The organism is Cellulosimicrobium sp. Marseille-Q8652, from assembly GCF_965112045.1.
The window spans coordinates 1490731-1606073 of record NZ_CBCOPS010000002.1 but is presented as its reverse complement, the minus strand read 5'-3'; the positions used below and the strand labels follow the sequence as shown (position 1 = coordinate 1606073).

Annotated in this window: 100 protein-coding genes, 3 rRNA genes and 1 riboswitch (2 of these 104 only partly in view); of the genes, 72 read left to right on the top strand and 31 right to left on the bottom strand. The window is 73.9% G+C overall.

All coding sequences use genetic code 11. The features are described from left to right. On the top strand, positions 1 to 201 hold the 3' end of the coding sequence (gene pheT, locus ACWPWV_RS17165) for a phenylalanine--tRNA ligase subunit beta (RefSeq protein WP_454044121.1). 2394 nt of this gene lie to the left of the window's left edge; the window shows 201 of its 2595 coding nt (coding positions 2395-2595); its start codon lies off the left edge, out of view; its stop codon occupies positions 199 to 201. Then, positions 198 to 1094 (top strand): SDR family oxidoreductase, encoded by an 897-nt coding sequence (locus tag ACWPWV_RS17160; RefSeq protein WP_454044120.1) that lies wholly within the window; start codon positions 198 to 200, stop codon positions 1092 to 1094. The genes pheT and ACWPWV_RS17160 overlap by 4 nt, the downstream gene beginning before the upstream one ends. 29 nt (positions 1095 to 1123) lie before the next feature. Here the strand turns inward: ACWPWV_RS17160 and ACWPWV_RS17155 are convergent, their stop codons facing one another. Genes ACWPWV_RS17155 through ACWPWV_RS17140 form a run of 4 tightly spaced genes read right to left on the bottom strand, consistent with a single transcriptional unit; the run spans position 1124 to position 3379 of the window. Then, on the bottom strand, positions 1124 to 1756 hold the full coding sequence (locus tag ACWPWV_RS17155) for a response regulator (protein WP_454044119.1): 633 nt from the start codon (positions 1754 to 1756) through the stop codon (positions 1124 to 1126). Then, the gene (locus tag ACWPWV_RS17150; RefSeq protein WP_454044118.1) at positions 1735 to 2949 is read right to left on the bottom strand and encodes a sensor histidine kinase; all 1215 of its coding nucleotides are present in this window, start codon (positions 2947 to 2949) and stop codon (positions 1735 to 1737) included. The genes ACWPWV_RS17155 and ACWPWV_RS17150 overlap by 22 nt, the downstream gene beginning before the upstream one ends. 2 nt (positions 2950 to 2951) lie before the next feature. Then, entirely contained in the window at positions 2952 to 3158 is a 207-nt protein-coding gene (locus ACWPWV_RS17145) for a hypothetical protein (RefSeq protein ID WP_454044117.1), read from the bottom strand. Then, on the bottom strand, positions 3146 to 3379 hold the full coding sequence (locus tag ACWPWV_RS17140) for a hypothetical protein (RefSeq protein ID WP_454044116.1): 234 nt from the start codon (positions 3377 to 3379) through the stop codon (positions 3146 to 3148). The genes ACWPWV_RS17145 and ACWPWV_RS17140 overlap by 13 nt, the downstream gene beginning before the upstream one ends. A 231-nt stretch (positions 3380 to 3610) precedes the next feature. Between ACWPWV_RS17140 and ACWPWV_RS17135 the strand changes: the two genes are divergently transcribed. Both ACWPWV_RS17135 and thiD read left to right on the top strand, forming a co-directional pair. After that, on the top strand, positions 3611 to 4279 hold the full coding sequence (locus ACWPWV_RS17135; RefSeq protein WP_454044115.1) for a YceI family protein: 669 nt from the start codon (positions 3611 to 3613) through the stop codon (positions 4277 to 4279). Positions 4280 to 4324: 45 nt separating this feature from the next. Next, a riboswitch (TPP riboswitch) is annotated at positions 4325 to 4422 on the top strand. Then, the gene (thiD, locus tag ACWPWV_RS17130; RefSeq protein ID WP_454044114.1) at positions 4415 to 5374 is read left to right on the top strand and encodes a bifunctional hydroxymethylpyrimidine kinase/phosphomethylpyrimidine kinase; all 960 of its coding nucleotides are present in this window, start codon (positions 4415 to 4417) and stop codon (positions 5372 to 5374) included. It overlaps the preceding riboswitch by 8 nt. Here thiD and ACWPWV_RS17125 read toward each other — a convergent pair. Both ACWPWV_RS17125 and ACWPWV_RS17120 read right to left on the bottom strand, forming a co-directional pair. Next, positions 5338 to 5619, bottom strand: coding sequence for a hypothetical protein (locus ACWPWV_RS17125; RefSeq protein WP_454044113.1), 282 nt, complete (start codon positions 5617 to 5619; stop codon positions 5338 to 5340). The two genes, thiD and ACWPWV_RS17125, sit on opposite strands and share 37 nt — an antisense overlap. After that, positions 5616 to 6635, bottom strand: coding sequence for a quinone oxidoreductase family protein (locus ACWPWV_RS17120; RefSeq protein WP_454044112.1), 1020 nt, complete (start codon positions 6633 to 6635; stop codon positions 5616 to 5618). The genes ACWPWV_RS17125 and ACWPWV_RS17120 overlap by 4 nt, the downstream gene beginning before the upstream one ends. 99 nt (positions 6636 to 6734) lie before the next feature. Here ACWPWV_RS17120 and argC point away from each other — a divergent pair, with 99 nt between their 5' ends. The 26 genes from argC to ACWPWV_RS16990 all read left to right on the top strand — a co-directional run bounded on the left by argC (position 6735) and on the right by ACWPWV_RS16990 (position 38546). After that, entirely contained in the window at positions 6735 to 7829 is a 1095-nt protein-coding gene (gene argC, locus ACWPWV_RS17115; RefSeq protein ID WP_454044111.1) for an N-acetyl-gamma-glutamyl-phosphate reductase, read from the top strand. Next, positions 7826 to 9037, top strand: coding sequence for a bifunctional glutamate N-acetyltransferase/amino-acid acetyltransferase ArgJ (argJ, locus tag ACWPWV_RS17110; protein ID WP_454044110.1), 1212 nt, complete (start codon positions 7826 to 7828; stop codon positions 9035 to 9037). The genes argC and argJ overlap by 4 nt, the downstream gene beginning before the upstream one ends. Then, positions 9034 to 10065, top strand: a complete 1032-nt coding sequence (gene argB, locus ACWPWV_RS17105) for an acetylglutamate kinase (protein WP_454044109.1) — start codon at positions 9034 to 9036, stop codon at positions 10063 to 10065. The genes argJ and argB overlap by 4 nt, the downstream gene beginning before the upstream one ends. A 71-nt stretch (positions 10066 to 10136) precedes the next feature. Continuing rightward, positions 10137 to 11366, top strand: a complete 1230-nt coding sequence (locus tag ACWPWV_RS17100) for an acetylornithine transaminase (RefSeq protein WP_454044578.1) — start codon at positions 10137 to 10139, stop codon at positions 11364 to 11366. A 2-nt stretch (positions 11367 to 11368) separates the two neighbouring features. Next, positions 11369 to 12313 (top strand): ornithine carbamoyltransferase, encoded by a 945-nt coding sequence (argF, locus tag ACWPWV_RS17095; protein ID WP_454044108.1) that lies wholly within the window; start codon positions 11369 to 11371, stop codon positions 12311 to 12313. A gap of 20 nt (positions 12314 to 12333) precedes the next feature. Further along, positions 12334 to 12870, top strand: coding sequence for an arginine repressor (locus ACWPWV_RS17090; RefSeq protein ID WP_454044577.1), 537 nt, complete (start codon positions 12334 to 12336; stop codon positions 12868 to 12870). Between the two features lie 73 nt (positions 12871 to 12943). Further along, positions 12944 to 14179, top strand: coding sequence for an argininosuccinate synthase (locus tag ACWPWV_RS17085; RefSeq protein ID WP_454044107.1), 1236 nt, complete (start codon positions 12944 to 12946; stop codon positions 14177 to 14179). Next, entirely contained in the window at positions 14176 to 15645 is a 1470-nt protein-coding gene (argH, locus tag ACWPWV_RS17080; protein WP_454044106.1) for an argininosuccinate lyase, read from the top strand. Before ACWPWV_RS17085 ends, argH begins: the two co-directional genes overlap by 4 nt. 52 nt (positions 15646 to 15697) lie before the next feature. Further along, a complete protein-coding gene (locus tag ACWPWV_RS17075; protein WP_454044105.1) occupies positions 15698 to 16330 on the top strand; it encodes an AAA family ATPase in 633 nt (210 codons plus the stop codon). Positions 16331 to 16381: 51 nt separating this feature from the next. After that, positions 16382 to 17062, top strand: coding sequence for a DNA-3-methyladenine glycosylase (locus tag ACWPWV_RS17070; RefSeq protein ID WP_454044104.1), 681 nt, complete (start codon positions 16382 to 16384; stop codon positions 17060 to 17062). Positions 17063 to 17208: 146 nt separating this feature from the next. Next, positions 17209 to 18471 (top strand): tyrosine--tRNA ligase, encoded by a 1263-nt coding sequence (gene tyrS, locus ACWPWV_RS17065; RefSeq protein ID WP_454044103.1) that lies wholly within the window; start codon positions 17209 to 17211, stop codon positions 18469 to 18471. Between the two features lie 649 nt (positions 18472 to 19120). Then, a 16S ribosomal RNA gene (locus tag ACWPWV_RS17060) occupies positions 19121 to 20644 on the top strand. Positions 20645 to 21155: 511 nt separating this feature from the next. Next, positions 21156 to 24263 (top strand): 23S ribosomal RNA (locus ACWPWV_RS17055). Positions 24264 to 24366: 103 nt separating this feature from the next. Further along, positions 24367 to 24483: ribosomal RNA gene (rrf, locus tag ACWPWV_RS17050) — 5S ribosomal RNA — on the top strand. The 16S, 23S and 5S rRNA genes sit together here, the layout of an rRNA operon. Positions 24484 to 25324: 841 nt before the next feature. Then, positions 25325 to 26149, top strand: coding sequence for a hypothetical protein (locus tag ACWPWV_RS17045; protein ID WP_454044102.1), 825 nt, complete (start codon positions 25325 to 25327; stop codon positions 26147 to 26149). Next, positions 26146 to 27168 carry an HAD-IIA family hydrolase gene (locus ACWPWV_RS17040; RefSeq protein ID WP_454044101.1) on the top strand — a complete coding sequence of 341 codons (1023 nt, stop codon included), beginning with the start codon at positions 26146 to 26148 and terminating at the stop codon, positions 27166 to 27168. The genes ACWPWV_RS17045 and ACWPWV_RS17040 overlap by 4 nt, the downstream gene beginning before the upstream one ends. 137 nt (positions 27169 to 27305) lie before the next feature. After that, the gene (locus ACWPWV_RS17035) at positions 27306 to 27521 is read left to right on the top strand and encodes a hypothetical protein (RefSeq protein WP_454044100.1); all 216 of its coding nucleotides are present in this window, start codon (positions 27306 to 27308) and stop codon (positions 27519 to 27521) included. Positions 27522 to 27538: 17 nt separating this feature from the next. After that, the gene (locus ACWPWV_RS17030) at positions 27539 to 28468 is read left to right on the top strand and encodes a TlyA family RNA methyltransferase (RefSeq protein WP_454044099.1); all 930 of its coding nucleotides are present in this window, start codon (positions 27539 to 27541) and stop codon (positions 28466 to 28468) included. Continuing rightward, positions 28465 to 29451 carry an NAD kinase gene (locus ACWPWV_RS17025; protein WP_454044098.1) on the top strand — a complete coding sequence of 329 codons (987 nt, stop codon included), beginning with the start codon at positions 28465 to 28467 and terminating at the stop codon, positions 29449 to 29451. Before ACWPWV_RS17030 ends, ACWPWV_RS17025 begins: the two co-directional genes overlap by 4 nt. Before the next feature lie 2 nt (positions 29452 to 29453). After that, the gene (gene recN / locus ACWPWV_RS17020) at positions 29454 to 31217 is read left to right on the top strand and encodes a DNA repair protein RecN (protein WP_454044097.1); all 1764 of its coding nucleotides are present in this window, start codon (positions 29454 to 29456) and stop codon (positions 31215 to 31217) included. Positions 31218 to 31223: 6 nt separating this feature from the next. After that, positions 31224 to 32408, top strand: coding sequence for a putative cytokinetic ring protein SteA (gene steA, locus ACWPWV_RS17015; RefSeq protein WP_454044096.1), 1185 nt, complete (start codon positions 31224 to 31226; stop codon positions 32406 to 32408). 141 nt (positions 32409 to 32549) lie between these two features. Further along, complete coding sequence (locus ACWPWV_RS17010; RefSeq protein WP_454044095.1) at positions 32550 to 33602, top strand: copper transporter; 1053 nt, start codon at positions 32550 to 32552, stop codon at positions 33600 to 33602. A 1-nt stretch (position 33603) separates the two neighbouring features. Next, on the top strand, positions 33604 to 34443 hold the full coding sequence (locus ACWPWV_RS17005) for a hypothetical protein (protein WP_454044094.1): 840 nt from the start codon (positions 33604 to 33606) through the stop codon (positions 34441 to 34443). Continuing rightward, complete coding sequence (gene murJ / locus ACWPWV_RS17000) at positions 34440 to 36119, top strand: murein biosynthesis integral membrane protein MurJ (RefSeq protein WP_454044093.1); 1680 nt, start codon at positions 34440 to 34442, stop codon at positions 36117 to 36119. Before ACWPWV_RS17005 ends, murJ begins: the two co-directional genes overlap by 4 nt. Before the next feature lie 69 nt (positions 36120 to 36188). Next, complete coding sequence (locus ACWPWV_RS16995) at positions 36189 to 37874, top strand: CTP synthase (protein WP_454044092.1); 1686 nt, start codon at positions 36189 to 36191, stop codon at positions 37872 to 37874. Positions 37875 to 37934: 60 nt separating this feature from the next. Further along, the gene (locus ACWPWV_RS16990; RefSeq protein ID WP_454044576.1) at positions 37935 to 38546 is read left to right on the top strand and encodes an NUDIX domain-containing protein; all 612 of its coding nucleotides are present in this window, start codon (positions 37935 to 37937) and stop codon (positions 38544 to 38546) included. 21 nt (positions 38547 to 38567) lie between these two features. Here ACWPWV_RS16990 and ACWPWV_RS16985 read toward each other — a convergent pair whose 3' ends face one another. From ACWPWV_RS16985 to ACWPWV_RS16975, 3 genes are all read right to left on the bottom strand, one after another. Beyond that, positions 38568 to 39539, bottom strand: a complete 972-nt coding sequence (locus ACWPWV_RS16985) for a COX15/CtaA family protein (RefSeq protein ID WP_454044091.1) — start codon at positions 39537 to 39539, stop codon at positions 38568 to 38570. An 80-nt stretch (positions 39540 to 39619) separates the two neighbouring features. Continuing rightward, positions 39620 to 40447, bottom strand: a complete 828-nt coding sequence (locus ACWPWV_RS16980; RefSeq protein WP_454044090.1) for an ABC transporter permease — start codon at positions 40445 to 40447, stop codon at positions 39620 to 39622. Then, positions 40444 to 41409 carry an ATP-binding cassette domain-containing protein gene (locus tag ACWPWV_RS16975; RefSeq protein WP_454044089.1) on the bottom strand — a complete coding sequence of 322 codons (966 nt, stop codon included), beginning with the start codon at positions 41407 to 41409 and terminating at the stop codon, positions 40444 to 40446. The genes ACWPWV_RS16980 and ACWPWV_RS16975 overlap by 4 nt, the downstream gene beginning before the upstream one ends. Before the next feature lie 141 nt (positions 41410 to 41550). Between ACWPWV_RS16975 and ACWPWV_RS16970 the strand changes: the two genes are divergently transcribed. The 11 genes from ACWPWV_RS16970 to ACWPWV_RS16920 all read left to right on the top strand — a co-directional run bounded on the left by ACWPWV_RS16970 (position 41551) and on the right by ACWPWV_RS16920 (position 51472). Further along, positions 41551 to 42393 (top strand): helix-turn-helix transcriptional regulator, encoded by an 843-nt coding sequence (locus ACWPWV_RS16970; protein ID WP_454044088.1) that lies wholly within the window; start codon positions 41551 to 41553, stop codon positions 42391 to 42393. Positions 42394 to 42525: 132 nt separating this feature from the next. Then, complete coding sequence (gene sufB / locus ACWPWV_RS16965) at positions 42526 to 43986, top strand: Fe-S cluster assembly protein SufB (RefSeq protein ID WP_454044087.1); 1461 nt, start codon at positions 42526 to 42528, stop codon at positions 43984 to 43986. 1 nt (position 43987) lies between these two features. Then, the gene (sufD, locus tag ACWPWV_RS16960; RefSeq protein ID WP_454044086.1) at positions 43988 to 45247 is read left to right on the top strand and encodes a Fe-S cluster assembly protein SufD; all 1260 of its coding nucleotides are present in this window, start codon (positions 43988 to 43990) and stop codon (positions 45245 to 45247) included. Beyond that, the gene (locus tag ACWPWV_RS16955; RefSeq protein WP_454044085.1) at positions 45244 to 45588 is read left to right on the top strand and encodes a non-heme iron oxygenase ferredoxin subunit; all 345 of its coding nucleotides are present in this window, start codon (positions 45244 to 45246) and stop codon (positions 45586 to 45588) included. Before sufD ends, ACWPWV_RS16955 begins: the two co-directional genes overlap by 4 nt. Before the next feature lie 59 nt (positions 45589 to 45647). Further along, positions 45648 to 46430: a Fe-S cluster assembly ATPase SufC gene (sufC, locus tag ACWPWV_RS16950; RefSeq protein WP_454044084.1), complete on the top strand. Its 783-nt coding sequence runs from the start codon at positions 45648 to 45650 to the stop codon at positions 46428 to 46430. Positions 46431 to 46479: 49 nt separating this feature from the next. Beyond that, on the top strand, positions 46480 to 47799 hold the full coding sequence (locus ACWPWV_RS16945) for a SufS family cysteine desulfurase (protein ID WP_454044083.1): 1320 nt from the start codon (positions 46480 to 46482) through the stop codon (positions 47797 to 47799). A 10-nt stretch (positions 47800 to 47809) separates the two neighbouring features. Then, a complete protein-coding gene (sufU, locus tag ACWPWV_RS16940; RefSeq protein WP_454044082.1) occupies positions 47810 to 48358 on the top strand; it encodes a Fe-S cluster assembly sulfur transfer protein SufU in 549 nt (182 codons plus the stop codon). After that, positions 48355 to 48708 (top strand): metal-sulfur cluster assembly factor, encoded by a 354-nt coding sequence (locus ACWPWV_RS16935; protein ID WP_251150816.1) that lies wholly within the window; start codon positions 48355 to 48357, stop codon positions 48706 to 48708. The genes sufU and ACWPWV_RS16935 overlap by 4 nt, the downstream gene beginning before the upstream one ends. Positions 48709 to 48929: 221 nt before the next feature. Then, on the top strand, positions 48930 to 50279 hold the full coding sequence (locus ACWPWV_RS16930) for a helix-turn-helix domain-containing protein (RefSeq protein WP_454044081.1): 1350 nt from the start codon (positions 48930 to 48932) through the stop codon (positions 50277 to 50279). A gap of 142 nt (positions 50280 to 50421) precedes the next feature. Continuing rightward, positions 50422 to 51141: a lysoplasmalogenase gene (locus ACWPWV_RS16925; protein ID WP_454044080.1), complete on the top strand. Its 720-nt coding sequence runs from the start codon at positions 50422 to 50424 to the stop codon at positions 51139 to 51141. 7 nt (positions 51142 to 51148) lie between these two features. Beyond that, positions 51149 to 51472 (top strand): hypothetical protein, encoded by a 324-nt coding sequence (locus ACWPWV_RS16920; protein WP_454044079.1) that lies wholly within the window; start codon positions 51149 to 51151, stop codon positions 51470 to 51472. Between the two features lie 4 nt (positions 51473 to 51476). Here ACWPWV_RS16920 and ACWPWV_RS16915 read toward each other — a convergent pair whose 3' ends face one another. After that, positions 51477 to 52880, bottom strand: coding sequence for a PP2C family protein-serine/threonine phosphatase (locus ACWPWV_RS16915; RefSeq protein ID WP_454044078.1), 1404 nt, complete (start codon positions 52878 to 52880; stop codon positions 51477 to 51479). A gap of 97 nt (positions 52881 to 52977) precedes the next feature. Continuing rightward, entirely contained in the window at positions 52978 to 55428 is a 2451-nt protein-coding gene (locus tag ACWPWV_RS16910) for a DNA gyrase/topoisomerase IV subunit A (protein WP_454044077.1), read from the bottom strand. 195 nt (positions 55429 to 55623) lie between these two features. Here ACWPWV_RS16910 and ACWPWV_RS16905 point away from each other — a divergent pair, with 195 nt between their 5' ends. The 4 genes from ACWPWV_RS16905 to ACWPWV_RS16890 all read left to right on the top strand — a co-directional run bounded on the left by ACWPWV_RS16905 (position 55624) and on the right by ACWPWV_RS16890 (position 61031). Next, a complete protein-coding gene (locus ACWPWV_RS16905; RefSeq protein ID WP_454044076.1) occupies positions 55624 to 58485 on the top strand; it encodes a bifunctional acetate--CoA ligase family protein/GNAT family N-acetyltransferase in 2862 nt (953 codons plus the stop codon). Positions 58486 to 58565: 80 nt separating this feature from the next. Continuing rightward, on the top strand, positions 58566 to 59180 hold the full coding sequence (locus tag ACWPWV_RS16900; protein WP_454044075.1) for a DUF5998 family protein: 615 nt from the start codon (positions 58566 to 58568) through the stop codon (positions 59178 to 59180). Further along, complete coding sequence (locus ACWPWV_RS16895; protein ID WP_454044074.1) at positions 59177 to 60385, top strand: alkaline phosphatase family protein; 1209 nt, start codon at positions 59177 to 59179, stop codon at positions 60383 to 60385. Before ACWPWV_RS16900 ends, ACWPWV_RS16895 begins: the two co-directional genes overlap by 4 nt. 4 nt (positions 60386 to 60389) lie before the next feature. After that, positions 60390 to 61031 (top strand): thymidine kinase, encoded by a 642-nt coding sequence (locus ACWPWV_RS16890; protein WP_454044073.1) that lies wholly within the window; start codon positions 60390 to 60392, stop codon positions 61029 to 61031. A gap of 3 nt (positions 61032 to 61034) precedes the next feature. On the opposite strand, the gene sepH is transcribed toward ACWPWV_RS16890, so the two are convergent. Next, on the bottom strand, positions 61035 to 62270 hold the full coding sequence (gene sepH / locus ACWPWV_RS16885; RefSeq protein ID WP_454044072.1) for a septation protein SepH: 1236 nt from the start codon (positions 62268 to 62270) through the stop codon (positions 61035 to 61037). Positions 62271 to 62481: 211 nt separating this feature from the next. Between sepH and ACWPWV_RS16880 the strand changes: the two genes are divergently transcribed. The 3 genes from ACWPWV_RS16880 (at position 62482) to ACWPWV_RS16870 (ending at position 64568) form a co-directional block, all read left to right on the top strand. Further along, on the top strand, positions 62482 to 63135 hold the full coding sequence (locus ACWPWV_RS16880) for a trimeric intracellular cation channel family protein (protein ID WP_454044071.1): 654 nt from the start codon (positions 62482 to 62484) through the stop codon (positions 63133 to 63135). Between the two features lie 3 nt (positions 63136 to 63138). Further along, positions 63139 to 63990, top strand: a complete 852-nt coding sequence (locus ACWPWV_RS16875) for an inositol monophosphatase family protein (protein WP_454044070.1) — start codon at positions 63139 to 63141, stop codon at positions 63988 to 63990. 278 nt (positions 63991 to 64268) lie between these two features. Then, positions 64269 to 64568 carry a DUF4193 domain-containing protein gene (locus ACWPWV_RS16870; protein ID WP_229245043.1) on the top strand — a complete coding sequence of 100 codons (300 nt, stop codon included), beginning with the start codon at positions 64269 to 64271 and terminating at the stop codon, positions 64566 to 64568. 98 nt (positions 64569 to 64666) lie between these two features. Here the strand turns inward: ACWPWV_RS16870 and ACWPWV_RS16865 are convergent, their stop codons facing one another. After that, positions 64667 to 65176 carry a DUF3093 domain-containing protein gene (locus ACWPWV_RS16865; RefSeq protein ID WP_454044069.1) on the bottom strand — a complete coding sequence of 170 codons (510 nt, stop codon included), beginning with the start codon at positions 65174 to 65176 and terminating at the stop codon, positions 64667 to 64669. A gap of 81 nt (positions 65177 to 65257) precedes the next feature. Here ACWPWV_RS16865 and dut point away from each other — a divergent pair, with 81 nt between their 5' ends. The 4 genes from dut (at position 65258) to ACWPWV_RS16845 (ending at position 67932) form a co-directional block, all read left to right on the top strand. Continuing rightward, a complete protein-coding gene (dut, locus tag ACWPWV_RS16860; protein ID WP_454044068.1) occupies positions 65258 to 65734 on the top strand; it encodes a dUTP diphosphatase in 477 nt (158 codons plus the stop codon). Between the two features lie 145 nt (positions 65735 to 65879). Next, a complete protein-coding gene (locus tag ACWPWV_RS16855; protein ID WP_454044067.1) occupies positions 65880 to 66626 on the top strand; it encodes a DUF3710 domain-containing protein in 747 nt (248 codons plus the stop codon). 1 nt (position 66627) lies between these two features. Next, positions 66628 to 67002, top strand: a complete 375-nt coding sequence (locus tag ACWPWV_RS16850) for an OB-fold nucleic acid binding domain-containing protein (protein ID WP_454044066.1) — start codon at positions 66628 to 66630, stop codon at positions 67000 to 67002. Between the two features lie 84 nt (positions 67003 to 67086). Then, positions 67087 to 67932, top strand: coding sequence for a DUF3159 domain-containing protein (locus ACWPWV_RS16845; protein WP_454044065.1), 846 nt, complete (start codon positions 67087 to 67089; stop codon positions 67930 to 67932). On the opposite strand, the gene ACWPWV_RS16840 is transcribed toward ACWPWV_RS16845, so the two are convergent. Next, complete coding sequence (locus tag ACWPWV_RS16840; protein ID WP_454044064.1) at positions 67886 to 68710, bottom strand: potassium channel family protein; 825 nt, start codon at positions 68708 to 68710, stop codon at positions 67886 to 67888. The genes ACWPWV_RS16845 and ACWPWV_RS16840 overlap by 47 nt on opposite strands. Beyond that, positions 68710 to 69363 carry a potassium channel family protein gene (locus ACWPWV_RS16835; RefSeq protein ID WP_454044575.1) on the bottom strand — a complete coding sequence of 218 codons (654 nt, stop codon included), beginning with the start codon at positions 69361 to 69363 and terminating at the stop codon, positions 68710 to 68712. The genes ACWPWV_RS16840 and ACWPWV_RS16835 overlap by 1 nt, the downstream gene beginning before the upstream one ends. Positions 69364 to 69459: 96 nt before the next feature. On the opposite strand from ACWPWV_RS16835, the gene ACWPWV_RS16830 reads away from it, so the two are divergent. From ACWPWV_RS16830 to ACWPWV_RS16805, 6 genes are all read left to right on the top strand, one after another. Next, positions 69460 to 71463, top strand: coding sequence for an APC family permease (locus ACWPWV_RS16830; RefSeq protein ID WP_454044063.1), 2004 nt, complete (start codon positions 69460 to 69462; stop codon positions 71461 to 71463). 68 nt (positions 71464 to 71531) lie between these two features. Further along, a complete protein-coding gene (locus ACWPWV_RS16825; RefSeq protein ID WP_454044062.1) occupies positions 71532 to 72860 on the top strand; it encodes a class I SAM-dependent RNA methyltransferase in 1329 nt (442 codons plus the stop codon). A gap of 67 nt (positions 72861 to 72927) precedes the next feature. Continuing rightward, complete coding sequence (locus tag ACWPWV_RS16820) at positions 72928 to 73122, top strand: hypothetical protein (protein WP_454044061.1); 195 nt, start codon at positions 72928 to 72930, stop codon at positions 73120 to 73122. Between the two features lie 219 nt (positions 73123 to 73341). Then, a complete protein-coding gene (locus tag ACWPWV_RS16815; protein WP_454044060.1) occupies positions 73342 to 76161 on the top strand; it encodes an aconitate hydratase in 2820 nt (939 codons plus the stop codon). Between the two features lie 160 nt (positions 76162 to 76321). Further along, positions 76322 to 77203: an arginase family protein gene (locus ACWPWV_RS16810; RefSeq protein WP_454044059.1), complete on the top strand. Its 882-nt coding sequence runs from the start codon at positions 76322 to 76324 to the stop codon at positions 77201 to 77203. A gap of 67 nt (positions 77204 to 77270) precedes the next feature. Beyond that, on the top strand, positions 77271 to 77735 hold the full coding sequence (locus ACWPWV_RS16805; RefSeq protein WP_454044058.1) for a DUF1801 domain-containing protein: 465 nt from the start codon (positions 77271 to 77273) through the stop codon (positions 77733 to 77735). A 75-nt stretch (positions 77736 to 77810) separates the two neighbouring features. On the opposite strand, the gene ACWPWV_RS16800 is transcribed toward ACWPWV_RS16805, so the two are convergent. The 3 genes from ACWPWV_RS16800 to guaB1 are packed head-to-tail and all read right to left on the bottom strand — an operon-like array spanning position 77811 to position 80969. After that, positions 77811 to 78743, bottom strand: a complete 933-nt coding sequence (locus tag ACWPWV_RS16800) for an aminoglycoside phosphotransferase family protein (RefSeq protein WP_454044574.1) — start codon at positions 78741 to 78743, stop codon at positions 77811 to 77813. Positions 78744 to 78798: 55 nt separating this feature from the next. Then, positions 78799 to 79521 (bottom strand): NUDIX hydrolase, encoded by a 723-nt coding sequence (locus tag ACWPWV_RS16795; protein ID WP_454044057.1) that lies wholly within the window; start codon positions 79519 to 79521, stop codon positions 78799 to 78801. Further along, positions 79518 to 80969, bottom strand: coding sequence for a GMP reductase (gene guaB1 / locus ACWPWV_RS16790; RefSeq protein ID WP_454044056.1), 1452 nt, complete (start codon positions 80967 to 80969; stop codon positions 79518 to 79520). Before guaB1 ends, ACWPWV_RS16795 begins: the two co-directional genes overlap by 4 nt. A 206-nt stretch (positions 80970 to 81175) precedes the next feature. On the opposite strand from guaB1, the gene dxs reads away from it, so the two are divergent. Continuing rightward, positions 81176 to 83080 (top strand): 1-deoxy-D-xylulose-5-phosphate synthase, encoded by a 1905-nt coding sequence (gene dxs, locus ACWPWV_RS16785; RefSeq protein WP_454044055.1) that lies wholly within the window; start codon positions 81176 to 81178, stop codon positions 83078 to 83080. A gap of 169 nt (positions 83081 to 83249) precedes the next feature. After that, a complete protein-coding gene (locus ACWPWV_RS16780) occupies positions 83250 to 83939 on the top strand; it encodes an HAD family hydrolase (RefSeq protein ID WP_454044054.1) in 690 nt (229 codons plus the stop codon). Positions 83940 to 83946: 7 nt separating this feature from the next. Here ACWPWV_RS16780 and ACWPWV_RS16775 read toward each other — a convergent pair whose 3' ends face one another. Continuing rightward, positions 83947 to 85026 (bottom strand): carboxylate-amine ligase, encoded by a 1080-nt coding sequence (locus tag ACWPWV_RS16775; RefSeq protein WP_454044053.1) that lies wholly within the window; start codon positions 85024 to 85026, stop codon positions 83947 to 83949. Positions 85027 to 85372: 346 nt separating this feature from the next. Here ACWPWV_RS16775 and pflB point away from each other — a divergent pair, with 346 nt between their 5' ends. The 6 genes from pflB to ACWPWV_RS16745 are packed head-to-tail and all read left to right on the top strand — an operon-like array spanning position 85373 to position 92245. Continuing rightward, on the top strand, positions 85373 to 87664 hold the full coding sequence (pflB, locus tag ACWPWV_RS16770) for a formate C-acetyltransferase (RefSeq protein ID WP_454044052.1): 2292 nt from the start codon (positions 85373 to 85375) through the stop codon (positions 87662 to 87664). A 27-nt stretch (positions 87665 to 87691) separates the two neighbouring features. Next, positions 87692 to 88678: a pyruvate formate-lyase-activating protein gene (gene pflA, locus ACWPWV_RS16765; RefSeq protein ID WP_454044051.1), complete on the top strand. Its 987-nt coding sequence runs from the start codon at positions 87692 to 87694 to the stop codon at positions 88676 to 88678. A gap of 60 nt (positions 88679 to 88738) precedes the next feature. Then, positions 88739 to 88903 carry a hypothetical protein gene (locus ACWPWV_RS16760; protein WP_454044050.1) on the top strand — a complete coding sequence of 55 codons (165 nt, stop codon included), beginning with the start codon at positions 88739 to 88741 and terminating at the stop codon, positions 88901 to 88903. A 26-nt stretch (positions 88904 to 88929) separates the two neighbouring features. After that, positions 88930 to 91125, top strand: coding sequence for a DEAD/DEAH box helicase (locus ACWPWV_RS16755; RefSeq protein WP_454044049.1), 2196 nt, complete (start codon positions 88930 to 88932; stop codon positions 91123 to 91125). A gap of 31 nt (positions 91126 to 91156) precedes the next feature. Continuing rightward, positions 91157 to 91450: a hypothetical protein gene (locus tag ACWPWV_RS16750; protein WP_454044048.1), complete on the top strand. Its 294-nt coding sequence runs from the start codon at positions 91157 to 91159 to the stop codon at positions 91448 to 91450. 39 nt (positions 91451 to 91489) lie between these two features. Beyond that, positions 91490 to 92245 (top strand): PIG-L deacetylase family protein, encoded by a 756-nt coding sequence (locus ACWPWV_RS16745; protein WP_454044047.1) that lies wholly within the window; start codon positions 91490 to 91492, stop codon positions 92243 to 92245. Between the two features lie 66 nt (positions 92246 to 92311). Here the strand turns inward: ACWPWV_RS16745 and ACWPWV_RS16740 are convergent, their stop codons facing one another. From ACWPWV_RS16740 to ACWPWV_RS16720, 5 genes are all read right to left on the bottom strand, one after another. Beyond that, positions 92312 to 94483 carry a 3-hydroxyacyl-CoA dehydrogenase NAD-binding domain-containing protein gene (locus ACWPWV_RS16740; RefSeq protein WP_454044573.1) on the bottom strand — a complete coding sequence of 724 codons (2172 nt, stop codon included), beginning with the start codon at positions 94481 to 94483 and terminating at the stop codon, positions 92312 to 92314. Positions 94484 to 94545: 62 nt separating this feature from the next. Continuing rightward, complete coding sequence (locus tag ACWPWV_RS16735) at positions 94546 to 95874, bottom strand: thiolase family protein (protein ID WP_454044046.1); 1329 nt, start codon at positions 95872 to 95874, stop codon at positions 94546 to 94548. A gap of 200 nt (positions 95875 to 96074) precedes the next feature. Next, complete coding sequence (locus ACWPWV_RS16730; RefSeq protein WP_454044045.1) at positions 96075 to 97118, bottom strand: lipid II:glycine glycyltransferase FemX; 1044 nt, start codon at positions 97116 to 97118, stop codon at positions 96075 to 96077. A gap of 22 nt (positions 97119 to 97140) precedes the next feature. Beyond that, positions 97141 to 98424, bottom strand: coding sequence for an HRDC domain-containing protein (locus ACWPWV_RS16725; protein ID WP_454044044.1), 1284 nt, complete (start codon positions 98422 to 98424; stop codon positions 97141 to 97143). Then, positions 98421 to 99014 (bottom strand): DUF3000 domain-containing protein, encoded by a 594-nt coding sequence (locus ACWPWV_RS16720; RefSeq protein ID WP_454044043.1) that lies wholly within the window; start codon positions 99012 to 99014, stop codon positions 98421 to 98423. Before ACWPWV_RS16720 ends, ACWPWV_RS16725 begins: the two co-directional genes overlap by 4 nt. A 274-nt stretch (positions 99015 to 99288) precedes the next feature. Between ACWPWV_RS16720 and gndA the strand changes: the two genes are divergently transcribed. From gndA to ACWPWV_RS16705, 3 genes are read left to right on the top strand one after another with little or no spacing between them, the layout of a single operon-like run. Continuing rightward, on the top strand, positions 99289 to 100734 hold the full coding sequence (gndA, locus tag ACWPWV_RS16715; RefSeq protein WP_454044042.1) for an NADP-dependent phosphogluconate dehydrogenase: 1446 nt from the start codon (positions 99289 to 99291) through the stop codon (positions 100732 to 100734). Beyond that, positions 100731 to 102002 (top strand): carboxylate--amine ligase, encoded by a 1272-nt coding sequence (locus tag ACWPWV_RS16710; RefSeq protein ID WP_454044041.1) that lies wholly within the window; start codon positions 100731 to 100733, stop codon positions 102000 to 102002. Before gndA ends, ACWPWV_RS16710 begins: the two co-directional genes overlap by 4 nt. After that, the gene (locus ACWPWV_RS16705) at positions 101995 to 102765 is read left to right on the top strand and encodes an aspartate/glutamate racemase family protein (protein WP_454044040.1); all 771 of its coding nucleotides are present in this window, start codon (positions 101995 to 101997) and stop codon (positions 102763 to 102765) included. The genes ACWPWV_RS16710 and ACWPWV_RS16705 overlap by 8 nt, the downstream gene beginning before the upstream one ends. Positions 102766 to 102795: 30 nt before the next feature. On the opposite strand, the gene ACWPWV_RS16700 is transcribed toward ACWPWV_RS16705, so the two are convergent. Then, positions 102796 to 103281, bottom strand: coding sequence for a hypothetical protein (locus tag ACWPWV_RS16700; protein ID WP_454044039.1), 486 nt, complete (start codon positions 103279 to 103281; stop codon positions 102796 to 102798). Positions 103282 to 103286: 5 nt separating this feature from the next. Next, positions 103287 to 104192, bottom strand: a complete 906-nt coding sequence (locus ACWPWV_RS16695) for a dihydrofolate reductase family protein (RefSeq protein WP_454044038.1) — start codon at positions 104190 to 104192, stop codon at positions 103287 to 103289. A 121-nt stretch (positions 104193 to 104313) separates the two neighbouring features. On the opposite strand from ACWPWV_RS16695, the gene zapE reads away from it, so the two are divergent. Further along, positions 104314 to 105330 carry a cell division protein ZapE gene (gene zapE, locus ACWPWV_RS16690; RefSeq protein ID WP_454044572.1) on the top strand — a complete coding sequence of 339 codons (1017 nt, stop codon included), beginning with the start codon at positions 104314 to 104316 and terminating at the stop codon, positions 105328 to 105330. A 49-nt stretch (positions 105331 to 105379) separates the two neighbouring features. Here the strand turns inward: zapE and ACWPWV_RS16685 are convergent, their stop codons facing one another. From ACWPWV_RS16685 to glgX, 3 genes are read right to left on the bottom strand one after another with little or no spacing between them, the layout of a single operon-like run. Continuing rightward, on the bottom strand, positions 105380 to 106369 hold the full coding sequence (locus ACWPWV_RS16685) for a PPK2 family polyphosphate kinase (RefSeq protein WP_454044037.1): 990 nt from the start codon (positions 106367 to 106369) through the stop codon (positions 105380 to 105382). A 14-nt stretch (positions 106370 to 106383) separates the two neighbouring features. Continuing rightward, positions 106384 to 110928, bottom strand: a complete 4545-nt coding sequence (treY, locus tag ACWPWV_RS16680; RefSeq protein ID WP_454044036.1) for a malto-oligosyltrehalose synthase — start codon at positions 110926 to 110928, stop codon at positions 106384 to 106386. Between the two features lie 20 nt (positions 110929 to 110948). After that, a complete protein-coding gene (gene glgX / locus ACWPWV_RS16675) occupies positions 110949 to 113231 on the bottom strand; it encodes a glycogen debranching protein GlgX (protein WP_454044035.1) in 2283 nt (760 codons plus the stop codon). 198 nt (positions 113232 to 113429) lie between these two features. Between glgX and ACWPWV_RS16670 the strand changes: the two genes are divergently transcribed. Continuing rightward, on the top strand, positions 113430 to 113642 hold the full coding sequence (locus ACWPWV_RS16670) for a hypothetical protein (protein ID WP_454044034.1): 213 nt from the start codon (positions 113430 to 113432) through the stop codon (positions 113640 to 113642). Positions 113643 to 113711: 69 nt separating this feature from the next. On the opposite strand, the gene ACWPWV_RS16665 is transcribed toward ACWPWV_RS16670, so the two are convergent. Together ACWPWV_RS16665 and ACWPWV_RS16660 are read right to left on the bottom strand one after the other, a co-directional pair. Then, positions 113712 to 114047: a hypothetical protein gene (locus tag ACWPWV_RS16665; protein WP_454044033.1), complete on the bottom strand. Its 336-nt coding sequence runs from the start codon at positions 114045 to 114047 to the stop codon at positions 113712 to 113714. 9 nt (positions 114048 to 114056) lie between these two features. Continuing rightward, a complete protein-coding gene (locus ACWPWV_RS16660) occupies positions 114057 to 114425 on the bottom strand; it encodes a DUF2277 domain-containing protein (protein WP_454044032.1) in 369 nt (122 codons plus the stop codon). 61 nt (positions 114426 to 114486) lie between these two features. Between ACWPWV_RS16660 and hrpB the strand changes: the two genes are divergently transcribed. Continuing rightward, positions 114487 to 115343, top strand: the 5' end (the start) of a protein-coding gene (hrpB, locus tag ACWPWV_RS16655) for an ATP-dependent helicase HrpB (RefSeq protein WP_454044031.1). The gene runs 1690 nt beyond the window's last position; only the first 857 of its 2547 coding nucleotides appear in the window; the start codon lies at positions 114487 to 114489; its stop codon lies beyond the right edge, outside the window.

The window sequence follows — 115343 nt, the reverse complement described above, 5'->3', positions numbered from 1 at the left end:
GGTGCGGGCGAGCTCCTCGAGGACCTGACGCTGTTCGACGTCTTCACGGGCGAGCAGGTGGGCGCGGGCCGCAAGTCGCTCGCGTTCTCGCTGCGGCTGCGCGCCGCGGACCGGACGCTCACGGCCGACGACGTCGCGCGCGTGCGGGCGGGAGCGGTCGAGGCGGCGCGCGAGCGGGTCGGGGCGGAGCTGCGCGCATGAGCGCCGGGAGCGAGGAGACCGCGGGCGCGCAGGACGGGCCGGGCACGGTCGCGCCGGCCCGGACCGCCCTCGTCACCGGCGCGTCGCGGGGCATCGGACGGGCGATCGCCGTCGGTCTCGCCGCCGCGGGGCTCGACGTCGCGCTGCTCGCGCGCGACGCCGCGCGGCTCCGGGACGTGGCGGACGAGATCGCGGCGGCGGGCGCGGGTCGTGCGGTCGTCGTGACGGCCGACGTCACCGACGCCGACGCGGTGGCCGCCGCCGTCGCCGCGGCCCGCTCGGAGCTCGGCGGCATCGACCTGCTCGTCAACAACGCGGGCCGGGTCGACGCCGAGGTGCCGCTGTGGGAGGCGGACCCCGACGAGTGGTGGGCGATCCTCGAGACCAACGTGCGCGGGCCGTTCCTGCTCGCGCGCGCCGTGATCCCCGGCATGCTCGCCCGGGGTGGCGGCCGCGTGGTCGACCTCAACAGCGGTGCGGGCTCGCACGACATGGTCGGTGCGAGCGCGTACAACGCGAGCAAGACCGCGCTGCTGCGCCTCGGCGCGAACCTGCACCGCTCGGGGCACGACCGCGGCCTGCGCACGTTCGAGGTGTCGCCCGGCGTCGTGCAGACCGACATGACGGGCTCGATGGCCATGCACCGCGGGCGCACGGAGTGGACCCCCGTCGAGCGCACCGTCGAGATGGTCGTCGCCGTCGCGCGGGGCGAGCTCGATCCGTTCTCGGGCGCCTTCCTCCGGGTCACGCACGACTCGCCCGCATCGTTGCGGGCCGCGCTCGACGACGCCGCCCGCGCCGGGCGCACGCTGCCCGGCCCCGACGGCCGCCGGCTGCGCGTCACGCGCTGGGGCGACGACGACCCGATGCCCGGCGACCTGCCGAGCCGCTGACGGGGGGTGCCGGCAGGGGGCCCGTCCCGTCAGCGCGCGTCGAGCCAGCCGTGCTCCTCGGCGACGCGCCGCGCCTCGTCGCGGCCGGAGACCCCGAGCTTGGTGACGATCGCGGCGAGGTAGTTGCGCACCGTGCCCTCGGACAGGTGGAGGGAGCGGGCGACCGAGCGGGTCGACGCGCCGTCCCCGGCGCGACGCAGCACGTCGAGCTCGCGCGGGCTGAGCGGGCACGGGGGTGCGGTCAGCGCCTCGGCCGCGAGCGCGGGGTCGACGTACCGGTCGCCGCGGTGCACCCGCCGGACCACGTCCGCGAGCACGGCACCGGGCGCGCCCTTGGGGACGAACCCCATCGCGCCGGCCTCCAGCACCGGTCGCAGCAGCGAGGCGCGGGCGCGCCCGGTCAGGACGACGACCGCCGCCGTGGGCAGGGTGCGCGCGAGCTCGGCCGTCACCCCCAGGCCGTCGAGCCCCGGCATGTGCTGGTCGACGACCACGACGTCGGGCCGGTGCTCCAGCGCGAGCCTCACGCCGGTGCGGCCGTCGACCGCCTGGCCGACCACCTCGAGGTCCGGCTCGAGGTCGAGCAGCGCCGCGACGGCGGCCAGCACGAGCTCCTCGTCGTCGACGAGCACGACGCGGATCACGCCGCCACCGGCATCCACGCGACGACGGTGAAGACGTCCGCGTCGCGCGCGGCGGACAGACCGCCGCCGCGCGCCGCGAGCCGGTCCGCGAGGCCGGCGAGGCCGCTGCCCGCCGGGGACGCGACGGACGCGACGGGCGTCCGTGCGCGCCCCGCGCCGTCGTTCGAGACCACGAGCCGGACGAGCCCGTCGGCCTCCTCGAGCGCGAGCGAGCACCACGTCGCGCGCGAGTGGCGCAGGACGTTGGTCGCGGCCTCCTTGACGACGAGGGACAACGTCGCGGCGGCCGCCGGCGGGGCGTCCCACGGCTGCGGGACGTCGGGTGCGCACCGCAGGCCCGAGGAGCGCAGGACCTGCGCGACGGAGGCGATCTCGGCGGCGAGGTCGGTCTCGCGACGTCCGGCCGCCGCCCGCCGGACGTCGTCGAGCGCCTCGAGGGCGAGCCGGTGCGCCGCGGCGCTCTCCCGGGCCGCGCGCGGGGGGTCGACGAGCGCGACGCGGGCCGCGAGCTCGGAACGGAGCGCGAGGACGGACAGGGTGTGGCCGAGGACGTCGTGCACGTCCTGGGCGAACCGGAGCCTCTCCTCGGCGAGCGCGAGCTGCTCGCGCACCTCGCGCTCCGCCTCCTGACGCGCCAGGAGACGCCACAGGCCGACGGGCAGAGCCGTGAGGAGCGCGACGCTCGCGCCCATGGTCGTGAGCACGACGAGCGAGCCGGCGAGCGACGAGCCGCCCGCGAGCGCGACGCCGACCGTGGACGCCAGGGCGAGGGCGCCGGTGCCGAGGGCCCACCAGCGTCCGGCGACGAGCGGCGCGGTGCCGGCGACGGAGCCGGCCACCCACGCCCAGGGTGCCCACCCCGGGTGGGCGAGCGGCGCGAGGACGACGAGCGCGGCGACGGCGACCGCGCCGTGCGCCCGGGCCCGCACCGCGCGGTCGCGGGGGCTCGTCACGGGCGGCACCGCCCAGAGCACCGCCGCGGACTGCGTGACGACGAGCGCCACCAGGACGACGGGGGCCACCCAGCGCACGAGCGGGGACGGGGCGTCGATTGCGACGGCCCAGGGCGGGACGACGCAGCACGCGAGCGTCCCGACGACCCAGGCCCATGTCGCGCCGCGTGCGAGGCGGGCGTCGACCGGCGGACCCGGTCGCGGCCGGGACGGCCGGTCGCCCGGGCGCCCCGCTCGTGCCGTGGTGAGCGCCGTCACGCTCACAGTAGTACCAGGAGCGCCGCGCCGAGCGCGAGGTCGAGCGCCTCGCCCGGCTCGGCCAGCGGTGGCGCGACGTCCGGCTCGTGCGCCCAGCACGCGACGTCCTGCACCACGGGGGCGGTGACACCGGTCCACGCGACGAGGGCGGCGACGACGCCGGTCGCGGTCCACCGGGCGTGCTCGCCGAGGAAGGTCAGCGCGGACACCGCGGCGGCTCCCCGAGCAGCGAGGTCTGGGCGCCCGGGCGGCCGTGCGCGGTGGCGGCGACCACGAGGCCGACCGCGAGCGGCCAGCCGGACGAGAGCGCGCTCGCCCACGTCGGACGGACGGTGCGCGGCGCCGTGCCGCGCCGGCGGTCGGCCCGGGGGTGCGGACCGGCGCTCGACGAGGGGTCGGGGGACGGGACGGCCGTGTCGTGGTGCGTCATGTCTCCACGGTCGTCCGGGCGCTGCGCAGGGACGAGGTGCACCGCGCACGTCCTCGGCGTGCGCCGCGCACGGGTCGTCCGTGCGGAGCCGGCCTCGCGCGGTGTCCGGAAGGTCACGCGCCGAATGGTTGAAAGTTCACCTAACAATCGGCGATGCTCTCCCGGACACCTGACCAAGTCCGAGCGCTCGTCGCGGTCGCGGCTCGAGCACGGCACCCCGGAGGGCGACGGATGACCACGACACGACCGGTCCGGCAGTGGAACGGCATGACCGTCCCGGACGCGGGGACCTACGTGCTCGACGAGGCGCACAAGCGGGTGGGGTTCGCCGGGCAGCACATGATGGTCTCGCCGGTCCGGGGCGAGTTCACCCGGGCGAGCGCGACCGTCCTCGTGGGCGAGGACCCGCTGGCCTCGGCCGTGGCGGCGACGATCGAGTCCGCGAGCCTCACGACGCACCACGCGGACCGTGACGTGCACCTGCACAGCGCCGACTTCCTCGACGTCGAGACGTACCCCACGCTCGAGTTCCGCAGCACGGGGGTCCGGTGGCAGGGGATCCAGGACGACGCGATCCTCGCGTGGGCGAGGCTGCGCAACCGCTCGCCGGAGCGCGCGACCGTCGCCGCGGACCGTGTCGCACCCGCCGAGGCGGGCCACTTCGTGGTGAGCGGCCTCCTGACGATCCGCGACGTCACCCGCCCGATCGACCTGACGATGCGGTACGGCGGTGCGCGACGCGACCCCTACGGCCGCGACATCTTCGGCTTCCACGCCACCGGCGAGTTCGACCGCGAGGACTACGGCCTGGTCTGGAACGTGCTGCTCGAGACCGGCGGCCTCCTCGTCGGCAAGAAGGTGTCCCTCGAGATCGCGGGCGAGGCGATCCACCAGGAGTGACGACGGGCGGCGCGCCGGGACGGCGCACCGCGCCGCTAGCATGAGCGGACCGACACGGGGTGCCTTGGGCGACCAGGGCTGAGATCACACCCGTCGAACCTGATCTAGCTCGTACTAGCGAAGGGATGTCCGGCGATGACGCTCGCCCTCTCGACCTCTCCAGCATCGCGGCCCTCGCGTCCGCGGGTCCTGACCGTCGCCGGGACCGACCCGACCGGGGGTGCGGGCATCCAGGCCGACCTCAAGGCGTTCTGCGCGCACGGCGCGTACGGGATGGCCGTGACCACCGCGCTCGTCGCGCAGAACACGCACGGCGTGCGCTCCGTGCACGTCCCGGGCCCGGAGTTCCTGCGCGAGCAGCTCGACGCGGTGTCCGACGACGTCGAGATCGACGCGCTGAAGATCGGGATGGTGGCCGACGCCGCGAACGCGCACGCGATCGGTCGGTGGCTCGACGACCTCGCGGCCGCCCGGCGGGCCCGTGGCGAGCCGTCGCCGCACGTCGTGCTCGACCCGGTCATGGTCGCCACGTCCGGGCACCGCCTGCTCGACGCCGGCGCCGAGCAGGCCGTGCGCGACCTCGCGCGACGCGCGGACGTCGTGACGCCGAACCTGCCCGAGCTGGCCGTCCTCGCGGGCGCACCGGTCGCGACCGCGTGGGACCTCGCCCTGGACCAGGCGCGCGCGTTCGTCGCGGCGAGCGGGACCGCAGTCCTCCTCAAGGGCGGCCACCTCGCCGGGTCGACGTCGCCGGACGCGCTCGTCGAGCCCGACCCGGCGAGCGGCGGTGCCGGCCGCGTCACGACGTTCGACGCCGAGCGCGTCGACACGCCGCACACGCACGGCACCGGGTGCTCGCTCTCGGCGGCGCTCGCGGCGCTGCGCCCCCAGCGCTCGGGCTGGCCCGAGGCGGCGCGCGAGGCCAAGGACTGGCTCACGGGAGCGCTGCGCGCCGGTGCGGCGCTGCAGGTGGGGACGGGTCGGGGGCCCGTCGACCACCTGCACGCGCTCGGGCCGGGTCCCGGAGCGCGCGCGGAGCCCGCCGGGGACGACGGGGTTCAGGCCCGCGCGACCTCGCCGGTCCCGGTCGGGTAGACGCACTCCGTGCCCGGCGGCCACCACCGCCACCGCGACTCGACCTGGCTCGCCGCCACGCCGTCGGGCCGCTCGGCGACGCACCGGTCGTCGCCCTGCCGGACGCCGATCGTCAGGTAGTAGACGACGAGCACCCCCGTGAACAGCACGGCCAGCACCGTCACGGCGCGGCGCAGCGCAGGGGAGGGACCGCCGTCGGACCCGTCCTCCTCGCCCGGTCGGGCCGGCACCCAGTCCCAGCTCATGCCGCGCCCCCGGTCGTGCCCGACGCCGCGGCGTCGGGCACGAGCAGCACCTTGCCCGTCGTGGCACGCCCCTCGAGCGCACGGTGCGCCTCTGCGGCGTGGGCGAGCGGGAAGGTCGCGCCGACGCGCACGCGCAGCGTCCCGCCCGCGACCGCACCGAGCACCTCCGTCGCGCGCTCGACGAGCTCGGTCCGCGTCGCCGTGTGGTCGGCGAGCTTGGGGCGCGTGAGGAAGACCGACCCGGCGGCGTTGAGGCGCTGCGGGTCGAACGCCGGCACCTGGCCCGAGGACCCGCCGAAGAGGACCAGCGTCCCGCGGCGGCGCAGCGACGCGAGCGACGCGTCGAACGTGTCCCTGCCGACGGAGTCGAACACGGCGGCGACGCCCTCGCCGCCCGTCAGGCCGCGCACGATCTCCGGCAGGTCGTGCGTCAGGTCGCCGAGCGCCGTGTACTCGACCACGTGGTCGGCGCCCGCGCCGCGCGCGAGCTCGGCCTTCGCGGGCGTCGAGACCGTCGAGACCACGTGCCCGCCGCGCGCGACGACCATCTGGGTGAGCAGCAGGCCGACCCCGCCGGCTCCCGCGTGCACGAGCACGCGGTCGCCCGGGCGGACGGCGTACGACGACGTGCACAGGTAGTGCGCCGTCAGGCCCTGGAGCGCGACGGCGGTGGCGTCCTCGAGCGAGACGGCGTCGGGCACGTGCAGCGCCTCGCGCGCCGCGACGACGACGAGGTCCGCGTACGAGCCCGGCGCCTCCGTCCACACGACACGGTCGCCCACGGCGAAGTCCTCGACGCCGTCCCCGACCTCGACCACGTGGCCGGCACCCTCGCTGCCCACGACGTGCGGGTACTGCACCGGGTACACGCCCGCGCGCTTGTAGGTGTCGATGAAGTTGACGCCCGCGACCGCCGTGCGGACGAGGAGCTGTCCCGGCCCGGGGGTCGGGTCGGGCAGCTCGCGGTGCTCCAGGACGTCGGGGCCGCCCGCCTCGCGGGCCACGATCGCATGCATGGGAGCAGCCTAGGCGGGCGCGCGGGCCGACCCCTCCGCGACGCAGCATCCCGACGCGCACGACCGTGACGACGACCGGATGTATAACTATGTATAGTGATGCATATGACGATCACAGTGGCGGTCGCGGGAGCGTCCGGGTACGCGGGGGGCGAGATGCTGCGCCTGCTCGCCGGGCACCCCGACGTCGAGATCGGTGCCGTGACGGCGCACAGCAACGCGGGCACGGCGCTCGGGGAGCACCAGCCCCACCTGCGCTCGCTCGCCGACAGAGTGCTCCTGCCGACGACGGTCGAGCACCTCGTCGGCCACGACGTGGTCGTCCTCGCCCTGCCGCACGGTGCGTCGGGGGAGATCGCGGCGCAGCTGCCCGACGACGTCCTCGTGCTGGACCTCGGTGCGGACCACCGGCTGGAGTCCGCGACGGACTGGGAGCAGTTCTACGGCTCGGAGCACGCGGGCACGTGGCCCTACGGGCTCCCGGAGCTCCTGCTCACGCAGGACCCGGGCGCCCGCGCGACGGAGACGCGCCAGCGCGAGCGGCTCGCCGGTGCGCGCCGGATCGCCGTGCCGGGCTGCAACGTCACGGCGGTCACGCTCGGCCTGCAGCCCGGGGTCGCCGCGGGCGTCGTCGACCCGGGCGACGTCGTCGCCGTGCTGGCGGTCGGGTACTCGGGTGCCGGGAAGTCGCTCAAGCCGCACCTGCTCGCGTCTGAGGGGCTCGGGTCCGCCCAGCCGTACGCCGTGGGCGGGAGCCACCGGCACGTCCCGGAGATCGTGCAGAACCTGCGCGCTGCGGGGGCGTCGGCCGTGCGGATCTCGTTCACGCCGACGCTCGTGCCCATGGCGCGAGGGATCCTCGCGACGGTCTCGGCACCGCTGGCGGACGCCGTCGCCGGTCTCGGGCCCGCCGAGCTCGACGCGCGGGTGCGCCAGGCGTGGGACGACGCGTACGTGGGGGAGCCCTTCGTGCAGGTGCTGCCCGAGGGGCGGTGGCCGAGCACGGCGATGACGCTCGGGGCCAACACCGCGCTCGTCCAGGTCGCCGTCGACCACGCCGCGGGCCGCGTGGTCACCGTCACGGCGATCGACAACCTCGTCAAGGGCACCGCGGGCGCCGCGGTGCAGTCCATGAACATCGCTCTCGGCCTGCCGCAGACGGCGGGCCTCACCACCGAGGGAGTCGCCCCGTGACCGTCACGTCGCCCCTGGGCTTCCGGGCCGCCGGCGTCGCCGCCGGACTCAAGTCGACCGGCGCGAAGGACGTCGCGCTCGTCGTCAACGACGGCCCGCTCGACGTCGCGGCCGCCGTCCTCACGAGCAACCGCGTGTTCGCGGCGCCGGTCGCGTGGACCCGCCAGGCGGTGAGCGACGGGCGGGCGACCGCCGTCGTGCTGAACTCGGGCGGCGCCAACGCGTGCACCGGGCCGGAGGGCTTCGCCGACACGCACCGCACGGCCGAGCACGTCGCCGACGTCCTGGCCACGTCCGCGGGCGACGTCCTCGTGTGCTCGACGGGCCTCATCGGCGTCCGGCTGCCGATGCCGGAGCTGCTCGCCGGCGTCGACGCGGCGGCCGTCGCGCTCGACGACCCGTCCTCGGCGACCGCGGGCGGCGGTGACGCGGCGCTCGCGATCATGACGACCGACACCGTGCCCAAGACCGTCGAGGTCGTGCGTGAGGGCGCCGTGCCGGGCTCGCTCGACGGCGGCGCGACCTGGTCGGTCGGCGGCATGGCCAAGGGGGCGGGGATGCTCGCGCCCGGCCTCGCGACGATGCTGTCGGTCCTCACGACGGACGCCGTCGTCGACGCCGAGACCGCCGACGCGGCCCTGCGCGCCGCGACCCGCACGACGTTCGACCGGGTCGACTCCGACGGGTGCATGTCGACCAACGACACCGTGATCCTCCTCGCCTCGGGCGCGTCCGGGGTCGAGGTGACGTCCGCGGAACTCACCGACGCGCTCACCGAGGCCTGCGGCTCGCTCGCGCGCCAGCTCGTCGCGGACGCCGAGGGCGCGAGCCACGAGGTCGCGGTCACGGTCGTGAACGCCTCCGACGAGGACGCGGCCGTCGCGGTCGCCCGGGCGGTCACGCGGTCGAACCTGGTGAAGACCGCGATCTTCGGCAACGACCCGAACTGGGGACGCATCGTCTCCGCCGTGGGCACGGTGCCCGAGGAGGTCGCCCCGTTCGACGCGCTCGCGCTCGACGTGTCGGTGAACGGCGTCCAGGTCTGCCGCGCGGGAGGCGTGGGCGAGCCCCGCGAGCTCGTCGACCTCGCCGTCGACCGCGAGGTGCGCGTGGAGATCGACCTGCACGCCGGCCCCGCGTCCGCGACCGTCTGGACCAACGACCTCACGCACGACTACGTCCACGAGAACAGCGCGTACTCCTCATGAGCGGCTCCACCACGCCCGGGCACGGGCCCGGCCCGTCGTCCGACGCCCTGTCGTCCGGTGCACCGTCGCCCGACGGGACGACCACCGGCGGTTTCGACCTCGCGACCGCCGACGGCCAGGAGCTGCTCGACGCCCTGCGCCCCGACCAGAAGGCCGAGGTGCTCGTCGAGGCCCTGCCCTGGCTCCAGGAGTACGCGGGCGCGCTCGTCGTCGTGAAGTACGGCGGCAACGCGATGGTCGACGACCGGCTCAAGGCCGCGTTCGCGCAGGACATGGTGTTCCTGCGCCGCGTCGGGCTGCACCCCGTCGTCGTGCACGGCGGGGGACCGCAGATCTCCGCCATGCTCGCCCGGCTCGGCATCGAGTCGGAGTTCCGCGGGGGCCTGCGCGTGACGACGCCCGAGGCGATGGACGTCGTGCGCATGGTCCTCACGGGCCAGGTGTCGCGCGAGCTCGTCGGGCTCATCAACGCGCACGGCCCGTACGCCGTCGGTCTCTCGGGCGAGGACGGCGGCCTGCTCCAGGCGCAGCGCCGGCACGCCACGGTCGACGGCGAGCCCGTCGACGTGGGCCTCGTGGGCGACGTCGTCGAGGTGCACCCGTCCGCCGTGCAGGACCTCCTCGACGCCGGGCGCATCCCCGTCGTCTCGACGATCGCTCCCGACCTGGAGGACCCGACGCAGGTGCTCAACGTCAACGCCGACACGGCCGCGGCGGCGCTCGCGGTCGCGCTCGGCGCGAAGAAGCTCGTCGTGCTCACCGACGTGGAGGGCCTCTACACCTCCTGGCCGGACCGGGGCTCGCTCGTCGCGCAGATCACGCGCTCCGAGCTCGCCCGGCTCCTGCCGTCCCTCGAGTCCGGCATGGTGCCGAAGATGGAGGCGTGCCTGCGCGCCGTCGAGGGCGGCGTGTCCGCGGCCACCGTGATCGACGGCCGCGTGCCCCACTCGCTCCTGCTCGAGGTCTTCACGACCCAGGGCAGCGGGACCATGGTGGTCCCCGACCCCGTGACCGGAGGTGCCGCGTGACGCACGACGGCTCGACCGAGACGACGACCGTCACCGCCCGGGGCGGGGTCCTCGACACGTCCCCCGGCTCGGTGCAGGAGTGGACCGAGCGCTACACGCACGCCGTGATGGACACGTTCGGACCGCCGCAGCGCGTGCTCGTGCGCGGCGAGGGCGCGTACGTCTGGGACGCGGACGGCAGGCGCTACCTCGACCTGCTGGCCGGGATCGCGGTCAACGCGCTCGGCCACGCGCACCCGACGCTGACCGCCGCCGTGAGCGCGCAGCTCGGCACGCTCGGGCACGTGTCGAACTTCTTCGGCACGCCCACGCAGATCGCGCTCGCCGAGCGCCTCCTCGCGCTGTGCGGCGCGCCCGACGGCTCGCGCGTGTTCTTCACCAACTCCGGGACCGAGGCGAACGAGGCGGCCTTCAAGATGGCCCGCCGCACCGGGCGGCCCCGCGTGCTCGCCCTCGAGGGCGGTTTCCACGGTCGCACGATGGGCGCGCTCGCCCTCACGAGCAAGGCCGCGTACCGCGAGCCCTTCGAGCCGCTCCCGGGCGGCGTCGAGCACGTCGCGTTCGACGACGTCGCCGCCCTGGAGGAGGCGTTCTCGGTCGAGGCCGTGGCGGCCCGCGGGGAGGTCGCGGCGCTCGTCGTCGAACCCGTCCAGGGCGAGGCGGGCGTGCGGTCCCTCTCGCCGGGCTACCTCGCCGCCGCACGTGAGCTCACGGACCGCCACGGTGCGCTGCTCGTCCTCGACGAGGTCCAGACGGGCGTCGGGCGCACGGGTTCCTGGCTCGCGGTCCAGCAGCCGGACCTCGGCGGCGGGATCGTGCCCGACGTCGTGACGCTCGCCAAGGGCCTCGGCGGCGGGTTCCCCGTCGGCGCGGTGGTCGCCTACGGCGAGCGCGCCGCGACCCTGCTCGGCCGGGGCCAGCACGGCACGACGTTCGGCGGCAACCCCGTCGCCGCGGCGGCCGCCCTCGCGACGCTCGGCGTCATCGAGCGCGACGGCCTCCTCGAGAACGTCCGGACGGTCGGCGGTCTCCTGCGCGACGGCATCGCGGGCGCGGGCAACCCGCTCGTCGCGGGCGTCCGCGGCCGCGGGCTGCTCCTCGCCGTGCTGCTCTCGCGCCCCGTCGCGGCGGACGTCGTGCGGGCCGCGCTCGACTCCGGGCTCATCGTCAACGCCGTGGCGCCCGACGCGATCCGCCTCGCGCCGCCGCTCGTCCTCACGCCCGACCAGGCGCGCGACGTCGTCGCGTTCTTCGCGGACCTGCACCTGCCCGACCCCGACCCGACCGAGACGAGGGACTGACCATGACCCCGGTGGCCCCGCGGCACTTCCTGCGCGACGACGACCTCACGCCCGCCGAGCAGCGCCAGGTCCTCGAGATCGCGCTCGCGTTCCGCGACGACCGCACGTTCCGCCAGCCGCTGTCCGGACCGCAGGCCGTGGCGGTGCTGTTCGACAAGCCCACGCTGCGGACCCAGGTCTCGTTCTCGACCGGGATCGCCGAGCTCGGGGGCTTCCCGCTGGTGGTCGACGGGCGCCTCGCCGGCATCGGGGTGCGCGAGTCGATCGCCGACACGACGCGCGTGCTGGACCGGCAGGTGTCCGCGATCGTCTGGCGCACGCACGGCCAGGACCGCATCGAGGAGATGGCCGCGGCGAGCCGGGTGCCTGTCGTCAACGCGCTCACCGACGACTTCCACCCCTGTCAGATCCTCGCCGACCTCCTCACGGTCGCGCAGCACCGCGGCGGCACCGCGGCGCTCGCGGGCCAGACGCTCGCCTACGTCGGCGACGGCGCGAACAACATGGCGCACTCCTACCTCCTCGGCGGCGCGACCGCCGGGATGCACGTGCGGGTCGGGACGCCCGACGCCTACCCGCCGGCCGCGGCCTTCGTCGCCGACGCGGAGCGGATCGCGGCCGAGACCGGCGGGTCCGTGCTCGTCACGTCCGACCCCGTCGAGGCGGTGACCGGTGCCGACGTCGTCGCGACCGACACGTGGGTCTCGATGGGCGACGAGGAGGAGGCGGCGGAGCGCTCGCTGCCGTTCGTGCCGTACCGGCTGGACGCGGCGCTCCTCGCGCACGCGGCGCAGGACGCGATCGTCCTGCACTGCCTGCCCGCCTATCGGGGCAAGGAGATCACGGTCGAGGTCATCGACGGCCCGCAGTCGGTCGTGTGGGACGAGGCCGAGAACCGCCTGCACGCGCAGAAGGCCCTCCTGACCTTCCTCCTGGAGCGGTCGTGACGGAGCACGACGGACGCGAGGTGGACACCACGGAGCGGGTCGACCCGGCGCACGGCCGGACCGCCACGACGAAGGCGGCGCGCCACGCGCGCATCGCCGAGATCGTGCGCCGGACCGCGATCCACTCGCAGGCCGAGCTCGCCCGCGAGCTCGCGGCCGACGGCCTCACCGTCACGCAGGCGACGCTGTCGCGCGACCTCATCGAGCTGCGCGCCGAGAAGGTGCGGGCAGGCTCCGGGGCGCTCGTGTACGCGGTGCCGGGGGAGGGTGGCGACCGTACCGTGCAGAGCGTCGAGTCGCCCGAGTACCTCGCGGCGCGCCTCGCCCGTCTGTGCTCCGAGATGCTCGTCTCGGCGGAGGCGTCGGCCAACCTGGTGGTCCTGCGCACGCCCCCCGGAGCCGCGAACTACCTCGCCTCGGCGATCGACCACTCGGTCCTGCCCGGCGTCCTCGGGTGCATCGCCGGGGACGACACCATCCTCGTCGTCGCGCGCGAGCCCGACGGCGGCGCCGACCTCGCCCGGCGGTTCCTCGACCTCTCGGGGCCGGCTGCGTGACGGGCCGTCGCCGCGTGCCGCCCTGCCACACTGGACCGCAGACCTCCGTCCGCACGGACAGAAGGAGACCGTCATGACCGAACGCGTCGTGCTCGCCTACTCGGGCGGCCTGGACACCTCCGTCGCCATCGGCTGGATCGCCGAGGCCACCGGGGCCGAGGTCGTCGCCGTCGCGGTCGACGTCGGCCAGGGCGGGGAGGACCTCGAGGTCATCCGCCGTCGTGCGCTCGACTGCGGCGCCGTCGAGGCCTACGTGGCCGACGCGCGCGACGAGTTCGCGACCGAGTACTGCATGCCCGCCCTGCGGGCCAACGCGCTGTACCTCGACCGGTACCCGCTCGTCTCGGCCCTGTCCCGGCCGGTCATCGTCAAGCACCTCGTCCGTGCCGCGCGGCGGTTCGGCGCCACGACGGTCGCGCACGGCTGCACCGGCAAGGGCAACGACCAGGTGCGCTTCGAGGTCGCGACGACGTCCCTCGCCCCGGAGCTGCGGACCATCGCCCCGGTGCGCGACCTCGCGCTCACGCGCGAGAAGGCGATCGACTACGCGGAGAAGCACGACCTGCCCATCGCGACGACGAAGCACAACCCGTTCTCCATCGACCAGAACGTCTGGGGCCGCGCCGTCGAGACGGGGTTCCTCGAGGACATCTGGAACGCGCCGACGAAGGACGTCTACGGCTACACGGACGACCCGACGTTCCCGCCGGTCGCCGACGAGGTCGTGGTCACGTTCGACCAGGGCGTCCCGATCGCGCTCGACGGCGTCGCCGTCACCCCGTTGCAGGCGGTCCAGGAGATGAACCGCCGTGCCGGCGCGCAGGGTGTCGGCCGGATCGACATCGTCGAGGACCGCCTCGTGGGTATCAAGTCGCGCGAGGTCTACGAGGCGCCGGGCGCGGTCGCGCTCATCGCCGCGCACCAGGAGCTCGAGAACGTCACGCTCGAGCGCGAGCAGGCGCGCTTCAAGCGCGGCGTGGAGCAGCGCTGGACCGAGCTCGTCTACGACGGCATGTGGTTCTCGCCGCTCAAGCGGTCGCTCGACGTGTTCGTCGACGACACCCAGCGGTACGTCTCGGGCGACGTGCGCCTCGTGCTGCACGGTGGCCGGGCCACGGTCACGGGCCGCCGCTCGGAGACCAGCCTGTACGACTTCAACCTCGCGACGTACGACGAGGGCGACTCGTTCGACCAGTCGCAGGCGAAGGGCTTCATCGAGATCTACGGCCTCACCGCGAAGCTCGCCGCGGCGCGCGACGAGCGGTTCGGCAACGGGCCGGACCTGGGGGACGGGGCACCACGAGCATGAGCGACATCCAGGGAGACGGCGTGCCCGAGCACGATGACCAGAACGAGAACGAGGGAACGACCGGGCGCGTGAGCCTGTGGGGCGGCCGGTTCGCCGGCGGGCCGAGCGACGCGCTGGCCGCGCTGAGCAAGAGCACCCACTTCGACTGGCGCCTCGCCGGTCAGGACATCGCGGGGTCGAAGGCCCACGCGAGGGTCCTGCACGCCGCGCGCCTCCTCGACGACGACGAGCTCGAGGGCATGCTCGCGGCGCTCGACCGCCTGCGCGAGGACGTCGCCTCCGGCGCGTTCGTCGCCGCGGACGACGACGAGGACGTGCACACCGCGCTCGAGCGCGGCCTCATCGAGCGTGCCGGGCCCGAGCTCGGCGGCAAGCTGCGCGCGGGACGCTCGCGCAACGACCAGATCGCCACGCTCACGCGCATGTACCTGCGCGACGAGGCCCGGACGATCGCGGGCCTCGTGCTCGACGTCGTCGACGCGCTCGTCGAGCAGGCCGCGGCCCACCCCGGCGCCGCGATGCCGGGCCGCACCCACCTGCAGCACGCGCAGCCCGTGCTGCTCGCGCACCACCTGCTCGCGCACGCGTGGCCGCTGCTGCGCGACGTCGACCGGTTCATCGACTGGGACGTGCGCGCCGCGCGCTCGCCGTACGGGTCGGGGGCGCTCGCGGGCTCGTCGCTCGGGCTGGACCCGGCCGCGGTCGCGGCCGAGCTCGGCTTCGACGGTCCGGTGGAGAACTCGATCGACGGCACCGCCTCCCGCGACGTCGTGGCCGAGTTCGCCTTCGTCGCGGCGATGATCGGGGTCGACCTGTCGCGGATCGCCGAGGAGGTCGTCCTCTGGGCGACGAAGGAGTTCGGGTTCGTGCGCCTGCACGACTCCTACTCCACGGGCTCGAGCATCATGCCGCAGAAGAAGAACCCCGACGTCGCGGAGCTCGCGCGCGGCAAGGCGGGCCGCCTCATCGGCGACCTGACCGGTCTGCTCGCGACGCTCAAGGGACTGCCGCTCGCCTACAACCGCGACCTGCAGGAGGACAAGGAGCCGGTGTTCGACCAGGTCGACACGCTCGAGGTGCTCCTGCCCGCGTTCTCCGGGATGGTCGCGACGCTGACCTTCGACACCGCCCGGATGGCCTCGCTCGCCCCGCAGGGCTTCTCGCTCGCGACCGACGTCGCCGAGTGGCTCGTGCGCGAGGGCGTGCCGTTCCGGGTCGCGCACGAGGTCGCGGGGGCGTGCGTCCGGGTGTGCGAGGAGCGGGGGGTCGAGCTGTGGGACCTGTCCGACGACGACCTCGCCGCCATCTCCGAGCACCTCACGCCCGGGGTGCGCGAGGTGCTGAGCGTCGAGGGCTCGCTCGCGTCCCGCGACGCGGTGGGTGGGACGGCGCCGGTGCGTGTCGCCGAACAGCTCGAGGCGGCGAAGGAACGCTCGGCGGAGTACCGGTTCTGGGCGCAGGGCTGAGCGTGTCCCGGCAGGAGGACCGCCTGCTCGGGGGGCCGGAGGGCGTGCCCGCGTGAGCGTCGGGCCGTCGGTCCTCGCCGACCTCGCCCACCGGGTGCGCCACGCCGTCCCGCGCCTCGGCCGTGCGCCGTCCTCGGACGAGGGGCCCACGCCGGACGGGGACGCGGCGTCGGGCATCCGGCTCGTGGTCGTCGACGGCCCCGCCGGGTCGGGCAAGACGACGCTGGCGGCCCAGCTCGGCGCGGCGCTGCCCGCCCAGGTGCTGCACATGGACGACCTCTACGAGGGGTGGCGCGGCCTCGAGCCGGCCTGGGCGCGTCTCGACGAGTGGGTGCTCACGCCGCTCGCCGCGGGGCGTCCCGGCCGGTACCGGAGGTTCGACTGGGTCCGTGACGCCTTCGCCGAGTGGCACGACGTCCCGCCCGCGCCGTACCTCGTGGTCGAGGGGTGCGGTTCCGCGCGGCTCGAGGCCGACGCGGTCGCGGCGCTGCGCGTCTGGGTCGAGGCGCCCGACGACCTGCGGCTCCGCCGGGGCCTCGACCGGGACGGCGACGACGCACGCGACCACTGGCTCGCGTGGATGACCGCCGAGCGCGAGCACTACGCGCGCCACCGCACGCGCGAGCGTGCGGACGTGCGGCTCGACGGCTACGGGGTCGTCGTCGGGACGGGTGCCGCGCCGTGACCGCCACCTGACCGGACCTCGGCGTAGATTGCGCACGACGGAGGTGGTGCGATGGACGCGGTGACCGGGACGGCAGACGGCGGACGCGTCGTCGGGCCGTGGGACGCCCCCTCCCGGGGCTGGTACGCGCGGGACGTGCACGACGTCGCGCGCGACCTGCTCGGGTCGCTGCTCACCCGGCGCAGCGACGAGGGCGAGGTCACGCTGCGGATCACCGAGGTCGAGGCCTACGACGGCGAGCGCGACCCCGGGTCGCACGCCTTCCGCGGCCGGACCGACCGCAACCGGGCGATGTTCGGCGAGCCGGGACGGCTCTACGTCTACCGCCACCTCGGCCTGCACCACTGCGTCAACGTCGTGACCGGTCCCGCCGGCCGCGCGTCGGCGGTCCTGCTCCGGGCGGGCGAGGTGGTCGTGGGGGCGGAGCTGGCCCGGGCCCGCCGCGTCGCGGTGGGGCGGTGCGACTCCGACCGCCAGATCGCCCGCGGACCGGCTCGCCTCGCGGTCGCGCTCGACCTGGACCTGCGCCACTACGGCGCCGAGCTGACCGACCCGGCCGGCGACCTGGTGATCCACCGCCCGACCGGACCGCTGCGACCGGCGATCGCGACCGGGCCGCGCGTCGGGGTGTCCGGCGAGGGCGGCGACGGCACGCTCTACCCGTGGCGGTACTGGCTCGCGGGCGACGCCACGGTGTCCGCGTTCCGCAGGGTGAGCGCCCGCGCCCGGTGACGCGAGACCCGGCGACCGGCCGGCGTCGTGCGCGGCGCGCGGAAGGGTGCGCCAGGCCGTGCGCCGACACGGCACACTAGGACGGCGGCCCGCACGGGCCGCGGTGCACGTGCCCGCACCCGCGGGCACCGGACGAAGGAGTGATGGTGAGCGACGTTCTCGACGAGCTGCAATGGCGGGGCCTGGTGGCGCAGTCCACCGACGAGGCCGCGCTGCGCGCCGCGCTGGCCGAGGGCCCGATCGCCTACTACTGCGGCTTCGACCCGACCGCGCCCAGCCTCCACCACGGTCACCTCGTCCAGCTCGTCGTGCTGCGGCACCTGCAGCTCGCCGGGCACCGTGCGGTCGCGCTGGTCGGCGGGGCGACCGGCATGATCGGTGACCCCCGCCAGTCCGGGGAGCGCGTGCTCAACACCAAGGAGACCGTCGCCGAGTGGACCGAGCGCCTGAAGTCCCAGGTGTCGCGCTTCCTCGACTTCGACGGCGACAACCCGGCGCTCCTGGTGAACAACCTCGACTGGATCTCGGAGCTGTCGGCGATCGACCTCCTGCGCGACGTCGGCAAGCACTACCGCCTCGGGACGATGCTCGCCAAGGACACGGTCGCCCGCAGGCTCCGCTCGGAGGAAGGCATCAGCTTCACGGAGTTCAGCTACCAGATCCTCCAGGGCATCGACTTCCTCGAGCTGAACCGGCGCCACGACGTCACGCTGCAGACGGGCGGCAACGACCAGTGGGGCAACCTGCTCTCGGGCGTCGAGCTCGTGCGCAAGGCCGAGGGCAGGTCCGTGCACGTGCTGACGACGCCGCTCATCACCAAGGCGGACGGCACCAAGTTCGGCAAGACCGAGGGCGGGGCCGTGTGGCTGGCCCCGGACATGATGAGCCCGTACGCGTTCTACCAGTACTGGCTGAACGCGTCGGACGAGGACGTCGTGGGGTGGCTGAAGATCTTCACCTTCCGCTCGCGGGAGGAGATCGCCGAGCTCGAGACCTCCGTCCGCGAGCGGCCCGGCGCGCGCGAGGCGCAGCGGGCCCTCGCGAGCGACGTGACCACCCTGGTGCACGGTGCGGAGGCGACCGCGTCCGTGATCGCAGCGAGCCAGGCGCTGTTCGGCCGCGGCGAGCTGGGTGCGCTCGACGAGCAGACCCTCGGTGCGGCGGTCGCGGAGCTCCCGCGCACGACGGTCCGGCCCGGGGACCCGGTCGTCGACCTGCTCGTCGGGGCGGGCCTGGTCGCCTCGAAGGGCGCGGCCCGGCGGGCGGTCGCGGAGGGCGGTGCGTACGTCAACAACACGAAGGTCACGGACGAGGCGGCGGTCGTCGACGCCGACGACCTGCTCCACGGGCGGTACGCGTTGCTGAGGCGGGGGAAGAAGACCCTCGGCGTCGCGGTCGTCGACGACTGAGCCGGACGCCCGGGTGCCGAGCCCGGGGAGGTCCGCAGGGCCGGCCACGCGGCGTGGTCGGCCCTGCGCGGCACACCGGGACCCTGGGAGCCGCGGAATCCTGCGGATTTGGCAGGGCGTCCCTCCGCGTGTAGTGTTCTCGACGTTCGCCCGGCAGGGAGGAACGGACACCACGGTGAAGCTCCACGGAGCAGGCACGAGGTGGCTGGTCCCCCGGGCGGTTCCCCTCTTCGACGGACTGGTCGCCTCGTGCGCCCGTCCAGCGTGAGGGGTGCTGGGATCACCAGCCCGCACGGATGCTCCGGCCGCAAGGACGAGTTGAAGGGCGGGGGGAGAGCCTGGTAGGGTTGAGAAGTTGCCCCAAGCGAGGTTAGGCCCCTGGGTCTGGCTGAGTTGGTGTGTGTCGGTTGTTTGAGAACTCAACAGTGTGCTTGTTAGTCAATGCCAATTTTTGTCCTCGTGGGCATGGCTGGCTGGGTTGCCCGTCCGGGTGGCTGGTTGGTTGTGCCTGGGGATTCCTTTGGTTGATTTCGGAGAATGATCGTCAGATTGTTTTTCGTTTGTAGGCCAGTTTTGTGAACCCTTTGGGGGTTCGCTTCGTATGGATTGTTCGCTGCTGGGTGTTGTGCCTGGTGGTGGGCGTTGATCATTTACGGAGAGTTTGATCCTGGCTCAGGACGAACGCTGGCGGCGTGCTTAACACATGCAAGTCGAACGATGATGCCCAGCTTGCTGGGTTGATTAGTGGCGAACGGGTGAGTAACACGTGAGTAACCTGCCCCTGACTTCGGGATAACTCCGGGAAACCGGGGCTAATACCGGATATGAGCCGTCCTCGCATGGGGGTGGTTGGAAAGTTTTTCGGTCAGGGATGGGCTCGCGGCCTATCAGCTTGTTGGTGGGGTGATGGCCTACCAAGGCGACGACGGGTAGCCGGCCTGAGAGGGCGACCGGCCACACTGGGACTGAGACACGGCCCAGACTCCTACGGGAGGCAGCAGTGGGGAATATTGCACAATGGGCGAAAGCCTGATGCAGCGACGCCGCGTGAGGGATGACGGCCTTCGGGTTGTAAACCTCTTTCAGCAGGGAAGAAGCGCAAGTGACGGTACCTGCAGAAGAAGCGCCGGCTAACTACGTGCCAGCAGCCGCGGTAATACGTAGGGCGCAAGCGTTGTCCGGAATTATTGGGCGTAAAGAGCTCGTAGGCGGTTTGTCGCGTCTGGTGTGAAAACTCGAGGCTCAACCTCGAGCTTGCATCGGGTACGGGCAGACTAGAGTGCGGTAGGGGAGACTGGAATTCCTGGTGTAGCGGTGGAATGCGCAGATATCAGGAGGAACACCGATGGCGAAGGCAGGTCTCTGGGCCGCAACTGACGCTGAGGAGCGAAAGCATGGGGAGCGAACAGGATTAGATACCCTGGTAGTCCATGCCGTAAACGTTGGGCACTAGGTGTGGGGCTCATTCCACGAGTTCCGTGCCGCAGCAAACGCATTAAGTGCCCCGCCTGGGGAGTACGGCCGCAAGGCTAAAACTCAAAGGAATTGACGGGGGCCCGCACAAGCGGCGGAGCATGCGGATTAATTCGATGCAACGCGAAGAACCTTACCAAGGCTTGACATGCACGGGAAGCCACCAGAGATGGTGGTCTCTTTGGACACTCGTGCACAGGTGGTGCATGGTTGTCGTCAGCTCGTGTCGTGAGATGTTGGGTTAAGTCCCGCAACGAGCGCAACCCTCGTCCCATGTTGCCAGCGGGTTATGCCGGGGACTCATGGGAGACTGCCGGGGTCAACTCGGAGGAAGGTGGGGATGACGTCAAATCATCATGCCCCTTATGTCTTGGGCTTCACGCATGCTACAATGGCCGGTACAAAGGGCTGCGATACCGTAAGGTGGAGCGAATCCCAAAAAGCCGGTCTCAGTTCGGATTGGGGTCTGCAACTCGACCCCATGAAGTCGGAGTCGCTAGTAATCGCAGATCAGCAACGCTGCGGTGAATACGTTCCCGGGCCTTGTACACACCGCCCGTCAAGTCACGAAAGTCGGTAACACCCGAAGCCCATGGCCCAACCGGTTCGCCGGGGGGAGTGGTCGAAGGTGGGACTGGCGATTGGGACTAAGTCGTAACAAGGTAGCCGTACCGGAAGGTGCGGCTGGATCACCTCCTTTCTAAGGAGCTTCAACGCACGCCGGCGCCTTGCCTCTTCGGGGGTGGGTGGGGTGTGTGGTGGCCACGGCCCACGCCGTTCGCGTGTGGGGGTGGTTGCTCATGGGTGGAACATTGACGAAAGAGCGTCGGGTCTCGCTGGTGTCAGTACCTGCGTCGCCTGGTCTGCTGGGTCCTTCTTCGGGAGGGGTCGGTGGTGCCGGGTGGTGTGGTGGAACATCGCGGGTGGGGTCCGGGGCTCGTCGAGCACACTGTTGGGTCCTCAGGTCATCGGCCACGTTGGGTGGTGGTGCCTGGTACGGGTCGGTCCGTGGATCGCGAACCGCTCGTCGCAGCTGTGCTGCGGTGGGTAGGCGGGTCTGTGCGGGTCGGGGTCGTTGGTTGTTTGAGAACTGCACAGTGGACGCGAGCATCTTTGAAGTGATCAAGATGCAAAAAGCTCGGGTGTGCCTCCTCGTGGGGTGTTCCCGTGGTTTTTGTTCTTGGTCTCTGCGAATAGATTGTAGTGTGTGTGTCGAAGTTTTTAAGGGCACACGGTGGATGCCTTGGCACTAGGAGCCGAAGAAGGACGTCGTAGCCTGCGATAAGCCTCGGGGAGCTGGCAAACGAGCTGTGATCCGAGGGTTTCCGAATGGGGGAACCCCGTACGAGTCATGTCGTGCGACCTGCACCTGAATATATAGGGTGTGTGGAGGGAACGCCGGGAAGTGAAACATCTCAGTACCGGCAGGAAGAGATATTCCGTGAGTAGTGGCGAGCGAAAGCGGATGAGGCCAAACCGGGCGCGTGGTAAAGCTGTCAGGCGTTGCGTGTCCGGGGTTGTGGGACCCTTCTGGTGGATCTGACAGTCCACCGGGGAGTCAGAAAGCCGTGTCATAGTCGAACCGCATTGAAAGGCGGACCACAGACGGTGCGAGTCCGGTAGACGAAATGGCGCGGCCTCCCGAAGGGGATCCCAAGTAGCACGGGGCCCGAGAAATCTCGTGTGAATCTGGCAAGACCACTTGCTAAGCCTAAATACTACCTAGTGACCGATAGCGGACCAGTACCGTGAGGGAAAGGTGAAAAGTACCCCGGGAGGGGAGTGAAATAGTACCTGAAACCGTGTGCCTACAATCCGTTGGAGCCTCCTTGGTTGGGGTGACAGCGTGCCTTTTGAAGAATGAGCCTGCGAGTTAGTGCTCAGTGGCGAGGTTAACCCGTGTGGGGAAGCCGTAGCGAAAGCGAGTCCGAACAGGGCGCCCATAGTCGCTGGGTCTAGACCCGAAGCGAAGTGATCTAGCCATGGGCAGGTTGAAGCGCGGGTAAGACCGCGTGGAGGACCGAACCCACCAGGGTTGAAAACCTGGGGGATGACCTGTGGTTAGGGGTGAAAGGCCAATCAAACTTCGTGATAGCTGGTTCTCCCCGAAATGCATTTAGGTGCAGCGTCACGTGTTTCTTGCCGGAGGTAGAGCTACTGGATGGCCGATGGGCCCTACAAGGTTACTGACGTCAGCCAAACTCCGAATGCCGGTAAGTGGAAGCGTGGCAGTGAGACTGCGGGGGATAAGCTCCGTAGTCGAGAGGGAAACAGCCCAGACCACCGGCTAAGGCCCCCAAGCGTGTGCTAAGTGGGAAAGGATGTGGAGTTGCACAGACAACCAGGAGGTTGGCTTAGAAGCAGCCACCCTTGAAAGAGTGCGTAATAGCTCACTGGTCAAGTGATTCCGCGCCGACAATGTAGCGGGGCTCAAGTACACCGCCGAAGCCGTGGCATCTGCGCGTAACTCAGGCCTTCGTGGTCCAGAGGCGCAGGTGGGTAGGGGAGCGTCGTGTGGCCGGTGAAGCCGCGGGGGAACCCAGCGGTGGAGGCCACACGAGTGAGAATGCAGGCATGAGTAGCGAATGACGGGTGAGAAACCCGTCCGCCGAATGACCAAGGGTTCCAGGGCCAGGTTAATCCGCCCTGGGTAAGTCGGGACCTAAGGCGAGGCCGACAGGCGTAGTCGATGGACAAGGAGTTGATATTCTCCTACCGGCGAAGAACCGCCCATACCGAGCCCGGTGATGCTAACCGCCCAAACCTGTCCACCGACCCTTCGGGGTCACCGGACAGGGGCGCGCGGGACCCGAACCGGTAGTAGGTAAGCGTATTAACAGGGGTGACGCAGGAAGGTAGCCCGGCGTGGCGATGGTAGTCCACGTCCAAGGCTGTAGGCCGTCGGGTAGGCAAATCCGCCCGGCACCAGGCTGAGAGCTGATAGTGAGCGCGTATGCGCGAAACGGGTGATCCTATGCTGCCAAGAAAAGCCTCGGCGCGAGGTTCTAGCCGCCCGTACCCCAAACCGACTCAGGTGGTCAGGTAGAGAATACCAAGGCGATCGAGCGAATCGTGGTTAAGGAACTCGGCAAAATGCCCCCGTAACTTCGGGAGAAGGGGGGCCCGAAACGTGAACCGACTTGCTCGGGGAGCGTGGACGGCCGCAGAGACCAGGGAGAAGCGACTGTTTACTAAAAACACAGGTCCGTGCGAAGTCGCAAGACGATGTATACGGACTGACGCCTGCCCGGTGCTGGAAGGTTAAGAGGACGGGTCAACCCCTCGTGGGTGAAGCTCAGAATTTAAGCCCCAGTAAACGGCGGTGGTAACTATAACCATCCTAAGGTAGCGAAATTCCTTGTCGGGTAAGTTCCGACCTGCACGAATGGCGTAACGACTTCTCCGCTGTCTCAACCGCGAACTCGGCGAAATTGCACTACGAGTAAAGATGCTCGTTACGCGCAGCAGGACGGAAAGACCCCGGGACCTTTACTATAGCTTGGTATTGGTGTTCGGTGCGGCTTGTGTAGGATAGGTGGGAGACTGTGAAGCCCGCACGCCAGTGCGGGTGGAGTCAACGTTGAAATACCACTCTGGCCGCTTCGGATGTCTAACCTCGGTCCGTGATCCGGACCAGGGACAGTGCCTGGTGGGTAGTTTAACTGGGGCGGTTGCCTCCTAAAATGTAACGGAGGCGCTCAAAGGTTCCCTCAGCCTGGTTGGCAATCAGGTGTCGAGTGCAAGTGCACAAGGGAGCTTGACTGTGAGACTGACAGGTCGAGCAGGGACGAAAGTCGGAACTAGTGATCCGGCGGTGGCTTGTGGAAGCGCCGTCGCTCAACGGATAAAAGGTACCCCGGGGATAACAGGCTGATCTTGCCCAAGAGTCCATATCGACGGCATGGTTTGGCACCTCGATGTCGGCTCGTCGCATCCTGGGGCTGGAGTAGGTCCCAAGGGTTGGGCTGTTCGCCCATTAAAGCGGTACGCGAGCTGGGTTTAGAACGTCGTGAGACAGTTCGGTCCCTATCCGCTGCGCGCGCAGGAAACTTGAGAAGGGCTGTCCCTAGTACGAGAGGACCGGGACGGACGAACCTCTGGTGTGCCAGTTGTTCCGCCAGGAGCACCGCTGGTTGGCTACGTTCGGAAGGGATAACCGCTGAAAGCATCTAAGCGGGAAGCCTGCTTCAAGATGAGGTTTCCATACCCTACGGGGTGAGAGGCACCCAGCAGAACACTGGGTAGATAGGCCGGACGTGGAAACGGGGACCAACGACCCGTGCAGCTGACCGGTACTAATCAGCCGACAACTTCAACACCCAACACACTCATTGCTACGCGTCCACTGTGCGGTTCCCGAACCACCAACCCCCACCCCCCCACACCAGGGGAGGCACCCAGGTTGGACGAGTTCGACGAAGTTACGGCGGTCACAGCGAAGGGGAAACGCCCGGTCCCATACCGAACCCGGAAGCTAAGCCCTTCAGCGCCGATGGTACTGCCCTGGAGACGGGGTGGGAGAGTAGGACGCCGCCGGACAACCCTTCACCGAAGGCCCACCCCCACGGGGTGGGCCTTCGGCATTTCACCATCCTCCACAGCGGGCGCGATCATCCGCGCGGGCGGCGCTCCGTGCCGCCGGCCGACGCCGAAAGCCTGGCCCAGCGGCGTGGGAGGATGATCAGCGCACTTCGGTAGGGGAGGGAACCCGGTGAACGAGACGCACGACGGCTCCGATCGCGAACGTCCGGCCTCGGACGGGCGGCAGCACCCGGAGAGTGACCGCCAGGACGAGCGACCCAGGAGGTCCGGCGCCGACCGTGACGGGCGAGAGGGTGCGGCGGGTCGCTCGAGCTCCTCGGGCGGGCAGCGGCCACCGCGCAGCTCGGGGGCAGGTGCGTCGCGGGACGACCGCGGCGCGGGCGACCGACGCGAGCGACCGGCAGCAGGGCGCAGCACGGACGGCGGTCGTGCCGCGTACCCGCGGCGCGACGGCCGGGACGGCCCGCGATCGGGCGGACGTGACGACCGCCAGGGGGGCCGTGGCGACCGCACCGGTGGACGTGACGACCGTCCGGTCGGGCGTGAGGACCGCGGTGGGTCACGGTACCCCGCGCGACGCGACGACGGGCCGACGGGGCGCTCCGGCGCACCGGGTGGTCGCGACGGCGTGCGCCGCGACGGTGGACGGGGGCCCCGGGACGGTCAGCGCGACGGCCGGCCCCAGGGGCCTCGCGGCTCGGACCGGCGCGACGGCGCCTCGCGCCCGGACGGCGACCGGCGCGGCCATGCGCCGCGCGGCGGGTCCGGTCGCGATCGGGCACGCGCGGACGAGCGCCCGGCGCCGCGCCACCCCGCGGGTCCTCCTGTCGCGGAGGACGTGACGATCTCGCAGCTCGACCGCTCCGCGCGGGCGCGCCTGCGCACGCTGAGCAAGGACACGGCCGAGGTCGTGGGCAAGCACCTCGTCATGGCGGGGCGGCTCATCGACAGCGATCCCGAGCTCGCGTACGAGCACGCGCAGGCGGCGGTGCGCCGGGCCGGTCGCGTCGACGTCGTGCGCGAGGCGGCGGGCCTCACGGCCTACAGCACGGGGCGGTACGCCGAGGCGCTGCGCGAGCTGCGCACGGTGCGCCGGCTCAACGGCTCCTCGGAGCACCTGCCGATCATGGCGGACTGCGAGCGGGGGCTCGGCCGGCCCGAGCGGGCCCTTGCTCTCGCGGCGTCGGACGAGGCCCGGACGCTCGACGACGTCGGTCGGACGGAGCTCGCGATCGTCGTGAGCGGCGCACGGGTGGATCTCGGTGAGCTCGACGCCGCCCTCGCGGTGCTCTCGCAGGTGCCGCCCGCCGGGACGCGGGGCGAGCTGGGCGCGCGCGTCCTGCAGGCGAAGGCGTCCGTGCTCGAGGCTGCCGGACGCCCCGGCGACGCGGCGAAGGTGCTCGCGAGCATCGACGCGGCGTTCCTCGACCTCGCGTCGGACGACGACGACGTCGTGGTCTACGACCTCTCCGAGGACCTCTCCGACGACACCGGTCCCGACCCGCAGCCGTCCGAGGTCGCGGGTGTCTCGGAGGAGGGCGGCCCGGTGAGGCCGGGCACCGACGGTCGGCCCGCCGAGGGCGACGCCCGTGCGGACTCGCGTCCCGGGGAGGGGTCCGCGGACGACGCCCGTCCCGCGGCGTCGACCGAGGACGGCCGGTGAGCGGCGGGCTGCTCGCGAGCGACGTCGCGCTCGACGAGGCGTACGACCTCGCGCTCGTCGACCTCGACGGCGTCGCGTACCGCGGGCACGAGCCGATCCCGCACGCCGCCGAGAGCCTGGCGGGCGCTCGCGCGCGCGGGATGCGGCTCGTCTTCGTGACGAACAACGCGTCGCGGGAACCGGGCTCGGTCGCGGAGCAGCTCACGGGACTGAGCATCCCGACGACCGCGGACGAGGTGATGACTGCCGCCCAGGCGGCGGCGGCGCTGCTGCGCACCCGGCTCGAGCCCGGTGCACGGGTCCTGGTCGTCGGCGGCGCCGGGCTGATGACGGCCGTGCGAGCCGTCGGGCTCGAGATCGTCGCGAGCGCCGACGACGACCCGGTCGCCGTGGTCCAGGGCTTCGCGCCCGAGCTCGGCTGGGCCCAGCTCGCCGAGGCGGCCTACGCCGTGCAGCGCGGAGCCTGGCACGTCGCGAGCAACCTCGACCTGTCCTTGCCGACGGCCCGCGGGTTCGCCCCGGGCAACGGCTCGCTCGTCGGCGCCGTGCGCGCGGCGACGGGGGTCGAGCCCGACAGCGCCGGGAAGCCGTCGCCCACGATGTACCGCCTCGCGGTCGAGCGCGCCGGAGCCCGGTCGCCGCTCGTCGTCGGCGACCGGCTCGACACCGACCTCGCGGGCGCCCGCGCCGGAGGGTATCCGGGCCTGCACGTCCTCACGGGGGTGAGCACGGCGCGCGACGCGATCCTCGCCGAGCCGGGCCTGCGCCCGCACTTCCTTGGCGCCGACCTGCGGTCGCTCCACGAGGCGCACCCCGCCCCGGCCGTCACGGGAGACGGATGGTGGACGTGCGGTCGCAGCGCCGCTCGCGTGGAGGACGGGTCGCTGCGTCTCGACGTCAGCGGTCCCGCGACCGTCGACACCGTCCGCGCGGCGGCGGCCGCGGCGTGGTCGACCGTCGACGAGGGCGGGGCCGTCGCCGCGGAGAGCGTGCCCGAGATCGCCGTCGGGTCGCACTGACCCGCCGCCGGCACGCGCCTGTCGACGGCCGGGTCGCGGCGCGGCATCCCTCGACGTACCGGCCCGGTGGGTCGCAACCGGTAGCGTTGGCGGCGGCGGTCACGAGGCCGCCGTCCCCAGCACCGGACGGAGCAGAGATGGCGGACCCGAACGCGCCGGGCGCGCCGACGCCGGGCGACCTCCGGCGTCGCGAGGCGGTCCTCGTGCCGGGCGCCCACGAGGCGCCCAGCACCCTCGAGGACGCGCTCGCGCGGCTCGGCCACCTCGACGCGCTGGCGACGCCGGCGCACGTGGAGGTGCTCGAGGCGGTGCACGAGGCGCTCGTGGCCGACCTGGCACGCTCGGAGGACTGAGGGTGCCGGAGAGCTCGGTGTCTCGCCTGGACGGCGAGCTGGTGCGACGCGGCCTCGCCCGCTCGCGCCGCCACGCGGCAGACCTCGTCGCGTCCGGGAGGGTGACGCGCGACGGCGTGCCGGTGACCAAGTCGTCGCTGGCCGTCGGGGCGGAGAGCGTGCTTGAGGTCGCAGCCGACCCGACCGACCCGGGATACGCGTCGCGGGCCGCGTTCAAGCTGGCCGGTGCGCTGGACGCGCTCGAGGCGCTGCGCGGTGGAGTCGCCGGGATCCCGGCGCCGCCGACGGTCGAGGGCGCCCGCTGTCTCGACCTCGGCGCCTCCACCGGCGGTTTCACCGACGTCCTGCTGCGCCGCGGTGCGCACGAGGTGGTCGCTGTCGACGTGGGGCACGACCAGATGGTCCCGGCGCTGCGCGCGGACCCGCGGGTCCGGGTGCACGAGGGGCTCAACGTGCGGGACATCGAGCCCGAGCACGTCGGCGCGGTGCCGGACCTCGTCGTGGGCGACCTGTCCTTCATCTCGCTCGCGATGGTGCTGCCGGCGGTCGCCGGCGTCGTCGGCCCCGGGACGGACCTCCTGCTCCTGGTCAAGCCGCAGTTCGAGGTCGGTCGCGACCGGCTCGGCAGCGGGGGCGTGGTCCGGGACCCGTCGCTGCACGCCGAGGTCGTCGCGTCGGTGGCCCGCCACGCCGTGCTCGCCGGGCTGCGACCGGTCGCGGTGGTCCCGAGCCCGTTGCCGGGACCGAGCGGGAACCGCGAGTACTTCTGGTGGTTCCGGGCAGGCGACCCGCGCGAGGTCGACGACACCGCGGTGGCCGAGGCCGCGACCGCCGCCGTCGCGTGGGACCCGGCCGCCGGAGCCGACGTCCCGCCCGTCGCGGTCGTGCCGCCCGCGCGCGGTCGCGAGACCGCGGGGACCACCCGCTCGACAGGAGGAGCACCGTGACCCGTCGTGTGCTGATCGTCACCCACGGCGGCCGCCCGGAGGCGGTCGTCGCGCTGCGTGAGGCGGTCACCGAGCTCGAGGCCGCTGGTTTCGCCGTCACGCTGCACGACGACGACCTCGCCGAGACCTTCGGCGACCACATGGCGCTGACCCGTGTCCGCGAGGGGGTGACCGAGTCCGAGGTCGTCATGGTGCTCGGCGGCGACGGCACGATCCTGCGGGCCGCCGAGCTCACGCACGGCACGGACGTCCCGATCCTCGGCGTCAACCTCGGGCACGTCGGCTTCCTCGCCGAGAGCGAGCGCGAGGACCTCCACGCCGCGGTCGCGCGGCTCGTCGCGGGCGACTACACCGTCGAGGAGCGCACCGTCGTCGAGGTGCGCGTGCACCTGCCGGGCGGAGGCGAGCCGCTCACGGGGTGGGCGCTCAACGAGGCGACGGTCGAGAAGGCCCAGCGGGAGCGGATGATCGAGGTCGCGATCGGCGTCGACGGCCGGCCGGTGTCCTCCTTCGGGTGCGACGGCGTCGTGACGGCGACCGCGACGGGCTCGACGGCCCACGCGTTCTCGGCGGGCGGCCCGGTGATGTGGCCCGAGGTCGACGCGGTCCTCGTGGTCCCGCTCGCCGCCCACGCGCTCTTCGCGCGCCCGCTCGTCGTGGGGCCGCGGTCGACGGTGACGGTCGACGTCCTCCCGCGCTCCGCGTCGCCGGGCGTCCTGACGTGCGACGGGCGCCGCCGCATCGACCTGCCCAACGGCGCACGCGTGGAGGTCCGGCGCAGCCCGACGCCGCTGCGGTTCGCGCGGCTCAGCACGGCGCCGTTCACGGACCGCCTCGTCTCGAAGTTCTCGCTGCCCGTGGTGGGCTGGCGCGAGCGCGCGGCGGACGTCGCCGCGACCGCGCCGGCCATCACTCCCGCCGTCGGGTCTGCGGCCGCCACGCCGGGCCGCGCGACCACGACGACCGACCCTGAGGAGGAGTGAGCGTGCTCGAGGAGATCGTCATCGAGAACCTCGGCGTCATCCGGTCGGCGCGCGTGCCGCTCGGACCGGGGCTGACCGTCATCACGGGCGAGACCGGCGCCGGCAAGACGATGGTGCTCACGGGGCTGGGGCTCCTCATGGGCGGCAAGGCCGACCCCGCGACGGTGCGGCCCGGTGCCGCGACCGCGGTGGTCGAGGGCCGGGTGCGGGTCACCGACCGTCCGGGCGTCGCGCGCCGGGTCGACGACGCGGGCGGCGAGGTGGACGACGACGGCACGGTCGTCGTGCTGCGCACCGTCGCCGCCGAGGGCCGCTCGCGCGCGCACCTCGGGGGGCGGAGCGTGCCGCAGGGCGTGCTCGCGGAGCTCGCGGACGACCTCGTCACGGTGCACGGGCAGTCTGACCAGCTCCGGCTGCGCACGGCGAGCAGGCAGCGCGAGGCGCTCGACGCGTTCGCGGGACCCGAGCACCGCGTCCTCCTCGAGCGGTACCGCGCCGCCTGGGCGGAGCGCAGCGCGCTCCAGGTGGAGATCGACGACCTCACGGCCCGGGCCGGCGAGCGGGCGCGCGAGGCCGAGCTCCTGCGGCTCGGGCTCGCCGAGGTGGAGCGGGTCGACCCGCAGCCGGGCGAGGACGTCGAGCTCACGGCGCTCGTCGCGCGCCTCGGCAACGTCGAGGAGCTCCGGGTGGCGGCGCAGCTGGCGCACGACGCGATCGCGGGCGACGACGCCGCCGAGCAGCAGGAGGACGCCGTCACGTCGGTCGACCGCGCCCGCCGTGCGCTCGAGTCCGTGGCGACCACCGACCCGGCCCTCGCCCGGTTCGTCGAGCGCCTCGCCGAGGTGGGGTACGTGCTCGCGGACGTCGCCACGGAGATCTCGGGATACGTCGAGGACCTCGCGGCCGACCCGTCGGGCCTCGAGACGTCGCACGCCCGGCTCGCGGAGCTCGGCACGCTGACGCGCAGCTACGGCCAGACCATCGACGACGTCCTCGCCTGGGCGAGCGACGCCGGGCTGCGCCTGCTGGACCTCGACGACGGGGGAGAGCGGCTGCGCGCCGCGACGGAGCGACGGGACGAGCTCGACGCGGAGCTCGCGCGCGTCGGCGGCGCCGTCACGGCGTCGCGCGAGCGTGCGGGAGCACAGCTCGCGGCGGCGGTGACCGACGAGCTGCGCGGTCTCGCGATGAGCGGCGCCAGCCTCGTCGTGGACGTCGCCGCGGCGGACGAGCCGGGCCCGTGGGGCGCCGACGCGGTGACGTTCTCCCTCGCCCCCCACCCGGGCGCACCGCCCCGGCCTCTCGGCAAGGGCGCGTCCGGCGGCGAGCTGTCGCGCGTCATGCTCGCGATCGAGGTCGCGCTCGCGACGTCGGCGGTCGCGGCCGACGGCACCGGGCCGTCGCTGCCGACGTTCGTGTTCGACGAGGTCGACGCGGGCGTCGGGGGCAAGGCCGCGGTCGAGGTCGGCCGGCGGCTCGCGGCGCTCGCGCGCCGGGCGCAGGTGGTCGTCGTGACGCACCTCGCCCAGGTCGCGGCGTTCGCGGACGACCAGCTCGTGGTGACCAAGTCGCTGCCCGACGGGACGAGCGACGAGGGCGCGGGCGAGGGCGGCGCGGCCGTGCCCGTCACGGTCACGGGCGTGCGGAAGGTCACGGGGGAGGACCGCGTGCGCGAGCTGGCGCGGATGCTGTCGGGACAGGAGGACTCCGACGCGGCGCTCCGGCACGCGCACGAGCTCCTCGAGTCGTCGGTCGTGGGACGATAGGGCACGATGAAGCTGACTCTGCGCAAGACCACCCTGCCGGAGGCCGGACCCGACACGTTGGGCCCGGCCAGGGTCGACGCACGGACGAAGGCGCTGACCAAGCGGCTGCACCCGGGCGACGTCGCGGTCATCGACCACGTCGACATCGACCGCGTCGCGGCGGACGCCCTCGTCGCGGCGAAGCCCTCGGCCGTCCTCAACGCGGCGCGCTCCGTGTCGGGGCGCTACCCGAACCTCGGGCCCGACATCCTCGTGGCGGCCGGGATCGTGCTCGTCGACGACCTGGGACCGGCCATCATGGCGATCCCCGACGGTCGCGAGGTGCGGCTCGACGGGAGCAAGATCCTCCTCGGGGACGACGTCGTCGCGGAGGGCGTCGTCCAGACCGAGGCGACGGTCGCGCGCAGCCTCGAGGAGGCGCGGGCCAACCTCTCGGTCGAGATCGAGTCGTTCGCCGAGAACACGATGGACTACCTGCGGCGCGAGCGCGACCTCCTGCTCGACGGCGTGGGCGTGCCCGACATCCGCACCGAGATCGACGGTCGCCAGGTGCTCATCGTGGTGCGCGGCTACCACTACCGCGAGGACCTCGCGACGCTGCGGCCGTACATCAAGGAGTACCGGCCCGTGCTCATCGGAGTCGACGGCGGTGCGGACGCGATCCTCGACGCCGGCTGGAAGCCCGACCTGATCGTGGGCGACATGGACTCGGTGTCCGACCGCGCGCTGAGCAGCGGTGCGGAGATCGTGGTCCACGCGTACCGGGACGGCAAGGCGCCGGGGCTCGAGCGCGTCAAGGAGCTCGGCGTCGACCCCGTCGTGTTCCCCGCCACGGGCACGAGCGAGGACATCGCGATGCTGCTGGCCGACGACAAGGGCGCCGAGGTCATCGTGGCCGTCGGCACGCACGCGACGCTCGTCGAGTTCCTCGACAAGGGCCGGGCGGGCATGGCCAGCACGTTCCTCACCCGGCTGCGGGTCGGCGGCAAGCTCGTCGACGCCAAGGGCGTCTCGCGCCTGTACCGGCACCGGATCTCCAACGTCCAGCTGACGCTCCTGTCGCTCGCCGGGCTGTTCGCCGTCGTCATGGCGCTGCTGTCCACGTCGGCCGGGCGGACGTTCTTCGGCATCCTGGGCGCACGGTTCGACGACCTGGCCTCCTGGATCGGCGCCCTCTTCGGCGGAGGCTGACCGCACGCCCGCGGCGCGGCCACCGGCGACCCGACGACGAGTCGTCCCGGTCGACGGCGGTACCCCGCCTGCCGCCGGCACGTCCGGACCGCACCCCTCACCTGACCACCCGCAGCACGCACCGAAGGACACCACCGCACAGTGATCGACTTCAGGTACCACATCGTCTCGCTGATCTCCGTCTTCCTCGCGCTGGCCGTGGGCATCATCCTCGGTGCGGGGCCGCTCCAGGGTGCGATCGGCGACCAGCTGACGGGCCAGGTCGAGCAGCTGCGCACCGAGCGCAACGAGCTGCGCGACGAGCTCGACCGGGCGAACGTCACGCTGGACGACGACGCGCGCTACATCGAGGCGGCCGGACCCCAGCTCGTCGCCGGGTCGCTCCAGGACCGTCGCGTGGCCGTCGTCGACCTGGACGGGTCCGACGGCGAGCGCGACGAGCAGATCGGCGCCCAGCTCGAGGCGGCCGGCGCGAGCATCGTCGCGCAGGTGCGCCTCACGGAGTCGTGGACGAGCGAGGACGAGGTGAGCGCGCGCGACACGGTGGCCGAGGGGCTCGCGGACAAGCTCGGCGACGTCCCGGAGGACGCCTCGACCGACCAGCGCCTCGCCCGGGCGCTCGCGCTCTCCCTGACGGGCGCCGCACCGCAGGACCCCGACGCTCGCAGCGACGAGGCCGTCGAGCTCGAGACGCTGCTCGAGCGCTTCGCCCTCGTGGACGTCGTCGAGGAGCAGGTCGCGCCGGCCGACGTCGTCCTCCTGCTCGCCGGGCCGGCGCCCGAGCAGTCGCCCGAGGCGGCCACGGACGACACCGAGGCCCCCGCACCGGACACCGCCGTGATCGACATCGAGGTCCAGGTGGCGGTCGCCGCCCAGGACGTCGCGCAGGCTGCCCTCGTCGCCGGGAGCACCGCGGTCCCCGGCGACCTCGTCTCGACGATCCGGGGATCCGAGGAGCTCGCGGCGACGCTCTCCACCGTCAGCGGGACCGAGGCCGAGCCGGGTCGCATCAACGTGCCGCTCGCGCTCGCGGCCCGGATCGCGGACCAGGTGGGCCAGTTCGGGTTCGAGGAGAGCGCGACGGCGGTCCTGCCGCCCGCGGTCGAGCTGCCGCCCGTGGACCGCACCCCGGAGGCCGGGACGAGCCCGGACGGCGCCCCGACGGACGCGGCCGGCGACGAGGGCGAGGGCTGACGTGCGGCGCGCCGGATCCCTGCTCCTGGCCGGGGTGGTCGCCGGAGCGGTCACGGCCGCCACGCGGCGCGCCCTGGACGCCCGGCCCCCGGGAGGACGCGACCGCTGGGCGAGGACGAACCACCGCGGCGAGCCGATCAGCATGCTCGAAGGGCCGGCGGTCGCCGCCGGCCTCGTCGCCGGAGCGCTCGTCACGGGCGCCGACGCGCGCACGCGGGGTGCGACCGCGCTCGCCGCGGCAGGCGGTGGCGCCTTCGGGCTCGTCGACGACCTCGCGGAGGACACGTCGACGCGGACCAAGGGGCTGCGCGGGCACCTGGGCGCGCTCGCGCACGGCAGGGTCACGACCGGCGGGCTCAAGGTGCTCGGCATCGGCGCGACGTCGCTCGTCGCGGCGGCCGTCGGCACCCGCCGCCGGGGCTCGGTTCTCGGCCACCTCGTCGACGTCGGCGTCAACGGCGCCCTCGTCGCGGGGACCGCGAACCTCGTCAACCTCCTCGACCTGCGGCCCGGCCGCGCGCTCAAGGCGTCGACCCTCGCCGCGCTGCCGTTCGCCGCGTCGGCGACCGGTGCGACCACCGGGGCCGTCCTGGGCGCGGGCGCCGCGGCCGCCCCGGCCGACCTCGGCGAGCGGGACATGCTCGGCGACTGCGGCGCGAACGCCCTGGGCGCGGTCCTCGGCAGCCAGGTCGCGTTCGCCGCGCCGCGGTCCGTGCGCTGGCTCGCGCTCGCGGGCGTCGTCGGGCTCACGCTCGCGAGCGAGAAGGTCAGCTTCTCCGCGGTCATCGAGGGCAACGACGTGCTGCGGCGCGTCGACACGTGGGGGCGGCGCGCCGCGTGAGCGGACGCCCCGGGCGCCTGCGCGCGGCGACCCAGACGCTCGCGGGCGCCGCCGTGATGATCACCGTCGTCACGATCGCGAGCCGCCTCGTGGGCTTCGCGCGGTCGCTGGTGCTGTCGTCCACGCTGGGCACGACCGGTGTCGGCACCGCCTACTCGTCGGCGAACATCCTGCCCAACGTCCTGTTCGAGGTGGCCGCGGGCGGCGCGCTCGCGGGGGCCGTCGTGCCGCTCCTCGCGGGACCGATCGCGCGTCGCTCGCAGGCGGACGTCTCGCGCATCGCGTCGGCGGTGCTGGGCTGGACGCTGCTCGTGCTCGTGCCGCTCGGCGCGCTGCTCGCGCTGCTCGCCGGGCCGATCGCCGCGGCGCTCATGTCGAGGTACCCCGAGCTGGTCGACGTCACGGCGACGTTCGTCCGCGTGTTCGCGCTCCAGGTCCCGCTCTACGGGATCGCCGTCGTGCTCGGCGGCGTCCTCCAGGCGCACAAGCGCTTCTTCTGGCAGGCGTTCTCCCCGCTGCTGTCCAGCCTCGCCGTCATCGCGGTCTACCTCGTGTTCGTCGGGCTCGCCGACGGGAACCAGGCGGACGTCGCCGCGCTCTCGGGCCAGGCGATCGCGTGGCTGGGCTGGGGGACGACCGTCGGGGTCGCGGTCCTCGCGATCCCGCTCGTCGGGCCCGTGCTGCGCACCGGGACCCGGCTGCGGCCGCGGCTGCGGTTCCCGCACGGCGAGGGCGTGCGGGCGCGCAACCTCGCTCTCGCGGGCGTCGGCGCGCTCGTGGCGCAGCAGCTCTCGGTGCTCGCCGCCATGGGCGCCGCGCTGCAGTTCGGACCGCAGTCGACGTTCCCGACGTACACGTTCGTGCAGCAGGTCTACCTCCTCCCGTACGCGGTGCTGGCCTTCCCGCTCGCGACGAGCGCCTTCCCGAGGCTCGCCGAGCACGTCGCCCACGCCCGCCAGGACCGGTTCCGCGGGCTGCTCGCGACGACGACGCGCGCACTGGTCGTCGTCTCGGGGCTCGGCGTCGCGGCGCTCGTCGCGGCGTCCGGGCCGGTCGAGGTGGTGTTCGCCGCCGTCGCGCGGACGACCGTCGAGGGCCTCGGGGCCGGGGTGGCGTGGATGGCCCCGGGCATCGTCGGCTACGCGCTGATCCTGCACCTGTCGCGCGCGCTCTACACGATCGACCGCCAACGGGCCGCGGTCGTCGCCACGGTCGCGGGGTGGGTCGTGGTGGCGGTCGCCGTCTTCGTCCTGCCGGCCGTGACGGGCGCGCGCGACGCCGCGGGCGTGCTGTCGATGCTCGGCCTCGCGACGACGCTCGGCATGACGGTCGCGGGCGCCGGGCTGCTCCTCGCCGTGCGGCGCTTCGCCGGGGTCGCGGCGGTCGCCGGCGTGCTGCGCACGCTCGTCGTCACGGGTGCCGGCTCGGCCGCGGGGGCCACGCTCGGCGCGCTGGTGTCCCGTGCGCTCCTGCCCGACGGCGCGGGCTGGCTCCCGGCCGTCGGCGTCGGGGTCCTCGCGGCGGTGCTCGCGGGCCTCGTCGTCCTGGGGCTGTCGCTCGTCGTCGACCGTCCCGCGCTGCTGGGCGTCGTCCGCCGTGGGGCGTCGGGGCCGTCGCGCACCGAGGACGGGACCGACGACCCGTCCTCGCCGGGAGGTGGGCGGGGCGCGGTGTGAGGCGCCCGACGTCGTGCCGACGCCGTGGTCCGCGTGCTGTCGCGCGGGCCGCTGTTAGGATGGAGTTCCGTGGCAGATCACCTGAACCGGCCCTCCTCCCGCCTCAACGCCTCGGGCGCTCGATCCGAGCACCGCACCGCGCACGTCTTCGTCACCGGCGGCGTCGCCTCCTCGCTCGGCAAGGGCCTGACCGCCTCGAGCCTCGGCCGTCTGCTCCGCTCGCGCGGCCTGCGGGTCACGATGCAGAAGCTGGACCCGTACCTCAACGTCGATCCCGGGACGATGAACCCGTTCCAGCACGGCGAGGTGTTCGTCACGGAGGACGGCGCCGAGACGGACCTGGACATCGGCCACTACGAGCGCTTCCTCGACGTCGACCTCGAGGCGTCCGCGAACGTCACCACCGGCCAGGTGTACTCGCAGGTCATCGCGCGCGAGCGTCGCGGCGAGTACCTCGGCGACACGGTCCAGGTGATCCCGCACATCACGGACGAGATCAAGTCCCGCATGCGCGCGCAGGCGGGCGAGGACGTCGACGTCATCATCACCGAGGTCGGCGGCACGGTCGGCGACATCGAGTCGCAGCCGTTCCTCGAGGCGGCGCGCCAGGTGCGCCACGAGCTCGGCCGCGACGACGTGTTCTTCCTCCACGTGTCCCTCGTGCCGTACATCGGCCCGTCGGGCGAGCTCAAGACGAAGCCGACGCAGCACTCCGTCGCGGCCCTGCGCTCGATCGGCATCCAGCCCGACGCGATCGTGCTGCGCGCCGACCGCGTCGTGCCCGAGCCCGTGAAGCGCAAGATCGCGCTCATGTGCGACGTCGACAACGAGGCCGTCGTCAACGCGGTCGACGCCCCGAGCATCTACGACATCCCGCGCGTGCTGCACTCCGAGGGCCTCGACGCGTACGTCGTGCGCCGCCTCGGCCTGCCGTTCCACGACGTCGAGTGGGACGGCTGGAGCCAGCTCCTGGAGCGCGTGCACGAGCCCGCCCACCGGGTCGAGGTCGCGCTCGTCGGCAAGTACATCGACCTGCCGGACGCGTACCTGTCCGTCACGGAGGCCCTGCGCGCGGGCGGGTTCGCCAACGACGCCAAGGTCACCATCCGCTGGGTCGCCTCGGACGAGTGCCAGACGCCGGCCGGGGCGGACGACGCCCTGCACGGCGTCGACGCCGTGCTCGTGCCGGGCGGGTTCGGCGTGCGCGGCATCGAGGGCAAGCTCGGCGCGCTGCGCTGGGCGCGCGAGAACAAGGTCCCCACGCTCGGGATCTGCCTCGGTCTGCAGTCGATGGTCATCGAGTACGCGCGCAACGTGCTCGGCATCGCCGACGCCTCCTCGACGGAGTTCCACCCGGAGACCTCCGACCCCGTCATCGCGACGATGGAGGAGCAGCTCGCGATCGTCGGCGGCGACGGCGACCTGGGCGGCACGATGCGTCTCGGCTCGTACGAGGCGGCGCTCGTCCCGGGCTCGGTCGTCGCGAAGACCTACGGCGCGGAGCGCGTCTCGGAGCGCCACCGCCACCGCTACGAGGTGAACAACGCCTACCGGGCTCGCCTCGAGGAGGCCGGGCTCGTCGTCTCGGGCGCGTCGCCCGACTCGTCGCTCGTGGAGTTCGTCGAGCTGCCCGCCGACGTGCACCCGTACTACGTGAGCACGCAGGCCCACCCCGAGTTCAAGTCGCGCCCGACGCGGGCGCACCCGCTGTTCGCCGGTCTGGTGGCGGCCGCGCTCGAGAACCAGGCGGACTGAGTGGCCACGGACCTGGGCGACGAGACGTCGCCGGTCGGCCTGCCCACCGACGGACCCGTCATGGACGCCCTCGCCCCGCGGCCGGTCTCCGAGACCTCCGTCGTGCACGCGGGCCGTGTGTTCGACCTGCGCTCCGACGTGGTCGAGCTCGGCGACGGACCCGTGACGCGCGAGTACCTCGACCACCCTGGAGCGGTGGCCGTCGTCGTCCTCGACGACGACGAGCGCGTCCTCCTGCTGCGCCAGTACCGGCACCCGGTGCGGCGCGAGCTGTGGGAGGTGCCCGCGGGCCTGCTCGACGTGGACGGCGAGGACGCGCAGCTCGCCGGCGCCCGGGAGCTCGCCGAGGAGGCGGACCTGCGGGCGGGCCGCTGGGACGTGCTCGTCGACTACTTCACGACCCCGGGCGGCTCCAACGAGGCGCTGCGCGTGTTCCTCGCGCGCGACCTGTCGCCCGTCCCGGAGGCCGAGCGGTTCGCCCGCGAGGCCGAGGAGTTGGACATGGAGCTGCGCTGGGTGCCGCTCGACGACGCCGTGGGTGCGGTGCTGCGCGGCGACGTGCACAACCCGTCCGCCGTCGTCGGCGTCCTGGCGGCCGCGGCGTCGCGGGCGGGCGGCTGGTCGTCGCTGCGCCCGGCGGACGCGCCCTGGCCGGAGCGCCGGGGCGGCTGAGCCGGTGGTCGTCCCGGACGCTCAGGCGCCCGGGACGACCGTCCCCGCCGGGACGGGCGCGAGCGCGCCCCGCGTCCTGGTCGTGAGGACCACGCGCGTGGTGCCGGCCACGAGCAGCGCCGAGCCCAGCATGTGCAGTCCGACCAGCAGCGCGGGCAGCCCCGTGAAGTACTGCACGTAGCCGATCGCGCCCTGGGCGAGCGTGATCGCGAGAAGGGTCCAGGCGGCCCGGCGGACCGCGGTCGGTGCCGTCCGGACCCGGACGAGGTAGACCACCAGGACCGCCACGAACGCCCACACGGACCACGCGTGCAGCTTGCTCATGAGCGCGGGGTCGACGGCGAGGCGGTAGCCGACCTCGGAGTCGCCGCTGTGGGGGCCGGCGCCGGTCGTGATCACCCCGAGCACCACGACGACGGCCGTGAGCCCCGCGAGGACCCGGCCCAGCGCGCGCGTGGTCGCGTCCACGGTCGGCACGGGCGGACCGTCGCCCTCCCCGGAGCGGTGCAGGAGCAGGAGCGAGACGGACACCAGCGCGGCCGAGACGACGAAGTGGAGCGAGACCCAGCCCGGGTGCAGGTGGAGCAGCACGATGACGCCGCCGATGACGGCCTGGGCTGCGACGCCCAGGAGCGGGACCGCGCCGAGCAGGCGGTACGACAGCGTGCGCGAGCGGTCCGTCCACACGAGCACGAGCGCGGCGACCGCGATGACGCTGAGCACGCCGGTGAGCGTGCGGTTCCCGAACTCGACGAACTGGTGGTACGTCGTCTCGGGGTGGAACTGGGCGGTGAACTGGCCGGGCTCGCACTGGGGCCAGGTCGAGCAGCCGAGCCCGGAGCCCGTGAGCCGGACCGCGCCGCCCGTGACGATGATGCCGATCTGCGCCACGAGGTTCGCGACGAGCACGGGCGTGGTCCAGCGTCGCCAGCGGGCGAGGCGGTCGGGGCGCTCCGTGCCCGGGACGGCGGTCGCGGCGGGGTGCGTGCTCACGGTCCCACGGTATCGGGACGGCCGGGCGGGCCTGGAACCGCGCGGGTGTGAGATGTGCCCGCGGGACGGGCCGAGGGGCGTCAGGTCCAGCGGAAGAGCTTGCCCGCACCCCAGCCGAGCGCGGCGGTCCACCCGAGCAGGACGACGACGGAGAACGGCGGCACCGAGCCGGTGAGGAGGGCACCCCGCATCGCCTCGCCGAGCGCGCCCGACGGCAGCAGCAGGGCGACGTGGGCGAGGGGACCAGGGAGCTGTTCCGCGGGCACGAGCACTCCGCCACCGACGGTGAGGAGCACGAGGACGAGGTTCGCGACCGCGAGCACGCCCTCCGCACGCAGCGTCCCGGCGAGGAGCATCGCGAGCGACGTGAACGCCGCGGTGCCCAGCAGGACGGCGAGCACCGCCGCCGGGACGCCCGCGAGCACGGGCTGCCAGCCGAGGGCCAGCGCGACGCCGGAGATGACGACCACCTGGACGACCTCGACCGCCAGCACGCCCAGCACCTTGCCCGCGAGCAGCCCGCCGCGGCCCAGGGGAGTGGTCGACATGAGGCGCAGCACGCCGTTGCGGCGGTCGAACGCCGTGGCGATGGCCTGGGAGGTGAAGGCCGTGGACATGACGGCGAGCGCGAGGACGCCGGGTGTCACGAAGTCGACGCGCGACGCGCCTCCCGTGTCCAGCTCCACGAACGACGTGAGGACGAGCCCGAGCAGGAGCATCACCGGCAGCACGACCGTCACGAGCAGCTGCTCGCCGTTGCGCAGGATCATGCGCGTCTCGAACGCGGTCTGCGCCGCGACGCGGCGCCACGCGGGCGCGGCGAGCGCGGAGACGTCCGGTCCCGGGCCCGCGGCCACCGGAGCGGGCGCCGACCGGCGCGTGGTCGACAGGTCCTCGGGCGTGGTCATCGCAGGTGCCGTCCCGTGAGGTCGAGGAACACGTCCTCGAGCGTGCGGCGGCCCACCGTGACGCGCGACGCGAGGACGCCGCGCTCCGCGAGCCACGTCGTGAGCGTCACGAGCGTCGCGGGGTCGGCAGGGCCCGTGAGGGTGTACGAGCCGGGCTGCGGCTCCGCGACGAGCCACGCGGCCCGGGCCGCGTCGTCGGACGGCGCCGCGGGGCCGGCCAGCGCGGCGTCCAGGCCCGCGAGGTCGAGACCGGGTGCCGCCTCGAAGCGCACCGTCCGGTCGGCCTCGCCGTCCGCGCCGGTCTCGAGGAGCGAGCGCGTCGCGCCTGCGGCGATGACGGCCCCGTGGTCGACGACGTAGACCCGGTCCGCGAGGTCCTCGGCCTCGTCCATGAGGTGCGTCGTGAGGACGATGGCCACGCCGTCGGCGCGCAGCTCGCGGACGAGCTCCCACACCGCGTGGCGGCTCTGGGGGTCCATGCCCGCGCTCGGCTCGTCGAGGAACACGACCTCGGGCCGCCCGACCACGGCAGCGGCGAGCGCGAGGCGCTGGCGCTGGCCGCCCGAGAGACGGCGCACGGTCGTCCGGGCGAAGCTCTCCAGGCCGAGGCGCTCCGTCAGCTCGCCGACGTCGCGGGGCCGCGCGTACATCGACGCGACGTGGCGCAGCATCTCGAGCGCGCGCACCCCGGTCGGCAGCCCGCCGTCCTGGAGCATCACGCCCACGCGCGGACGGAGGTCGCGCGCCTCGGCGACCGGGTCGAGGCCCAGGACGCGGACGCTGCCCGCGTCGGGCGAACGCAGCCCCTCGCAGCACTCGACGGTCGTCGTCTTCCCCGCACCGTTGGGTCCGAGCACCGCGGTGACCGCGCCTCGCTCCGCGGCGAGCGACACGCCGTCGACGACGGCACGACCGTCGTAGCGCTTCACGAGGTCGTGCACGAGCACGGCAGGGGCGGGCACTGGCCGATTGTAGGGGGACCCGGCCCGACCGCGACGCCCCGGGCACCCGCGCGCGGCGGGTGTCGTGTACGCCACACCGGTGCCCGAAGGACGTGCGTCTGAGGGTGGCCTTGCTTGCGCTCAGGCAATTAGGGAACAACCATGTTCTCTATATCGGGCCGCGCCGTGCGCGCGAGCGACCCGGTCCTGATCCACCGACGACCCACCGAGGACGCACCGCAGGAGGTGAGCATGGCAGCAGGAGCAACCCCGCCCGGCGTGCTGCGCCCCGTCGTGCACCCCGCGGACGCGGACGGACGCACGCGCGAGCGCGTCCTCGAGCTCGTCGCGAGCGCGGGCCCGGTGAGCGCCGCAGACCTCGCGGCGACCCTCGGCCTCACCCCGGCCGCGGTCCGCCGTCACCTGGCCCTCCTCGAGGTGGACGACCTCGTCGCCGTGCACGACGCCGGTCACGCCACCGGGATGCGCGGTCGCCCCGCCCGGCGGTACGTCGCGACGTCCGCGGGGCAGGGCGAGCTCTCGGGCACCTACGCGGACCTCGCGACCGACGCCCTGCGCTTCCTGCGTGACGTCGCCGGGCCCGACGCCGTCGAGCGGTTCGCGCACGAGCGCCTCGCCGAGCTCGGCGAGCGCTACGCCGCGCGCCTGGACGCCGACGACGTCGAGGGCCGGGCCGCCCAGCTCGCGGCGGCGCTCGCGGACGACGGCTACGCGGCGAGCGTGCGTCCCGTCCCCGGGAACTCGGCCGTGCAGCTGTGCCAGGGCCACTGCCCGGTGCAGCACGTCGCGGAGGAGTTCCCGCAGCTGTGCGAGGCGGAGGCCCAGCTCTTCGCCCGGCTCCTCGGGTCGCACGTGCAGCGTCTCGCGACCCTCGCCGGGGGCGGGCACGCGTGCACGACGAACATCCCGCTCCACCCGGCCGCCCGGCTGCCGGGAGCCGGGGACGTCCGGACGCGCGGGAGACCGCCGTCGGGCACGGGCTGACCGCACCGCACGAGCCCGACCCGTCACGACCTCACGACACCGCACGACTCCGCACGACCGCACGACGCCGGGTCCCCCGGCCGCCCCGAACCGACTGCCCCCTCCGCATCGACGGACAGTGGAAGGAACACCATGAGCGCTCCCACCCAGGACGCCGCCGGCACGGCTCTGCCGACCGGTGAGAAGCAGACCGACGACGAGATCATCGCCTCGATCGGCTCCTACGAGTACGGCTGGCACGACAGCGACGCCGCCGGGATGTCCGCACAGCGCGGGCTCTCGGAGGAGGTCGTGCGCAACATCTCCGCGCTGAAGAACGAGCCGGAGTGGATGCTCAAGGCGCGCCTCAAGGCGCTGCGCCTGTTCGGCAAGAAGCCCATGCCGAGCTGGGGCTCCGACCTCACGGGCATCGACTTCGACAAGATCAAGTACTTCGTGCGCTCGACGGAGAAGCAGGCGACGAGCTGGGACGAGCTCCCCGAGGACATCAAGGCCACGTACGACCGCCTCGGCATCCCGGAGGCGGAGAAGCAGCGCCTCGTCGCGGGCGTCGCGGCGCAGTACGAGTCCGAGGTCGTGTACCACCAGATCCGCGAGGACCTCGAGGCGCAGGGCGTCATCTTCGTCGACACGGACACGGGCCTGCGCGAGTACCCGGAGCTCTTCCAGGAGTACTTCGGCACGGTCATCCCGTCGGGCGACAACAAGTTCGCGGCGCTCAACTCGGCGGTGTGGTCGGGCGGCTCGTTCGTCTACGTGCCCCCGGGCGTGCACGTCGAGATCCCGCTCCAGGCCTACTTCCGCATCAACACGGAGAACATGGGCCAGTTCGAGCGGACGCTGATCATCGCGGACGAGGGCTCGTACGTGCACTACGTCGAGGGCTGCACCGCCCCGATCTACTCGAGCGACTCGCTGCACTCCGCAGTCGTCGAGATCATCGTCAAGAAGAACGCGCGCGTGCGCTACACGACCATCCAGAACTGGTCGAACAACGTGTACAACCTCGTGACGAAGCGGGCGACCGCGGCCGAGGGCGCGACGATGGAGTGGGTCGACGGCAACATCGGCTCGAAGGTCACCATGAAGTACCCGGCGATCTACCTCCTCGGCGAGCACGCGCGCGGCGAGACGCTCTCGATCGCGTTCGCGGGCGAGGGCCAGCACCAGGACGCGGGCGCGAAGATGGTCCACGCCGCGCCGCACACGTCGTCGTCGATCGTCTCGAAGTCGGTCGCGCGCGGCGGTGGCCGCACGTCCTACCGCGGTCTGGTCCAGGTGCTCGAGGGCGCCGCGCACTCCGCCTCGACGGTGCTGTGCGACGCGCTCCTCGTCGACCAGATCTCCCGGTCCGACACCTACCCGTACGTCGACGTCCGCGAGGACGACGTGTCCATGGGGCACGAGGCGACGGTCTCGCGGGTGAGCGAGGACCAGCTGTTCTACCTCATGTCCCGGGGCATGGAGGAGACCGAGGCGATGGCCATGATCGTGCGCGGGTTCGTCGAGCCCATCGCGCGCGAGCTGCCCATGGAGTACGCGCTCGAGCTCAACCGCCTCATCGAGCTGCAGATGGAAGGGTCCGTCGGCTGATATGACCAGCACAGTGTCCACCGAAGAGTCCAGCGAGACGGCCGACGGCCTGACGACGGACCACTCGCGCGCGACGGCCGACGGCGCGCACGCCCACGGCGTCGTGCCGCAGGGCTCGCGCGCGGAGCGCCTCACGTCGTTCGACCTCGCCGACATCCCCGTGCCCTCCGGGCGCGAGGAGGAGTGGCGCTTCTCGCCCGTCGCGCGGCTCGCGCCGCTGTTCGAGGACCGGCTCGTCGGTCAGTCCGGCGGCGGCGACGTGCGCGTCACGGTCGTCGAGGCGCCCGAGGTGCAGGTCTCGATCGTCGGTCGCGGCGACGAGCGGCTCGGCACGGCCGGCAAGCCGGGCGACCGCACCGCCGTCACGGCGTGGAACGCGTTCGAGCAGGCGACCGTCATCACGGTGCCGAAGGAGGCCGTCGCGTCCGACGTCACGTCGGTGCGCGTCGAGGGCCACGGCACCACGCCGACCGCGAGCCACGTCCTCGTGCGCGCCGAGCGGCACTCCGAGGCCGTCGTCGTGCTCGACCACGTCGGCACCGCGACGCTCAACGAGACGGTGGAGATCGTCGTCGAGGACGGCGCCCAGCTCACCGTCGTCTCGGTCCAGGACTGGGCCGACGGCGCCGTGCACGCCTCGTCGCACCGTGCCCGCATCGGCCGCGACGCGCGTCTCAAGCACGTCGTCGTGACGCTCGGCGGCGACGTCGTGCGCATGACGCCCGACGCCGAGTTCACCGCCGAGGGCGGCGAGGTCGAGATGGTCGGCCTGTACTTCGCGGACGCGGACCAGCACCAGGAGCACCGCCTGTTCGTCGACCACGCCGTGCCGCGCTGCAAGTCGCGCGTGACCTACAAGGGCGCTCTGCAGGGCGAGGGCGCGCACACCGTCTGGGTCGGCGACGTGCTCATCCAGGCGTCGGCGGAGGGCACCGACACGTACGAGCTCAACCGCAACCTGGTCCTCACCGACGGGGCGCGCGCGGACTCCGTGCCGAACCTCGAGATCGAGACGGGCGAGATCGAGGGCGCTGGCCACGCGTCGGCGACCGGCCGGTTCGACGACGAGCAGCTCTTCTACCTCCAGGCACGCGGCATCCCCGAGATCGAGGCGCGCCGCCTCGTCGTGCGCGGCTTCTTCGCCGAGCTCATCCACGAGATCGGCGTGGAGTCGGTGGAGCAGCGCCTGCTCGACGCCATCGAGCGCGAGCTGAGCAAGTCGATGTCCGTCATCGAGGGCACCGCCGAGGGCGTGGCGTGACCGCACAGCTCGCCTGCACGACCGCGGACCTCGGACCGGAGGAGGCGCTGCGCGTCGAGCTCGCGTCCGCCGCGGGCACCACCGTCGAGGTCGCCGTCGTGCGCGACGGCGACGGCGGGTGGCACGCCATCTCGGACATCTGCTCGCACGGGGCCGTGTCCCTGTCGGACGGCGAGGTGGAGGGCTGCTTCGTCGAGTGTTGGCTGCACGGCTCGCAGTTCGACGTGCGGACCGGCCAGCCCACGGCGCTCCCCGCGATGCGTCCCGTGCCCGTCTACCCGGTGACGGTCGACGGCGAGCGCGTGCTCGTCGACGTCGACACCACCGTCGGCACCCCCTGACACCCGGCCCGCCGCGGCCGCACCCGAACGTCATCACCACACTTCTGGGAGATCCACGAATGTCCACTCTCGAGATCCGCGACCTGCACGTCAGCGTCGAGACCAAGGAAGGGCCGAAGCCGATCCTGCGCGGCGTCGACCTGACGATCAACAGCGGCCAGGTCCACGCCATCATGGGCCCGAACGGCTCGGGCAAGTCCACGCTCGCCTACTCCATCGCCGGCCACCCCAAGTACCAGGTGACGAGCGGCACCGTGACGCTCGACGGCGAGGACGTCCTCGCGATGAGCGTCGACGAGCGCGCCCGCGCGGGCCTGTTCCTCGCGATGCAGTACCCCGTCGAGGTGCCGGGCGTGAGCGTCTCGAACTTCCTGCGCACCGCGAAGACCGCGATCGACGGCGAGGCGCCCGCGCTGCGGCACTGGACCAAGGACGTCAAGGGCGCCATGGAGCGCCTGCGCATGGATGCGTCGTTCGCCGAGCGCTCGGTCAACGAGGGCTTCTCCGGCGGTGAGAAGAAGCGTCACGAGATCCTCCAGATGGAGCTCCTCAGCCCGAAGTTCGCCGTCCTCGACGAGACCGACTCGGGCCTCGACGTCGACGCGCTGCGCATCGTCTCCGAGGGCGTCAACCGCGTCCACGGCAACACCGACGCGGGCATCCTCCTCATCACGCACTACACGCGCATCCTGCGCTACATCAAGCCGGACTTCGTCCACGTCTTCGTCGACGGCAAGGTCGCCGAGGAGGGTGGCTCGGAGCTCGCCGACCGCCTCGAGGAAGAGGGCTACGACCGCTACCTCGGTGGCTCGGTCGAGTCCGCCGCGGCGGCGTCCGCCTGACCGAGCGGTCCCGGACCGACCCGCGCCGAAGGACTTCGAGGAGACGACCATGACGACCACCGCGCACACCGCCGGACAGCTCGACGGCAGCCCGTCGCGCCTGTCGGCCGGTGAGCTCGCCGCCGTGCGGGCGGACTTCCCGCTGCTCGAGCGCACCGTGCGCGGTGGTCGTCCCCTCGTCTACCTCGACTCCGCGGCGACGTCGCAGAAGCCGCAGGTCGTCCTCGACACCGAGGTCGACTTCTACGAGGAGCGCAACGCCGCGGTGCACCGCGGTGCGCACCAGCTCGCCGAGGAGGCCACCGAGGCGTTCGAGGCGGCCCGGGCCGACGTCGCCGCGTTCGTGGGCGCACGGCCGGGCGAGATCGTCTGGACGTCGGGCGCCACGGCGGCGATCAACCTCGTCGCCTACGGTCTCTCGAACGCGACGCTGGGCCGCGGGGGTGAGGCGGCCCGCCGCTTCGTGCTCGCGCCCGGCGACGAGATCGTCGTCACGGAGGCGGAGCACCACGCCAACATCGTGCCGTGGCAGGAGCTCGCGGCGCGCACGGGCGCCGTGCTGCGGTGGTTCGAGGTCGACGACGACGGGCGCGTGCGCGTCGAGGACGCGGCCACGGTCATCACCGAGCGCACGCGCGTCGTCGCGTTCACGCACGTGTCCAACGTGACGGGCGCGGTCACGCCGGTGGAGCCGATCGTGGCCCGGGCGCGCGAGGTCGGCGCGCTCACGGTGCTCGACGCGTGCCAGTCGGTGCCCCACCTGCCCGTCGACCTGCCGTCGCTCGGCGTCGACTTCGCGGTGTTCTCCGCGCACAAGATGCTCGGCCCCACGGGCGTCGGCGCGCTCTACGGCCAGCGCGAGCTGCTCGAGGCGCTGCCGCCGGTCACGACCGGCGGGTCCATGATCGAGGTCGTCACGATGACCGAGTCGTCGTACATGGCGCCGCCCCAGCGGTTCGAGGCCGGCACGCAGCCCGTCGCGCAGGTCGTCGGCTTCGGTGCCGCCGCGCGGTACCTCGACGAGCTGGGCATGGAGGGTCTCGCCGCGCACGAGCACGAGCTCGCCGCCGAGCTCCTGCGCATCGGGGAGATCCCGGGCGTGCGGATCGTCGGTCCGCGCGAGCCGGTCGACCGGCTCGCCGTCGTGTCGTTCGTCGTCGACGGCGTGCACGCGCACGACGTCGGCCAGGTGCTCGACGACGCGGGGATCGCCGTGCGCGTGGGTCACCACTGCGCGCAGCCCCTGCACCGACGCTTCGGCGTCGCGGCGACCGCCCGGGCGTCCGCCTCGGTGTACACGACGCGTGAGGACGTCGACGCGTTCCGGGAAGCGTTGGCGGGGGTCCGCGCGTTCTTCTCGGTGGACTGAGAGGACTCTCATGAGCTCGATCGAGCAGATGTACCAGCAGGTCATCCTCGACCACGCGAAGACCCCGCACGGGCGGGGCCTGGTCGAGGTGACGGACGGCGCCCCGAGCGGCCAGTCGCACCAGGTCAACCCGACGTGCGGCGACGAGGTGACGCTGCGCGTGGAGCTCGGCGGCCCGGCGGACGGTGACGCCGCGGGACCCGTGGTCCGGCGCGTGAGCTGGGAGGGCCAGGGGTGCAGCATCTCCCAGGCGTCCCTGTCGGTGCTCACCGACCTCGTGACCGGCCGACCGGTGACCGAGGCGGAGCACCTCGGCGAGGTCTTCCGCGAGCTCATGGGCTCGCGCGGCAAGGGCCTCGACGAGGACGCGGAGGACGAGCTGGAGGACGCCACGGCGTTCACCGGCGTCTCGCAGTACCCTGCCCGCATCAAGTGCGCCCTGCTCGGCTGGGCGGCGCTGCGGGACTCGCTCGTGACCTCGGGCGCACTGGACCGGGTCGCCACAGACCAGACCCGCGCGGCGCAGGCCGCCGGGGCAACGACGGAGGAGAACCGATGAGCACCGAGACCGGCGCACCTGTCGAGGGTGTCGCACCGAGCCCGCCGAACGTCGCGGACGTCGAGGAGGCGCTGCGCGACGTCATCGACCCCGAGCTCGGCATCAACGTCGTCGACCTCGGCCTCATCTACGGCATCCAGATCGACCAGAACAACCACGCGGTCATCGACATGACGCTGACGTCCGCGGCGTGCCCGCTGACCGACGTCATCGAGGACCAGTCCGCGCAGGCCCTCGACGGCCTCGTCGACGGGTTCCGCGTGAACTGGGTCTGGATGCCGCCGTGGGGCCCGGAGAAGATCACCGACGACGGCAAGGACCAGCTCCGCGCGCTGGGCTTCAACGTCTGACGACCCGCCGCTCGTCCACCGACGCCGCGTCCCCGTACCGGGGGCGCGGCGTCGTGCTGTCAGGGCCGCGACGAAGCGTGCCCGGGCCGGCCCGGGCACGCCCCGGCGTCGCCGCGCGCGTCGTCGCTGCTCACGATCTGGTTGCGATCCTTCTGGTGCGTTGACGAGGACTGTCCCGAGTGTTGGGATATGTGCGCCCACACCACTTTTCGGAGGATGACGTGACACAGCAGGACCAGACCGGCTCGGGCGGATCCCCGCGGCAGGCGCGCTACCGCGGCCGGCACCTCCCGATGGTCGCGGTGGTCGTCGCGGCGACGATCGCCACCGCCCTGGCCTACAGCGGCATGGTCCTGTTCGGTCTCGAGGTCGCGCACATGTCGCCGCTCGAGGCGTACGGCCTGGCGGGCTTCCTCGAGGTCAGCCTCGTCGCCGTGGCGCTCATGGCGCGCAACGCGGCGCTCGAGGGTCGCCCGTACGGCGTGCTCCTCGCGCTCACCTGGGTGCTCTCGGGCACCTCGGGCGTGTTCGCGGCGCTCCACGAGATCGCCGTCCCGACCGAGAGCACCCCGTACATGGTGGTGTTCCGGTTCGTGCCGCCGCTGGTCGCCGCGCTCATGTGGCACCTCGCCCTCGTGGGGGAGCGGCACATGGTCACGGGCCACACCCTCGACGAGCGTCGCCGGGAGACGCGCGTCCACGGGTACGTCACCGCCCTGGAGCAGTGGCGCGACGCACGCGTCGACAGCTCGGGCTCGGCGGCGGACCTGCGCAAGGTCCGGGCCGCCCACCAGCGTCAGCGCGCGGCCCGCGACGGTGCCCTCAAGCTGCTGACGGTCGAGGACTTCGAGCGCCGCATGCAGATCTGGGTCGACCGCCTGGAGGCCGCGGAGCGTCACGCCAACCGGCTCGACCTCATCGGGGCGAGCTCCGTCAAGCGTGGCACCGCCCGGGGGCCGGCCGAGGCCCCCGCGGACCTCGTGGCCCGGACCGCCGCGCCCGCCGAGGCGCGCGGCCTGAAGACCCTCGCGCTGGAGTCGGCGCACGACGCCGAGGCCCGCGCGGTCGAGTCCCCGCGGTCCGACGCGCCGACTCCGGACCGGCGGGCCGCCGGGGCACGAGCCGAGGCTCCGGCCACCGAGCCGGACGAGCAGCCCTACGCGCCCGAGACGGCCTTCGAGGCGCTTCCCGACCTCTCGGCGCGCGTGAAGGAGGCGTTCGGGCGCACCGGGCCGCTCCCGTGGGACCAGCCCGTCCCGGACTCCACCGGCGCGCCCCAGGTCGCGGAGCCCCCGGCCGTGACGGGGCACACCCGTCGCGTCGAGGTCTTCGACCTCGCCCGTCCGCGAGGCGGTGTGCAGGCGGCGACCGGGTCCGACGAGCCCTCGCTCGGGGAGGACCCGACCGCCGAGCGCGACCGCCGCATCGTCGAGCTCGCCCGTCAGGGCCTGAACCAGCGGGAGATCGCCCAGCAGGTCTCGGCGTCGCGGTCGACCGTCAGCCGCATCGTGCGTCGCTACGAGGACCAGAAGCCCGTGGCGGACGACGACCGGGAGCTCGCGAACGCCTGAGACAGGTGGTGACGATCGGCCGCCGCCAGGGCTGCCGATCGTCCCTGTCGCACCCCCCGGCGCGTCGGCCCCGCGCGCTCCGGCGCTAGGATCGGGCCGCCGGCAACGACGCCGGCGCACGACCGAAGGAGTCTCGACGCCCATGCTCGCCGCGTGGGGCGTGCTCGCCCTGCTCACCCTCGTCCACCTCGCGGCACACCTCGCCGGCGCCTCGACGCTCGCCGACACGTCGCAGTGGTTCCTCATGCCCGCGCTCGCGGTCTGTCTGTGGCTCGCGTCGCGGCCCGCGGACGACGCGGGACGTCGCCGGCCTCGCCTCGTCCGCCTCACGCTCGTCGCGCTCGCGTTCTCGTGGCTCGGGGACACCGCGCCCGACCTCGCCGACGGCGACGCCGCCTTCCTCGTCATGGTCGGGTTCTTCCTCTGCGCGCAGGTGACGTTCACGCTCGCGTTCTGGCCGTACCGCTCCGGCTCGGTGCTGCGGCGGCCCCTCGCCCTCGCGCCCTACCTCGTCGCGCTCGTCGGGCTCGTGGTCGCGTGCGCGCCGGGCGCGGGCGCGCTCCTCCTCCCGGTCGTCGTCTACGGCCTGTGCCTCGTCGCGATGGCCGTGACGGCGACGGGGGTCGACCGTCTCGCGGCGGTCGGAGGGGCCGTGTTCCTCGTCTCGGACGCCCTCATCGCGCTCGACGCGTTCGCACCCTGGTACGCCCTGCCGGCGCACGGATTCTGGGTGATGCTCACGTACGTCGGGGGTCAGGTGCTGCTCGTCCTCGGAGTCCTGCGACGTGTCCGGCACGACGCGGGACGAGGCGAGGCGGGGCGCCGCGTCGCCGCCGGGGCGAGCACGCGCGAGAAGGGATAGCACGACGATGGGACTCGACGTCTCGTGGGTGCGCGTGGTCCAGCCCGGCAGCGGCCCGCGTCGCCGTCGGTACGAGGAGCTGGCGACCGTCCTCGACAGCGACGAGCTCTTCGCCCAGATCTGCGAGAAGAGCACCTCGCCGATGCTCGCGCGGGCCGACCCGTACGGGAGCCTGCACCTCTCGTCGTCGGAGATGGAGCAGCTCGTCGAGGAGTTGGGCAGGGCCACTGTCGGCACAACGGCCGAGCGAGCGCTCGTGCGCACGGTCCGCGACCTCGCGCTGAGATGCCGGTCCGAGCCCGGGACGGAGCTGCACCTCGACGGTGACTGACGCGTCAGCGCTCGACGTGGACGGCGACGAGCGCGACGTCGTCCTCCGCACCCGCGGGCACGAGGTCGGTCAGCAGCAGGTCGAGCAGGCGTCCCGGGGCGACGAGGTCGAGGGCGGCGACGCGCCCCGGCAGCTCCTCGAGGGTGTCGCGCAACGGCCGGTCCCGACGTTCGACGAGCCCGTCGGTGTAGAGCAGCAGCGTGTCACCGGGTCCGAGCGTGTCGCTGTGGTCCGTGCGGCCACCGCCGAGCCCGAGCCCGAGGAGCGGGTCGTTCCTGGCTCTCAGCAGCCGCGCCGTGCCGTCGGCCGAGCGGACCACCGGCGGCAGGTGTCCCGCCGAGCACCACGTGAGCGTGCGCTGCTCGCCGGTGGCGCCGGGGGAGACCCGCGCGACGGCGGCCGTCGCGAGCGCGTCGAGGCCGAGCCCGGTCGCGGTGTCCTCCGCGGCGTCGAGGAGGGCGGCGGGTCCCGACCCCGTGCTGTACCCGACCGCCCGGACGATCCCGCGCAGGTGCCCCATGCGTGACGCGGCGGCGACGTCGTGGCCGGTGACGTCCCCGACCACGACGGTCGTGCTCCCGTCGCGCTGGACGAAGGCGTCGTACCAGTCGCCACCGACGTGGACCTCGGGGACCGCGGGGCGGTAGCGGACGTCGATGCGCAGACCGAGGACGTCGGGCGGTGGCGTGAGGATCGAGTCCTGGAGCTCGAGGGCGGCGCGGCGCTCGCGGACCAGCGCGGCGGCGTACCGGCCGACCGTCGACCCGAGCGCGAGGGCGTGATGGAGCACAGCCCGGTCGACGAGACCGTCCGGACCCGCGTCCGGGAGACCGTCGTGCTGATCGTCCCCGGCCACGTCTGCTGCCACGTTCCCGGTCGTGTCGCGTGTCGTGTCGTCGACCGTCGGATCCGCACCGCTCCCGGCGCCGCTGGAGCGGGAGCCGTCACCCGGCCCGCGCCGGGAGCGGACGATGTCCGTGACGTCCTCCGCCCGGTGGACGAGCACGGAGACCCGGCCTCCCGCGTCGACGACGGGGACGTTCGTCGTGATCCACCATCGCTCCTCCCACCGGCCGTCCTCTCCCCGGAGGTCGTACCGGTGGGGGCCGATCATCTCCAGGCGTCCGGTGGCGACGACGCGCTCGAGCGACTCGACGACGCGTTCCGCCGCGGGCTCGCCGCCCGACCGGAGCGGGAAGACGTCGAGGTAGTGCCTGCCGACCACGGCGGTCGCCGGCACGTCGACGGTCCGGAGGAACGCCTCGTTGGCGTCGAGCACCATGAGCTCAGGGGAGAGCACGAGCTTGGGCGCCGTGAGAGCGGCGAAGACGGCGTGATAGTCGACGTCGTCGATCGACGCGGTCCTGGTCGGCCGTGCTCGCGCGCTTCTGCCTCGACTGCGGTCCATGCCGTCGAGCCTGGCGCAACCGTGGTCGCTCGCAGCCCGAGCCGCGGACGGCACGGCGGGTGGTCGCTCCCCGGCCGGGCCGATCCGCAGCCGCTCGTCAGCCGACCGCGACGACCGGAGCGGCCAGAGGCGTGCCCGACCCGTCGCGGCGCTGGTCGACCGCCGGCAGCTCGGCCGACTGGCCACCTGCCCCGGTGGCGCGCGGCGGCCCCTGCCCGACCCACGCGAGGATCAGCGCGTCCTCGCCCTTGAGGAAGCGGTGCGCCCTGACGCCGCCCGTCGCCCGTCCCTTGCCGGGGTACAGCTCGTACGGCGTCACCTTGGCGGCGCCCGTCTGGGTGCCCGGCAGCGCGTCCGACGACCCGGAGACGGTGACCACGACGGCCAGGTCCCGCACGTCGGCCGCGACGACGCCGAAGAACGCGACGCGCTGGCCGTCGGCGAGCCGGATGCCCGCCATGCCGCCGGCGGAGCGCCCCTGCGGGCGGACGGCCTTCGCGTCGAAGTGCAGGAGGCTCGCGTCGCTGCTGACGAGGACGAGCTCGTCCGCGTCGGTCGCGGGCGCGGCGCCCACGACGGCGTCCCCGTCCTTGAGCCCGATCACCTCCCACGCGTCGCGGTTGCTCGGGACGTCACCCGGCAGGACGCGCTTGACGACGCCGAACGCGGTCCCGAGCGCGAGCGGGGGAGCGTCGGCGTCGAGCGAGACGATCGTCACGGCCTCCTCGCCCGGCTCGAGCGCGACGACCTCGCTCAGCGGCACGCCGCCCGACAGGCTCGGGGCGCTGTCCGTCGGCGGGATCGCGGGCAGGTCAAGGACGGACACGCGGACGATGCGTCCCCGGCTCGTCAGGAGGCCGATCTCGCCGCGCGCCGTGGTGCGCACGCGGCCGCGCAGGACGTCGTGCGCCGCCCGCGCGCCGCTCCGGGCCGGCTCGGTGTCGTCGCTCGACCGGGCGAGCAGACCGGTGGCCGAGAACAGCGCCCAGCAGGCGGTGTCGGCCACCTCGAGCGGCACGGCGGCCGTCGTGGTGGGCGCGGCGCCCGCGGACTCGAGCAGGATGGTGCGACGCGGCGTGCCGTAGGTCTTCGCGACCTCGGCCATCTCGGCCGACACCACGCCGCGGAGCCTCGCGTCGTCGCCGAGGATCTCCTGGAGCTCGGCGATCTCCTTGCGGAGCGCGTCCTGCTCCTTCTCCAGCTCGATGCGGGAGAACTTCGTCAGGCGGCGCAGCTGGAGCTCGAGGATGTACTCCGCCTGCGGCTCGGACAGGTCGAACACGGTCTGCAGGCGCTCGCGTGCGGCTCGGGCGTCGTCCGAGGACCTGATGACCTCGATGACCTCGTCGATGTCGACGATCGCGACGAGCAGGCCGTCCACGAGGTGCAGACGTTCCGAGCGCTTGCGCAGGCGGTGCTGGGACCGCCGGCGCACGACGTCGATGCGGTGGTCCACCCACACGACGAGCAGCTCGCGCAGCCCGAGCGTGCGGGGCTGGCCGTCCACGAGCGCGACGTTGTTGATGCCGAACGAGTCCTCGAGCGGGGTGAACCGGTAGAGCTGCTCGAGCACGGCCTCGGGGTTGAAGCCCGTCTTGACCTCGACGACGATCCGCAGGCCGTGCTCGCGGTCGGTGAGGTCCGTCGCCGCCGTGACGCCCTGGATCTTCTTCGCCTTGACGCCCTCGGCGATCTTCTCGATGACCTTCTCGGGCCCCACGACGTACGGCAGCTCCGTGAACACGATGCCCTTGCGGCGCGGCGTGAGGTTCTCGACCCGCGCGGTGGCACGCGTGCGGAACGAGCCCCGACCGGTGCGGTAGGCGTCGCGGACGCCGTCGAGCCCGACGATCTTGCCGCCCGAGGGCAGGTCCGGACCGGGCACGAAGCGCATGAGCGCCTCGAGGTCGGCGTCGGGGTGCTGGACGAGGTGGCGCGCGGCGGCGACCACCTCGACGAGGTTGTGCGGCGCCATGTTCGTCGCCATGCCGACCGCGATGCCCGACGCCCCGTTGACGAGCAGGTTGGGGATCGCGGCGGGCAGGACCTCGGGCTGGGTGAGCTTGTTGTCGTAGTTCGGCACGAAGTCGACGACGTCCTCGTCGAGACCGGTCGTCATCGCGAGCGACGACGGCGCGAGACGTGCCTCGGTGTACCGCGAGGCGGCCGGTCCGTCGTCCAGCGAGCCGAAGTTGCCGTGCCCGTCGACGAGCGGCAGGCGCAGGGAGAAGTCCTGCGCGAGGCGCACGAGCGCGTCGTAGATCGCGCTGTCGCCGTGCGGGTGCAGCTTGCCCATGACCTCGCCCACGACGCGCGCCGACTTCACGTGGGAGCGGTCGGGCCGCAGGCCCATGTCGGCCATCATGTAGAGGATGCGCCGCTGCACGGGCTTGAGCCCGTCGCGCGCGTCGGGCAGGGCGCGCGAGTAGATGACGGAGTAGGCGTACTCGAGGAACGACCCCTCCATCTCCGTGGCGACGTCGACGTCGACGATCGTCTCGTTCACCTCGGCCGGGTCGAGCGAGGGGGTCGAGGGCTTGCGCGCCATGGTCGTGCGGGCTCCTGCCGGTCGGGTGCGTCGGGACGCTGGTCGGGATGGGCGGACGGCCTTCCCGCCGGACGCGAGGGTAGCCCACGCGACCCACGGGCGGACCACCACCGTGACCGCTCAGGACGATTGTCCTCCCGGACGGGGCCGCACGGGTGCAGGCGCACCGCGCCGTCGACCGCATAGCCTGGGGGCGTGAGCGGCGCCGACGTCGGGTCCCACCCGGTCCAGCACCCCGTCGACTACCCGGTCGAGTGGGAGGCGGACGTCGTCCTGCGCGACGGCACGACGACGCACGTGCGGCCGATCCGGCCCGACGACGCCGACGCGCTCCAGCGCTTCCACGTCTCCCAGTCCGAGCGGTCCACGTACCTGCGGTTCTTCGCCCCCATGCAGCGCCTTTCGGACCGCGACCTCGACCGGTTCACGCGCGTGGACCACTCCGACCGCGTGGCGCTCGTCGCCGTCCGGCCCCGCAACGGCGTGCCGGACGACGGCCCGGCGGGGGAGCAGGACATCATCGGCGTCGCTCGCTTCGACCGCACGACCGCGCACGAGGCCGAGGTCGCGTTCAACATCGCCGACTCGGCCCAGGGCCGCGGCCTCGGGTCCGTGCTGCTCGAGCACCTGGCCGCCGCCGCGCGCGAGCTGGGGGTGCGCCGGTTCACGGCCGAGGTGCTGCCCCAGAACGGCAAGATGCTCGCCGTGTTCCGCGAGGCCGGCTACGACGTGCGCCAGCAGATGGACGACGGCTTCGTCGTCGTGAGCGTGGACCTCGACCCGACGGAGCGCTCGCGCGCCGTCATGGCGGACCGCGAGCACCGCGCCGAGGCGCGCAGCATGCAGGGCCTGCTCGGCGCGACGAGCGTCGTCCTCGTCGGCCCGACCGACGCCGGGGAGCCCGAGGGCATCGAGTCGCTCCTCGCGCACCGTGCGCTCGCGGCGCTGCGGCGCGGCACGGGCGTCGCGGTCCACGTCGTCGGCCCGGACCCCGCCGGCCCGGTGCCCTCCGGACCGCTGGGCAGCGGGCCCGCGCCCTCCGCCGTCGGGCGCGACGGGGTGGCCGTCAGCGTGCACGCGTCGCTCGCGGACGTGCCCGCCCCCGTGGACCTGGCCGTCGTGTCCCTGCGCCCGCCCGAGGCGATCGACGCCGTGCGGCACCTCGCGCGCCTGGGCGTGCGCGGCGTCGTCGTGCTGTCCGCCGGGTTCGCCGAGACCGGTCCCGACGGTCTCGCGCTGCAGCGCGAGCTGCTGCGCGTCGCGCACACGGCCGGCCTGCGCGTGGTGGGCCCCGCCAGCTACGGGCTCGTCACCCACGGTGCGCCGTCGGGCCGCCCGACCCTCGCCGCGACCCTCGCGGACGAGCTGCCCCGGCCGGGCGTCGTCGGACTGTTCTCCCAGTCGGCGCCCATGGCGGTGACGCTCCTGGCGACGACCGCGCGCCGCGGCCTGGGCGTGTCGTCGTTCCTCTCGGCGGGGCACCGCGCCGACGTGTCGGGCAACGACCTCATGCAGTACTGGCAGGACGACCCTGCGACCGAGGTGGTGTGCCTCTACCTCGAGTCGATCGGCAACCCGCGCAAGTTCTCTCGCATCGCCCGCCGCCTCGCGTCGGTCAAGCCCGTCGTCGTGGTCACCGCGGGCCGGTCGGGCCACGTGGTGCCACCGGGCCACGCCGTGCGCTCGACGACCGCCCCCCGGCGCACGCTCGACGAGATGCTCCGCCAGTCGGGGGTCATCCGCGCGGAGAACACCCACCAGCTCATCGACGTCGCGCAGCTCCTCGCGCACCAGCCCCTCCCGTCGGGACGGCGCGTCGGCATCCTCGCGAGCTCGGCGTCGCTCGCGGCGCTCGTCGCGGAGGCGGCGGCGTCCGCGGGCCTCGTCGTCGCCCGCTCGGACTTCCTCCCGGAGGACGCCTCGGCCGAGCGCCTGACCGAGGCCGTCGACGCGCTCTACGCGCCCGACGCGTGCGACGTCGTCGTCGCGGTCCAGGTGCCCACGGTCCGTCCGCGTCGCGTCGAGCTGTCGCGCGCCCTCGCGGCCGCCGCCGCGCGCACGCGACGCACGACGGTGGCGAGCATGCTCGGCCTGCACGGGCTCACCGACGAGCTCTCCGCACCGGACCCCCACGCCCCGGCGCCCGCGGAGACGGCCGCGGGCTCGGCCGGGGCGGCTCCCGCCGAGCCGGCACGGTGCCAGGTGCCGGCCTACTCCACGCCCGAGGACGCGGTGGCAGCTCTCGGCGCCGTCGTGCGGTACGCGCGCTGGCGCGAGGCCGACCACGGGACGCCGGTCCGGCCGACCGGCGTCGACGGCGCCCGGGCGCGTCAGGTCGTCGACCGTGCCCTCGCGGACGCCGCCGAGGTCGAGCTGGACCCGGCGTCGACGGCGGAGCTCCTCGCGTGCTATGGCGTCCGGGTCTGGCCGGCACGCCGGGTCCGGACGGCGGACGAGGCGGTCGCCGCGGCGCGGGAGACCGGTTGGCCCGTCGCGCTCAAGAGCACCGCCGCGGGCCTGCGCCACCGCGCCGACCTGGGCGGTGTGCGGCTCGACATCGCCGACGAGGCGGAGCTGCGCGCCGACGTCGAGCAGATGCGCGAGACGCTCGCGGCCGTGCTCCCGGGTGCGGCGGACGAGCCGTTCGAGGTCCAGGCGATGGCGGACGCGGGCGTGGCGTGCGTGGTGCGCTCGACCGAGGACCAGCTCTTCGGCCCGGTCGTCTCGTTCGGTCTCGCGGGCGACGCGGTGGACCTCCTGGGGGACGTCGCCTACGGCGTGCCGCCGCTGACCGACGTCGACGTGGCGGCGATGGTGCGGTCCGTCCGCGCGGCGCCGCGCCTGTTCGGCTACATGGGGACGCAGGTCGCGGCCACCGCCGCGCTCGAGGACGTGCTCGCGCGCGTGTCGGTCCTGGCGGACGACCTCCCGGAGGTGCGCAGCCTCGAGCTGTACCCCGTGGTCGTGTCCGAGCACGACGCGGCGGTGCTCAGCGCGCGCGTGAGCCTCGCCGACGCCCAGCGCGCCGACGCGCTGCGCCGGGCGCTGCCGGGCTGACCGTGCCCGGGGGTGATGCCGTCCACAGGTCGGGTCGCGCGGGCTGGCCGCCCACGACCGGCGGGTGGGACAATGCGCGGGTGCCCTCAGCAACCCCCGACGCGACCCCTGACACGGCTCCTGACGCGTGGACCGACCTGACCAGCCAGCTCCACCGGGCGGGGTACTACCCCGAGCTCGTCGCGGACGTCCTCGACGTCGCGGTGGCCGGTGAGGAGATCGTGTCCCACCTCGTGCTCCCGGAGACCACGTTCGACGCGTCGGAGGTCCGCCGCCACCTCACCGTCCTCGTGCTGACCCCGACGCGGCTCGTCACCGCGCACGTCGACGACCACCCGGCCGACAGCGAGAACCCCTCGGCCTCGGCGGCGGCCACCACGGAGTCGGTGCCCCTGTCCGAGGTGCGGTCCGTGTCCCTCACGCACGTCGTCGCGGACCCGCAGACGCACCGCAGCGGCAACGTCCCGCTCGAGGTGACGCTCGCGCTGGGCTGGGGCGCCGTCTCGCGCGTCGACCTCGAGCCGGCTGCGTGCCCCGACCCGGGCTGCGACGCCGACCACGGCCTGACCGGCCAGATCACGCCCGACGACGTCGTGGTGCGGGTCAGCGCGGAGGCCGAGGGCCGCGCGGCGGTCGCCGCCGCCGTCGACTTCGCCAAGGCCCTGTCCCGCGCGACCGCGCAGCGCACCCGATGACGTCGGTGCGCCCCCGGACGGCGCAGCACGCACCTGTCACGGCGCCGCCGCTGCCCGAGGGTCTGCTCGCGCCCGAGCACGGCACCGGGTCGCTCGCCGCCGTGCTGCCGGCCGCGCTCGACGCGCTCGGCGTGCCCGTCACGACCGCGACCGGGATCGAGGGGAGCGCGGCCCGCGCAGCCCTCGACCTGCCGCGCGCGGACCGGGTGTGCGTCGTGCTCGTCGACGGCCTGGGGCATCTCAACCTCGCCGAGCGGGCCGGTCACGCCCCGTTTCTGCGCTCTCTCCTGCCCGAGGCGCGGCCGCTCACCTCGACGTTCCCCAGCACGACCGCGGCAGCGGTCGGGGCGTTCGGCACGGGCACGGCGCCCGGACGCACGGGCATGCTCGGCTACACCCAGCGCAACCCGGCGACGGGCGGGCTGGCCAACATGGTGTCCTGGGAGGGAGCGCCGCCGCCGCACGAGCTGCAGCGCGAGACCCCGCTCCTCACCGTCGCCGCCGACGCGGGCGTGTCGGTCACGTCGACGGGTCCCGCGCGGTTCGCCGGCTCGGGCATGACCGTCGCCGCGCTCCGCGGCGGGTCGTACGCCGCCGCCGACCCGCTGGAGCGCCGGGTCGACGCGGCGCGTCTCGCGCTCTCCCGGCCAGGGCTCGTCTACCTGTACTGGGGCGAGGTCGACAAGGCCGGACACCACCACGGCTCCGGCTCGTGGCAGTGGGGGGACGAGCTCGAGCACCTCGACCGCGAGCTGTCGCGTCTCGCGCGGTCCCTCCCGGCCGGCACGCTGATCCTCGTCACGGCCGACCACGGCATGGTCGACGTCGACCCCGGGCTGCGCCGTGACGTCGCGACGGACCCGGTGCTCGACCGCGGGGTGACCCTCGTCGGGGGCGAGCCACGAGCCGTCCACGTGTACACCGAGCCGGGTGCGGCGGGCGACGTCGCGGCGAGGTGGCGCGACGTGCTGGGGGAGGAGGCTCTCGTCCTCGAGCGCGAGGAGGTGCTCGCGCGCGGGCTGCTGGGGCCGCGCGTCCGCGACGACGCGGTGCGGGCCGCGGGCGACGTCGTCGTGGCGATGCGGGGCCGGGCGACCGTCGTCGACTCGCGCACCCAGACCGCCGCGTCGCTCGCGCTCGTCGGCGTCCACGGCTCCCTCACGGAGCGGGAGATGCGCGTCCCGCTCCTCGTGGCGGGGCGCTGACGCCATGGCCGAGCTCGTCTTCTTCTCCGGGACCATGGACTGCGGCAAGTCCACGCTCGCGCTGCAGCTCGACCACAACCACGCGGCGCGCGGGCGACGGGGTCTGATCTTCTCCCGCGACGACCGCGCCGGGACCGACCGGCTCTCCTCCCGGCTCGGGCTCGAGGTCGCGGCGCTCGAGGTCACGGACGACACCGACTTCTGGGCGCTCGTGTCCGCGCTGCCCGTCCCGGTGGACTACCTGGTGTGCGACGAGGCCCAGTTCTACTCCCCGGACCAGGTCGAGCAGCTCGCGCGCCTCGTCGACGAGACGGAGGTCGACGTCTTCGCGTTCGGCATCACGGCCGACTTCCGCACCCGGCTCTTCCCGGGTTCGGCGCGCCTCGTCGAGCTCGCGGACCGCGTCGAGGTGCTCCAGGCCCACGCGCTGTGCTGGTGCGGGGCGCGCGCGACGCACAACGCGCGGACCGTCGACGGCCGGATGGTCGTCGCCGGGGAGCAGGTGGTGGTCGGCGACGTCGGCGACGGCGGCGGCGAGGTGGCGTACGAGGTCCTGTGCCGGCGGCACCACATGCGTCGCATGACGACGGCCGCGGCGCGCGCTCTCGCCCCCGCCGACGGGTTGTCGCTCGACCTGCGGGACTGAGCCTCAGCCCTCGGGACGCGCGCCGAACACGATCTCGTCCCAGCTCGGGACCTTGGCGCGGGACCGGTTCTTGCCCTTGCGCGGCTCGCGCGGCCCGGGCCGTCGCGCCGGCTCGGGGCCCGGCTCCGAGGTCGGGTCGTTCGCGGCGTCCCGCGGGGCGTCACCCTGCGTGACGTCGTCCTGGCCCTGGCCCTGGCCCTGGCCCTGGCCCTGGTCCGTGCCGGGACGCGACTCCCCGGAGGGCCGGGGGCCCCGCGTGTCCGGGGACGCCGCGGCCGGGTGGTCCCGGGTGGCGGAGGGGTGCGGGAGCTCCGCCGCCTCGCGCGCCCGGATCGACGGGAGGTGCACGACGGTCGCCCCGCCGGCCCGCTCCTCGTCCGGACCGCCAAGCTCGGCCCGGGGCCGGTCCTCGTCCCCGCCCGCAGGGAGCCGGGCGGGGACCCCGCCGTCCCGCAGGGCGGCCCGCGGGCCGAACCCCTCGAACGGCTCCTGCTCGGCGACGTCCGTCGCGACGCGCGCCGGCTCCGTGCGAGGCCGCACGCCCCGTCGTCGGCCGAGGTCGTCCAGCAGGTCCGCCGTGCCGTCCGGTTCCGGCGTCGCGGGCTCGGCCCGACGGCGCGCGGTCCCGGCGTCGACGTCGAAGACGGCGGCCGTGCCGGGGGACGGGTCCGGCTCGGACTCCGGCTGCGAGAGCCAGCGCGCCTCGTCGTCGAGCGCGTGGAGAGCGCGCGACGTCGGGTCGTAGCTCCACCGCGCGGTGCGCGGACCCGAGGAGACCTGGAACGCCGCCGTCACCACCCACGCCGCGCCGTGCTGCCGGGCCGCGCTCCACTCCACCGTGGCCGGGTCGACGTCGCGCGCCGCGAGCCGCTGCGCCGCGAGGTCCTCGATCGTCGGCGCGTCGTCCCCGTGCCCCTGCGGCGACCTGCGCACCCGGTCGACGACGTACTCCTGCTCCGCCACCACCGGGCCCGCGAAGCGTCGCACGCTCTCCACGGGGATCCCCGCGGCCTCCGCGACGTCCTCGACGTCGTCGCCCGCACGCAGCCGGGACTGGATCTCGCGCGGGGAGAGGTTGCGCTCGCCCTCCGCCCGCAGGTGCTCCAGGTGCGGCCGGTCACGCCGGACCGCCGCCCGCAGCGACTCGGTGATGGGCAGCAGGTAGTGGGCACCGCCCGCCCCGCCGAGGACGAGGTGCTCCCCGTCCTCGTGCAGTCTCACCAGCTCCAGCTCGTCCATCAGCCCTCCCGTGTCGCCGCGCCCGAGGTCGCCCGTCGGCCCCTGGGTGCCGACGCCGCCCCGTCGAGGCCTGGATTCTCCACCTGCTCGTCCACCCGCCTGTCCGGTTGACGGCGCGCCGTCGCTCCCTCGAGGGTGCCATCCTCGCGCGTGCGGCGGGCGCAACGCGCCCGGTGTGCCGCGGACTGGCCCTCTTGGGATGATGCGCGGTGTGATCCTCGACCTCGTCCCCGGCGACGCCCTCGAGCTCGGCGGCGTGTTCTGCGCGGCGCTGTCGGGCGGTCTCGCGGCGGTGCGCAAGCGCTACGACCTCGTCGGGGTGCTCGTCCTCGCCTGGGCCGCGGGTCTCGGCGGAGGCCTGCTCCGTGACGTGCTCATCGGGGCGGTCCCGCCCGTGGGCATCTCCGACTGGCGGCTCGTCGCCGTCGCGGCGGCGGCCGGGATGGTCACGTTCTTCTGGCACCCGCGGCTCGAGCGGCTGCGGCGCAGCATCGTCGTGCTGGACGCCGGGGCGCTCGCCCTGTTCGTGCTCTCCGGCACGATGAAGGGCCTGGAGTACGGGGTCGGGCCGCTCGCGGCCGTCTTCGTCGGGGTGCTCACGGGCGTGGGCGGCGGGATCCTGCGCGACCTCCTCACGAGCGAGGCGCCCCTGCTCTTCCAGGACAAGCAGCTCTACGCGATCCCGGCGCTCGCGGGCGCCGCGCTCACCGTCGTGCTGTGGGAGGCGGGCCTGCTCGGCCCGCTCTCGCAGGCGGGGGTGCTCACGCTGATCTTCGGGTTCCGCCTGCTCTCGCTGCGTCTCGGCTGGTCGGCGCCCGGACCGTGGGAGGGTCGCCCGTCGCGGCGCGCGTCCGGCAGGATGTGACCCGTGCACTCCTTCATCGACGACCCCCGCCTGCCCGACGACGTCACGGTCGCCGACCTGCGCGAGCTCGCGGAGCGCCTCGCGCGCGCCGCGGGCGAGCTCGTCCGCACGGGGCGCCCGGACCGCGTCGAGGTCGCGTCGACCAAGTCGTCCGCGACCGACGTCGTGACCCGGATGGACGCCGACTCGGAGGCGCTGCTGCGCCGGGAGATCGCCGCCGCGCGTCCCGACGACGCCGTCCTCGGCGAGGAGGAGGGCGCCTCGTCCGGGACCTCGGGCATCACGTGGGTCGTCGACCCGATCGACGGGACCGTGAACTACCTCTACGGCGTCGCGTCGTACGCGGTCTCGGTCGCGGCCGTGGTGGGGCCGCCCGACCCGCAGGAGTGGACCGTGCTCGCGGGCGCGGTGCACTCGGTCGTCGACGGCCGCACGTGGACCGCCGGCCTGGGTGGTGGCGCGACCGTGGACGGCCGGACGCTGCGGGTCGCCGAGCCGGCCACGCTCGGCCAGTGCCTCGTCGGGACCGGTTTCGGCTACGACGCCGACCGGCGTCGCGCGCAGGCCCGCGTGCTCGTCGAGGTGCTCCCGCGGGTCCGGGACATCCGGCGGCTGGGGTCGGCGGCGATCGACCTGTGCCTCGTGGCGAGCGGCGAGCTCGACCTCTACTACGAGCGGGGCCTCAACCCCTGGGACATGGCGGCCGGAGGCCTCGTGGCGCACGAGGCGGGAGCGGTGCTCACGGGCCTGCGGGAGCGTGCGGCCGACCACGAGATGACCGTGGCGGGCCCTCCGGCACGGGCCGCGGAGCTCGTCCGGCTCCTCGAGGACGTCGGGGCCGACGCCGACGTCTGACGGTCCGTCGGGGGTCGTGACGAAGGACACCGGGCGCGTCGCACGCCACAGGGTGCATCCGCCCCGGAAATGGTGCAGAATCCGGTGGCCCGCCGGGAACAATTCCGGTGCGCCGTGCATTGATCAGCGTGCACGTGCCGCGACGATCTCGCGGTACCGCACGTCCCGGGACGCACCCCCGCGTCCCGCACCCGCGCTCGTCCGGAGCGGCCGGCATCGCCGGCGTCCCCGGGTGCGCGTTGTCGCGATCGACGACCTTCCGGAGAGTGACCCCACAGATGGCAACAGACTACGACGCCCCCCGAAAGAGCGAAGAGGAGCTCAGCGAGGACTCGATCCAGGAGCTGCAGGCTCGTCGCTCCGACAAGAGCTCGGGCGTTGTGGACGAGGACGAGACCGAGGCGGCGGAAGGCTTCGAGCTTCCCGGCGCGGACCTGTCCGGCGAGGAGCTCTCCGTCCGGGTGCTGCCGCGCCAGGCGGACGAGTTCACCTGCTCGAGCTGCTTCCTCGTGCACCACCGCAGCCAGCTCGCGTACGAGAAGAACGGGCAGCAGATCTGCTCGGAGTGCGCTGCCTGACCCGCGCCCGCACGTCCCTGCCGTCGGCCGCCGTCCCCACCCGGGACGGCGGCCGACGTCGTCCCGCACCGCGGTGGCGCCGGACGGGTCCCGTCCGGTCAGCCGCCGGCTCGGGCCGCTCGCCGCAGCGCGTCGGCGAGGTCCTGGGGCCGGCGCGTGGAGACGAGCCAGTACGGCGTCGGGTCCTGCGGGTCGTCGAGCGTCACGTGCACCCCGGTACGGGCCCAGGCGCGCAGGCACACGTAGGCGCGCGCGTCGAGGCGAGGCCCGAGCTCGCTGCGCATCGTCTCGGCGTCGAGGGTCGTCACCTGTCCCAGCAGCCCGACGGGGATCGACGCGCGTCCTGCGCGGAACGTCCCGTCCTGCACGGCGACCACGGGCGACGTCCACCAGAGCGCGGCCAGTCCGCCCACGGCCGCGATCGCGGCGACGGCGAGCGCGAGCGCACGGCTCGCGGGCCACAGCGCCACGCCGAGCACGACCGCGAAGCCCACGGCGGCCGCCCAGCCCCCGACCCCCGGAAGCACGCGCTCCCTGAAGGTGGGCACGCCCGTCCCGGGCGCCGGGGCGTCGGTCGGGCGAGGGGAACGGTCCGGGGCGTCGGTCATGCCCCCATCATCCCAGCCGCAGGCGGCGGCCCTTGAACCGCGCCGTGCCGGCGCACCGCATCCACGGCTAGGCTCTGGCGGGTGCCGACCGACCACCAGCCCACGACCACGGACGTCGACGTCCTCATCACGCTCCTCGACGACGTGCCCCTGCCGGCGTACGCCCACCCGGGCGACGCGGGCGCCGACCTCGTGACCACGGTCGACGTCGAGCTCGCCCCGGGGGAGCGCGTGGTCGTCCCGACCGGGGTCTCGATCGCGCTCCCCGACGGGTACGCGGCGTTCGTCCACCCGCGCTCGGGCCTCGCGGCCCGGCACGGCCTCACGGTCGTCAACGCGCCGGGCACCGTCGACGCGGGGTACCGCGGCGAGATCCGGGTCACGCTGCTCAACACGGACGCGCGGGAGCCGGTCGTGCTGCGCCGGGGCGACCGCGTCGCCCAGCTCGTCGTGCAGAAGGTCGAGCGCGCGCGGTTCGTGCGTGCCGAGCGCCTGCCCGGCTCGCACCGCGGCGAGGGCGGCTTCGGGTCGAGCGGCGGGTGGACCGCCGCGACCTGAGCCTCCGGCCCGGGGCCGGTGCCCCGGGCGGACGCGATGCGGTCGCGTGCGATCGCCATGGCCCGCTGGGGCTACTGTGGAAGGGTCGGGGCGAGCGCCCCGGCTGGAGTCCCGGCGCTGGCCGGGCAGGTGAAGGAGCTCTTTCGTGGGTCTGTTCCGTCGCTCCCCGTCGTCGCAGCCGGCCGAGCAGCCGGCAGCGCAGGACGCCGCCGACACCGTCGACGCCGCGACGCCCGAGACGGGCGCGGCCGCGGTCGCCGAGCCGACCGCCGGTCGCGGCCCGTACGACTCTTCGCAGGTGCCCGAGCGCGGCCCGCGCGTCGACCTGGGCGCCGTGTGGCTCCCCGGGGTCCCCGGGATGGAGCTGCGCATGGAGGTCGACAAGAAGACCCAGCGCATCACCGGCGTCGCGTGCGCGGTCGCGGGGTCGGGCCTGCAGGTCCAGGCGTTCGCCGCCCCGCGCTCCGAGGGGATCTGGGACGAGATCCGCGGCGAGATCGCCGCGTCCGTCACCAAGCAGGGCGGGACGGTCGACGACGTCCCCGGCACGTTCGGCCGCGAGCTCATCGCGCGCATCCCGGCGCAGGCGCCCGACGGCCGCACCGGCGTCCGACCCGCACGCTTCGTCGGCGTCGACGGTCCGCGCTGGTTCCTGCGCGGCGTCCTCACCGGCAAGGCCGCGGTCGACCCGCAGGAGGCACGCCTGCTCGAGTCGGTGTTCGCCAACATCGTGGTCGTGCGCGACCAGAGCCCGCGCCCGCCGCGCGACCTCCTCGCGCTCCATCTGCCCGGCAAGGCGCCTGCGGCGACGCCCGCCGTGCCCGCCGGCACCCCGGAGACGCCGTCCTTCGACCCGCTGACGCGCGGCCCCGAGATCACGGAGATCCGCTGACATGTCCCCGACACTGCGCGCCGCCTGGCAGTCGGCGCTCGCCTCCCAGGAGGAGGTCGCCGCGGACGAGGAACGGGTCGAGGCGGCCCGGCAGACCGGCTGCCGCGCCGTCGCCGACCTGCCGAACCGGCGGCGGGCCAAGGTGACCGGCATCCTGCGCTCCGTCGTGCTGCGGCCCCGCGAGGGCGTGCCGACGGTCGAGGTGGAGCTGTACGACGGCTCCGGAGCGATCGACCTCGTGTGGCTCGGTCGCCGGCGCATCGCGGGCATCGAGCCCGGTCGTCGTGCGCTCGTCGAGGGGCTCGTGTGCGACGTCGACGGGCGGCGCACCATGTTCAACCCCCGCTACGAGCTGCTCCCCAAGCCCGGGGACTGACCGCCGGCACGCCCCCGCAGCGACCGTGACCGACCGCGCGCCCGTGCCGGGCGCGCGCCCGTCAGCACACCCCGAGGACGCCACATGACCAGCACGCCCCCGTCGGGACGCACCGACCCCGAGGACCCGTCGACCCGACCGGACGGCGCTGTCGCCGGCGACGTCGCGCACGACGCCGAGGTGGTCGAGACCGTCGTCGACGACGTGTCCGCACCCGAGGACGGGCCCGCGCGCGGCATCCGTGCCCTCGCCGGCGAGCAGTTCTCCGTCGCCGAGGCGGTGGGCGGCGTCCGTGGCCTCGTCGAGTCCGTCGCCCCGGGGCTCGTCTTCGTCGTGCTCTACGTCGCGACCTCGGACCTGACGTGGGCGATCATCGGCTCGGTCGCCGTCGCGCTCGTGGCCGTGGGTGTCCGGCTCGCGCAGCGCACGCCCGTGACCCAGGCCCTCGGCGGGCTCCTCGGCGTCGGCATCGGCGTCGTCTGGGCGTGGCGGTCGGGCGAGGCGCAGGACTACTTCGCCTGGGGTCTGTGGACCAACGCGGCGTACCTCCTCGCGCTGCTCGTCTCGCTCGTGGTGCGGTGGCCGCTCGTCGGGCTCGTCGTCGAGGGATTCCGCAGCGGCTTCGGCACGGGCACCCCCGCCCGCTCCGCGGACGCCGAGCCGTCCGGCGCGGCAGAGCCCGGGGCGTTCGCCCGCTGGGCGCAGGGCTGGCGCTCCGACCGCACGCTGATGCGCCGCTACGCCGCCGCGACCTGGCTGTGGGTCGGGCTCTTCGCCGCGCGGCTCGCCGTCCAGGTCCCGCTCTACCTCGACGGGTCCGTCGGGTGGCTGGGGACCGCGCGGCTCGTCATGGGCATCCCGCTGTGGGCGCTCGTGCTCTGGCTCACCTGGGTCCTCGTGCGTCGTCCTGCGGCAGCTCGTCCCGCCTGACCGGGACGTCCTCGGGGCCCACGGGCGGGAGGACCTCCAGGAGGTCCCGCACCGTGCCCTCGACCGGGGCGGGCCCCGGGTCGGCCGCTGAGCCCGGGACCGCGGCGTCGTCGGCGGGCGTCGCGACGAGGAGCCGGGAGAGCGCGTCCTCGTCGGCCTCGTCACCGGTGACGAGCAGGAGCTCGTCACCCGCCTCGAGGGTGTCGTCCTGGGTGGGCGCGATGGGTCGCGTGCCCCGCACGACGGCGGCGAGCACGGTGTCCGCCGGCCAGGCGATGTCCCCGACGCGGCGGCCGACGAGGGGGGACGCGGCCGGGAGCGTGACCTCGAGGATGTCCGCGCCGGACTGGTGGAACGTGAAGATCCGGACGAGGTCGCCGACGGCGACGGCCTCCTCGACCATGGCCGTCATGATGCGCGGTGTCGAGACCGCGACGTCGACGCCCCACGACTCGTCGAACATCCACTCGTTCTTCGGGTTGTTCACGCGGGCGACCGTGCGCGGGACGCCGAACTCGGTCTTGGCGAGGAGCGACACGACGAGGTTGACCTTGTCGTCCCCCGTCGCCGCGACGATGACGTCGCACTCGTCGACCTTCGCGTCCGCGAGGGTCGACAGCTCGCACGCGTCGGCGAGCAACCAGTCGGCGTCGGCCACCTGGGCGACGCGCATGGCGGCAGGCTGCTTGTCGACGAGCATGACCTCGTGGTCGTGGCTCAGCAGCTCGCGGGCGATGGAGCGGCCGACGGAGCCCGCCCCGGCGATGACGACGCGCATCACTCGACCTCCGTCTTCGGGGCGTGCGTGAGGACCCGCTCGACGGTCGGTGCGTCGTCGGAGCCCATGAGGACGTGCAGCACGTCGTTCTCCTGCAGGACCGTGCGGTCGGTGACGGTGACGCCGTCCCCGAACCGGCTGACGAACGCGATCCGCGCGCCGGAGGCCTCCTGGATCGCGCGCACCGTCCGTCCGATCCACGCGGGGTGGAAGTCGAGCTGGGCGAGCCTCACCCGGCCGGAGGGGTCGCGGTACTCGTCGGTCGCGCCCAGGGGCAGCATCCGGCGCAGGACCTGGTCGGCGGTCCAGCGCACCGTCGCCACCGTGGGGATGCCGAGGCGCTGGTAGATCTCGGCGCGCTGCGGGTCGTAGATGCGGGCCACGACCTTGTCGACGCCGAACGTCTCGCGCACCACGCGGGCGGAGAGGATGTTCGAGTTGTCCCCGTCGGAGACCGCGGCGAACGCGTACGCGTCCTCGATGCCGGCCTGCACGAGCGTGTCGCGGTCGAAGCCCATGCCGGTCACCTTCTTGCCGGTGAACTCGCCGGGCAGGCGCCGGAACGCGTCGGGGTTCTGGTCGACGACGGCGACGGAGTGGCCGCTCGCCTCGAGCGAGTGCGCGAGCGTCGCGCCGACCCGGCCGCAGCCCATGATCACGAAGTGCACGCAACGAACGCTATACCGCCGCGTGGCCGCCCGGGGCGTGGGACCGGCGACCGGCGGACGACAGGCATAGCATGAGGCCTCGTGTCGGAGATCGCTGATGCCGCGAAGCGGCTGCTCGTCGGACGCCCCGTGCGGAGCGAGCGGCTGGGGCACACGCTGCTGCCCAAGCGCATCGCGCTGCCGGTCTTCGCGTCCGACGCCCTCTCGTCGGTCGCGTACGCGCCCGACGAGATCCTGCTGACCCTCGCGATCGCGGGCCTCGCGGCCACGGCGATCTCGCCCTGGGTGGGCATCGCCGTGGTCGTCGTGCTCCTCACGGTCGTCGCGTCGTACCGGCAGAACGTGCGCGCGTACCCCTCGGGCGGCGGCGACTACGAGGTCGCGACCGTGAACCTCGGCCCGACGGCCGGCGTGGGCGTGGCCTCGGCGCTCATGGTCGACTACGTGCTCACCGTCGCCGTGTCGATCTCGTCCGGGGCCCAGTACGCGGCGAGCGCGATCCCCGCGCTGCGGGGGCACGAGGCGACGTTCGCGATCGTGCTCGTCGTGCTGCTCACGCTCGCCAACCTGCGCGGGGTCAAGGAGTCGGGGTCGTTCTTCGCGATCCCGGTCTACCTCTTCATGCTCGCGATCGGGGCGACCGCCGTGGTCGGGTTCTTCCGGTACGTCACCGGGACCCTGCCGCCGGCCGAGAGCGCCGACCTCGAGCTCGTCGCGGAGAGCAGCTTCGACCAGGGGCTCGTCGGCATCGCGGGGGCCTTCCTCGTGGCGCGCGCGTTCGCCTCGGGGTGCGCGGCCCTCACCGGTGTCGAGGCGATCAGCAACGGCGTGCCGGCGTTCCGCAAGCCGAAGTCGCGCAACGCGGCGACCACGCTCGCGCTCCTCGGCGGCATCTCGGCCGTGATGATGCTCGTGATCCTGTTCCTCGCCCGCGCGACCGGGGTGCACTACGTCGAGGACCCGCACGAGCAGCTGACCCTGAACGGCGAGCCCCTTCCGGCGGACTACGTGCAGCACCCGGTGCTCGGCCAGCTCACGGAGTCGGTGTTCTCCGGCGTCCCGGCCGTCTTCGTCGCCGTCTCGGTGGTCACCGGCCTCATCCTCGTGCTCGCGGCCAACACGGCGTTCAACGGGTTCCCTGTGCTCGGCTCGATCCTCGCGAAGGACGGCTACCTGCCGCGCCAGCTGCACACGCGCGGCGACCGCCTCGCGTTCTCCAACGGCATCATCACGCTCGCGGTCGCCGCGATCGTCCTCATCTGGTCCTTCGACGCCGAGGTCACGCGGCTGATCCAGCTCTACATCGTCGGCGTGTTCGTCTCGTTCACGCTGTCGCAGCTCGGCATGGTGCGGCACTGGACGCGCGCGCTGCGCACCGAGCACCAGCCCCGCGAGCGCGCCCGCATGCGCCGGTCGCGCGTCGTGAACTCCGTGGGCCTCGCGATGACGGGCACCGTGCTCGTCATCGTGCTCATCACGAAGTTCACGCACGGCGCGTGGATCGCGATCCTCGCGATGGCCGTCGTGTTCGTCCTCATGCGGGCGATCCGCAAGCACTACGACACCGTCCGCGACGAGCTGGCCCTCGGGGACGACCTCGGCCAGGCCCGCGCCCTGCCGAGCCGCGTCCACGCCATCGTGCTCGTGTCGAAGATCCACCGGCCGACCATGCGGGCGCTCGCGTACGCCCGGGCGTCGCGCCCCTCCGTGCTCGAGGCGGTCACGGTGGGCGTCGACCCGGAGGACGTCACGGACCTCATGCGCGAGTGGGAGAGCCTCGACCTCCCCGTCCCGCTGCGCGTGCTCGACTCGCCGTTCCGCGAGATCACGCGGCCCGTCCTGTCCTACGTGCGCTCGGTGCGGCGCGAGTCCCCCCGCGACCTCGTGGTCGTGTACATCCCGGAGTACGTCGTGGGGCACTGGTGGGAGCAGCTCCTGCACAACCAGAGCGCGCTGCGGCTCAAGGGCCGGCTCCTCTTCACGCCCGGCGTCGTCGTCGCGTCGGTGCCGTGGCAGCTCGCCTCGTCCGAGGGCCACACGGGCCTCGAGGGGGAGGGCTTCCGCTCCCGTTTCCCCGGCATGTGACGCGTCCGAGGCGGCCGGAGGCGGCCGCCGGACCGGTGCGCGGGGAACCACCGGGGATACTGGGTGGCATGCCCTCCTCCCCGCGCGGCCGCGCCGCAGCACGTACCCGTCCGAACCCTCGACCTCAGGTCGAGGTCGAGATGGAGGTCGAGGTCGGTCCTGTCGCGCACGGGGGGCACTGCGTCGCCCGTCACGACGGTCGCGTGATCTTCGTCCGCCACGCGCTCCCCGGCGAGCGCGTCCGCGCGCGGGTGACCGAGGGCGACGAGGGGGCCCGCTTCTGGCGGGCGGACGCCGTGGAGGTGCTCGAGGCGTCGCCGGACCGCGTGCCCTCGGTGTGGCCGCAGGCCGGGCCCGGAGGCGTCGGTGGCGGCGAGCTCGCCCACGTCGCGCTGCCCGCCCAGCGCCGGTGGAAGGCCGACGTCCTGGCCGAGCAGCTCCGGCGCCTCGCGCGGGTCGACCTCGACGCTCGACCTGACCTTCAGGTGGAGGTCGAGGGTCTTCCCGGCGACGACGCGGACGGCGGGCTCGGGTACCGCACGCGCATCGAGCTCGTGGCCGACGACGAGGGGCGCGCGGGGATGCACCGGTTCCGCTCCCACGACGTCGTCGCCCTCGACGGGATGCCGCTCGCGACGGACGAGGTCGCCGGCCTCGCGGAGCAGGACAAGGTCTGGACGCGCCGGTGGCGCCCCGGGACGCGCCTCGAGCTCGTGGCCCCGGCCGGCTCGGCGCCGCTGCTGCTCGTCGACGGCGAGCCGTGGCGCGGCGGATCGCTGGACAAGCGGAGCAACGCGCGGCGCAGCGTCGTCGAGCACGTGACCGTCCGGGACCGTGAGCACGCCTACCGGGTCGCGGCCGACGGCTTCTGGCAGGTGCACCACCGCGCGCCGGCCACGCTCGCGGAGGCCGTCCTCGGGGGTGCGGGCGACGTCGCGGGCGCGCGCGTGCTGGACCTCTACTCGGGCGCCGGCCTGTTCACGCTGCCCCTCGCTGCCGCCGTGGGAGCGGACGGCGCGGTCGTGGCCGTCGAGGGCGACGAGCGCGCCGTGCGCGACGCGCGGCGCAACGCCCACGGCCTGGAGAACGTCGAGCTCCACCACGGGCCGGTCGAGCACGTGCTCACCGGGCGCGGCGAGGGCGCCGAGACCGTGCAGCAGGGGGGAGCGGACGTCGTCGTGCTCGACCCGCCGCGCGTCGGTGCCGGCCGGGCCGTCGTCGACGCGGTCGCCGGGACGGGCGCCGGTCGCGTCGTGTACGTCGCGTGCGACCCCGCCGCGCTGGCCCGCGACGTGGCCTACCTCGGCGAGCACGGCTACGACCTGCGCAGCCTGCGCGCGCTCGACCTCTTCCCGCACACGCACCACCTGGAAGCGGTCGCGGTCCTCGAGCGTTGACGGGGGAGGAGCCCTGAGCGTCCCCGCGGCCGCGGGGACGGCCGGCGGGGCGGACGGGAGCACCGGGATGGCGCAGCGGGAGGCGGCACGGGCCGTGGCGGGCGAGGACGTCCGGGACGTCGTGGGCGTGGGGGTGCTGCTCCCGAACGGGCGGCTCGTGGGCAGGAGCTTCGCCTCGCGTGCGGAGGCCGAGGCGTGGGCCCGGCCCGAGGAGGGCGAGCAGGTCGTCGAGCTCAACGTGTCGTGCGACTGCGATCTGTGACACCGCCGGGGCCGGGCGCCGCGCCGTGTGTCCGACAGATATCTTGACGTCAAGATAAGTGCGGTATGCTGGTCGCGGTGCTGGTCCCGGCGCCGACGGACGCGAGCGCTCGAGGCGCACGCGACCCCGGCCGGGCCGCCGCACCCGCCCGGCGTAGGCTGGGCAAGCCCCCCGGAACCATGGCATCCGTGCCACCGTCTCGCCACGAAGGAGCCACGAGTGAGCAGCGTCGACACGTTCGGGTCGAAGGGAACACTGGAGGTCGGTGGGAGCTCGTACGAGATCTTCCGCCTGTCCGCCGTCGAGGGTGTCGAGCGCCTCCCGTACAGCCTGAAGATCCTCGCCGAGAACCTCCTGCGCACGGAGGACGGCGCCAACATCACCGCCGACCACGTGCGCGCGATCGCGTCGTGGGACCCCGCCGCGCAGCCCGACACCGAGATCCAGTTCACGCCCGCGCGCGTGATCATGCAGGACTTCACCGGCGTCCCCTGCGTCGTCGACCTCGCGACGATGCGCGAGGCCGTCGTCGACCTCGGCGGCGACCCGTCGCGCATCAACCCGCTCGCTCCGGCCGAGATGGTCATCGACCACTCCGTGCAGATCGACGTCGCGGGCCGCCCCGACGCGTTCGAGCGCAACGTCGAGATCGAGTACGAGCGCAACCACGAGCGCTACCAGTTCCTGCGCTGGGGCCAGACGGCGTTCGACGACTTCAAGGTCGTCCCCCCGGGCACCGGCATCGTGCACCAGGTCAACATCGAGTTCCTCGCGCGCACGATCATGACCCGCGAGGTGAACGGGGTGCTGCGTGCCTACCCCGACACGTGCGTCGGCACCGACTCGCACACCACGATGGTCAACGGCCTCGGTGTGCTCGGCTGGGGCGTCGGCGGCATCGAGGCCGAGGCGGCCATGCTGGGCCAGCCCGTGTCGATGCTCATCCCGCGCGTCGTCGGCTTCAAGCTCTCGGGTTCCATCCCGGCGGGCGTGACCGCGACGGACGTCGTGCTGACCATCACCCAGATGCTGCGCCAGCACGGCGTCGTCGGGAAGTTCGTCGAGTTCTACGGCGAGGGCGTCGCCCAGGTGCCGCTCGCGAACCGCGCGACCATCGGCAACATGAGCCCCGAGTTCGGCTCGACGGCGGCGATCTTCCCGATCGACGACGTGACGCTCGACTACCTGCGCCTCACGGGCCGCAGCGACGAGCAGCTCGCGCTCGTCGAGGCGTACGCCAAGGAGCAGGGCCTGTGGCTCGACCCGACGTCGGAGAGCTACGTCGAGCCGGCGTTCTCCGAGTACCTCGAGCTCGACCTCTCGACGGTCGTCCCGTCGATCGCCGGACCGAAGCGTCCGCAGGACCGCATCGAGCTGGGCGAGGCGAAGGAGTCGTTCGCGTCGGCCATCCTCGACTACGTCGACGCCGCGGAGGCCGCGCCCTTCACGGGGCTCGACGAGTCCGTCGAGGAGACCTTCCCCGCGTCCGACCCGATCGCGGCCGCCGCGCACGACAACGAGTCCGACCACCCCGTCGCGCCCGGCCACGGCGACAGCGCCACGCGCCCGCACAAGGTCGTCCCCGTGACGCTCGGGGACGGCACGACGACCGAGCTCGACCACGGCCACGTCGTCATCGCGTCGATCACGTCGTGCACCAACACGTCGAACCCGTCCGTCATGCTCGCCGCGGCGCTGCTCGCGAAGAACGCGGTCGACCGCGGCCTCGCGTCCAAGCCGTGGGTCAAGACGTCGATGGCGCCGGGCTCGCAGGTCGTCACGAACTACTACGAGAAGGCCGGCATGTGGCCGTACCTCGAGAAGCTCGGTTTCCACCTCGTGGGCTACGGCTGCGCGACGTGCATCGGCAACTCGGGTCCGCTCGCGGAGGAGATCTCGGCCTCGGTCAACGAGCACGACCTGTCGGTCGTCTCGGTGCTCTCGGGCAACCGCAACTTCGAGGGTCGCATCAACCCCGACGTGAAGATGAACTACCTCGCGTCGCCGCCGCTGGTCATCGCGTACGCGCTCGCGGGCACGATGGACTTCGACTTCGACGCCGAGCCCCTCGGGACCGACCCGCACGGCGAGCCGGTGTTCCTCAAGGACATCTGGCCGTCTCCCGAGGACGTCCAGGCCACGATCGACTCCTCGATCGACCGCGACATGTTCACCAAGGACTACGCGGACGTCTTCACGGGTGACGACCGCTGGCGCGCGCTCGAGACCCCGGCGGGCGACACCTTCGCGTGGGACACCGAGTCCACCTACGTGCGCAAGCCCCCGTACTTCGAGGGCATGGCGGCCGAGCCGTCCCCGGTCACCGACATCTCGGGCGCCCGCGTGCTCGCGAAGCTCGGGGACTCGGTGACGACGGACCACATCAGCCCCGCGGGCGCCATCAAGGCGGACTCGCCGGCCGGGAAGTACCTCGCCGAGCACGGCGTGGGTCGCCGCGACTTCAACTCCTACGGCTCGCGCCGCGGGAACCACGAGGTCATGATCCGCGGCACGTTCGCGAACATCCGGCTGCGCAACCAGCTCCTCGACGGCGTCGAGGGCGGCTACACGTACAACTTCGTGAAGGACGCCCAGGACACGATCTACGACGCGGCGCAGGACTACGCCGCGCAGGGCACCCCGCTCGTCATCCTCGGCGGCAAGGAGTACGGCTCCGGCTCGTCGCGCGACTGGGCCGCCAAGGGCACGGCGCTCCTCGGCGTCAAGGCCGTCATCACCGAGAGCTTCGAGCGCATCCACCGGTCGAACCTCATCGGCATGGGCGTCCTGCCGCTGCAGTTCCCGGCCGGCGAGAGCGCCGGGTCGCTCGGGCTCGACGGCACGGAGACGTTCGACATCGCCGGTGTGACGGCCCTCAACGAGGGCGCCACGCCCTCGACGGTGAAGGTCACGGCCACGAAGGGCGACGGGACGACCGTCGAGTTCGACGCGGTCGTGCGCATCGACACCCCCGGCGAGGCGGACTACTACCGCAACGGCGGCATCCTGCAGTACGTCCTGCGGTCGCTCGTGGCCTGAGGCCGGAGCGCAGCCGCAGCGCGCCGACCCGTGACGACGGGCGCTCACCCTCCCGGGTGGGCGCCCGTCGTCACGGGCGTGGTGGCTCGCGGCCCGCGGGTGCCGGGGGCGACCGTGTCGGTGGGCGACCGTGTCGGTGGGCGACCCTAGTGTCGAGCGCATGGAACGCTCGTGGAGGATCCTCGGAGCACCGTCGAGCGCTGCCGCGCACGGTCCGGGGCTCGAGAAGTCGCCACGCGCGCTGCGCGGCGAGGGACTGGTCGGCTCCTTGCGGGAGCGCGGCCTGGACGTCGTGGACCTCGGGGACCTCGACGAGGCGGTCTGGCGCTCGCACCGCGCTCCGGGCGGCTTGAACGACGTGGACCGCGTGGTCGACGGCGTCCGGCGGGTCCTCGACGCCGTGCGCCCCGAGCTCGTGCCGGGTCGGGTGCCGCTCGTCCTCGGCGGGGAGTGCACCCTCACCGTCGGGGTCGTGGCCGCCGCGGTGGAGGCCTACGGCGACGTCGGCCTCGTCTACGTCGACGGCGGCCAGGACCTCTTCACCGTGGCGGGGAACCCCGAGGAGCCGATCGCCGACGCGATGGGCGTGGCCCACATGCTCGACCTGCCGGGCGCGGACGCCGCGCTCAGCGGCGTGGGGTCGCGACGCCCGCTGCTCGACGCCCACCGCCTGGTCTTCCTCGGCTTCGCCGACGACGACGAGGACGAGCGCGGGCGGGTCCCGGCGGCGCGCGTGCCGGCCGCGGAGGTGACCGTGGACCCCGAGGCCGCGGCGCGGCGCGCGCTCGGCGTCGTAGCCGGCGGCCCGTTCGTGCTCCACGTCGACGTCGACGTGCTGGACTTCTTCGCCCTGCCCGCGGCGGACATCCCGATCTTCGGGCGCGGCCTCGTCCCCGACGAGCTGGAGCGGATCCTCCGGGTGGTGGCGGGCCACCCGGACCTCGTCGCCATGACGTTCGTCGAGTTCAACCCCGACCACGGCGGCGCGCGGACGGCGCGGGCGCTCGTCGAGCTCCTGGGCCGCGCGCTCGCGCCGGCCTGAGGTCCGGAGGGCTCGCGCCCCCCGACGGCCCCGTGGCCGGCGGGCGTGTCCGGGGCACACTGGGTGCATGGCGACGAACGAGAACGCGACCCGGCCGACGGACACGGACGTCCAGGCGGTCCTCGCCTCGGTCGAGCACCCCGTCCGGCGACGTGACGCGCAACGCCTCGTCACGCTGATGACGCGCGTGACGGGGGAGGAGCCCCGCATGTGGGGCCCGTCGATCGTGGGCTTCGGTACCTACCACTACCGCTACGCGAGCGGCCGCGAGGGCGACATGGCGGCGGCGGCCTTCTCGCCGCGGAAGGCGGCGACGACGATCTACCTCGCCGACGGCGTCGACGAGCACGCCGACCTGCTGGCCCGGCTCGGGCCGCACACGGTCGGCAAGGGCTGCGTCTACGTCAAGGACCTCGACCAGGTCGACCTCGGCGTGCTCGAGGAGACGGTCCGGAGGTCGTTCGCCACGGTCACCGGCACCCCGCCGTCCGGCACGCGCCTCTCCGGCCCGTCCGCCGACCCGGCGGGCTGACCCGGGCTCCGGGGGTCTGCGGTGGTCCGGTCGTCGTGCGGGCCCACGCATCCGGCGGGCGGACGACGCTCGTCGTCAGGCGTCGGCGAGGACCTGCTCGAGCGCGTGCTCGCCCATGGCGCGCAGGTGGGGTGCGTCGTCGGAGTGGGCGAGCAGGAGCGTCGTGAACAGGACCGCCCACCCGAGCGCCCGGTCCCACGTCGCGTCGTCCGTCCGGGACAGCGTCGTCACCCGGTCGCGGAACGTCGCGCGCGAGGCCGCGTCGAACGTGAGCCACGCGGTGGCCAGGTCCGTCGCCGGGTCGCCGCTCGTCACGTCGCCGAAGTCGACCACGGCCGCGAGACCGCCGCTCGCGGGGGTCGTGGGTGCGGCTCCGGCGTCGGCGCCCGTCGTGGCGACGAGGTTCGCCGGGTGCAGGTCGCCGTGGAGCCACACGGCGGGGCCGTCCCACCCGGGCGTGCCGGCGAGGCGCGACCACAGGCCGAGCAGCGGCGCGGCGTCGGGCACGGCGCCCGCGGCGAGGCGCTCTCGCAGCGCGCGGTCGCGCGTCTCGAGCGGGACGCCCCGGAACGGGTTGGCGGGCGCGTCCGGGGGCGCGGCGACGTGCAGGGCCGCGACGAGGTCGGCCAACGGCTCGGCCAGCCCGCCCCGGTCCACCGGGTCGAGGGCCTGCACGGGGGAACCCGCGAACCACGGGACCACGCTCCAGGACCACGGGAACACCGCTCCGGCCGACCCGTCGGACGGTCGCCCGACGCGCACGGGCGCGGGGACGGCGACGGGCAGCCGCGGCGCGAGCACGGGGAGCCAGCGCTGCTCGTTCTCGACGAGCCGTGCGGCGACCGCGCGGCGCGGCAGGCGCAGCGCGAGGTCGTCGCCGAGCCGCAGCACCGCGTTGTCCCAGCCGTTCGCGGCGACGGTGATCGGCAGGTCGGCGAGGTCGGGGTGCTGCGCGGCGAGCAGGGCACGTGCGAGGTCGACGGTCACGTCGACCTCGGCGGAGGGCATGTCGGGCACGCCGAGACGCTACCCGAAGGTCCGTGGACGGACGGTTCCCGCCGGCTCAGAGCGGGGCGTCGACGCTGCGGGACCGGTCCCACGGCTCGGTCCAGCCGAGCCGGTCGAACAGGGCGTCGAGCAGTGCGCCGGTGAAGCCCCAGACGAGGTGCTGGCGGCCGTCGGCCTCCACGAGGAAGCCCGGGCTCCTGTGCACCGTGCGTCCCCGGCGCACCGTCACGGTGCGGCGACGGTCCGGGTCGAGCAGGTCGGCGACGGGGACGCGGAACACGTGGGCCGACTCGGCGTCGTCGACGGCGTGCACGGGCGTGGGGCGCGCCCACCAGCCGAGCACGGGCGTGACGAGGTGGTTGCTCACCGGGACGGGGAGCGTGCCGAGGGTCCCGAGCACCTCGACGCCGGTGCGGTCCAGCCCCGTCTCCTCGACGGCCTCGCGCAGCGCGGCGTCCACGGCGTCGTCGTCGCCCGGGTCGACGCGGCCGCCGGGGAAGGCGACCTGCCCCGGGTGGTGGTCGAGCGTCGTCGCGCGGGCGAGGAGGAGGACGTCGAGGTCGCGCGCGACGGCGCGCGCCGCGTGGTCCGACGGCGCGCCGTCGAGCACGCCGAAGAGCATGAGGACGGCCGCCGGCCGGGCGCGCTCGTCGAGCGAGCCGACGGCGACGCGCCAGGGCGACGGCCAGTCGCCGCCGTCGCGGGGGAGAGCGGCGAGCTGGTCGCGCGCGGAGGCCGCGGGACCCGGGGTGTCGGTCGTGGGCACGAGGTCCGTCACCAGCTCACCGGGAGCGGGCGACCCTCCTCGTACCCCGCGGCCGACTGGATGCCCACGACGGCGCGCTCGGCGAACTGCTGCAGGTCCGCCGCACCCGCGTACGTGCACGACGACCGCAGGCCGGACGTGATCTCGTCGAGCAGGTCCTCGACGCCGGGACGCTGCGGGTCGAGGAACATCCGGCCCGAGCTGATGCCCTCCTCGTAGAGGCCCTTGCGCGCACGCTCGAACGGCGAGCCCCCGGCGGTGCGCGCGGCCACGGCGCGGGCCGAGGCCATGCCGAAGCTCTCCTTGTAGAGGCGGCCGGTGCCGTCGTCGTGCAGATCGCCCGGGGACTCGTACGTGCCGGCGAACCAGGACCCGATCATCACCTGGGAGGCGCCGGCGGCCAGGGCGAGCGCGACGTCGCGCGGGTGCCGGACCCCGCCGTCGGCCCACACGTGCTTGCCGAGCTCGCGCGCCGCCGCGGCGCACTCCAGCACGGCGGAGAACTGGGGCCGACCGACGGCGGTCATCATGCGCGTCGTGCACATCGCGCCCGGGCCGACGCCGACCTTGACGATGTCGGCGCCCGCCGCGACGAGGTCGCGCACGCCGTCGGCGGTGACCACGTTGCCCGCGACGACGGGGACGTCCGGCGCGACGGACCGCACGGCGTCGAGCGCCTGGAGCATCTTCGTCTGGTGGCCGTGCGCGGTGTCGACCACGAGCACGTCGACGCCCGCGGCGAGCAGCTCCTTGGTCTTGGCCGCGACGTCGCCGTTGATGCCGACCGCCGCACCGACGCGCAGGCGGCCCGCGGTGTCGAGCGCCGGGGTGTACACGGACGAGCGCAGCGCGCCCTTGCGCGTGAGGACGCCGACGATCGCGCCGTCACGGGTCACGGGCGCGACCTTGAGCCGCGCGGTGTAGAGCTGCTCGAACGCGGCCTCGAGCCCGGCGCGCCCGCCGTCGAGCACGGACGCGTCGAGCGCGAGCGGGTGGTCGGTCATGACCTGGTGGACCTGGGTGAACCGGTCGACGTCGGTGCAGTCGGCCTCGGTGACGACACCGACCGGGCGGCCGTCGTCCACGACGACCGCCGCGCCGTGGGCGCGCTTGCCGATGAGCGTGAGCGCGGTGTGGACCGTGTCGTGCGGGCGGACGACGACCGGCGTCTCGATGACGGGGTCCTTGGACTTCACGTCCGCCACCACGTCGGCGACGACGTCGGTCGGGACGTCCTGGGGCAGGATCGCGATCCCGCCGCGCCGCGCGACGGTCTCCGCCATGCGGCGGCCCGCGACCGCGGTCATGTTCGCGACGACGAGCGGGACCGTGGTGCCCGTGCCGTCCGTGGACGACAGGTCGACGTCGAAGCGGGACGTGACCTCGGAGCGCGACGGGACGAGGAAGACGTCGCCGTAGGTGAGGTCGGTCGCGGGGGACTGGCCGGGCAGGAAGCGCATGGGGCCATCCTACGGTGGTCGCCCGCGCTGTCCGCCCTGCGGAACTGCTCTTCCACGCGTGACGAGGTCGCCGCCGGTGCGCCGTGCGACGGAGTGTGCGTCAATGGCGTGAAGGTCTCGTCCTGCCGCGCACCGGTGCGCGGTGCACCGGTGCGCAGCACCTAGAGTTGTCGGGCTGGTCGGACGGGAACGAAACGGAGCACTGCATGAGCCTGCTGAGCACGATCACCTCCCCTGAGGACGTGCAACGGCTGACGCCCGCCCAGTCCCGTGACCTCGCCGTCGAGATCCGGGAGTTCCTCGTCGACTCCGTGTCGCGCACGGGCGGTCACCTCGGCCCCAACCTCGGGGTCGTCGAGCTGACGATCGCGATGCACCGCGTCTTCTCGTCGCCGACGGACACGTTCGTCTTCGACACGGGCCACCAGTCCTACGTGCACAAGCTCCTCACCGGCCGCCAGGACTTCTCCGCGCTGCGCAAGAAGGACGGCCTGTCGGGCTACCCGTCGCGCGCGGAGTCCGAGCACGACGTCGTCGAGAACTCGCACGCCTCGACCGCGCTCTCGTGGGGCGACGGCATCGCGAAGGCGAACGTCGTGCGCGGCCTGACCGACCGGCACGTCGTCGCCGTCATCGGCGACGGCGCGCTGACGGGCGGCATGGCGTGGGAGGCCCTCAACAACATCGCCGAGTCCCAGGACCGCCGGCTCATCGTCGTCGTCAACGACAACGGCCGGTCCTACTCCCCGACCATCGGCGGCATGGCGCACCACCTGTCGACGCTGCGCACGACCCGCGGCTACGAGAGCTTCCTCCAGTGGGGCAAGCGCACGCTCACCCGGTCCGGCGCACCGGGCCGGTTCGCCTACGAGTGGCTGCACGGCCTGAAGAAGGGCCTCAAGGACGTCGTCGCGCCGCAGGGCATGTTCGAGGACCTGGGCATCAAGTACGTCGGCCCGATCGACGGCCACGACGTCGAGGCGATGGAGCACGCGCTGCGCCGCGCCAAGGCGTACGGCGCGCCCGTGCTCGTGCACGCGATCACCGAGAAGGGCCGCGGGTACTCGCCCGCCGAGCAGGACGTCGCGGACCGCTTCCACGCGGTCGGCCAGATCCACCCCGAGACGGGCCTGCCCGTGGCGCCGTCGCGCTTCGGCTGGACGAGCGTCTTCGCGGACGAGATCGTCCAGATCGGCCGGCGCCGGTCCGACGTCGTGGCGATCACCGCGGCCATGCTCGAGCCCGTCGGCCTCAAGCCGTTCTCCCAGGCGTTCCCGGAGCGCACGTTCGACGTCGGCATCGCGGAGCAGCACGCCGCGACGTCCGCGGCCGGCATGGCGTTCGCCGGTCTGCACCCGGTCGTCGCCGTCTACGCGACGTTCCTCAACCGCGCGTTCGACCAGGTGCTCATGGACGTCGCGCTGCACAAGGCGGGCGTCACCTTCGTGCTCGACCGCGCGGGCATCACCGGCGACGACGGCGCGAGCCACAACGGCATGTGGGACATGGCGATGCTGCGCATCGTCCCCGGCCTGCGCCTTGCGGCGCCGCGCGACGAGGAGACCCTGCGGACGGCGCTGCGCGAGGCCGTGGACGTCGACGACGCCCCGACCGTCGTGCGCTACCCGAAGGGCGCGCTCTCCGAGGCGCTGCCCGCGCTCGACACCGTCGACGGCGTGGACCTGCTCGCGCTGCCCGCGCAGGACGCGTCGCCGACCGGCGCACCGCGTCGCCGCGTGCTGCTCGTCGGGCTCGGCTCGATGGCGCGCGTCGCGCTCGGTGCCGCGGAGTCGCTCACGGCGCACGGCGTGGACGTCACGGTCGCCTCGCCGACCTGGGTCCTGCCGATGCCGAGCGCGCTCGTGAAGCTCGCGGGGGAGCACGACCTCGTCGTGCACGTCGAGGACGGCGTCGCCGACGGCGGCGTCGGGTCGCTGCTCGCGCAGCGCGCGCTCGAGTCCGGCGTGCGCACCCCCGTCCACGCGATCGGGCTGCCCGCGCAGTTCCTCGACCACGCGAGCCGGGACCAGGTCGCGACGGCGTTCCGGCTCACGGCCGCCGACGTCGCCCGCGACGTGCTCGACGGCCTCGCGGCGCTCGGTCGCGACTGAGCCCCGCGGCGGCTCCGCTCGTCCTGAGCACGCCGAGGCGCCCACGACGTGTCCGAGAGCGGCGCGGCGGCGCCAGACCGGTCCTGCGGCGAGCCCCTCTCGCGCCCGGCGAGCGACCTCGCGCGGACGGCCCGGCCGGGCGGCGACCTCCTGCGCTAGGGTCCGGCGCATGATCTGGCTCCTCGACCTGGACAACACCCTCGTGGGGCGCGATCTCGCGTTCGCCGCCTGGGCGCGTGGAGCCGTCGCCGACGCGGGCGGCGACGCGACCGACGTCGCAGCGATTGTCGCCGCCGACCAGGGCGGGCACGCCCCGAAGACGGACGTCGCGCGCGTGATCGTCGACCGGCTCGGGTGGTCCGACGACCTGCCCGCCGTCGTGGAGCGCTTCCGCCTCGGGATCCTCGAGCACGTCGAGGCGTACCCGGGGGTGCTCGCCGCGCTCGACGCGCTGCGCGCCGCCGGGCACCGGGTCGTCGTCGTGACGAACGGCACGTCCGCGCAGCAGCGCGGGAAGATCGCACGGTGCGACGTCGCGCCCCACGTCGACGACGTGGTGGTCTCCGACGAGGAGCGGGTCGCCAAGCCGGACCCGCGCCTGCTCGAGATCGCGCTCGAGCGGGTCGGTGCCGGCTCCGTCGACCGGCGCGAGGTCTGGATGGTCGGCGACGCCGCCCACCTGGACGTCGCCGCGGGGCGGGCGGCGGGCGTGCGCACGGCGTGGGTCTCGCACGGGCACGCCCGGGCGGGCGGGGCGGAGCCCGACGTCGTCGGCGCGACGACGACCGAGACGCTGGCGCTCGCGGCGTCGGCGTCCCGGGTCGCGGCGACCGGCCCCGGGACCCCCGGCCCCCTCTAGCGGCCGCTCAGGAGTGCGTGACGCCGACCGCGCGCTCGACCACGACGCGCAGGTCGCCGCCCGACTCGGCGAACCACTCGCGCTGCCGCGCCGCACCGTTCCCGCGCGACCAGAGCCGGCCGAGCAGCTCGGTCACGGTGTCGAGGTCGTCCGTGTCGACGAGCGCCTCGCGCACGTGCGTGACGAGCTGCCCCACGACGTCGTGCGCGGGCGCCGGGCGCCACGTGAGCGGCGAGACGAGGTCCTCGGCGAGGCCCGAGCGACCGGCGCGCCACGAGGCGGTGCGCAGCAGCTCGGTGCGCAGCTCGGGCGCGGCCTTGCCCGCCGCCGCCTCGCGCGCCGCCGTCTCGACCAGCCCCCGGGCGAGCGCCGCGACGAGGGTCGCGGTGTCCGGGTCGAGGCACACGTCGGCGATGCGGATCTCGACGGTCGGGTACCGCGCCGAGAGCCGCGCGTCGAAGTACACCATCGCCTGGTCGAGGATCGTCCCCGTCGCCACGAGGGACGCGACGGCGTCGTGGTAGGCCTCCGGGGTCCCGAACGAGCGGGCGGGCCCCGACGTGGGCCACCGCGACCAGACCTGCGACCGGAAGCTCGCGTAGCCGCTGTCCTCGCCCTGCCAGTACGGCGAGTTGGTGCTCAGCGCGAGCAGGGTCGCGAGCCAGGGGCCGATCCGGTCGAGGACCGCGACGCCCTCGGTGTCGTCCACCACCGCGACGTGCACGTGGCAGCCGCTCGTGAGCTGCTCGCGCGCGGTGAGCCCGAACGCGGCCCGCGCCTCGAGGTAGCGCAGCCGGGCCACCGTGGTGCCCTCGAACGGCAGCGGCGACGTGGAGAGCGCGGCCACGCGCGCACCGACCCGGTCGGCCGCGTCCTGCGCCCGGGCACGCCCGGCGCGGATCTCCTTGGCGAGGTCCTCCATCTCGGTGCGCGGGTGCGTCGCCGTCTCCAGCTGCTCCTCCATGAACTCCGACTCCAGCGAGCCGGTCCCGCCGCCCTTGTCGGACGTGCCGGTCGCCTCCAGCGCCTCCTGCGCCTTGGCGACGGGCTGGCCGTCCTCGCCGACGAGCAGGAACTCTTCTTCCACACCTACGGTCCGTGTCACCCCGGAAGTGTCACACGGACGGGCCGTCCCCGCGCCGTCGGCGGGAGCCGGCGGGGCGACGTCGTCGTGACGACGGGCGGCTCCCGCCCCGGCAGCCTTGTGAACGTGGTCACAAGCGGCCGGATCGATCGGCCTCGAGGCCTCGAGATCGTTGAGATCCCGCCCTTCGGCGTCGGTGTGACCGGCTCGGGACCTAGGTCCTCGGGAGGGCCGGAACGGCCCCGTGACGCGCTCGCACTCCCTAGCCTGGAGGTGGCGACGGAGCCCGGGCAGGTCTTCCGGGCACCGGCCGGCGCGCGACCAGCGCGTCAGGCACGAAGGAGGTCCGATGACCAGCGTTTCCGAGGCACCGCGCACCGAGGGCGAGACCCGTCCCCAGACCGACGACGCCCGCGTCCCCGCCTGGGAGGGCTTCGTGGACGGTCCGTGGCGCGACCACGTCGACGTCCGTGACTTCATCCAGCGCAACTACCGCCCCTACACGGGCGACGCGTCGTTCCTCGAGGGCCCCACGGAGCGCACGACCGGCATCTGGTCGACGCTCTCGGCGATGTTCCCCGAGGAGCGCGAGAAGGGCGTCTACGACGTCGACCCGCACACCCCCGCGGGCATCACGGCGCACGCGCCCGGCTACATCGACCGGGACAACGAGATCGTCGTCGGCCTGCAGACCGACGCGCCGCTGCGGCGCGCGATCATGCCGAACGGTGGCTGGCGCATGGTCGAGGGCGCCCTGAAGACCTACGGCTACGAGGTCGACGAGACGCTGAAGAAGGTCTTCAGCGAGCACCGCAAGACGCACAACCAGGGCGTGTTCGACGTCTACCCGCCGAACGTCCGGGCCGCGCGCAGCTCGCACGTCATCACCGGGCTGCCGGACGCCTACGGGCGCGGCCGGATCATCGGCGACTACCGCCGCGTCGCGCTGTACGGCGTCGACGCTCTCGTCGCGGCGAAGAAGCTCGACAAGCTCGAGCTCGACACGCGCCCGTTCAGCGAGGCCGTCGTGCGCGAGCGCGAGGAGCACGCCGAGCAGATCCGTGCGCTCGGCGAGCTGAAGGCGATGGCCGCGTCCTACGGGTACGACGTCTCGGGACCGGCGACGAACGCCCGCGAGGCCGTGCAGTGGCTCTACTTCGCCTATCTCGCCGCCGTCAAGGAGCAGAACGGCGCCGCGATGTCGCTGGGCCGCACGTCGACGTTCCTCGACGTGTTCCTCGACCGCGACCTCGAGGCCGGCCGCATCACGGAGTCGCAGGCGCAGGAGATCGTCGACGACTTCGTCATCAAGCTGCGCATCGTGCGCTTCCTGCGCACGCCTGAGTACGACGCGCTCTTCTCCGGCGACCCCACGTGGGTGACCGAGACGATCGCCGGCATGGGCGAGGACGGCCGGCCGCTCGTCACGAAGAGCTCGTTCCGGTTCCTGCAGACGCTCTACAACCTGGGGCCCGCGCCGGAGCCGAACATGACCGTCTTCTGGAGCCCGGCGCTGCCGCAGGGGTTCAAGGACTTCTGCGCGCAGGTGTCGATCGACACGTCCGCCGTCCAGTACGAGTCGGACGAGCTCATCCGTGCGGCGTGGGGCGACGACGCGGCGATCGCGTGCTGCGTGTCCCCGATGCGGGTCGGCAAGCAGATGCAGTTCTTCGGCGCGCGCGTGAACCTCGCCAAGACGCTCCTGTACGCGATCAACGGCGGCCGGGACGAGATCACCGGCGCGCAGGTCTCGCCCGTGGCGGCCCCGGTCGAGGGCGACGTGCTCGACTACGACGACGTCATGGCGAAGTTCGACGCCACGATGGACTGGCTCGCCGCCACCTACGTCGAGGCGCTCAACTGCATCCACTGGTCGCACGACAAGTACGCGTACGAGCGGCTCGAGATGGCGCTGCACGACAAGGACGTGCTGCGGACCATGGCGTGCGGCATCGCCGGGCTCTCGGTCGCGGCCGACTCCCTCTCGGCCATCAAGCACGCGAAGGTCTCGGTCGTGCGCGACGAGCGCGGGCTCGTCGTCGACTACGTGACGGAGGGCGAGTACCCCAGCTACGGCAACGACGACGACCGGGCCGACGCGATCGCCGTCGACCTCGTCGAGCGCTTCATGGCGAAGGTGCGCACGCACCCGACGTACCGCGACGCGGTGCCGACGCAGTCGGTCCTGACGATCACCTCGAACGTCGTGTACGGCAAGGCGACGGGGAACACGCCCGACGGCCGCCGCGCCGGCGAGCCGTTCGCCCCGGGGGCCAACCCCATGAACGGGCGCGACACGCACGGCATGCTCGCCTCCGCGCTCTCGGTGGCCAAGCTCCCGTACGACGAGGCGCAGGACGGCATCTCGCTGACCAACACGGTGGTGCCGAGCGGACTCGGGCGCACGAAGGAGGAGCAGGTCACCAACCTCGCCGGCCTCCTCGACGCCTACGTCGGCTCGAACGGCTACCACATGAACGTCAACGTGCTGAACCGCGAGACGCTCCTGGACGCCATGGAGCACCCGGAGGAGTACCCGCAGCTGACGATCCGGGTGTCCGGGTACGCGGTGAACTTCGTCCGCCTCACGCGCGAGCAGCAGCTCGACGTGCTGTCGCGCACCTTCCACGGCGCGCTGTAGCCGCACCGCGCACCACGAGGAGACCTCATGACCGTCACCCTTCCCGCCCCCGCCGCCCGTACCGGGCGAGGCTGCGGCGTCCCCGAGGGCAGCGTGCCGCCCGACGACGCCGCGCGCCTCGAGGTGCCCGACGCCGCGGCGGACCCCGCGACGACGGGGTCGCCGGCGGGCCACGCCCGCCGGGCCGGCGCGGGGCTGGACGGGCTGACGGTCGCGGACGTGGACCGGGCCGACAAGCTCGCGGCGATGCGTGCGGGCGAGCTCGGCTCGGTCCACTCCTGGGAGCTCGTCACCGCGGTCGACGGCCCGGGGACGCGGCTCACGGTCTTCCTCAACGGGTGCCCGCTGCGGTGCCTGTACTGCCACAACCCCGACACGTTCGCGATGAAGGACGGCAGGCCCGTCACCGCGGACGAGCTCCTCGCGCGGGTGCGGCGCTACCTCCCGGTGTTCCGCGCCACGCACGGCGGGCTCACGCTCTCCGGCGGCGAGGTGCTCATGCAGCCCGCGTTCGCCGCACGGGTCCTGCGCGGCGCGAAGGAGATGGGCGTGCACACCGCGCTCGACACGTCCGGCTTCCTCGGCGCGAACGCGACCGACGCGATGCTCGACGACACGGACCTCGTGCTGCTCGACGTGAAGTCGGGCGACCCGGAGACCTACCGCCGCGTGACGAGCCGTGACCTCGGTCCCACGCTGCGGTTCGGGCGCCGGGTCGCCGAGCGCGGCCTCGACGGGCACGCGCCCGAGGTGTGGGTGCGGTTCGTCCTCGTCCCGGGCCTCACGGACGACGTCGCGAACGTCGAGAAGGTCGCGGAGCACGCGGCCTCGCTGAACGCGATCCGTCCGGGCACCGTGACGCGCGTCGAGGTGCTCCCGTTCCACCAGATGGGCCGCGACAAGTGGGACGCGCTCGGACGCACGTACGCGCTGGAGGACACGCCCGCGCCGTCGGCCGCGCTCACGGAGCGGGTCCGGGAGCAGTTCCGCGCGCACGGCCTGACGACGTACTGAACCGTGCCGCGGGTGGTTGATACCGTGCCGGTATCACTTCGCCGTGCTCCGGAGGTTCCCATGGCCATGACGTCGCGCCTCGACGACGGGGCGCAGGCTGCGCGGCTCGTCATGCCGCAGGACGACGCATGTGACCTCGTCGTCCAGGTCGCCGCAGACGAGATCGAGGAGGTGCCGACCGTCGCAGGCCGGCTCGGACCCCGCGTGATGCGTCCGCAGACGTGACCGAGGACGTGCCGCCACACCGTGACGTGGCAGCGGCGCGGCAGGCCGTCGACGACGGGGACGCGCTCGCCGCGTTGCTCGAGCGGTTCCTCGGTGCGCCGTCGGTGGCGCGCGAGCGCGTCCGCGCCGCGTTCGGGGACAGCCGTGAGGAGAAGGTCCTCGCGCACCTCGACGGCGTCGACGTGGCGGCGCTGCGCGACGTGACGCGCGAGCGGCTGCGCCTCGGCACGCTCACCGACGCCGGGGTCGCGATGGTCGGCGAGGTCGCGCGCCGGGGCCGACGAGGGCTCGAGCGCGTCCCGGGCGTCGGCCCGCAGACCGCGACCCACCTGCTCGCCGCGGCGGAGCAGGTGGCGCGCGCGGTGCGCGAGAGCCTGCGGTTCCGCATCGACCTCACCCCGACCGACCCCGTCGCGACCGCGCTCGTCCAGGCGCTGCACACGCTCGACCAGGCCGAGGCCGCCGTCGCACGGCACGGCGACCAGGCGCGGCGCGCGGTCGCCGAGCACGCCCGTGCGCACGACGACGCCCGCGTCGCGGCGAGCGGCGTGCGCCGGTTCTTCGCGTGGGGCGAGCGGCGCCGCCGGGCGTTCGCCGCCGTGGCGACCCTCGCCGCGCTGGGTGACGACGCGCGCACCACGGGCCTCGCCGAGGACGCGCACCGGGTGGTCGCGCTGCTGGCCGAGCCCGGGCGCCCGTACGACGTCTGGGAGGACTTCCGGCGCCGCTCGGCCGCGTACTACGCGCTGCTCGACGGCGTCGCTCCCACGGGCCGCGACCTCGCCGCGACCGAGGGCCACCTGCCGGCGGAGCTCGTCGAGCGCGTCCAGTCCCAGGCGCTCGACGAGACGCTCCTGCACGTCTCGCTGCGCGGGTACCAGGCGTTCGGCGCGCGGTTCGCGCTGGCGCAGGGACGCGTCGTCCTCGGCGACGAGATGGGTCTCGGCAAGACCGTCCAGGCGATCGCGGTGATCGCGCACCTCGTCGCGCGCGGTGCCACGCACGCGGTCGTCGTGTGCCCCGCGAGCGTCCTGACGGGCTGGGTGCGCGAGCTGCGCGCGCACTCGGCGCTCGCGGTCCACGCGCTGCACGGCGCGTCGCGCGAGGAGGAGGAGGCGGCGTGGCGCACGCGCGGCGGCGTCGCCGTCACGACGTTCGCCGGGCTGCGCGCCGCCGGACCGGAGTCGTTCACCGTGGCGGGGCCGGCCGTCGTCGTGGTCGACGAGGCGCACTACGTGAAGAACCCCGCGGCGAAGCGGTCCCTCGCCGTCGCGGCGCTCGTCGCCGGGACGCCGCACGCGCTGCTCCTCACGGGCACGCCGATGGAGAACCGGGTGGAGGAGTTCCGCACGCTCGTCGGCTACCTCCGGCCCGCGCTCGCCGCCGATCTCGACGCCGCCGCGGGCGCCGCCGGTCCCGAGGCGTTCCGTCGCGCCGTCGCGCCGGTCTACCTGCGCCGCAACGCGGAGGACGTCCTCGAGGAGCTGCCGGAGCTCGTCCAGGTCGACGAGTGGGAGGAGCTCGGGCCCGTCGACGGCGCGGCGTACGGGGCCGCTGTCGCGGACGGGGCGTTCATGGCGATGCGCCGCGCGGCGTTCGCGGTCGACCACCCCGAGGACTCCGCCAAGGTGCGCCGCCTCGTGGAGATCGTCGCGGAGGCGACCCAGAACGGGCGCAAGGTCGTCGTGTTCTCGTACTTCCGCGACGTCGTCGACCTCGTCGCGCGGGCGCTCGGCGACCTCGCGCTCGGCCCGCTCACGGGGTCCGTCCCGGCCGGGGCCCGGCAGGACGTGGTGGACGACTTCACGGCCTCGCCCGTCCCGCGCGCGCTCGTGAGCCAGATCGACGTCGGGGGAGTGGGCCTCAACCTCCAGGCCGCCTCCGTCGTCATCCTCTGCGAGCCGCAGACCAAGCCGACGACCGAGGCGCAGGCCGTCGCCCGGGCGCACCGCATGGGCCAGGTCGAGACGGTGCAGGTGCACCGGCTCCTCACGGTCGACAGCGTCGACGAGCACCTCGTGCGGATCCTCGGCACCAAGTCCCGCCTCTTCGACGCGTACGCGCGGCGCAGCGCTCTCGCGGAGGAGGTCGCCGGCGCCGTCGACGTGTCGGAGCCGGAGCTCGCGCGCACGATCGTCGCGGCGGAGCGAGCGCGGCTCGTCGTCGACCCGCGCGTCACGTCGGTCGAGGACGCCCCCGCCCACGACGCCGCCGCGGGCTGACGGCACGCCCGCCGTCGGCCAGGATGGGCGCATGCCCGAAACCTCCGGCGTCCAGGTGGGCGCCCTCGCGATCAACGTCACCGTCCCCGACGACCTGCGCTGGACCGACGAGCGGCGCGGCGAGGTCTTCGAGCTCCAGACGATCACGGTCCGCCTCCTCCCGGACGGCCACCTGGCGGCCAAGGCCTACGGTCGTCCCGTCGCCGGCGGCAGGGGCGGCTACGTCTCGTTCGGTGTGCCGGAACGCCCTGAGCTCGCCGCGCTGATCGAGGAGGGCGCCACCGCCGCGGCGCGGCGGTGGGCGGAGCACCGCGGGCTCGGGTAGGCGGGTGCGCTGCGCGGTGCCGGGCCCTACGGTGGCCGTATGACCACCGATGCGCAGGGACGCCCGTCGCTCACCCCGTTGCCCGAGGACTGGTCGACGGCGCTCGCGGTCGTCGCGCACCCGGACGACATGGAGTTCGGGGCGGCCGCCGCCGTCGCGCGCTGGACCGGGCAGGGCAAGCGCGTCGTCTACTGCATGGTGACGAGCGGGGAGGCGGGCATCGACGGCATGGACCCCGACGTCGCGCGCGGGGTCCGCGAGGCGGAGCAGGTGGAGTCGGCGCGGCTCGTGGGCGTCGACGTCGTCGAGTTCCTCGGCCTGCCCGACGGCGTGCTCGAGCACGGCGTGCCCCTGCGGCGCGAGATCGCCCGGGTCGTGCGGCGCCACCGGCCCGACGTCGTCATCACGGGGAACCACCGGGAGGCGTTCCCCAACGGCGTCCCCAACCAGGCGGACCACGTCGCGACGGGGCGGGCCGTGCTCGACGCCGTGCGCGACGCGGGCAACCGCTGGATCTTCCGGGACCAGGTCGAGGACGAGGGGCTCGAGCCGTGGGGCGGTGTCGCCCAGGTGTGGGTCGCGGGCTCGCCGGCGGCGACGCACGCCGTCGACGTCAGCGCGACGTTCGACGCGGGCGTCGCCTCGCTCGCCGCGCACCGCGCCTACCTGGACGGCCTCGGGTGGGAGAACTTCGACCCGGCCGAGTTCCTGGCGTCCATGACCGGGCCGACGGGTTCGGCCCTCGGGGTGACCCATGCGGCGGCGTTCGAGGTCGTCAGGCTCACCTGGGACTGACGCCGTCCGCCGACCCGCACGCTCGGCACCCGGGTGCCGAGCGTGCGGGTGCGGGTCGAGGTCAGGTCAGGCCTGCGCCGGTGCGGTCGCCGGCACGTTCGCCACGCCGTCGGGCAGGAACCGCCGACCGAGGACCTTCTCCGAGTACCCCGTGCGGTCGAGGTACGGCCTGATGCCGCCGAGGTGGAAGCCCCAGCCCGCGCCGAGGATCATGCACAGGTCGACCTGCGACGGCGAGGACACGACGCCCTCGTCGAGCATGAGACCGATCTCCTGCGTGAGCGCCGTCAGCACGGAGTCGAGCACGCCGGCCTCGTCCAGCACCACACCCTCACGCCCCGCGGTGCCGTCGCCGAACACCGCCTGGATCGCCGGGTCGACCGGCTTCGGCAGGCCCCTCGGCGCGTCGAGCACGACGGGGACCTGCTCGTCGACGATGCGCTGCAGCCCGGGGGAGACGGGGAAACGGTCGCCGAGGTCCTCGCGCAGCGACGTCAGCACGTGCAGGCCCACCGCGGGACCGACGAGGTCGAACAGCGCGAACGGCGGCATCGGCAGCCCGAGCGGCGCGACCGCCCGGTCCGCGACCTCGACCGACGTCCCGTTCTCGACCGCCTCGACGATCTTGCCCATGAGGAGGATGAGCAGCCGGTTGACGACGAAGCCCGGGCGGTCCGCGACGAGGACGGCCGTCTTGCGCAGCTTCTTCGTCATCGCGAACGCCGTGGCGAGGGCGGCGTCGTCCGTCTTCGCCGCCTGGATGATCTCCACGAGCGGCATCTGCGCGACGGGGTTGAAGAAGTGCATCCCGACGACACGCTCCGGGTGCCGCAGGTCGGCCGCCATCTCGGTCACCGACAGCGCGGACGTGTTCGTGAGGAACACCGTCTCGTCGCCCACGACGCCCTCCAGCTCGGCGAACACCTTCTTCTTCAGACCGAGGATCTCCGTGACGGCCTCGATGACGACGTCGCAGCCCGCGAAGTCGCCGAGCTCGGTCGTGCCGTGGACGTTGGCGACGATCCGGGCCCCGGCGTCGCGCGACATGCGTCCCGAGCCGACCAGCTTCTCGACGGTCGAGCGGACGGAGGCGAGGCCCTTCTCGACGCGCTCGGCGTCGAGGTCGCGCATGACGACGGGCACCTGGAGCCGCTGGGCGAACAGCAGCGCGATCTGTGCCGCCATGAGACCGGCACCGACGATCCCGACCCGGGTCACGGGCCGCGCGAGCTTCGCGTCCGGAGCGCCCTGCGGCCGCTTGCCCTTCGACACGAGCTGGAACGCGTAGACGCTCGCGCGCATCTCGTCGCTCATGATGAGGTCCGCGAGGGCCTCGTCCTCGGCCGCGAACGCCTCGTCCTGCGAGGCGGTCCGCGCGGCGGCGATGAGGTCCAGCGCGCGGTACGGCGCCGGGCGGGAGCCCGCGACGACCGCGTCGAGCCGCTGGCGCGTCCCGGCGACGACCGCGTCCCACACCGGCTGCGGGTCGAGCTCGCGGCGCTCCACGACGACGTCCCCGCGCAGCACCGACTCGGCCCAGCGGATCGAGGACTCGAGGAAGTCCGGTGCGTCGAACAGGGCGTCGACGAGGCCGATCTCGACGGCCTCCTTCGCCTTGAACGGCTTGTTCGCGGCCGGGCGGGCGAGGATGACGTCCATGGCCTTCTCGACCCCGAGCAGGCGCGGGACGACGTACGCGCCGCCCCAGCCCGGGACGAGGCCGAGCCCGACCTCGGGCAGGGCGAGCGCGCCGGCGTCGGACGCGACGGTCCGGTAGTCGCAGTTGAGCGCGATCTCGAGGCCGCCGCCGAGCGCGACGCCGTTGACGAACGCGAACGTCGGCACGCCGGTCTTCTCCCGCAGACCGCGGAGGATCGCGTAGGCGGCATGGCCGGCGCGGCCCAGGCCGAGCGCGTCCTCGCGGACCTGGACGGCCGCCGCCTGCGTGAGGTCGGCGCCCGCGGCGAGGAAGTACGGCTTGCCCGTCACCGCGACGGCGACGATCTCGCCGTCGGCCGCGCGGCGCTCGACGGCCTCGAGCGTCGCGCGCAGCTCGGCGAGCCCCTGGGGGCCGAGCGTCGTGGGCTTGGTGTGGTCGAGGCCGTTGTCGAGCGTGACGAGGGCGAGCGTCCCCGTCCCGCCCGGGAGGGCGACGTCGCGCACGAGGGAGTGCGTCACGCGCTCCCCGCGCGCCGGGGCCGAGCCGCCGCCGCCCTGCGCGGACTGCTCGGGGGTGATGGTCTGGTCGGCGGTCGTCGTGCCGGGCCTCGTGGTGGTCTCGGAGGTCGTCTCGCTCACGGTCAGTTCTCCCCGTCGGTCGCGGTGGTCGTGTCGGCGGCGCCGTGGCCGGAGTAGTCGGCGTGGTGCGGGTTCTCCCAGATCACGGTGCCGCCCATGCCGAGCCCGACGCACATGGTCGTCAGGCCGTAGCGCACCTCGGGGTGCTGCTCGAACTGGCGCGCGAGCTGCGTCATGAGGCGCACGCCCGAGGACGCGAGCGGGTGGCCCATGGCGATCGCGCCGCCGTAGAGGTTGACCCGCTCGTCGTCGTCCGCGAGGCCGAAGTGGTCGGTGAACGCGAGCACCTGGACGGCGAACGCCTCGTTGATCTCGAACAGGCCGATGTCGTCGATCGTCAGTCCCGCGGACGCGAGCGCTCGCTCCGTCGCCGGCACGGGGCCATACCCCATGACCTCGGGGTCCACGCCCGCGTAGGCGAAGGAGACGAGGCGCATGCGCGCGGGCAGGCCGAGCTCGTCGGCGACCTCGCCGGCGGCGAGCAGGCACGCCGTCGCGCCGTCGGTCAGCGGCGACGCGTTGCCCGCGGTGACCTTGCCCCCGGGACGGAACGGCGTCTTGAGGTCGCGGATGGCGTCGACCGTGGTGCCGGGACGCGGGAGCTCGTCGGCGGTGGCCAGTCCCCAGCCGAGCTCGGCCGAGCGCGTCGCGATCGGGACGAGGTCGGAGGAGATGTCGCCGTTCGCGAGGGCCTTCGCGTACTTGGCCTGGCTGGCCACGGCGTAGGCGTCCGCGCGCTCCTTGGTGAGGTGCGGGTAGCGGTCGTGCAGGTTCTCCGCGGTCGCGCCCATGACCAGCGCGCTGGAGTCCACGAGCCTCTCGGCGACGAAGCGGGGGTTCGGGTCCGAGCCCTCGCCCATGGGGTGGTGGCCCATGTGCTCGACGCCGCCCGCGACGACGACGTCCTGCGCCCCGACCGCGACGTTGGCGGCGGTCGTCGTGACGGCGGTCATCGCGCCCGCGCACATGCGGTCGATCGCGAACCCCGGCACGGACTTCGGCAGCCCCGCGAGCACCGCGACGCTGCGTCCGAGCGTCAGGCCCTGGTCGCCCGTCTGCGTGGTCGCCGCGAGGGCGAGCTCGTCGATGCGCTCGACCGGGAGCTCGGGGCGGCGGCGCAGGAGCTCGCGCACCGTCTTCACCGCGAGGTCGTCAGCGCGGGTCTCGGCGTAGATCCCGTCGGGACGCGCCTTGCCGAACGGGCTGCGCACGCCCTCGACGAAGACGACGTCGCGCACGGCGCGACGGCGGGCCGCCTGGGTGGGCGCGTGGGCCTCGCGGGCGCTCGCGCCCGCGTCGGCTCCTGGGGCCAAGGTGTCGGCCACGGTCATGGCATCTCCATCCGGTCGGGTGGTCCGGCCGTGGTGGGGCCGGGTCAGATGGTCGGGACGGCGGCGTCCGGAGCGACACCGCTCAGGTGATACACGCTACCGCGAGTATCGGGAAAGCACGAGAACGATGCTACGACACGACGAGACCCGGTATCGACCGAGCGATACCGGGTCTCGCGTCGTTCCGTGGCAGGAGGCGGTCAGCGGGCCCCGCGCAGCCTCCGCACGACCTTCTTCGCGGTCGGCAGGCCCTTGTTCCACGCCGAGTACCACATCGAGAACGGCACGTCGATGCTGTGCACGAGCTCGTCGTCGTGCTGGGCGAAGCTGCGCTTGAACTCGCTGATGCCGTCGTTGAGCAGGCCGTTCATGTCGTAGCGCACGAGCCCGGCCTCTTGCGCGAGCGTGATCGCGTGCCACTTGACCGGCGCGTTCGCGCGCAGCTTCCGGCCGGCGTCGTCGATCCCCCCGTAGAGCTCGAACGACGTCGTCGCCGACGCCACGCACCACACGAACGACACGGGAGCACCCTCGGAGAACGCCGCGACGAGCACCGAGTGCTCGCCGAGCTCGCGGTGGATCGCGAGGTAGTACTCGTCGTCGTGCAGGGCGAAACCCGCCCGCTCCGCCGTCTCGTGGTAGACCGCGAGGACCTGGCGGACCTCGGCCTCGTCCGTGACGCGACGCACCTCGAGGCCCGTGCGGGCCGCCTTGCGGATGTCGTACCGCGTGGACTTGCCCATCGCGGCCGTGAGCTCGTCCGCGGTCTTCGCGAGGTCGAGGATCAGCGTGACGGGGTAGAGGATCGGGTTCGCGGCGTCGCGCGCGTCGGGCAGGTCGAGGTGCGTCCCGACGGGCCAGTCCGGCTCGATCGTGATGCCGACGCCCCCCACGTTCTCCTTGCACCAGGCCACGACCGCGCGCGTCACGGCGTCGCGCGCCGCGTCGTCCCCGACGCCCGGCCCGGCGCCCCACCCGTCCGCCGCGGGGGCGACGACCGGGCCGCGCGGCACGTGGCACAACGCCTTGAACTGGGCGGGCAGGGACCGGACGAGCACCTGCGCGAGGCCGACGGTGCGCCCGTCGGCGTCGACCGCCTCGAGACGGCGCGGCGTCCAGGCGCCCGTCGCCTTGACCTCGCCCCAGCCCCACAGCTGCAGCGGGTGCCCGCCGAGCGCGTTCACCTGCGCGTCCCAGGTGTCGCGGTCGGTCACTGTCCGGATCGTCAGGTTCGTGTCGTGCACGGCCCCGACCCTACCCGTCCGCCTACCGGTCCGACACGTCCGCGAACGCGGCCGCGAGCCGCTCGGCGAGGAGCTCGACCTGCCACTCCCGAGCGCCCCGGCCGCGCAGGAACGCCGCCACGCCCGCGGCGTCGGCGGGGTCGGGGGGCGTCCAGCACAGGCGGCGCAGCGCGTCCGGCTGGAGCAGGTTCTCCGCCGGGACCGTGTGCTGCTCCGACAGCTCCTGCACGACGGCGCGGGCGGCCTCGAGGCGCGCCGCGGCGCCGGGGTCGCGGTCGGCCCACGCGCGCGGCGGCGGCGGGGCGTCGGAGCGCGGTCCGCGGACCGACGGCAGGGCGCTCGCGGGCAGCGCGAGCGCGGTGTCGATCGCCTGCTGCCAGTAGGCGGCGCGCCGCCGCGTGCCCTTCCCGGCGAAGGCGGGCAGGGCCACGAGCTGGGCGACGCTGCGGGGGAGCGCCTCGGCGGCCGCGACGATCGCGCGGTCCGGCAGCACGCGACCCGGCGCGATGTCCCGCCGTCGGGCGTTGACGTCGCGGGCCTCCCACAGCGCGCGCACGACCGCGAGGCGGCGCGCGTCGCGCAGCGTGTGCGTGCCGGACGTCCGTCGCCAGGGGTCGACCCGCGGCGGTGGCGGGGGAGCCGTGCGCACCGCCTCGAACTCCTGCTCCGCCCACCGCGTCTTGCCGGCCTCCTCGAGCCGCGCCGCGAGCACGTCGCGCAGCTCGACGAGGACCTCGACGTCGAGCGCGGCGTAGCGCAGCCACTCCGGAGGCAGCGGGCGCGTCGACCAGTCGACGGCCGAGTGCTCCTTCGCGAGCCCGAGGCCGAGGAGCTCGGCGACGACGGCCGCGAGCCCGACGCGCTCCATCCCGAGCAGCCGCGCCGCGAGCTCGGTGTCGAAGACGCGCGCCGGGAGCAGCCCGTGCTCGGCGAACCCGGGCAGGTCCTGCGACGCGGCGTGCAGCACGAACTCGGTGTCGCCCACCGCCTCGCGCAGCGGCGCGAGGTCCGGCACGCCCACGGGGTCGATCAGCGCGGTCCCCGCTCCCTCGCGCCGGACCTGGACGAGATAGGTGCGCTGGCCGTACCGGTAGCCCGACGCGCGCTCCGCGTCGGCCGCGACGGGACCCGTCCCCCGGGCGAACGCGTCGACGACGCGCGCGAACGCCTCCGGGGTGTCGACCACGGGACCCACCCCGTCCGACGGCTCGGTGAGCGGGACGACGACGGGGACGACCGCGCCGTCGTCCGGGGCGGCGTCGGGCTGGTCGAGGGGAGAAAATGCAGGTGCTGCGGCCGAGCTCATGGACCCACGGTATTGCGTCGCGCGGGCAACGGTGTGATCCCCTCGGGCAGCGGGGGCAGCCCGGCGGCCGTGCACAGCAGCTGCGCCCACGCGGCGAGGTGCGGTCCGACGTCCGTCGTGAGCGGCGTCCAGGACGCGCGCATCTCGAGCTCGACGTCGTTCGCGCGCCCGGCGAGGGCGCCGAAGCTCTGGGACAGGACGCGGGTGACGGTCCCGCCCTCCGCACGCGCCGAGGCCCGCGTGTCCCGCAGCGCGTCGGCGAGCCAGGTCCAGGCGACCTCGGCGAGCATGTCCTCCGCCGCCATCTCGGGCTCCAGCGTGGCACGCACGAGCGTCACGACCCGGAACCGGCCCTGCCAGGCCTCCTGGCCCGCGGGGTCGTGGAGGAGGATGAACCGCCCGGAGGCGAGGTCCGGCTCGTCGTCGTCCGCGCCGGCGACCTCCCCGGTGAGGGCGACGGAGAACGGCGCGATGCGCCGTGGCGCCGGGACCTCGCGCAGGGTCACCTCGGGGCGCACGCGGCGGGCGGCGACGGAGTCCAGCGCCGCGCGGAACTCCGCGGGCGCGTCGGTCCCGTGTGCGGTGATCACCCTCAGCACACTACGAGCCGGCGCGCGCGGTGAGGGCCGCGGCGCGCGCGGACGTCACCGAATCGTGACCGCGATCGTCACCACCGCTGACCACGCCCGGATGGTGACCACGTCCGGAGCCGTCGGGCGCGGGGGACTAGGCTGTCCGCGTATCCGCCCCGTACCGGCTGCACCTGCCTGCCGTCGCGTCCTCGGTGCCGCTCGCGCGGCGCCGCCCGGCCGCGGACGTGCCCTCGAGGCCGTCGGTACCGATCTCCGAGGAGCAGGGAAGCAGATGGCAGCACGAGCACAGATCGGTGTGACCGGACTCGCGGTCATGGGTCGCAACCTGGCCCGCAACTTCGCCCGCCACGGCTACACGGTCGCGGTGCACAACCGCTCGTACGCCAAGACGGAGTCCCTGATCGCCGAGGCCGGCTCCGAGGGCGACTTCGTCCCGTCGGAGTCGATGGCCGACTTCGTCGCGTCGCTCGAGCGCCCGCGCAAGGTCGTCATCATGGTCAAGGCCGGCGCCGCGACCGACGCGGTGATCGACGAGCTCGTCCCGCTGCTCGAGGAGGGCGACATCGTCGTCGACGCGGGCAACGCGCACTTCCCCGACACGATCCGTCGGGAGCAGTCGCTGTCGGCGCAGGGGCTGCACTTCGTCGGCACCGGCGTGTCCGGCGGCGAGGAGGGCGCGCTCAACGGCCCGTCGATCATGCCCGGCGGCACGCGCGAGTCGTACGCGAGCCTCGGCCCGATCCTCGAGGACATCTCCGCCAAGGTCGACGGCGTCCCGTGCTGCACGTACGTGGGCCCCGACGGCGCGGGCCACTTCGTGAAGATGGTCCACAACGGCATCGAGTACGCGGACATGCAGCTGATCGCCGAGGCGTACGACCTGCTCAAGCAGGGCCTCGGCGCGTCGGCGGCGGAGATCGGGAAGATCTTCGAGGAGTGGAACACGGGCGACCTCGAGTCGTTCCTCATCGAGATCACGGCCGACGTGCTGCAGCACGTCGACGCGCGGACCGGCTCGGCGTTCGTCGACGTCGTGCTCGACCAGGCGGAGCAGAAGGGCACCGGCCGCTGGACGGTGCAGAACGGCCTCGACCTCGGCGTCCCGATCACCGGCATCGCCGAGGCGACGTTCGCGCGCGCACTGTCGGGCTCCGTCCCGCAGCGCGAGGCGGGCCGTGCGGCGCTGCCCGCGGACGCGCAGGCGTGGGACGTCACGGACCGCGACGCGTTCGTCGAGGACGTGCGGCTCGCGCTCTACGCGTCGAAGGTCGTCGCGTACTCGCAGGGGTTCGACCAGATCGCCGCGGCGTCGGCCGAGTACGGCTGGGACATCGACCGCGGCGCGATGGCGCGCATCTGGCGCGGGGGCTGCATCATCCGCGCGCGCTTCCTCAACCGCATCACCGAGGCGTACGAGCGCAACGTCCAGCTGCCGCTCCTCCTCGCCGACGAGTACTTCACCGGCGCCGTCGGCAACGGGCTCTCCGCGTGGCGCCGCGTCGTCGCGCAGGCCGCGCTCAACGGCGTGCCGACGCCCGCATTCTCGTCGTCGCTCGCGTACTACGACGGGGTGCGGGCCGAGCGCCTGCCCGCCGCGCTCATCCAGGCGCAGCGCGACTTCTTCGGCGCGCACACCTACCGGCGGGTCGACGGCCCGGGCGTGTTCCACACGGAGTGGACCCGCGACCGGAGCGAGACGCGCGAAGGCGACGCGTGAGTCGAGGCGTCGTACGCCCGGCGGTCGTCCACCCGATCATCCTGGGTGGCGACGCCGGCGCGTACAGCCTGGCCCGCGCGTTCCACGAGGCGTACGGGGTGCGCAGCACGGTCGTGACGATCGTCTCCACGCGGAACATCCGGTACTCGACCATCCTCGACAACGTCATCGAGCCGCACCTCGACGACCCCGAGGTCATGGTGCGCACGATCCGGGAGATCGCCGCGCGCGCGAAGGCGCCCGCGATGGTCGTCACGTGCGTCGACTGGTACGTGCAGGCGCTCGCCGAGCACCGCGCGAAGATCGAGGACGTCGCGGTCGTCCCGTACACGACCACGGACCTGCTCGACCGCGTCATGGACAAGCAGCGGTTCTCCGAGCTGTGCGTCGAGCTCGGCGTCCCGCACCCCCGCACGGTCGTGCGCCACGGCGGCGAGAGCGTCGGCGACCTCGACCTGCGGTTCCCGATCATCGCCAAGCCCGGCGACAACGTGGCCTGGCACCGCACGTCGTTCACGGGCAAGCGCAAGGTGCACGAGCTCGCGGACCGCGAGCAGCTCGGGTGGCTGCTGCGCACGGCGGGCGAGGCGGGGTACCGCGAGCCGTTCATCGTCCAGGAGTTCGTGCCGGGCAACGACGCGCAGATGCGCATCATGACCACCTTCTCGGACGAGAAGGGTCAGGTGCGCATGGCGCACGGCGGCCACGTGCTGCTCGAGGAGCACACCCCGGGCACGCTCGGCAACCCGGCGGCGATCCTCACGGGACCGCTGCCGCAGATCGAGGCCGACGCGCGCAGGCTCGTCGAGCACCTCGGCTGGACGGGCTTCGCCAACTTCGACATCAAGGTGGACCCCCGCGACGGCACGGGGTACTTCTTCGAGCTCAACCCGCGCACCGGCCGCTCGAACTTCTACCTCACGGCGAGCGGGATCAACCCGGCCATGTACTGGGTGGGCGAGCACCTGCAGGGCGGGCGCGTGCCCGACCCGCGTCGCGTGCCCGTGCTCTACCGGATCGTCCCCGGGTTCCTGCTGCGCCGCTACGTGCGCGGGGCCACGGACCCGGCGGTCGCCGCGCGGGTGCGCAAGGTCAGGCGCGTGGGGCACCCGCTCAAGTACTCGCGCGACCGCGCGTGGCGTCGGGACCTGTGGGTCAGGGTCGCCGAGCTGCGCCAGGTGCAGAAGTTCCGCGCGTTCTACCCGGTGTCCGCCGCGAAGGCCGCCTACGTGGCACCGGACGACGGAGGCCGGGGCGGACGTGGCTGACACGGACGCCGGTCGCGGCGCCGGCGCGGGCAGGACCGGCGAGGCGGGCGAGGACCGGCCGCCCGTGGGCGTGATCGGCGGCGTGGGGCCGCTCGCGACGGCCTACTTCCTCCAGCTCGTCGTCGAGCTCACGGACGCGGAGCGCGACCAGGACCACCTGGACATGGTCGTCCTCAACCACGCGACGATCCCGGACCGCACCGCGTTCGTGCTCGGGCGCTCCGCGGACGACCCCGGGCCGGTCCTCGCGCGCGACGCGCGCCGGCTGGAGTCGTTCGGCGTGTCGTTCCTCGTCATGCCGTGCAACACGGCCCACCACTTCACGCAGCAGGTGGTCGACGCCGTGAGCGTCCCCTTCGTGTCGATCATCGACACGACGGTCGAGGCGGCGCGCGAGCGCGTCCCGGGGCTGTCGACCGTGGGTCTGCTCGCGACGGCGGGCACCGCCGCCGCGGGCGTCTACCAGGACGCGTTCGCCGCCCACGGCGTGACGACGGTCGTGCCCGACGACGCGGACCAGGCGCTCGTCTCGCAGATCATCTACGAGCAGGTCAAGGCCGGACGGCCGGTCGACATCGACACGTTCCGGGCCGTCGCCGGGCGCCTCGTGGAGCGCGGCGCGTCGGTGATCGTCCTCGGGTGCACGGAGCTGTCCGTCGTGGCCGTCGACCACGACCTCCTCGCGGACCCCGTGTACCTCGACTCGATGGACCAGCTCGCCCGCGCGACGATCCGTCGCGCGGGCCACCGCGTGCGGGGCTGAGGCGCGCGACCCGGTCCGCGGCCGGGCGGGTCAGCCGAGCTCGCTCGTCCCCGAGTACAGGTGCAGGACCGGCAGGTGCAGCTCGTCCCGCGCGCGGGACGCCCAGTCCCGGTGGAACGTGTCCTCGACCGCGTGCGGGTACGTCACCACGACGACCTCGCGGACGTCGCCGCCCGCGACGGCCTTGCGCAGCGCCGGCAGGGGGTCGTCCTCGGTCACGGTGCCGTCCGCGACGCGGCCGGCGGCGCGGAGCTCGGCGACGCTGCGCTCGAGCTGCTCGGCGGCCGTCGCCTTCGCCTGCTTCTCCGACGGCTCGCGACCGAGCACCTCGTCCCACGCCTGCTTGAGCTCGCCCACGCTGAGGTGGTCGATCAGCGCGGAGACGAGGTTCCGTTCGGTGTCGGCCGGCACGAGGACGCGGTAGGCCAGCTCCTCGCCCTCGTGCAGGGACAGGATGTGCTGGACGTCGGCCGGGTTCAGCGTGTCCTCGGTGAGGACCAGGATCGTGTCGGTCACGCGCGTCAGCCTAACGGCAGGAGCCAGCGCGCGATCGTCGTACCGGCCGGTGCGCCGGGACGGGCGTGGGGACTGTGCAGCAGGTGGGCGAGCCGTGCGCCGCGCGGGAGCGTGGGTGCGCGGCCGTGAGCCGCCGGCCCTGCGGACCCCGGCGGCCCGGTCGGCCCGGTCGGCGCGTCGCCCGCGACGATGCGCCCCGGTCCCGGTCCGACGACCCCGGGCGTCGTCGTCAGGCACAGCTCGTCGACGAGGTCGGCCCGCAGCAGGTCGCCGAGGAGCGTGGGGCCTCCCTCGGTGAGCACGCGGCGCAGGCCGCGGTCGGCGAGCGCACGCAGCCCGGCACCCAGGTCGACCTCGTCCTCGCCGACCACGACCACGCGGTCGTCGGGCAGGACCGAGCGCGCGGTGGCGGCCCCGACCGCTCCGGTGAGGAGGAACGGCGGCCGGTCCGCGGCCGCGAGGCGCTCGGGCACCCGGCCGGTCCGGGACACGAGCGCCAGCTCGAGGGGAGACCCGTGCAGGTGCGCGAGCCCGCGGGGACGCCCCAGCGCGGTGTAGCCCTCGGCGCGGGCCGTGCCGGCACCGACCAGCACGACGTCGGCGAGGGCCCGCAGCACGCGGAACACCCGCCAGTCGGCCTCGTCGTTGATCGACCCGGAGCGCTGGTCGGGCCCCCACGCCGCGCCGTCGATGCTCGTCACCATGTTCGCCCGCACGGTCGCGGGGCCGCGCGACGGCGCGTCGTGCGCGTAGAGGGCGGCGAGCGCGTCCTCCCGGGGATCGGGGTCGAGACGCCGGGGGGCGGGGAGCAGGACGTCGAGCCGCGGCAGGTCGTCCCGCCCCGCGGCCGCGCCGCCGGTCGGGGGCCCGGAGGGCGGTGAACCGGACGCAGGCGTCGTGGCAGAGGTCACAGCGGCAACGGTAGCGGCAGGCGTAGGCTCGATCCTCGTGACTTCAGCGCCAGCATCCGGTGGGACGACCGCGCCGAGAGGCTCCACGGGCAAGGTCTCCGGGCCGGACGCGGGCACCGCCGTGAGCCTCCCCGCGCTCGCGGACGTCCACCCGTCGGTCCCGCCGTCCCGGCTCCTCGCCGACCTCGTGCCGCCGCCGCACTTCGCCGACGCCCGGTTCGCCACGTACCGCGCCAACCCGCGCTACCCCAGCCAGGCGCAGACCGTCGCGCGGCTCGAGGAGGTCGCGGGCGCCGTCGTGAAGCCGCCGCGCAAGGGCCTCTTCGCGCGCCGCACGACCGCGCCGGCCGTGTACATGGACGGCGGGTTCGGCGTCGGCAAGACGCACCTGCTCACGGCTCTCGCGCACGCCGTGGGACTCGACGTCAGCGCGTACGGCACGTTCGTCGAGTACACGAACCTCGTCGGGGCGATGGGCTTCCGGGAGACCGTCGACGCGCTCGCGACGAAGAAGCTCGTGTGCATCGACGAGTTCGAGCTCGACGACCCGGGCGACACCGTCCTCATGTCGCGCCTGCTGCGCGAGCTCGCGGACCGCGGCGTCGCGCTCGCCGCGACGTCGAACACGCTGCCGGAGGCGCTCGGCGAGGGCCGGTTCGCCGCGGAGGACTTCCTGCGCGAGATCCAGGCGCTCGCCGCGCGCTTCGAGGTGCTCCGCGTCGACGGCGAGGACTACCGCCATCGCGCGGTCGTCACCGACTCCGCCCCGCTGGCCGAGGAGGTCGTTCGCGCGACGGCCGCGCACGTGCCGGGCGCGACCCTCGACCCGTTCGACGACGTGCTCGCCCACCTCGCGCAGGTCCACCCGAGCCGGTACGGCGCGATGCTCGACGGCGTCGAGGCCGTCGCCCTCACGGGCGTCCACCCGGTCGTCGACCAGTCGTCGGCGCTGCGCCTCGTCGTGCTCGTCGACCGGCTCTACGACCGGGACGTGCCCGTGCTGCTCGGCGGCGCGGGGGAGACGGGCCTCTTCACCGACGAGATGCTGCGCGGCGGCTACCGCAAGAAGTACTACCGGGCGCTGTCCCGCCTCGGTGCGCTCGCCGAGGACGGGCGCGAGCTCGTCCGCGCCGCCTGACGGACCGGCCCGCCCGGCCGCGCCGACCGCCTCGGCGACGACCGGACGGTCACGTCGCGGCGAGGCGGCGCTTCTCGACCTCGATGTCGAAGTCCGCCGGCGGCCAGCCGAGGTCGAACCGGCGCAGCGCGTCGAGCAGGAGCTCGCTCACGGCAAGTCGCGCGAACCACTTGCGGTCCGCGGGGACCACGTGCCACGGCGCGACCTCGGTGTTCGTGCGGTCGAGGACGGTCTGGTACGCCTCCTGGTACGCGGGCCACTTCTTGCGGGAGTCGACGTCGGACGGGTTGTACTTCCAGTACTTGTCCGGGCGCTCGAGCCGCTCCATGAGCCGTGCGCGCTGCTCCTCGTAGGACACCAGCAGCGCGACCTTGACGACCGTCGTGCCCGACGCGACGACCTTCTCCTCGAACCGGTTGATCTCGTCGTAGCGCTTCTCGAGCACGTCCTCGGGCACGAGCGAGTCGACGCGGCCGACGAGCACGTCCTCGTAGTGCGACCGGTCGAAGACGCCGATGTACCCGGGTCGCGGGAGCGCGCGCCGGATGCGCCACAGGAAGTGGTGCCGCAGCTCCTCGGGCGTCGGGACGCCGAACGAGTGGTGGGCGACGCCCTGCGGGTCGACGAGCCCGACGACGTGCCGCACGATCCCGCCCTTCCCGGCGGTGTCCATGCCCTGCAGGACGAGCAGGACCGAGCGCGAGCCGCCGGAGCGGCCCTCGGCGAACAGCCGCTCCTGGAGCTCGGACAGCTCGTCCGCGTGGTCCGCCACGAGCGCCTGGCCCGCAGCCTTGTCGCCGCCGAAACCCGGGGTCGCGTGCCGGTCCAACGTCGCGAGGTCCAGGCCGGACGACGCGCGCAGCACCTCGGTCGGCGGGGAGTCCCACTCCACGGCGGTACGGCTCGCGACGGCAGCGTCCCGCGCCTCGGTCGCCGCCTTCTTCGAGGACTTCCCCCGAGGGTGCTTGCCCGCGAGCTTGCGCGACGTCTTGCCGGACTTCTTCTCGGACTTCTTCTCGGACCTCTTCGCCGCAGCCATGGACGTGAGCGTAGTCACACCCAGGACACGACGGCGACGGAACGCGCGGGCAGGTCGACGATCCGGTCGCGGACCTCCGTCGTGGGGTCCCACGCCGCGAGCAGGCGGGGGGAGCCGGCCAGCGCGAGCCGCAGGGCGCGACGACGCCGGCCCAGGTTCACCGCGACGGCGACGGTCCGCCGCTCCACGACGAACGCCGGCCCGTCGTCGGGACCGAGCCGGCCCTCCTCCGCGGACGCGTCGTCGGCGGGGCCGTCCGGCCCGTGCAGGGTCACCGCCGACAGGTCGCCCGAGCGCACGTCGGCGCGCGAGCGGAGCCCGACGAGCGTGCGGTACCAGGCGAGCAGGCGCGCGTGGTCGCCGTCGAGGCGCTCGGACCAGTCGAGCACGCTCGCCGCGCGCGTCGCCGGGTCCTGCGGGTCGGGCACGACCGGTCCGTCGTCGCCCGGCGCGCCCCAGCCGTGACCTGCGAACTCCGCGGCCCGGCCGGCGCGGATCGCCTGGGCGAGCTCCGGGTCGTCGTGGTCGGTGAAGAACTGCCACGGCGTCGACGCGCCCCACTCCTCGCCCATGAAGAGCATCGGGGTGAACGGGGACAGCAGCACGAGGGCCGCGGACACCGCGAGCCCCCCGGCGTCGAGCGTCGCCGACGGCCGGTCACCCTGCGCGCGGTTGCCCACCTGGTCGTGGTTCTGCGCGCACACGACGAACGCGTGCCCGTCGGTCCCCTGGGGCACCGGTCGTCCCCACCGCGTCCCGCGGAAGGTCGACCACGTGCCGTCGTGGACGAACACGCCGGTCAGCGCCTTGCGGAGCACGGCGACCGACCCGAAGTCGACGTAGTAGCCCTCCCGCTCGCCCGTGACGAGCGCGTGGAGCGCGTGGTGCACGTCGTCGGCCCACTGCGCGCGCATCCCGCGCCCACCCTGCTCGACACCGGTCACCGTGGCCGGGTCGTTCTCGTCGGACTCGGCGATCAGGGTGAGCGGGCGGCCGAGCTCCTGCTCGACGCGGTCGATCCGCCGCGCGAGCTCGGCGAGCACGTGGGTGGGGGAGTCGTCGACGAGCGCGTGGACCGCGTCGAGACGCAGCGCGTCGACGTGGAACTCGGCGAACCAGCGCTCGGCGTTGTCGACGACCCACTCGCGCACCTCACGGCTGCCCGAGCGGTCGAGGTTGACGGCCGCTCCCCACGGGGTGTGGTGCGCGTCGGTGAAGTACGGCCCGAACTCGGGCAGGTAGTTCCCGGACGGGCCGAGGTGGTTGTAGACGACGTCGAGCACGACCGCGAGACCGCGCGCGTGCGCGGCGTCGACGAAGCGCTGCAGCGCGCGCGGTCCCCCGTAGGGCTCGTGCACCGCGTAGAGGTGGACTCCGTCGTACCCCCATCCCCAGCGGCCCCCGAAGGCCGCGACGGGCAGGAGCTCGACCGCGCCGGCGCCGAGCTCGACGAGGTGGTCGAGCCGGCCGATCGCGGCGTCGAGCGTGCCCTCCTCCGTGAACGTCCCGACGTGCAGCTCGTACAGGACCTCGCCGCGCACGTCGCGACCCGCCCAGCCGTCGTCGGTCCACGCGAACGCCGGGTCGAACGTGCGGCTCGGGCCGTGCACCCCGTACGGCTGCCACGGGCTGCGCGGGTCCGGCCGGCCGGGACCGTCGTCGACCGCGAACCCGTAGTCCGTCCCCCACGGCAGCTCGTGGTCGTAGCCCCACCAGCCCGGGACGTGCGCCCCGACGAGCCGCAGCGACTCGCGACGGGCGCCGTCGAAGGTGCCCGAGCCCGGCCGGGGCAGGAGCAGCTCGACCGTCCGTGCGGTCGGCGCCCACACGAGGGGGCGGGGGCCCGGCACGGAGAGCATGGGGGTCCCGCGGGGCGGTGGGGCCGGCGTCATGCCCCCCGCCTCGACCAGCAGCGCGACGGGCAGGTCCGCCAGGAGCTCGGCGACCGGGACGGGTCCTGCGGGGTGCACGCGGTCGGTGAGCAGGTCGCGCCACCCGCCCGGCGCCGCGGGGAGCGCCACGACGTGGTCGCGCCACCCGCCGAGGCGTCGGACCGTGCCCTGCAGCCGCGTCGCGACCGTCACCGCGCGCGGCGTGCCGTCCTGCGTGCGTGCGAAGGCCAGCGCGCAGGGCGTCGACGTCGCGACGGGCGCGTAGCCCGCCCCGGGCCCGACGAAGGCACCGGTGACGTCGCGACGCAGCCGCAGCGCGCGGGACGTCACGAGCAGCTTCTCGTCGGCCAGGGTGCGCGCCCCGGCGCCCTCGTCGAGCCGTGCGAGACGGGTCCCGAGGTCGTGGACGTCCACCGGGCGCCGGTTGTCCGGGTCGACGAGCGTGGGGGCGTAGCCCTCGCTGCCCTGGTACACGTCCGCGACCCCCGGCGCGGTGAGCTGGACGAGCTTGATCCCGAGGCTCGCCGCGCGCAGCTCCTCGCGATGGTCGTGCGACCAGCGCGCGTACGCCGCCAGGACGACCGGGTCCTCCAGCGCACGGCGCGCGAGGTCCTCGACGGCGCGCTCGTACGCGTCGTCCGGGCTCGTCCACGACGTGCGGACCTTGGCCTCGCGCAGCGCCTTGCGCAGGTAGTCCACGAGGCGGTCCGCCGCGATCGCCCGGTGCTCGTCGCCGGTGCCCGGCGCCCCCTCGGCGGCGTCCTCGGGCGTGGCCGGCGCGTCGGGCGACCAGGTCCCGACGACGGTCTGCCACAGCAGGTTCTCCGCGAGCCCGTCGACGAGGACGCCGCGGTACGGGGCGCTCGCGGACCGGACCTCCTCGACGAGACGGGCCCACCCGGTCGCGTCCTCGGCGAGCACGCCCAGGGCGGCCCGCGTGTCCTCGCCGCGCTTGGTGTCGTGGGTCGACCCCGCCGTGAGCGCGAGAGGCGTGAGGGCGGAGAAGCGCTGGGCGAACGCGTGCCAGTCGTGCACGCCGATGCTGAACCGGTCGGGCTCCCCGCCCACCTCGCACAGGCTCGACAGCTCGGTCCAGCGGTAGAACGCCGTGTCCTCCACGCCCTTCGCGGTCACCGCGCCGCACACCTGCTGGAACCGGACGACGAGCTCGTCGCGGCGCGCCTCGCGCCGGCGCCCGGCGCTGCCGACCTCGCGCCCGAGCACGAGGTCGACGACGACGTCGAGCGTCTCGCCGCGCTGCGGGTCCAGGCGGGCGCGGGCTCGCGCCGCGGCCTCCTCGACGGCACGGACGGCCTCGTGCCGCGGCGTGACGCCGGGCTCGACGTAGGCCCGGTACCGGTCGAACGCGACGAGCAGCTCGCGCAGGCACTGGTGCAGGGCCCGCCACGTGTGGTCCCGCAGCCGCGGGTCGTCGTGGCAGACCGCTGCCGCGAGGTCCGTCAGGCGGTGCACCTCGGCGTACAGCGGCCCGGCGACGACCTCGTGCTTGGCCTGCTCGACGACGCCCTCGAGACCGCCGGCCAGGTCGCCGGTGAGCCGGGTCATCACCGCGTCGAGCCCGGCGCGACCGCCCGGGTCGACGAAGAGCTGCTGGAGTCGCCACGCGACGTCGTAGCCGGTGGTGCCGACCGTGGCCCAGTCCGGCGGCACCTGCTCGTCGCCCGCGAGGATCTTCTCGACGACGACCCAGGCGCCGTCCGTGCGCTCGGCGAGCCGGTCCAGGTACTGCCCGGGGTCGGCGAGCCCGTCCGGGTGGTCGATGCGCAGGCCGTCGACGACGCCGGACGTCACGAGGTCGAGCAGGAGCGCGTGCGTCGCGTCGAACACCGCCTCGTCCTCGACCCGCACCGCGACGAGCGAGCCGACGTCGAAGAACCGCCGGTAGTTGAGCTCCTCGTCGCCGACGCGCCAGAACGCCAGACGGTAGTGCTGCCGCTCGACGAGCTCGGCGAGGGGGAGGTCCTGCGTGCCCTCGCGCACGGGGAACACGTGGTCGAAGTACCGCAGGACGGTCGTCCGCGTCCCCCCGCTGCCGGCGCCGGTGTCGGCGCCGGCGTCCGCCGGGTCGCGGTCCGGCGGCGGGTCGGGCACGACGATCTCGTCGAGGACGAGGTCCCCGGCGGCGAGCGCGTCCCCGAGGCGCACGCCGAGGACCGGCATGAGCACGGCGCCCTCGCCGGCCGACCAGTCGACGTCGAACCACGACGCGTAGGGCGACTCGGGACCACGCTCGAGCACCGACCACAGCGCGCGGTTGTGCCACGCGGGGGTCGGCACGGCCATGTGGTTGGGCACGACGTCGAGCACGATCCCGAGGCCGGCGGCCCGCGCCGCCGCGGCGAGGCGGTCCAGGCCGGCGCGCCCGCCCATCTCGGCACTGATGCGGCTGTGGTCGACGACGTCGTACCCGTGCGTGGATCCCGGCGCGGCCTGGAGGACGGGGGACAGGTAGAGGTGCGTGACGCCGAGGCGCGCGAGGTACGGCACCTGGCGCGCGGCGTCGTCGAACGTCAGGTCCGGGCCGAGCTGCAGCCGGTACGTCGAGACCGGGGTGCCGCCGGGAACCGACGCGCCCCGGTCCCGCGGGGCCGCGCCCGTCCCCTCCGTCACCGTTCCGGTCGCCGTGCCCGTCACCGCGCCTGTCACCGCGCCTGTCACCGTGCCCGTCACCGCAGCGGGGGGCGGGTCAGGACGATCGAGCTGCGCCCCGTGACGGGCACGGTGTCGCCCGGTCGGAGCTCGTCGCCGAGGTCGACGGTGCCGTCCGTGTCGAGCACGACGGACCACGACTCGCCGTACTCCGCGCCCGGCACCGTGAACTCGAGCACGTCGTGGTGCGCGTTGAGGAGCAGCAGGAACGAGTCGTCGACGATCGGCTCGCCGCGGCGGTCGGTCTCGGGGATGGCGTCGCCGTTGAGGAACACCATCACGGACCGGGCGTACGCCTGGTTCCAGTCCTCGGAGTCCATGCGCGAGCCCGTGATGTCGAGCCACTCGATGTCCGGCAGGTGCGCGGCGTCGTCCGCCGTGTCCTCGGCGCCGCGTCCCACGAAGAAGCGCCGTCGGTGCAGCACCGGGTGGTCGCGGCGCAGCCACACGACGCGGCGGGCGAACTCGAGCAGCGCGCGACGCTCCTCGGCGTCGGGGTCGGTGGGCACGTCCTCGTCGTGCGCGGGCGGGTCCGTGGCGTGGGCGTCGTCGACGATGCCCCGCCAGTCCATCCACGTGATCTCGCTGTCCTGGCAGTACCCGTTATTGTTGCCGCCCTGGGTCCGGGCGATCTCGTCCCCGTGCGCGAGCATGGGCACGCCCTGGGACAGCAGGAGCGTCGTGAGGAAGTTGCGGCGCTGGCGCGCGCGCAGCGCCCGGACCTCCGGGTCGTCGGTCGGTCCCTCGACGCCGCAGTTCCACGAGCGGTTGTGGTTCTCGCCGTCCTTGTTGTCCTCGCCGTTGGCCTCGTTGTGCTTGTGGTCGTAGGACACGAGGTCGTTGAGCGTGAAGCCGTCGTGCGCTGTGACGAAGTTGATCGACGCGATGGGCTTGCGCCCGCTGTGCTCGTACAGGTCGGACGAGCCGGTGAGGCGGCTCGCGAACTCGGGCAGCGTCGAGGCCTCGCCGCGCCAGAAGTCGCGCACCGTGTCCCGGTAGTCGCCGTTCCACTCGGTCCACAGCGGCGGGAAGCCCCCCACCTGGTACCCGCCCGAGCCCAGGTCCCACGGCTCGGCGATGAGCTTGACCTGGGAGATGACCGGGTCCTGCTGGACGATGTCGAAGAAGGCCGAGAGCCGGTCCACCTCGTGGAACTGCCGCGCGAGGGTCGCCGCGAGGTCGAAGCGGAACCCGTCGACGTGCATCTCCGTGACCCAGTACCGCAGCGAGTCCATGATGAGCTGCAGGACGTGCGGCGAGCGCATGAGCAGGGAGTTGCCCGTGCCCGTGGTGTCGAAGTAGTGGGCCTCGTCGCCGTCGACCAGGCGGTAGTACGCCTTGTTGTCGATGCCCCGGAAGCTCAGGGTGGGGCCCATGTGGTTGCCCTCGGCCGTGTGGTTGTACACGACGTCGAGGATCACCTCGATGCCGGCCTCGTGCAGCGCCTTGACCATGGACTTGAACTCCATGACCTGCTCGCCGCGCGTCCCGTACGCGGCGTAGCCGTTGTGCGGCGCGAAGAAGCCGATCGTGTTGTAGCCCCAGTAGTTCGACAGGCCCTTCTCCACGAGGTTCGGGTCGTTGACGAACTGGTGGACCGGCATGAGCTCGACGGCGGTGACGCCGAGCGACACGAGGTGCTCGATCACCGACGGGTGCGCCATGCCCGCGTAGGTGCCGCGCAGCTCCTCGGGCACGTCGGGGTGGAGCATCGTCATGCCCTTGACGTGGGCCTCGTAGATCACGCTGTCGTGGTAGTCCCGGTTCGGCGGGCGGTCGTGACCCCAGTCGAAGTACGGGTTCACGACGACGGAGACCATCGTGTGCGCGGCCGAGTCGTCGTCGTTGAGCGAGGGGGCAGAAGGTGCCGCGCCGGAGTCCTGGTCGTCTCCCGGCTCCTGACCCTCCTCGGCGTCCTGGGTGTCCCGATCGTCCCCGGCCGCCCCCGGGTCGTCGCCGAAGCGGTAGGAGAAGAGCGACTCGTCGCCGTCGATCTGGCCCTCGATCGCCTTGGCGTACGGGTCGAGGAGGAGCTTCGACGGGTTGCACCGGTGCCCGTTCGCGGGGTCGTACGGGCCGTGCACGCGGTAGCCGTAGCGCGTGCCGGGGCCGACGCCGGGGAGGTACACGTGCCACACGTGGGCGTCGATCTCCTCCACGTCGAGCCGCAGCTCGCTGCCGTCGTCGTCGAGCAGGCACAGCTCGACGCGCTCGGCGACCTCGGAGAAGAGGGCGAAGTTCGTCCCCGAGCCGTCGAAGGTGGCCCCGAGGGGGTAGGGGTGGCCAGGCCAGGTCTGCATCCCCAGAGGATGTCATGGGCCACGGACCGTCGCGCTGGGGAGTCGCCGTCCCGGGTGAGACGCACGCCACACTCGAAGCCTCGCCTAAAAAAGTGTGCCAAGCGCGCACGACAAACGCCGTCCGCCTGGTCCCCGCGGCACCCCGGCACGGACGGGGGAGCGCGTGCGTGTCCCCGGGCGACCTGGTAGACCCGTGGCATGAGCACCGACCCGCTCCGCCAGGACGACCTCAACCAGTCCGACATCGCCTCGGCGCGGCTGTCCCCGCCCCGCGACGACGACGAGGAGCGCGGGGACGTCCTGACCGGGGGCGACGCGACGAAGGCGCCGCACTCGCTGTCGGAGGTCGAGCGCCGGCCGATCGAGGGCGCGTCGTCCGGGACCTCGTGGGACGACCCGGACGAGCTCTGACCCCACGCCGACCCGCGTCGGCCGGCGCGGACCCGGGCGTGACGGGACGGTCCCGCCCGGTCGCCGCGCTCAGTCCAGGCGCGGGAGGCGCGCGGCGTCGACGGGCACGATGCGGGGCATCCCGGCGGGCGCGACCGCGCTGAGCGCGAGGTAGCGCGCCTCGGCACGGTGCAGCCGGATGTGCTCGTCCACGGTCCAGTCCGGACCGTTCGTCAGCACCATCCCGCACGAGCACTCGATCGTGACGTGGCCCGCCGGGTCCTCGCGCACCTGGCCGGTGGTGACGTGCGCGGCGCGCGCGCCCGCCTTCGCGCGGCGCATCGACGCGCTCACGGGTTCGGGCCGGTCAGGGGCACGGGGCCCGCCGGAGGGGGTGCCGTCGAGCGCCGGGGGAGCGAGTTCCACGGGACGAGCCTAGACGCCTGCCGTGCGAGCGGTCGGTGCCTCCTCCTCGGCGTCGTCGTGCGCGTGGGCCAGGCCGAGGGCGTGCGCGCGCTCGTGCTCGCGCTCCGCGGCCTCGCGCGCGGCGATGCGCGCGCGGACCTCCTCGCGGCGCAGCGGCGGGACCGTCGGCGGCGGCTGGCGGCGCTCGGGCAGCTCGTCGAGCAGGCGGGCGACGATCTCCTGGATCTCGGTGACGGCGCGCTCGAACGGCTCCTCGGTCGCGGCGCTGGTGCGCTGGATCCCGGTCACCTTGCGGACGAACTGGCGGGCGGCGGCCTCGACCTCCTCGCCCGTCGCCGGGGGGACGAGGCCGCGCAGGGTCGTGATGTTCCGGCACATGCTCCCGACCGTACGCCGGGCCGCGCCGCCCGGGGAAGGGCGGCCGGGCGACACTACGAGGGTGGACCCGATCGCCCGCCTCCTCGCCGCACCTCCCGACCTGCCGGTGGGGGACCACCTGGACGAGGTCGTCGGGGGCGTGCGCGACGTCGGTGCCGTCGTCGTGCAGGCGCCGCCGGGCACGGGCAAGACGACGCTCGTCCCCCCGGCCCTCGCGGCGGCGCTGGACGGGCGCGTCGTCGTCACGCAGCCGCGCCGGATCGCCGCGCGCGCGGCGGCGCGGCGGCTCGCGTCGCTGCTCGGCGAAGAGCTCGGCGGCACGGTCGGGTACACCGTGCGCGGCGAGTCGCGCACGTCGCGCCGCACCCGGGTCGAGATCGTCACGACCGGCACGCTCGTGCGCAGGCTCCAGCGCGACCCCGAGCTGCCGGGCGTGGCCGCCGTCGTGCTGGACGAGGTGCACGAGCGCCACCTGGAGGACGACCTCGCGCTCGCCCTGCTGGCGGACGTGCGCGAGAACCTGCGCGACGACCTCGCGCTCGTCGCGATGTCCGCGACCGTCGAGGCCGAGCGCACCGCGCGGGCGCTCGCGGGTGGCGCCGGGACGACCCCGGGCGCCGTCCCGGTCGTGCGCGTCGAGGGCACGCTGCACCCGGTCGACGTCGTCTGGTGCCCGTCCCGGGGGCCGCGCACCGACGCGTTCGGGACGGCACGCGCGTTCTGCGACCACGTCGTCGCGACGACCCGCCGCGCGCTGGCGGAGCGTGCGGGAGACGTCCTCGTGTTCGTGCCGGGCGCGCGCGAGGTGGACCTCGTCTCCCGTGGTCTCGCCGGCGTGGAGGCGGACGTGCGCCCGCTGCACGGTCGCCTGCCGCCGCGCGAGCAGGACCGTGCGCTCGAGCCCGGGCCGCGGCGCCG

Coding starts and splice junctions, on each gene's coding strand:
- ACWPWV_RS17160 (WP_454044120.1), top strand. CDS start 198: ATGAGCGCCGGGAGCGAGGAGACCGCGGGCGCGCAGGACGGGCCGGGC.
- ACWPWV_RS17140 (WP_454044116.1), bottom strand. CDS start 3,379: ATGACGCACCACGACACGGCCGTCCCGTCCCCCGACCCCTCGTCGAGC.
- ACWPWV_RS17135 (WP_454044115.1), top strand. CDS start 3,611: ATGACCACGACACGACCGGTCCGGCAGTGGAACGGCATGACCGTCCCG.
- thiD (WP_454044114.1), top strand. CDS start 4,415: ATGACGCTCGCCCTCTCGACCTCTCCAGCATCGCGGCCCTCGCGTCCG.
- ACWPWV_RS17125 (WP_454044113.1), bottom strand. CDS start 5,619: ATGAGCTGGGACTGGGTGCCGGCCCGACCGGGCGAGGAGGACGGGTCC.
- ACWPWV_RS17120 (WP_454044112.1), bottom strand. CDS start 6,635: ATGCATGCGATCGTGGCCCGCGAGGCGGGCGGCCCCGACGTCCTGGAG.
- argC (WP_454044111.1), top strand. CDS start 6,735: ATGCATATGACGATCACAGTGGCGGTCGCGGGAGCGTCCGGGTACGCG.
- argB (WP_454044109.1), top strand. CDS start 9,034: ATGAGCGGCTCCACCACGCCCGGGCACGGGCCCGGCCCGTCGTCCGAC.
- argF (WP_454044108.1), top strand. CDS start 11,369: ATGACCCCGGTGGCCCCGCGGCACTTCCTGCGCGACGACGACCTCACG.
- ACWPWV_RS17085 (WP_454044107.1), top strand. CDS start 12,944: ATGACCGAACGCGTCGTGCTCGCCTACTCGGGCGGCCTGGACACCTCC.
- argH (WP_454044106.1), top strand. CDS start 14,176: ATGAGCGACATCCAGGGAGACGGCGTGCCCGAGCACGATGACCAGAAC.
- ACWPWV_RS17070 (WP_454044104.1), top strand. CDS start 16,382: ATGGACGCGGTGACCGGGACGGCAGACGGCGGACGCGTCGTCGGGCCG.
- ACWPWV_RS17035 (WP_454044100.1), top strand. CDS start 27,306: ATGGCGGACCCGAACGCGCCGGGCGCGCCGACGCCGGGCGACCTCCGG.
- steA (WP_454044096.1), top strand. CDS start 31,224: ATGAAGCTGACTCTGCGCAAGACCACCCTGCCGGAGGCCGGACCCGAC.
- ACWPWV_RS16990 (WP_454044576.1), top strand. CDS start 37,935: ATGGACGCCCTCGCCCCGCGGCCGGTCTCCGAGACCTCCGTCGTGCAC.
- ACWPWV_RS16980 (WP_454044090.1), bottom strand. CDS start 40,447: ATGACCACGCCCGAGGACCTGTCGACCACGCGCCGGTCGGCGCCCGCT.
- ACWPWV_RS16970 (WP_454044088.1), top strand. CDS start 41,551: ATGTTCTCTATATCGGGCCGCGCCGTGCGCGCGAGCGACCCGGTCCTG.
- sufB (WP_454044087.1), top strand. CDS start 42,526: ATGAGCGCTCCCACCCAGGACGCCGCCGGCACGGCTCTGCCGACCGGT.
- sufD (WP_454044086.1), top strand. CDS start 43,988: ATGACCAGCACAGTGTCCACCGAAGAGTCCAGCGAGACGGCCGACGGC.
- sufC (WP_454044084.1), top strand. CDS start 45,648: ATGTCCACTCTCGAGATCCGCGACCTGCACGTCAGCGTCGAGACCAAG.
- ACWPWV_RS16945 (WP_454044083.1), top strand. CDS start 46,480: ATGACGACCACCGCGCACACCGCCGGACAGCTCGACGGCAGCCCGTCG.
- sufU (WP_454044082.1), top strand. CDS start 47,810: ATGAGCTCGATCGAGCAGATGTACCAGCAGGTCATCCTCGACCACGCG.
- ACWPWV_RS16935 (WP_251150816.1), top strand. CDS start 48,355: ATGAGCACCGAGACCGGCGCACCTGTCGAGGGTGTCGCACCGAGCCCG.
- ACWPWV_RS16925 (WP_454044080.1), top strand. CDS start 50,422: ATGCTCGCCGCGTGGGGCGTGCTCGCCCTGCTCACCCTCGTCCACCTC.
- ACWPWV_RS16920 (WP_454044079.1), top strand. CDS start 51,149: ATGGGACTCGACGTCTCGTGGGTGCGCGTGGTCCAGCCCGGCAGCGGC.
- ACWPWV_RS16915 (WP_454044078.1), bottom strand. CDS start 52,880: ATGGACCGCAGTCGAGGCAGAAGCGCGCGAGCACGGCCGACCAGGACC.
- ACWPWV_RS16910 (WP_454044077.1), bottom strand. CDS start 55,428: ATGGCGCGCAAGCCCTCGACCCCCTCGCTCGACCCGGCCGAGGTGAAC.
- ACWPWV_RS16895 (WP_454044074.1), top strand. CDS start 59,177: ATGACGTCGGTGCGCCCCCGGACGGCGCAGCACGCACCTGTCACGGCG.
- ACWPWV_RS16890 (WP_454044073.1), top strand. CDS start 60,390: ATGGCCGAGCTCGTCTTCTTCTCCGGGACCATGGACTGCGGCAAGTCC.
- sepH (WP_454044072.1), bottom strand. CDS start 62,270: ATGGACGAGCTGGAGCTGGTGAGACTGCACGAGGACGGGGAGCACCTC.
- ACWPWV_RS16870 (WP_229245043.1), top strand. CDS start 64,269: ATGGCAACAGACTACGACGCCCCCCGAAAGAGCGAAGAGGAGCTCAGC.
- ACWPWV_RS16865 (WP_454044069.1), bottom strand. CDS start 65,176: ATGACCGACGCCCCGGACCGTTCCCCTCGCCCGACCGACGCCCCGGCG.
- ACWPWV_RS16850 (WP_454044066.1), top strand. CDS start 66,628: ATGTCCCCGACACTGCGCGCCGCCTGGCAGTCGGCGCTCGCCTCCCAG.
- ACWPWV_RS16845 (WP_454044065.1), top strand. CDS start 67,087: ATGACCAGCACGCCCCCGTCGGGACGCACCGACCCCGAGGACCCGTCG.
- ACWPWV_RS16840 (WP_454044064.1), bottom strand. CDS start 68,710: ATGCGCGTCGTCATCGCCGGGGCGGGCTCCGTCGGCCGCTCCATCGCC.
- ACWPWV_RS16835 (WP_454044575.1), bottom strand. CDS start 69,363: ATGGGCTGCGGCCGGGTCGGCGCGACGCTCGCGCACTCGCTCGAGGCG.
- ACWPWV_RS16825 (WP_454044062.1), top strand. CDS start 71,532: ATGCCCTCCTCCCCGCGCGGCCGCGCCGCAGCACGTACCCGTCCGAAC.
- ACWPWV_RS16820 (WP_454044061.1), top strand. CDS start 72,928: ATGGCGCAGCGGGAGGCGGCACGGGCCGTGGCGGGCGAGGACGTCCGG.
- ACWPWV_RS16810 (WP_454044059.1), top strand. CDS start 76,322: ATGGAACGCTCGTGGAGGATCCTCGGAGCACCGTCGAGCGCTGCCGCG.
- ACWPWV_RS16805 (WP_454044058.1), top strand. CDS start 77,271: ATGGCGACGAACGAGAACGCGACCCGGCCGACGGACACGGACGTCCAG.
- ACWPWV_RS16800 (WP_454044574.1), bottom strand. CDS start 78,743: ATGCCCTCCGCCGAGGTCGACGTGACCGTCGACCTCGCACGTGCCCTG.
- guaB1 (WP_454044056.1), bottom strand. CDS start 80,969: ATGCGCTTCCTGCCCGGCCAGTCCCCCGCGACCGACCTCACCTACGGC.
- dxs (WP_454044055.1), top strand. CDS start 81,176: ATGAGCCTGCTGAGCACGATCACCTCCCCTGAGGACGTGCAACGGCTG.
- ACWPWV_RS16780 (WP_454044054.1), top strand. CDS start 83,250: ATGATCTGGCTCCTCGACCTGGACAACACCCTCGTGGGGCGCGATCTC.
- pflB (WP_454044052.1), top strand. CDS start 85,373: ATGACCAGCGTTTCCGAGGCACCGCGCACCGAGGGCGAGACCCGTCCC.
- pflA (WP_454044051.1), top strand. CDS start 87,692: ATGACCGTCACCCTTCCCGCCCCCGCCGCCCGTACCGGGCGAGGCTGC.
- ACWPWV_RS16760 (WP_454044050.1), top strand. CDS start 88,739: ATGGCCATGACGTCGCGCCTCGACGACGGGGCGCAGGCTGCGCGGCTC.
- ACWPWV_RS16750 (WP_454044048.1), top strand. CDS start 91,157: ATGCCCGAAACCTCCGGCGTCCAGGTGGGCGCCCTCGCGATCAACGTC.
- ACWPWV_RS16745 (WP_454044047.1), top strand. CDS start 91,490: ATGACCACCGATGCGCAGGGACGCCCGTCGCTCACCCCGTTGCCCGAG.
- ACWPWV_RS16735 (WP_454044046.1), bottom strand. CDS start 95,874: ATGACCGTGGCCGACACCTTGGCCCCAGGAGCCGACGCGGGCGCGAGC.
- ACWPWV_RS16725 (WP_454044044.1), bottom strand. CDS start 98,424: ATGAGCTCGGCCGCAGCACCTGCATTTTCTCCCCTCGACCAGCCCGAC.
- gndA (WP_454044042.1), top strand. CDS start 99,289: ATGGCAGCACGAGCACAGATCGGTGTGACCGGACTCGCGGTCATGGGT.
- ACWPWV_RS16685 (WP_454044037.1), bottom strand. CDS start 106,369: ATGGCTGCGGCGAAGAGGTCCGAGAAGAAGTCCGAGAAGAAGTCCGGC.
- glgX (WP_454044035.1), bottom strand. CDS start 113,231: ATGCAGACCTGGCCTGGCCACCCCTACCCCCTCGGGGCCACCTTCGAC.
- ACWPWV_RS16670 (WP_454044034.1), top strand. CDS start 113,430: ATGAGCACCGACCCGCTCCGCCAGGACGACCTCAACCAGTCCGACATC.
- ACWPWV_RS16660 (WP_454044032.1), bottom strand. CDS start 114,425: ATGTGCCGGAACATCACGACCCTGCGCGGCCTCGTCCCCCCGGCGACG.